This is a genomic window from Bradyrhizobium sp. B039 (genome assembly GCF_038965675.1).
GTDB classification, from domain to species: Bacteria; Pseudomonadota; Alphaproteobacteria; order Rhizobiales; family Xanthobacteraceae; genus Bradyrhizobium; species Bradyrhizobium diazoefficiens.
This window is the reverse complement of sequence record NZ_CP152416.1, coordinates 1,868,381-1,980,275: the sequence shown is the minus strand read 5'-3', so window position 1 is coordinate 1,980,275 and position 111,895 is coordinate 1,868,381. Positions and strand designations below refer to the sequence as shown.

Sequence of the window (111,895 nt, the reverse complement as noted above, 5' to 3'; positions counted from 1 at the left end):
CCAACTCGTAGCGATCACCTCGTCGGGCTATAACAAATCTGCCAGCTTTAGGCTGGGCGCCGACAGCTATTTCTTGCGCGGATCGTCAGCCGGGTTGACGTAGTCAATACCTCCCGGGCCGGTGAACTGAACTTGGAGAACCGCCTCTTCGTTGCCGGTCCATGCGTAATGCGCGTGTTTTGCCGGATACACCCACAATGCGCCCGGTTTCAACAGTTCGCCTTTCTTCTCGAACTTTTCACCTTGGCTCGTTCCGATAGTACCACTGATTATCGTTACGACCTCGGAATAAGGATGAGTGTGCGGGGGCATTTGGAAGTTGGCGGGAAACTTGATGCGTAAGACGACGGTGTCTCCGGCCTTTGTCTGGTCGCCTACCAGAGCGGCGAGTTGAACGCCCTTCGGAAATGCTGGGTTATCCTTCCAGATCAGTGCGTCAGGCGTAACCTGGATGTGCTTGTCTTGCGCCATCCCAGAGCTTGCAAACGCGATCAAAGCGGCGGCGGCAAAGAGCTGCTTTTTCATGCTGCTACTCCCTGCAAATGGACAATGGGGGAATGAGAGCATATCAAATCAGGCTACTCTGCAGGAACAGATTTTCTGACCTGTTGTTGCGGACGGCCGGCCACTATCATCGGATGTCGCCTTCGGGTCATGAGCGCCCTTCGGAGGGGCGGCCTTTTGCTTTCGGTTTACCCCCATGAGCCGACGGCCGGGGACGCTGCTTAGACTTCGCATTCGGGCCAACAGGAGACTCACGCACGGCAGCAATGACTGGCGTTATTCGATCACCTCGTCGGCACGAGCGAGCAAGGTCGGCGGAATCGTTATGGCCCCCTTCAGATCACCTTCTTGCGAAGAATAGGTAAGTTTACCAAAAACCGCGCTCCTTTCGTCGCGCCAGTAACAACGGCTATATGTCCCTGAAGCTGGCCAACCAGGCCTTTGATGACCTTAAACCCCAAACTGGTGCGCGGTTGATCGATGTCAAAGCCATCCGGCAGGCCGATGCCTTGGTCGGAAACTTCGAGGCGAAGTTGTCCCTCTATCTCGCGGGCAGAGATTTCGATCGCGCCTTTGCCTTCCGGGTAAGCATACTTCACCGCGTTGGTAACGAGCTCGTTGACCAACAATCCTAGCGGAATTGCGTGATCCGCAGAAAGCAACATTGAGTCTGCATGGCAGTGCAAGGAGAGCCCCTCGGTTGCCCCCTTCAATTTTTTGCAAAGCTCGGTCATAAAATCTTCCAGGTCGACAAAGCCGATTTGCGAACCACGCCATAGGTGATCATGCACTTGGGCGATGGTTTCCACGCGCGCACTCGCATCGTCTAACGCATTCCTGACTTCTTCGGATTGTGCACTCCGTGCTTCCACGCGAAGGAGGCCGACAACCGAAGTCAGGCTGTTCTTGACACGATGGCTCATTTCTCGTGTCAGCAATTCCTGATGCTCGAGGGCCTTCTGAAGCTTGGCGTCGGCCTGCTGGCGTTCGATGGCGATGCCAAGCAGGCTGGCGAAGCCCGCAAGGAAGTGTGCGTCCGCCTCGTCGAACTCGCCAGGGTCGGTACTATCGACTTCCAGCACGCCGAAGGACTGATTGCCCTCTGCCCCCCGTTCTATCAGCACGTTGATTGCCCGCCTGATACCATGATCCGCAAGGAGCTGAGGCGTACGGAAACGCGTCTCCGCTTCTAGATGGTTTGATATGACGCTCTTTCCAGTCTGGTATGCATACCCTGCTGGCGACCCGGTATCCGTGCTAAGCGAAACGATATTGATGGTCCCGGGCGCCCAACCGACGCCGGCGCGAACCATAAGGCCTTTTTCATCTGGAAGAAATTCTAAGACCTTAGCGAAGCGAACTCTCAGACCCTGTGCGCATAATTCCGTTGCGCGTTGCAGTATTAGCGTGAAGTCGCGGGTCAGCATCGCTATGCGGCCGAAATCCCCAAGTAAGGATTGTTGCTCCAATCGATATGAAAGTTCGTCTCGACTTGGCGGTGTTGCGGAAAGCAATTGTTCCCGCCCGACGTCGGAAGTCATCGAAATCTACCCTTCGAGCCCGTTAACCCCGCCATGGGAAGACTAGCACGTTACTGGCGTTTGAATGCGACCAATGTCCGCTAATGGGATGGTCCGGCCGTGCTCCTGCCCCGCCAGCGATAAGCTGGCCAGGGGCGCCAAGACAAGGAGCACGCCATGTCCCAGACACCCAGTACCGCGATCGCCGTGATCGGCATCGATATCGGCAAAAACTCGTTCCACGTCGTGGCCACGATACGCGCGGCACCGTCGTGCTGCGGCAAAAGTGGTCGCGTGGCCAGGTCGAGGCGCGGCTCGCCAATATGCCGCCTTGCCTGATCGGCATGGAAGCCTGCGTCGGCGCACATCATTTGAGCCGCAAACTCGCATCGTTAGGTCACGATGCCAGGTTGATGCCGGCCAAATATGTCCGCCCTTATAGCAAAGGACCGAAGAACGACTTCAATGACGCCGAAGCGATTGCCGAAGCCGTGCAGCGCCCGACGATGAAGTTCGTGGCGACCAAGACCGCGGAGCAACTGGATCTGCAGGCGCTGCATCGGGTGCGCGAGCGGCTGGTGTCGCAACGCACCGGCATCATCAACCAGATTCGCGCCTTCATGCTGGAACGCGGGATCGCGGTGCGCCAGGGTATCGGCTTCCTGCGCACAGAACTGCCCACCATCCTTGCGACGCGCACCGATGCCCTGTCGCCACGCATGTTGTGTGTCATCGAGGAGTTGGCAGGCGACTGGCGTCGGCTGGATCAGCGCATCGATAGGCTCTCCGGCGAGATCGAAGCACTGGCCCGTCAAGATCAGGCATGTTCGCGCCTGATGACGGTGCCTGGCATCGGGCCGATCATTTCGAGCGCCATGGTGGCCGCGATCGGCACTGGAGACGTCTTCTCCAAAGGCCGTGACTTCGGCGCCTGGCTCGGGCTGGTGCCCAAGCAGATCTCGACGGGAGACCGCACGATCCTCGGCAAAATCTCAAGGCGCGGCAATCGCTACCTCCGCGTTCTGTTCGTCCAGGCGGCATGGGTGGTGCTGGTCAGGATCAAGAACTGGGAACGTTACGGACTCAGATCCTGGATCGAAGCCGCCAAGAAGCGATTGCACCACAACGTGCTGGCGATCGCACTCGCCAACAAGCTTGCCCGCATCGCCTGGGCGGTGCTGGCTAAAGGACGCGCCTTCGAGCTGACAAGGACCAACGATGCAGGCGTCCGACCCGCTTGATCGTCGCGCCGTGCTCGGCGCGGTCAAGGCGCGGCCTGGCAACGCCGGAGCCAGCCGCAAGCCAAGCGCAACGGCCGGCCTTGACCGCCCGTGCGCGCGACGCGACGCACGTCCTGCGGGCCGGGACGAAGGAACGGCCCCTGGCTCGAACACAGGAACTGCGAGGTAGGAGGAGCAAGCGATGACGTAACCCCATCAACAGGTTCCAGCCGAGGTCTGCGAGAGGATGAGACGAGATGGAGGTTCGGTCTTCCCGGCGCATGCGAACACTGGTGACCCAAATGGCCCAATCGAGGCCTGTCCGCTAATGAGAACGCACGCGCGCTGATATCCATGATGGCCCGGAGAAAATGCTCCAACCAAAGGCCGGATACATTGATGCAAGACCACACCACCTGATCGACGAACCTCTTGCTACGCACGGCCGGACCATACAAGTGGGTCAAGATGCGAAATACTCTACGCGAGCAGATGTTTTCCGCTTCGCCTCTAAACTCAGACGTTGCTCGATGCGCTCGGCACTTCGCATTCGGTGCCACTTTCGGACCAAACGACCGCCTCGTCAGCATGCGCGGGGGAATGCCGCGCATCGTCTGTCTCGGCGGGGCGTGCTGGCGGAATTCCAAGACGCCCCAGCTTCCAGTAGCTTGTGCGCATCATCGTGCAGAACGCGACGATCGCGGTCCGGGGCATAGTTCGCGCACACTCTTCCGACATCGCCGCGGCGTTTGCCGCGCCCCGGAAATTGGAACTCCCTATGATGTTACCCATACGCATTTTGCAATTGTGCCGCGTAGCGCTGGAATCTAAGTCCTCAATGATCCGGCGAGACAAAAATTCGCCTCGCGATCGCGTGTGTTTGGAGTTCAATTTTTGACATTGAGAGCTTCCGCAGCTGAATTGGATTTCGGGGGGCGAAGCGTAGGCGGATTCAAACAAAGTTCGAGGTTGCCGCCCTATGCCGCTCGAAATGCGATGCGGCGGATGGTTCGCGGCGGGCTACAGTGACGCTTTCCAGCGGGATCGGTAACCGACTTTTGGCAGCACTACCGGCGGCGGATCTCGATCTGCTGGCACCCGACCTAGAGATGGTCGCGCTCGATCGGGACTCGGTCGTCTCGCGGGCGGGTGACCAGACCGAGCACGTCCTCTTCCCCCATAGTGGCGCCATTTCTGTGATGATCGACATGGCGAACGGGCAGACGGTCGCCAGCGCCGCAATAGGGCGCGAGGGAGCAGTAGGCACTCTTTCCGTGCTCGGGCCGTCTCCTGCGGCCGTTACCGCCATCGTTCGTGCCGCGGGCACCGCCTCGCGGATCCCCGCATCGCGATTCCACGCCGCTTTCAGCCGGAGCCCCGCGATCCGTCACGCAGTCCAGATTCACTTCAAGGCGATGCTGATACAGCTACAAATCGGCGGGGCCTGCAATGCGCTGCATTCGGTCCAAGCCCGCATGGCGCGCTGGCTGCTCCATCTTCGCGACCGCGTCGACCACGACGTCCTCCCGCTCACCCAGGAGGCGCTTTCGCAAATACTAGGTGTGCGACGAACGACGGTGACGCTCCTGATGCGGAATCTGCGCGCTTCCGGAGCGATCATATCTGAACGGCGAGGCGAAATCGAGATCGACCCTTCGCGGCTCGCAGCGGTGGCGTGCGAATGCCGCGACACCATGCGTCTCGAAATCGAGGGGATCTTCTCTATGAATGCAACCCAATCTCGCGTTTTGGTTCTGCCGACGCAGTAATTGAAACGGGCGATGTAGCCGCTTGTCATTCGGCCTGCAATATTGACCCCCTAAGCCGGGGGATCGGCGTCCAAAATTGACCCCCTATAGGTTGGTCTGTTGCGCTGCCTGCTTTGGAATGAAGCAGGTGGTCGAGGATGCTGATCGTGGAGACGATTGCGCGGATTCGGCGCGAGCACTTCATCAAGGGCAAGACGATCAAGGAGATTGCCCGTGACCTGAAGGTGTCGCGGAACACGGTCCGGAAGGTGCTGAGGTCAGGAGAGACCTCCTTCGAGTACGAGCGGCAAGTGCAGCCGCGGCCAAAGCTGGGACGATGGGCAGTAGAGCTCGACGGACTGCTGGCGGCGAACGCGGCCAAACCGGCTCGTGAACAGCTGACGTTAATCCGGATCTTCGAAGAGCTGCGCAGCCGTGGCTATGACGGCGGCTACGATGCGGTGCGGCGTTACGCCAGGCGGTGGAGCAAGGAACGCGGGCAATCGACCGCGGCTGCTTATGTCCCGCTAAGCTTTGCCCCAGGCGAAGCCTACCAGTTCGACTGGAGCCACGAGGTGGTCTTGCTGAGCGGCACCACGGTGATGGTGAAGGCCGCCCATGTCCGGCTCTGTCACAGCCGCATGCTGTTCGTGCGGGCCTATCCGCGGGAGACGCAGGAGATGGTGTTCGACGCCCACGACCGGGCGTTCGCCCTGTTCAAAGGCACCTGCACCCGCGGCATCTACGACAACATGAAGACCGCCGTAGAGACGATCTTCGTCGGTAAAGGGCGTCTCTACAATCGCCGCTTCCTGCAGATGTGCAGCCACTATCTGGTCGATCCGGTCGCCTGCACGCCAGCGTCGGGCTGGGAGAAGGGGCAGGTCGAGAACCAGGTCGGGCTGGTCAGGGAACGCTTCTTCACGCCGCGGCTGCGGTTCAAAAACCTCGACGAGTTAAACGCCTGGCTGCTCGACAAATGCATCGCCTACGCCAAGGTTCATCGCCATCCGGAGCTGGTCGATCAGACGATCTGGGAAGTGTTCGAAGCCGAACGCCCCAAACTCGTTCCCTATGCCGGCCGCTTCGACGGCTTCCATGCGGTGACGGCATCGGTCTCGAAGACCTGCCTGGTGCGCTTCGACAACAACAAGTACTCGGTCGCAGCCAGCGCAGTCGGGCGACCGGTCGAGGTTCAAGCCTATGCCGATCGCATCGTGATCCGTCAGGATGGACGCATCGTTGCCGAGCACCCGCGATCCTTTGGCCGCGGCGATACCGTCTACGACCCCTGGCATTATGTGCCGGTGCTCGCCCGCAAACCCGGCGCCTTGCGCAACGGTGCTCCCTTCAAAGACTGGGTGCTGCCAGCCGCGATCGAGCGGATCCGGCGCAAGCTTGCCAGCACCGACGACGGCAATCGACAGATGGTCGACATCCTCAACGCGGTGCTGACTGACGGTCTGCCCGCGGTGGAAGCGGCCTGTGCCGAAGCGCTCAGTCACAGCGTCCATTCGGCCGATGTCGTTCTCAATATCCTGGCCCGTCAACGTGAACCCGCCCCACCGGCCAACATCATGACGCCGGCCGCACTGACGCTCCGTCATGCACCGATCGCCGATTGTGCCCGCTACGACAACCTCCGGAGGACCATCTGATGGAACGAACCCAAATCTTCGACCTCATGGGCGAACTCAAGCTCTACGGCATGAAGGCTGCCTTCGACGAGATCATGGCAACTGCCGTCAAGCGCCAGCACGAACCTCAGCGCATTGTCGGCGACCTGCTCAACGCCGAGATCAACGAGAAGCAAGCCAGGTCGATCAAATACCAGCTCACCATTGCCAAGCTTCCGCTTGCCAAGGACATCGCCGACTTCCAGTTCGACGGCACGCCGATCAATCAGACACTCGTCAATGATCTTGCTGGCGGCGGCTTCATCGCCCAACAACGCAACGTCGTGCTGGTTGGCGGCACCGGCACAGGCAAAACCCACCTGGCCATTGCCATCGCCAGAAGCTGCATCCGATCCGGTGCCCGCGGCCGCTTCTTCAACGTAGTCGACCTCGTCAATCGCCTCGAGACCGAGACCCGCAACGGACGGCAAGGACGGCTCGCCGAGCATCTGACCCGGATGGACTTCATTGTGCTGGATGAACTCGGCTATTTGCCCTTCGCCCAGTCCGGTGGCCAGCTTCTCTTCCACCTCGTCAGCCGGCTCTATGAGCGCGCCTCCGTCATCGTGACCACCAATCTCGCCTTCGGCGAATGGCCGAGCGTGTTCGGCGACGCCAAAATGACCACCGCGCTGCTCGATCGGTTGACCCATCACTGTGACATCGTCGAGACCGGCAATGACAGCTGGCGCTTCAAAAGCCGCGACGACGATCACGCCACCCGCGCTCGTCTCGTCTCCGCTATCCCGGCCAGCTCCAACGAGCCGAGCGCTACCGTCAAACCGCGGCGCACGAAGGGGTCAAAATTGGACGCCGATGAGGGGTCAAATTTACAGGCCGATTGACATCTCGAAGCTCACACTGCCAGGCTACGGGTTCTATCTCGTGCATCAGTCTGGGCACCCAAAGCTCGCGGCGATAGGCGCATTCATCGCGTGGGTGCACTCAATGCAGAATGGTGCTCGATAGCAACGCTCGCGCCGTCCGCCGAGGTTGTTCCCTATGGAAACAAGCCTTTCCGGGAACTTCTGCTAATGGGATGGTCCGGCCGTGCTCCTGCCCTGCCAGCGATAAGCTGGCCAGGGGCGCCAAGACAAGGAGCACGCCATCCCAGACACCCAGTACTGCGATCGCCGTGATCGGCATCGATATCGGCAAAAACTCGTTCCACGTCGTGGGCCACGATACGCGCGGCGCCGTCGTGCTGCGGCAAAAGTGGTCGCGTGGCCAGGTCGAGGCGCGGCTCGCCAATATGCCGCCTTGCCTGATCGGCATGGAAGCCTGCGTCGGCGCACATCATTTGAGCCGCAAACTCGCATCGTTAGGTCACGATGCCAGGTTGATGCCGGCCAAATATGTCCGCCCTTATAGCAAAGGACCGAAGAACGACTTCAATGACGCCGAAGCGATTGCCGAAGCCGTGCAGCGCCCGACGATGAAGTTCGTGGCGACCAAGACCGCGGAGCAACTGGATCTGCAGGCGCTGCATCGGGTGCGCGAGCGGCTGGTGTCGCAACGCACCGGCATCATCAACCAGATTCGCGCCTTCATGCTGGAACGCGGGATCGCGGTGCGCCAGGGTATCGGCTTCCTGCGCACAGAACTGCCCACCATCCTTGCGACGCGCACCGATGCCCTGTCGCCACGCATGTTGTGTGTCATCGAGGAGTTGGCAGGCGACTGGCGTCGGCTGGATCAGCGCATCGATAGCCTCTCCGGCGAGATCGAAGCACTGGCCCGTCAAGATCAGGCATGTTCGCGCCTGATGACGGTGTCTGGCATCGGGCCGATCATTTCGAGCGCCATGGTGGCCGCGATCGGCACTGGAGACGTCTTCTCCAAAGGCCGTGACTTCGGCGCCTGGCTCGGGCTGGTGCCCAAGCAGATCTCGACGGGAGACCGCACGATCCTCGGCAAAATCTCAAGGCGCGGCAATCGCTACCTCCGCGTTCTGTTCGTCCAGGCGGCATGGGTGGTGCTGGTCAGGATCAAGAACTGGGAACGTTACGGACTCAGATCCTGGATCGAAGCCGCCAAGAAGCGATTGCACCACAACGTGCTGGCGATCGCACTCGCCAACAAGCTTGCCCGCATCGCCTGGGCGGTGCTGGCTAAAGGACGCGCCTTCGAGCTGACAAGGACCAACGATGCAGGCGTCCGACCCGCTTGATCGTCGCGCCGTGCTCGGCGCGGTCAAGGCGCGGCCTGGCAACGCCGGAGCCAGCCGCAAGCAAAGCGCAACGGCCGGCCTTGACCGCCCGTGCGCGCGACGCGACGCACGTCCTGCGGGCCGGGACGAAGGAACGGCCCCTGGCTCGAACACAGGAACTGCGAGGTAGGAGGAGCAAGCGATGACGTAACCCCATCAACAGGTTCCAGCCGAGGTCTGCGAGAGGATGAGACGAGATGGAGGTTCGGTCTTCCCGGCGCATGCGAACACTGGTGACCCAAATGGCCCAATCGAGGCCTGTCCGCTAATGAGAACGCACGCGCGCTGATATCCATGATGGCCCGGAGCAAATGCTCCAATCAAAGGCCGGATACATTGATGCAAGACCACACCACCTGATCGACGAACCTCTTGCTACGCACGGCCGGACCATACATAGGGTCAAACTGAGAAGTCCGGGCACTCAGTCGGCAGGTCGGCTTTACCCCCAACTCCAGACAAACCGCTGCATCGGACCAACTGACGCGATGGGCCATTCGCGACATTCTAGCGGTGCGCCGAAAAATTCCGGTCTACCCCGATAGGAAGACATAACGCATTCGTGAACCTCGCCACAGGGCGACAGCTGTCCTTGCGAATGAACACAAGGGACGGCAGGGGCGACCAACCCTACAGCGGGAAGAGTTGCCACAGCTCTGGCTGCATGTCATGACGTTCGAGGCAGCATTCCCGTTCCGGGAGGCGCGATATGCTGCAGTTGAAAGACAAGGTCGGACGGTTCGCGACGACAGGGCGCAGCTGCCAGAACTGGAAAAAGGATCAGGAGCTGGTCATTTCGCTGCTCAACAAGATCGCCATTTCCGATGGCGGCGCCGAGAACACGCTTAAACCACAGATGGTCGTGACCGGTTATGCCAGCAACGGCCTTTACAACTCGATTCTGTACTTCCAAAAGAAGAACTTTCCCGGCACGCCTGACGGCTATGTTCGGCCTGCCGGACCGACATTCAGTCGGCTCGTTGAACTGTCGACGAAGGCGGCCGCCAAGCCCGCCCCGCCAAAGGGCCAATGGGACGCAATCGCGACTCCTTCCGTCGATGCTGCACTTCGCAAAGGCCTCATCGACGATTCAAAGCTGGACTACGCAGAGGTCGTTGACATCATCCGGGCTACCGTCGCAGACGGCATGGTCACCGCATTCGAGCTGGACGACCTGACCACCATTGCGAACACCTCCAGAACGCTCTCCCCCACCTCGAAAAAACTCATCACGCTCTTCGTCGGAGAAGAATACAAGGAGAAGCGCGGGATCGGACCGTACGACCTCAATTCCGACCAGAAAAAACTAGCCGCGGAAATGGTCTGCGATTTCCTGAAAAACACGAGGACGACGTTCTTTCCGAAGCTCGACCCACACCGCGTCGGCATAGGTATTCTCAGGCGCATTGCGAAGCCGAGCCTCATCAATCAAGATCAGGGAAGTCTGTGCGGGCCATCCGCCCTGATGTTCGGCTACGCGTCCGACAGGCCAGGGTCTTACGCGCGGTTCGCGATCGATCTCTATCAGAAGGGGCAGGCGAACCTTGGCCGCCTGCTGATCAAGCCCGGAAAGGATGTGAGGAACTTCACGCCACCCTGGTCGCTGGACCACGTCGACTGGCTGACATGCGCCTCCATACGCGATTCGGAGAACTGGTTCTTCGATTTCGACGACACGGGCAAGATCAGCGATCTTGCGGGTGTCACCCTCCCGAGCGAAATGGAGCAATGGTTTCGCAAGGCCGGATACCGAGACGTGCGCGAGAATACCAACATTTCGCGATTCAACAAAGACATCGACGATGTAAACGAAGCCAACCGGCTGCTCGACAGCGGATATCGCGTATGTCTTTTCATAAGCGCCAATATGATCGACTATGACGACCAGTCCGATAAAGGCTCCGCGTTTACGATGCACTGGGTCGTGCTGCGCGAGAAGATACAAGTGATGAACGGGTACGTGAAGGCGAAGGTCTTCTCATATGGCGATGGAGACTACGTGATACCGCATCCGCAGGAAAAAACCGGTGCCGTCAAGCCCCTCGCCATTCGGGACTTTCTTATGAATTTTTATGGGTACGTTGCTGCCAAGGGGTGACCGGGGCCAGAAGCGCCGAAGGCATGACGATGCTGGTTACGCACGAGATGGTCTTCTTCGCCGATGTCTCGACCTGCGTCGGCTTCATGAAATGCCGGCATCATGGCCGAGGATCGGCACGCCCGAGGAAACCATCCGCCAGCCGCGCAGCGAAACGGCTGAAGGTTCTTGAGCCGGTTTCACGAGGCGCACCGAGGCTTGTACTCGCAGAACGCCCGGCAGTTAGGGCGCATAGAAGTCCGCTGTGCCCCTGATTGCGACGCAATAGTGGACCTCACGAGAGGTCGGTTAATGGGTCAAACTGAGAAGTCCGGGCGCTCAGCCGGCGGGTCGGCTTTACCCCCAACTCCAGACAAACCGCTGCATCGGACTAACTGACGCGATGGGCCATAAGGCGACGTAGGCTAGTTCACGCGCGAGCGTCGACCAGTCGGCACGCCCTTAGCCTCACGGCGTCCGGGCGACTGAAGCTGATATACTTTGGCCTAATTTTTTTGGGTTCAGCAAACATCCTTTACCGATTGCGGCGACCCTATATTTTCCGGGTCGGCACCGATCAGTTTGATTACGCGGAGCGAGCGCTGGTTCATTTCACCGTGGACAATTACATCGATCTAAACGGGGTTATCAGACACGAAGGTCACCGCACGTTGCATGGGAAATATGATGACGCGGAATTTGACAGCTTCGTCGATGTTGCGACAGGACGGAACAATCCCGATGTCGGGAACTGGAATCTAGCAAAGAGTAAGTTTGAAGGCCTGCTCCGATCGATCCTCATAGAGAATTTTTTCCGGAATGACGTCAAGCATCGGTTGGCACTTACGTGCTTCTTGCTTTAGCATTCTGCGGATACGGCCTGCTTCTTATTCCGAGCTTCGACTGAGGTCATTCGCGTCACGATAAGGGGTGTGACGTAAGAGCCCTCGCATGCGCAGCGCCAATTCGGCACCTTCGCGCTTCGCACCGGGATCGCCATAGGGCTGATCCAGCGCGCTCAAGGTGGGATAGCACCGTAGACTTTGCCACGGCATCAGGCCCAGCGCTTCGATCCGGCAATGATTCGCGGCTAACAGTTGCACATTTACAACCCGCACAGTCATTTGAGATACTAAGCTCGTCGATTGAGACGACCAAAACATATTTCATTCAATAAGATTAGCGGGGGACAAAAGGTGTTTGATGTCTATCGCAATGACAAGCGCGACTTGCTCGTTCTAAGTACAGGCTCTGCCGTACCCGTGCTTTACTCTGCACATAAGTGGCGCAAGAGCAGAAAAAGAGTTTTCAAAGTCAGCGCCGAGATCAGGCTGGCCGTTCAGAGCCAAGGCTATTACGTCCGCCGCTTGCGCGTTACCGATAAGGGATTGATGTAGGTCGAGTGCGTCAGCATCACCCCCGACCAAGCGCCATCCTCGCGCCCTACCGCGTGGTCAACTGCTATGCCCCGTGCCTGCGTAGTGCCGGATGATCCGGTAAATCGATGCTTGCCGAAATTCGATCACTTATTTTCTGCAACTTGGATACTTCAATACCGACCGCGCGCAACCTGATAAACTTTCGTTAACCACTTAGGCGTGAAACTAAAACACGGATTTCTACTGCGTATCGGGCAGCCGTGATTATCACGGCAACTCTAGTCGGAGTTGGTCTGTTCGACCGTTGTCTCGCGTGAAGCTATATTTTTTTCATCGTTTTTTTGATCGCTTTCGACAAAGCAACGTCATTGCGGCAGTAATTGCCGACCGCAAAAGAGATTTGCGACAATGTCTTCGGTCCTTAGATTTCAGCGGCCTCGCAAATTGAAATCTGGGACAAGTCCCTCAGACCAGAGACTGCCCGACGTTTTAGCGAACGTCGCCGCTCTGTTGTCGCAGGTTGAAGTTCTAAAAATTAAGACAGCAGATGACGCCCGCCAGGCCATTTTTCTTCTTGAACTCGCGAATACTTGCATCCGACTGATCGTCGGGCAGACCAATTTGGATGAAGAGGTCAGAAAGGCGCTACTTGCTCATTCTGCGATGATCGATATGCGCCTTGGAGCCGCGCGCAGGGACGCATCTATTTTGAAAAGTTGATTGAAGCATTGGAATTTCAGATGATTGGAAATAATCGAAAGACAAATCGCGTTCGGTTTGACCACAAACATATCGTTAGGATCATGGGAGCCGATGGGACATGGCAGCGAAGGTGTCATCTTCTCGACGCGTCTGAAAGCGGTGCCAAACTTGAGGTTGAAGGCTCAACCGATCCTCTAAAGGCACAAGAATTTTTCCTCGTTCTATCCACCACAGGTCTGGCATTTCGGCGATGCGAACTGATTTGGGTCGATGGATCTCAGGTCGGAATTCATTTCGTCACCGCGCGGACAAAGGGTAAGCCCCCGGTGACGGCCACCTTGCGTCGGCAGTGAGGCTTCGCGAAGCCATAGGACTAGTCCTGGAGCTAGGGTCTGTACCTAAATAGCGCCACGTGATTCTCTTGCCTACGTGTTGATTCGGGGGCGAGAGAATGCGCGCTGGTTTGTTTTGGCTGAACGACAGGCAATGGGCGCGTATCGAACAGAGCTGGCCCCGGTTGTTTGGACAGCGCCCCGCTGGATTTAAGTGGATTCCTGCCGGGTTATGCTGAACGCGGGGCTTTACGATTTTGTCGTTGCGTCGGGAGGGCGTAGCCCGACCAGAGCGACGACAAAATCGTCGGCGACGGTCATGCGGCCATCACCATAGCTTGCGTGCCGAAGTAAGCCTCGTCGGGCGTGCGCCCGTCAAGGCTCGAGTGAGGGCGTCCCTGATTGTAGAAGGCCAGATACTTGGCAATTGACGCTCGCGCCTCGGACACGCTGTCGTAGGCGCGGAGATAAACTTCTTCGTATTTGACCGTGCGCCAGAGCCGCTCGACAAACACGTTGTCGCGCCAGGCGCCCTTGCCATCCATGCTGATGGCGATCTTCGCGTCCAGCAGCACATCGGTGAACTCGAGGCTGGTGAACTGGCTGCCCTGGTCCGTGTTGAAAATCGCGGGCCTGCCGTGCTTCGCCAACGCCTCCTGGACCGCTTCGACGCAGAAGGCCGCCTCCATTGTGATCGAGACGCGATGGGCCAGGACCCGTCGGCTGAACACATCGACGACCGCCGCGAGATAGACGAAGCCACGCCGCATCGGAATGTAGGTGATGTCCATTGCCCACGCATGGTCGGGCCGCTCGATCTTCAATCCGCGCAACAGGTACGGGTAGATCTTGTGACCCGGAGCCGGCTTGCTCGTGTTCGGGCGACGATAGACCGCCTCGATCCCCATGCGCTTCATCAGCGTCGCGATGTGGCGGCGACCGGCGTATACCCCCTCCCGCCGCAGCAACGATCGCAGCATACGCGCTCCCGCGAAGGGATAATCGAGATGCAGCTCATCGAGCCGACGCATCAAGGCAAGGTCCTCGGCCGAAACTGGCCGAGGTTCATAGTAGACCGTGCTGCGAGCCAGCTTCAGGACCTTCGCCTGGCGCACGATAGAAAGATCATGACCGCGGTCGATCATCGCTTTGCGCTCAGCAGGCCCGCCTTGGTGAGCGCGCCGGACAAAAAATCGTTTTCCAACGCCAGCTCGCCGATCTTGGCATGCAACGCCTTCAAATCGACCGGCGTCTCGGCCGATGTCTTGTCATGCCCAAACACGCCGGCGGCGCCTTCCAGGAGCTGGTTTTTCCAGATCGTGATCTGGTTCGGATGAACATCAAACAGTTGCGCCAGCTCCGCCAGTGTCTTGTCTCCTTTGACCGCAGCCAAAGCAACCTTCGCCTTGAATGCCGGAGAATGCGTCCGGCGGCTCTTCTTCGTCATCTTCGCTCCTGATTCGCAGCAAGAATCCTCGCCGCTGTCAGGCAGAAAATCCACTCAAGCTACTGTCCGAATTTGCGGGGCCAGCTCTAACCGCATCTGCCGAGGGGACTGACGGGGCCGGATCGGGACGACGACCGACGCATCGTCAGCGGCATCATTCACATGCTGCAATCGGGTGCACGATGGCGTGATTGTCCACGTGAATACGGCCCTTACACGACGATCTACAATCGCTTCAATCGCTGGGCCAAGCGAGGACGATGGTGCGCAATCTTCGAAGCGCTGGCCAAGCCTGGCGAAGACGGCGTCGTACTGTCGCTCGACTCGACCTCGATTAAAGCTCACCGGTGTGCCTCCGGCGGAAAAGGGGGGAGCACAATCAAGCAATCGGCCGCTCGCGCGGAGGCCGCACGACAAAAATCCATGCGCTGAGCGATCCGCTCTGCCGGCCGGTCGTCCTGCATCTGACTCCAGGCCAGGATGCCGATATCGCTGCGGCTCCCGATGTCCTGGCGCTCGCGCCACCCATGAGCGTGCTCCTCGCCGACAAAGGGTATGATGGCGACAAGCTTCGCGGCGCAATCATTCGTCGTGGCGCCAAGCCCGTAATCCCCAATAAATCTAACCGTGTCGTCATCCATCGCTTCAACAAACGCGCCTACAAAGGACGAAATGTCATCGAACGCTGCTTTTGCAGGCTCAAGGACTTCCGGCGCATCGCCACGCGATATGACAAGCTCGCCCGTAATTTTTTGGCCGCTGTTCATCTCGCCGCTCTCGTCGCATATTGGCTCAATTGAGTCTGGACCCTAGTCCTATGGCCAAAGCGGAAGTGGAAGTGATCACGTCGGAGCGGCGACGGCGGCATTGGTCGCGGGCTGACAAGGAGCGCATCGTCGCTGCAGCGTTGCAGCCGGGTGCGACGATCCTGGGCGTGGCGCGCGCGTTTGGTGTGCATTCCAGCCAGGTGTTCCGCTGGCGCCAGCAGCTGTGCGGCGAGGAGACTGCCGTGCCCGGCTTCGCCGCTGTGACGATTGCAGCCGATCCCGATCTTCACGCAGCGGCAGCTCCGCCTCAGGGGCTGATCGAAGTCGAGATCGGGACTGAGACCAAGATCCGGATCAGCGGCGCGGCGGATGCCGCGACGGTGACGGCGGTGATCACGGCGCTCCGGGCGGGTTCGCGATGACGATCCCGATCCCCTCCGGCACACAGGTCTGGCTGGCGAGCGGCCATACCGACATGCGCAAGGGCTTCGACGGCCTGGCGCTGCTGGTCCAGGAGACCTTGAAGCGCGATCCGCATGGCGGCCATCTGTTCGTGTTCCGCGGCCGCAGCGGCGGGCTGATCAAGGTGCTGTGGCACGACGGCCAGGGCATGTGCCTGTTCGCCAAGCGGCTGGAGCGCGGCCGCTTCATCTGGCCACAGGCTGTGGACGGAGCCGTGACGATCACGCCGGCCCAGCTCGGCTATCTGCTCGAAGGCATGCGCGCAGCCGCCCGCTGGTCGATGAGCTTCATACCTTCCTGCACGAGCGCCGCGCCAAGCTCTCCGGCAAGAGCGAGACCGCCAAGGCGATCGACTACAGCCTCAAGCGCTGGGAGGTGTTCACGCGCTTCATCGACGATGGCCGGCTGTGCATGAGCGAAGGCGTTACAGCGGCCGTTGCCGGATGGCGCGCTCAAGATTGTGATGCGTGGAGCGGAGAAGGAAGTTAAGGCGGCGGGCTGAACGGGAACAACTGGTTGGCGATCTCGTCGCTGCGCCATCCAACCGCGCCAGCCCAGCCTCAATCACGACGATGTCTTCCTCGATCTGTCGAATAGTGCTCGTGCAGTCGATCCCGGTACATGAATTGAGATCTGCGATAAGTTTGCGGCGCTGTGTCCGAAGCTCATCAAGAGCGGCTTGGTCTCTGAGGGAAACGTAACGGAAGCAGACCATCGATTGTTCGCACCAGTGGCCAAACACTGCGCTTTCCCGACCATGGCCTCTAAGTTGTCCGGATCGAGGCGCAGCGCACTATCGAATAGGTCCTTCGCCTGATCATTTTGGATCTTCGACTGCGGCCCGTAGAGCTTTGCCCAGCCGCGCATCGCGAAGTCCATGGCGTCTGGATTCCTCGACCGGTCCACTTCACTGCGACGGCTTTCGGCCTGGATCAGTTCAATGTTCAGCGAGCGGGCGAGCCGCGCTGTGATCTCGTCCTGCAAGGCGGCGAGGTTCGTACGATCGCCGTCGAAACGATCGGACCATACGTCCCGACCGCTCGCGATATCCGTAAGTGATACGTTGGCCCGGACCTGATCCCCGTTGCGTCGCACCGCGCCCTGGACTGCCCAGCGGACGCCAAGGTCCTTGCCGAGCGTCCTGAAGTCGATCTGCTTGTTCTTGTATGTAAAGGCCGTTCCGCGTCCGATAGCCGCAACGGCCTGCGCGAGGCGCGCCTACTTCGGAGCTTATTAAGCCGTAGGGCTTGGCACTGGCTTCATCCGCCTTTTTCGGCCGGATGGTGAGCTGTCATATAGGATGTCGCAATCGTCAGAAGATGGACGGCAGCGGTGCCAAGTTGCTGCATTTCTTGATCGATCGCGTATGTGCCCGCGGCGCGGTGATATGCCATTGCTACAGTGGCGTAGGCGTCGGTGATGAATATTGCCAAATGGTCTTCGCCGTCATTTCCCCGTTGGCTGCGCCGCTTCACAACCTCAAGGGCAGCTTCAGCGGTGGCTCTGGCAATCTGCGCATCCTCCGAAAGCGGCTCTATGACCGGACGGCAACCGGCGGATGCTCCTTCTATCGCCTCATAAAATCGCCGCTTGCGAGCCTCATCTGCCGATAAATAACTTCGAAGAAAGCGCTGCGTTCGGCCAACGACGTATTGTCGATCCTCTTGGATTGTTTTCCGTCTTGGATCAGTTTTAATCCAGCCAAACACGCTCGGATCTCGCTGAGTTGTTGGTTCAGTCAGTGATGGAGTTTTCCATGTCATCGCGCGTCTTTGGCCAGACTTGCCTGACCAAATTCCCGTCGCACTGAAAGCGGTGCAGCCCTGAGAGTTGATCCGATCTGGCGGACGCCATTCACATGAGGCAGAGTTAGCGAGCCGACCGCCCCGGATCGACCGGGGTAATCTGCAGGCCCGCCTCATTCAGAGCTTCGATAATCTGCTTCCCTAGGAGCTTGGCTTCTTCAATTCCACATTGCGCGTCAGGATGTCCTTTGAAGAAATCAGAAATCGCGGTGGCAATAATGGAGTTTATTTGGTGTGGATCATCCATTTTGCTGCAACCACCGGCCTCGGCCACAAACAGGCAAGGACACTTTAGACTTGCGGGGCATTAGCGTAAGCCAAAGAACGAAAGAATGGCCGCGATCACAACGATCAGTCCTATCAAGTAAATGAGACCGTTCATCGCATTTCTCCTCAAACGGGGTCGGCCCCAAACCTCTACGTCACGGCCGCGGGTTCTTTTTTGGAGCTGGCGTGTTCAAGGCCCGCCAGCCTTTCGAGTTCAACTTCCTTCTGTATGGCGGCTAACGAGTTACCCATCTTATCGACGATCCTGACTAAATCAGGAGCGGAGATGCCAAGCCGCTTTCGAACAGACTTTACCTGCTTCGCGTCTGCAAGATTGAGCGTTGTGCGAATAGGACGCGACGGTTTTACTAGCGACATAGCCGGCCTCCTTAGTTGTTCAAGCGCGAGCCGGCCTTGTTGTTCCAAGCTTGCTCTCGTGGGTACGCAGCGCCTGAGCCCAACCAGAGCTGGCTAACCGGCATCGCTCCAAATGCCTCGTGGAAATAAATCCGCACTCGAGCGTGAGTTGTCGGCCAACCGTCCCGCTAAGTGATTAGCCCACCAAGCTTATTTCGAACGCAAACCAGACCGATCCTATTGAGCTCGCCAAAAATCCACGCCGAACCAGTAAAAAATCTCTGAGTGAGAGTCGACGCCCCTCGACTTGGAGTCTCGCCTGTTCGCGGACCTTCTCGTAGCCTGGTGCACTGCCCCGATCAGGGCGCCATTGCAGGGGGATAGGCAGCGTAGCGAGGGCCGCCATAGTGCCCGCACCTCGCCGGACCAGTTCTTCAATCTGGGTCTTGGCTATCCCTGCGACAAGCGACAGGTGATCGTCGCTGCGCCGCCTCGACGCACAGGGCTCACGCCACCGGCAGATTTCACAGTGCTCGATCGGGTCGGGATAGAGACCGCTATGCGAAGGCGAAGCCGCAAAGGTCTCGAGGCTTCGCCTGATGCGCCGATAGAACGCTGCAAAATCAGCCATGCGATACGCCTCCGGCAAGTATTGCGTCCCCGGCGTCACAACGTGGGCCTTCTCCGGGGGCCTCTGCTGCATCTTCGCCAACAAGTCCGAGTTAAAGACTGAGTTGCAGGACCGTGTTGCCTTTGGTCTCGCGCGCTAACTTGGCGTCCGTGACTTCGTAAGACCCAAGCGCCCAAGCCGCTTGGTATCTCGACCCGACGCAGCACATCGGCGCGACCACTCCAATGTCCATCCTGTAATGCCGCTTGGACGATCACTGCGTCGCCGCGGACCATCGCCTAGCGACGGAGCCGCCCTGCTCGGCAAGATGGTCGACGAAGCCCCGCTCGTGGATCTTGCCGCGCTCTGTCAGCGCATCGAGAGTTGGGTCATCGCGGACCCTTGGCCTCGCCAGCTCGCCTTGCGCGACCTTGAGATCGAGGTACGTAAGGTAACGACAATTCAGGTGCCCGACCAAGTCGCCTGCGCTGAAGACGATCGCCGCGCCGTTCTTTTGCATCTATTCCCCCGCGACTGCTGCCGGGACCTAAGGGACACGGCTTTCGCAGCAACGATACCGGCCTTCAGACGGGCGCAAAAGGCCTTCGGAAGTAGAACACGCAAAGCGAAAGAAGCCGGCTGCGAGCCGAGTATCGACAGAAACAGCCGCGCCTTCACCCATCCGATCTTTATGTGACAATTGGGTTTTCGGACCACCGGAGCCCGCAAAGCAAACAAGGCGAGATAAGCCACAATGCGCACATCAGTTGTTATGGAAGAAGTCGGCCATAGACCGACCTCAAACTAGACACCGGGCCGAAATCTATCTTGATCTCCGCCTTGCATTGCCGGCTCAACCGGTCGACGCGACACAGGCGCTAAAGCTGGCGCAGCGGACCAGTGGATCTTCGATGCGGGGTCCGCACGAGCTTGTCAGGCCCATGCGGCAATGGGCCACGCCAAACCGCGAACCCAACCATGTGCTACGAAGCTTTATGCCTTGTGATGAACGGGCTGCAGGCCATAGACCGGGGTCGGAACGCCCTCATAGCGAGCTTTCAACTGTAGGGACAGGAATTGCGAGTAGTGACGCGACTGGTGCAGGTTACCGCCGTGGAACCATAACCCTTCCTGCTGCGTCGGCTTCCACATGTTGCGCTGTTCGCCTTCCCATGGGCCGGGATCCTTGGTGGTATTCGAGCCTAGTCCCCAGACCTTGCCGACCTTGTCGGCCATGTCCCGGCTGATCAGGTCGGCGACAAAGCCGTTCATCGAACTGTAGCCGGTGGCGTAGACGATCACATCGGCGGGCAGCTCCTTCCCGTCGTAGAGTCTGACACCATTGGGCGTGATTTCCTCGACCTGGCCTGCGACCAACTTGACCTTTCCGTCGATGATGAGCTGCGAGGCGCCAACGTCGATGTAGTAGCCCGAGCCGCGACGCAAGTACTTCATGAACAGACCGGAATCGTCGTCGCCGAAGTCGAGCCGAAAACCGGCTCTCGTCAACCCTGCATAGAAATCGGCGTCATCCTGGCGGATCTTGTCATAAACCGGCTTCTGCAACTGATGCAGGATCTTGTAGGGCAGCGAAGCGAAGATCAGATCGGCCTTGGCTGTCGTCATTCCACCGCGGACCGCGCGCTCTGAATAGAGGTCCGCGATGGATGCCATCAGCGAATCCGAGCGCACGATATGGGTGGTCGAGCGCTGCACCATGGTCACGTCGACGCCGGCCTCGTACAGCGCGGCGCAGATGTCATGTGCCGAATTGTTCGAGCCGATCACGACGACCTTCTTGCCCTTGTAGCGATCGGGACCTGGGTGGCGCGAGGAATGGTGCTGTTCACCCTTGAAGGTGTCCATACCCTTGAATTGCGGCATGTTCGGCTTGGCGGACATGCCGGTCGCGAAAACCAGCTGCTTCGGCTTGAGCGTAATCTCCTTGCCATCGCGCTCGACGACAACCGTCCATTCCTTTTTGGCGTCGTCCCAGTCAGCGTGTTTGGCCGTGGTGCCGGTCCAGTAGTTCAGCTCCATGACCTTGGTGTACATCTCCAGCCAGTCGCCGATCTTGTCCTTGGGCGAAAACACCGGCCAGTTCTTCGGAAAGTCGATGTACGGCAAATGATCGTACCAGACCGGATCATGCAGGCAGAGCGACTTGTAGCGGTTGCGCCAGGAGTCGCCGGGACGGGCGTTCTTCTCGACGATGATGGTGGGCACGCCGAGCTGGCGCAACCGCGCGCCGAGTGCGATGCCACCCTGACCGCCGCCGATGATGAGCACGTACGGCTGCGTCTTAAGGCCGAGCTGCTCGGTTTCCTCGTCCCGCAATTCCTTCCATGTTTTGGCGCCGGGATTGACGCCATGGCGGGCACCAAGCGGCCGGGTGAAGCCCGCCTTTTCCTCGTGACCTTTCAGTTCGACCATCGTCGTCAAAAGCGTCCAGATCTGGCCGTTCTGGAGACGGACTAGACCGTAGCCGCGCGCGACCTCGGTCTCGAACGTGATCCAGCATTCGATTACGCCGTCGGCTTCAGTAGCGCTTTCCGCGTCGGCTATTTTCCAATTGCGTGGCTTTGCTTGTGCCAAGCAGGAGTTGAGCATCTCGCGGATCTGATCGCGACCTTCCATGGTCTTGATGTTCCAGGTGAAGGCAACGAGGTCGCGCCAGTAGCACTCGGGTGCGAACATCGCTACGGCGGCGTCCAGGTCGCCCGCCACAAGCGCCGCTTCGAATTTGTCGAGAAAGGCCTGGATGCGCGCGTTAAGCGTGGTGTCGAGCATCATTTCCTCCCAAGAAGCTTTTTGATCTTTCCGCAATTGTTGCAAGCTTATCCGAACGATCGGCCGAAACCAGACTCGCGCGGATCAACTTTTTCGCAGCGCTTCTGATCGGATAGCGGCACCTTGCCGCGGTGCGTCAGTCCGCAAATTGCTCATGTTTCGTGGTCGCTTTGCCGAAAATTTGTCAGCAAGCGGATGATAGGACCCACTCTTTTGCGAACTGCCGGTCCGACCGAATGTCCGCTTTGCGCGAGGACCCGCCATCCGGCCAAGTCGCTTGTTGACCCGAAGCAGGTGCTTTCCGCAACCGACAAGGCCTAACGTGCACATTCTTGAACTGCGAAAAGCCGCCAGCGGCCGGGGACGCCCTTGAGAGTATGAGAACCCCGGTCCGAGCATTCTACTCTTGAGCCAGCGATCAGGTCCTTCACGGTGCTGGAAAGAAGTATCTCGCCAGGATCAGCGCGGGCTGCCACGCGCGCACCGATGTGCACAGCGATGCCAGCCACGTCGTCGCCTTCAATTACGCACTCGCCAGTATGAATACCGCAGCGGATCGCCAACCCCAAACTGCCAACCACGTCCCTGACCGCGCGCGCGCATTTGATCGCGCGCGCCGGGCCGTCGAAGGTTGCGAACACACCATCGCCGGCAGTGTTCACGACGCGACCGCCGAGACGCGCGACTTCCTTGCTAACGAGCTGATGATAGTTGTCGACCAGGTCGCGCCAACGTGAGTCTCCGATCTCCGTGGCGCGCTGGGTCGACTGGACAACATCAATGAAGAGGACCGTTGCGAGAACGCGGTCCGCCTCCAACATCGGAGTTTCGCCCGTCAGAAATTCTTGGATCTCTGCAAGCAGCGAATCGGCATCGCCGATCCAGAGCATGTGATCGTCGCCGGGCAGCTCGACGAACTTTGCACCCGGGATCTGCCCGGCCATGTAGCGAGCGCCCTCGCAAGGCTGCAATCGATCGCCTCTCCTGTGGAGGATCAAGGTAGGCACCCTGATCGTCGGAAGGATCGCGCGAATGTCGACCTCGACATTCATCCGATAGAGCGTGATGCCGGCGCCTGGGCTGGCGGCTATGCGCATGAACTGGGCCCACCATTGACGCACCCGTTCGTCATTGGCAGCACTGGGGGCCAGCGTCTTGAGGCCGATCGGTGTTCCCCAATGCTTTTCGTAAGCATTGAAGGCGGCTTCGTGCTGCTCACGTGTGGGGCCCCACGGATAGTCGTCGGTGCGAATCCACTTGGCGTAAGCGCCGTACATGATCAGTGCGGCGGTGCGCCCGGGATAGGTCGCGGCAAACAGCGTCGAAAGCGGCCCCCCCTCAGAGATGCCGAAGATGACGGCGCGATTTGAACCTGCTGCGTCCATGACCGCGCGGATATCATCCATCCGCATTTCGAGGGTGGGCAGCGCGCTCTCCGCGACGCGGTCCGACAGGCCCGTGCCGCGCTTGTCAAAGACGATGAGGCGACTGAAAGAGGCCAAACGGTTGAGGAACCTGGCTAATGCGGGATCTTCCCATTGGTACTCAAGATGAGAAATCCAGCCATGAACCAGCACCAAGTCGATGGGCCCATCACCAACGACTTGGTAGGCGATGTGAACGTCGCCGCTCTTGGCGTAGTGGGTTGCAGGGACCATAGCCTGGTACCCGTCGGATTACGTCATTGTCGCCCACGACAACTACACTGCGCAAGTCCACGGCGGAGGATCAATGCGTCAATACGGCTTCCCTGATGCGCCTGCCCAAGATCAATCAGGCTTCGCCTTCTGGTCCTTAGCCGTTGTCGACTATCTCGCCAGATGTCCGCTTCGCGTCCACGAGCGGATTCGCAAGTGAGATGTTATGAAAGAAGTCGGTCGATGGCCGACGTCCCTTTTGATGCGTTTAGCGGATCTGAAAACATTTGGGTCGCACGTCAGCGATGGGCCAGAAGGGAGGGCCGCTCTTGGGCGCAAAGCGGACACAAGGCGAGATCTGCATGTCGCCGAAGGGCCGATAGTGTTGCAAAAGTCGAAAGCTGAACGACGCCGAAAATCTCGCAAAAGCTGATTTTAGCCAGCTCCACCACTGCAATGCTCCGTAGCGCCCATACGAAGCTCCGTGGTCGTTTTTGTGGGAAACGATGTGGTCCCTCATATCGCCGCGTGCGAAGCGCAAGCAGACATCGGCACCTGATCGATCACCTCGCTAGCGCGCAGCAGGAACGACCCGAGCGCGTCGTTGACGACGTAAAGTGCATCCGCGCGACCAGCGGCGGTGAGGCCCCGCTCGGCCCGCGGGTGCGGCAACTCCTGCCAAACACTCAACGGAAATTTACTGGTGCGCCCGCTCGGCATCGGCGGTGGCGGTGGTCATGTATTTCGAATAGAAATGAGCAACCCGCTCGCGCCACATTCCGACGAACGCCTCCGACGTTAGCTTCTCCACCGATTTCCACGCCTCTTTGACGGCCGGAAGCGTATTGCGCCAGATCGCGCGCCTGCACCATTTTTCGCCCTTCTCCCTGCCTTCGCTGGTGGCGCACATCGATTTCCAGGCTATGCGCTTGGGTTGGCTGAGGTGCTCCGCGGCGCCCTCCCAGCCCTGCTGATGGATCAGGTAGAGATCGTTCAAGTCCGGCTCCCTGTGCGTCACCCACTGAAACAGAATGCCTTCGATGATGACCTTGTAGGCTGCCGCAACGGCATTATCGCGGGGATTGAGAATGTCTCCGGAGCCGAATTTGCCGAACTCGTATTTGCTCAGCTGGAACAGTCCGATATACGACCCGGTGCGTTGCTTGGGGTCGAAACCGGACTCGACCTTAGCCACCGCCTTCATGAAAGTGAAATCCAGACCGAAAGCGTCGGACGCGCGTTTGATCTCTTCCACCGGCGTTCCGACCGGGATGTCCTTGAACGAACGCAAGACGATCGCAGCCGGCTTCTCGGCAGGCGGCAGTTCGGACCAGACATAACAAATGAGATACCGAAAATCCTGCGGCCCCGAGTTGGAGGAACCGCCGGATGCACCACACCTTGTCGGCGCCGGTTGGGCGACATCACGGTGGCCCAAGCCCACCGATTCCTGCACAGGCGGTAAATCGGCCGACAGCATCTGCGACGGATCGGGCAACGCGACGATCGATTCCGGCTTATCCGATACCGCCGTCGTGTCGGTGGTCGTCCCTGCCGCGGGTTCGGCGGCCGTCGCCACTTCGGTGCTAGCGACAGTGGCGTTCGCGACAACGGTGTTTGCGACAACGGCGTTGGCCATTGCGATTGCCTGCGGTTCATCCGCGAGCCGAGCGGTGGCGGCGAGAGATGCTGCGCGGTCCTCGATTGGCACTGCGCGGGCGTTCTCGGTGCCGGCCGAACCGAAGCCAGCCAGCCAGCCAACGATCCCCCCCGCGAGAACGACCGTCCCGCAAAACGTTGGCGCCACTATCGCAAATCGCCGCGGGTTCATGATGCCGTCGCCTCCATAGGCTCCGCCGGAGCCGTGTAGAAAAGCCAAGCATGCGAAGAGGCTCATTCTTGGGATCAATGTGGGTCGCGCAATGGCGCAAACGGCCGCTCGTCAATTTCTCCAAAACATGTTGCCCGATTGCAACGCGCCGATCACAAGCAATTGCGCCCGTCTCAACGGCAACTCCCACCGTAATTGTGAGTACGGTCCTATTTTCGACCCACTGCGACCAGATTTGAAGGAGAGGCTTGGCGCGCTGGTCGGGATGACGCATCAGGCGTCGGCTTCGCGCATCGTTTCGAAACGATGGAATCGTGCCTATTGGACCGGGCGATGTTCGCTCAGGGATTACGAGCAATGCAGCGCGCGATAACAACGGCTGTATTCGCCATCTTCATGCTCCCTGCGGGGATCGTACACGCTCAATTTCTGTTTGAACCCCAACACACGTTCTGGCCGGGCCAATACGCTCACAAGCACCACCACCGGCAGACAAACTCTGAAACCGCGCCCGAGCCCCTTCCGAAGGGCCCGCTCCAGATCATCATCTCAATAGCAGACCAACGAGTCTCGCTTTTTGACAACGGCGCCCTGATTGCACGCTCTTCGGTGTCCACGGGAATGGAGGGGCATCCTACGCCCCTCGGCGTGTTCAGCGTTATCAGCAAACAACGATGGCACCGTTCAAATATTTATAGCGCCGCACCCATGCCCTACATGCAACGCATCACCTGGTCAGGGATAGCGTTGCACGCCGGTGTCGTGCCTGGGCATCCGGCGTCACACGGCTGCATCCGTTTGAAGAATGATTTTGCCGTTCGACTCTGGCATCTCACGAAGCGCGGCACGCGCGTGATCATTGCGCACGGTGATGTCCAGCCGGTCGAGATAACCAATCCGCATCTTTTTCAAGCGAAAGCCGCGTCCGCTTCGTCGGAATTCCAGACTGCCACCGTCGCAACCAAGAGCATCGGTACAGCCGCAGCAACGCAGGGATCACTGGTGTCAAACGCGGAGACTCCGGAAGCCGCCAGTCTCCAGGTGCCGGGCTCGGTTCCCGCTGCAAGCGCGCCAAAAAAAATCGTCCCAATCTCCATCTTCGTCAGTCGTAAGTTGAGCAAGCTGTTCGTGCGTCAGGGATTCACGCCGTTGTTTGATGTCCCGGTCAAGATCGAAAATTCGGAGGAGCCGCTGGGAACACACGTGTTTACCGCAATGGAATTCCAGAACGAGGGAACGGCTATTCGCTGGACCGTCGTGTCGATTCCGGACGAATTTCCTCGCATCGAGGGTGCCACGAAAGGGCGCGAGGCGCCCGTGAAGCAAACCGCCCTATCGGTACCGTCGCCCGATCAGGCCAACGCTGTCCTCAACCGCATCGAAATACCTCAGGATACGGTTGAGAGGATCTCTAAACTTCTGACGCCGGCCTCTTCATTGATTATTTCCGACAACGGATTTAGCCATGAGACCGGAAAAGACACGGATTTCATCGTGGTAACGCATTGATGCGGCGACGCAACCCACCAACAAACGACGCCGCTGCGCAACCCGTTGGAATTGTTCGACCGCAATTCTGGTGCAAAATTCTTGATGTCCGCACCTAAGCCAAAACGGCGCGAGGTCCGTTCTGGGTCACGAGCGACAAACCTCACGTTGAGCACAACGAGTCCGCTCTTGCCTCGGTCGCCGACATGCGAGCGGACATGAACTTCTGTCGCTAAGGGCCATAAGCCGACCTGCCAGGGGGCAGGGAATGCTCCGATGAGCGGCAGTGGTGGCATGGCAGACACGATCGAACCGGCTGGGCGTTACCAGCGGCACTTGGTCACCTAGCAGGCTCACCGTCGATCAGGCGAAGGGGGCGGCCCCGGTTGGCTTCGCTGGCAGCGGATGCCAAAAACTCATTTAGCAGGTGTCGTTTGATCCTGATCGGTTCACGCTCGCCTTGGGAAGCGAGTAAGAGAACGCGCTCGGCAACTTCCACCGCAGATCGCTGCTGCTGACGAGTGAATGACGGACTGGAAAGAACGTCGTCTAGAACGTCGCGGAGCATATGTACTGTTACCGTGTCGTAAGTCATGCGCCGAATACCCCGCTCGTCGAAACAAGATGCGTCGTAGTGATGGCGCAAGCGAAAGGAAGTGAAGCGTCGCCGGGCTCGAAATAAGCGTCCCGGCAGCGCTTATTCTCTAACTGAGCGCTGAAATCCCAGTCGTCCTGCATTGTGCAATGGTCATGCCACAGGCTTGTGACGCCGGTTCGCGCCGGGGTTCCATGCGACAGTCGAACGGCGACCGGAAGCCCCGATCGCGATCTACAGTCCCGTAATATGCACGTTGACGTGCATTTGGTTCCCAGCAAGTTCTTAATATATATAAAGAATTTCCGCTAGATATCTGCGCCGAGTGTTGCAGCTTAGCTACATCAACCTTCAGGCGAACGGGATAGCGTTGATTCCTCAGGTGGGCGTCGTGCCTTTTTTGAACTTCTTTCTGGGGAGATTTCTCGTAATGAAAAAGCTTCTGATTGCCGCGGCCGGGATGATGGCCGTGGGTCTATCCGCCCCTGCGTCGGCGGCTGATCTGGCGGCCCGTCCCTACACCAAGGCGCCGCCCCCGGTGGTCGCGCCGATCTATGACTGGACGGGATTCTACATCGGTGCCAACGGCGGTTGGGGCCAAAGCCACAGTTGCGTGGATTTCGTAACTGCCCTTGGAACGGTCGCGAGCGGGTGCGGTGATCGGTCGGGAGGCGTCGTCGGCGGGCAAATTGGATATCGCTGGCAAACCAGTCAGTTTGTGTTCGGATTGGAAGCCCAAGGCGATTGGGCCGACCTCAAGAACACGCGGGTGAGCCTGTTCAATCCGACGCTCTCAACCACGGCAAAGACTGACGCCATCGGTCTGTTCACCGGGCAACTCGGTTGGGCTTGGAATTCGGCGCTGCTCTATGTGAAGGGCGGTGCGGCTGTGACCAGCAATCGCTTGACTATATTCGACAACACCACCGGGATCGGTCTGGTCTCGGCAGATAATACGCGCTGGGGCGGTACCTTGGGTGTCGGCTTTGAGTATGGCTTCACGCCCAACTGGTCGGTCGGTGTTGAGTACGACCACCTGTGGATGGGGCACGCAAATAACTCCTTCTCCGTGGTCGATCCGCGCCTTGCGGCGGTACTCAACGACCGGATCAGCCAGGACGTGGACATGGTCACCGTTCGGTTCAACTATCGCTTTGGTGGTTACGGGGCTCCGATCGCGGCGAGATACTGATCGCTCCAGTCTGTGCAAACCAAAGCCCCGGCTCGCCGGGGCTTTTTTGCGGGCTATGAATTGCTAGCGTCTGAGGTGGGTCAAAATGCGAAGGACTCAACGTAAGCTCGGGTCTGCTATGCCCCGTTGAATGGACCTCAATGAGGCGTGTCGCCGCTTCGCTACCGGAAGTCAGGCGTCGAACTCCGCGAGAGCATGACGATCTAGCAATTCGATCCGCCGCTGAATGTTTCCGTCAAAGCGCAGCAGCGCTTCGTCTCGAAGTATGGAAAACGCGCGGGAGACGGTTTCCAAGGTGATGCCGAGATAGTCGGCGATGTCGCGGCGGTTCATTGGCAGCAACATCATCGCGGGATGTGCTAGCCGTTCATCCATTTCAAGAAGGAAGGCGGCAACTCTCTCCAGGGAAGTCTTCCGCCCCAGGAGAAGCATGTGATCTTCCGCGTGCTGCAGGTTTTGCGTAACAAAGCAAATGAGGTTTTTTGTGCTGACTACTCGATTTTGCATGGCATCGAGGATGCTGCCTCGCTTTATGATGCGAACGTGGGTTTCGACGAGAGCGTCAGCGCTAAACCGGTGCGCGACGCCATTCTCAAATCCGAACATGTCACCCTGGAGGTGGAACGCATTGATCTGGTGGCGACCATCTGGGAGCATCTTATACGTCCGCACCGCTCCGGAAGTAATCTGGTAGACGTATTCGTCGGCGTGCCCCCCTTCGCCAAAAATCTCGATGCCCTTGCGATACTTGAACTCGCTGCAGAAGACGCGCTCGCCAGCGAGATCGGCGAGGTGCCCGTCAATAGGCTGGCGGGTGGCAGCGTTCGCATTGACTAGCACCGTTCAACCATCCCCGTTTTGTAGCTTGGCAAGGAGTTGAGCATAGAGCAAATCCCCGAGATTGATCAGGCGCAAATTGGGGCGGACCTACGTAGTCAACCGGAGGCGGGTGCTTCTCTTGGCTGGCCGGAAAAATGCGTACAAAAGGAAGCCGCCAGCCCTTGGGGAAGCCAGCGGCTTTGGGTGGGGTCGCGTAGTGGGGGCTACGCAACGTCTCCATTAGCTCTAGCGAAAGGATCGCATGTTGATCAGGATCAAGCTGGATATCGGGTGGAGTCGATGGACGCCCGCTATGGGTCAAAAGCGACCGTCTGGCGCTCGGCTACAAACTTCCGGTCTGCCCCTATGAACTGACATCCCGCTACACCGCGCCTACGGACGCGATGGGCCATATGCGGAAGTCACTGCTCCGGTAGCCCCGCTTTGCGCAACGCTCCTTCCACGTAAGCGCGCTGCTCCACGTAGGCAGGATCGTCCGACAGATCGGTGGCCCGGAATTTCGCAAGACTGGTGTAGTTCGGATTCAGGCGACCCGCCGCCGCGAGTGCCGCGCGGGCAGCCGCTATGTCGTCTTTGATAGCCATGATCGCGGCGTAGTAAAGTTGGCCATATGCCAGTCTCGGATTCGTCGCCACCGACCTGCTGAGCCAGGTTAGCGCCTCATCATCGCGCCTGAGCAGGATCATCGCGCGCCCCATTTCAAACTGCCACGTTCCAAGACCCGGGTCGCGTGGACTGAGTTCAATGGCCCGATCGAACAGCGGGATTGCGTCAAGAGATTTCCCGGTGAAGACAAACGTCTCGCCAAGAAAAAGCGTCGTTGTCGCTATATTGCCGTTGATTTGCAGGGAGATCCTGTACTGCTCGGCGGCCTCTTTCTGCCGCCTCTGTGCCTGCAGGGCCCGGGCGCGCAACGCATGAGCGGCCGCATTATTCGGATCGAGCCCGACTGCTTGCTGCGAGAGCTCGTCGGCGCGACTTAAATCTCCTGCCGGGTCGGGGGATTGTCCATTGATCACCAGATTGGCTAGTGTCAGGGAAAGTCCTGTCATCGCCCTTAATGTATGCGGATCAATCTCAAGCGCATGCTCAAACAGGCGCCGAGCTTCCTCACGCGTCTCGGGCGTGGTCGGCTTGTACACGGCAGCCCATCCCTGCAAAGCAAGGTCCGACGCGGTAGGATTGGTCTGGTGCTCCAGTTCGATGCTGCGGGCCGCTAGAACAACCAGTTCCAATCCCAGAGTGCGGGCGATCCGGCCGGTTATGTCATCTTGCAATTCCAGATAGTTGCTCCGCAGACGATCGAAGCGGTCCGACCAGACATGGCCGCCAGTTTCAGTATCGATCAGCTGCGCATTGACTCGAACCTGATCGCCGACGCGCTGCACGCTACCTTCGAGCGCGAAGCGGACACCGAGTTCACGCCCGATCTGGCGGGCATCTATCGACTTGCCCTTGTAGGTGAACGCCGTGTTGCGCGCGATAACGAAGCTGCCCTGAATTCGCGAGAGATCTGTTGTCAGGCCGTCCGTGTGCGAAATAATCCTGTCCCGGATCGCCACTGAGGTTGGTGAAGGGAAGCACGACAATGGATAAGCGCGGTGCTGTCCTGGATACTCGGGACGCCGCTTACGCGCCCTCTCGCGAGGGCCAAATCCGCCGTGCCGCTGTGCCTCGTGGTGGGGCGCTACCCGTAAATTTCCCAAGTGTTGGCGACTAGGCGCGCTGGTTAAGTGGTCGGCAGGTTCTGAGCGCCGTACCATGAAAGCACCGAAGCCAAAGCAATGGGCCGAGCAGGAAATCCGACGCTTGGTCAGGCTCGCCCGGCAGGGCGTTGGCGTATCGAAGATAGCCACCGAACTGGGCCGCCATGCGGGGTCGGTGAGGCGAATGGCGCGAACGATGGGAATACTATTGAAGAAGTAGCCGTCGTTCGACGCCTGATCCGTTGAATGCAGGGCGGCGGCCCTACAGCCCAAAACCGCGGCCAATCTCCCGCACAAGCCTGAACGCAGCGTCAGTATTTCGGCCGTAAAAGAGCGCCTGATCGAGCTGCGAAAGAATGCTCAGCCCAAATAGCGCGATAGCTATGCCTCTAAATATGGTTGTGGACCGGGTTGAACCATACAGCGAAAGTTCAAATCGGCCCCAGCCGCAGGTTGGGAGAAACAGCCGGGGCCGACATTCCCATTCCGTGTGCCGTAATCAGCGGTAATCGGCACGGCTCCCAGCAAGCCACAAGAAAGCTAATGAACTGTTTCGCTCGCCTCTGTTCGGGCGGACCAGCGCCGCTGCGTGCTCCCGTGTGTAGCGCAGCGGTGACACTCCGGGCCCGAGCCCCCATAACCTCAGCAGCCTGAACGGCAGGTTGTTCGGCTACGGGGCGAGGCTAATAACCTGGCGAAGCAAGCCGCGTCGATCTTGCGCAGGCGCGCATCGCTGCACCACCTAGCTGAAGGAGGTGCGTTGCCGCTGCGCGGCGCGGCGCGAGCTGGCCAAGCAGAACTCACATCGTTTGCAACAATATCATTCCGACGACGGTCACAAAGAAACCGATTGCCGTCACTGCGGCGAAGCACCGCTCTACGCTATCCATGAACGCAACCCCTGCCGAAAAAATTCAATTCAGCGTTTTCCGTGATCTACTGCGATTCCAACCGCTGACTCGCTCGTACCCCGCGAGGAAATTTGAGATCTCCTTCCCTAGAACAGAACGCTCTGCAAAGAGTGAGAGCTAGCTGTGACCGTCAAGGGGACTTGGTACCGAAAGCGCTCATGCCGCCCTACTGTGGGCCGATTGCGTGGTGTTCGCATCATCTCCAATTGCTGGGAGCGGGAAGGCAGATGTGCATGACTGATCGCGCAGCGCATCATCGGCCAAATGCTCCCAAAACTCAGCTTCGGCGAGCAGTTTCCAACTTCGATCAGGGTGATGCGCAGCAGTCTGACGGCACAGCGATGCCATCGCGCGCAGGCGACTTAGAGTATCCACCTACTCCTCCCAATATCTTTGTTTTTTCCACCCTATTTTCTATTTTTGCGTCGGAGTCATTATGATTATGAGGCAGAACCAATTTTTAGGTTTGCAAGCGCGATTCGGCTTTCGTTACGCCTCAAATCGCGTCCCGAAAACAACGGACGCAACCCGTGCTTCTTATTCGCGCTCAATTGTCGAGCGGCGCCAAAATGGTTGTCGAGTTTGCAGTGCAGTGCAAAGGTCCTCGCCATAGCCCGTAATTCTACGGCGATGCGCATCCCTAACGTTTGGCGTCTACTTCAGATTGTTCTTATGACGATCTAATTTCAGACGAGGTCCCATGAGCGTCAAAGCCATGATGGCGACCATTCTCCAAGGCCAGATGACGTTGCGTGGTGTGAATTCGCTGTCGCCCTCCGACTACGAGCAGATCGTCGAACTGCTGATAGAGCGGCTTCGAGAGCTGGAGCTTAGCCTGGCGGCGCGAGAACTGACGGACAAGCACGAGCCGCAGTAGCGTAATGAACAACCAAGGCTGGCAGGGGACTTTCGACGATCCGATCCTACTGCCAGATGGCCGCAAGCTGATCACGCTGCACGACGCCGCCACCGTCATCACGAAGCTGCCGAAGCCCGAGCATGATGCTCCGGAATGGCAGGCCGCCATCGAGGCGCTGATGCTGGTGGTCGATCTCGGAGGCCCGACGATCTTCGCTCGCGTCGGCGTTGTGCGTGCGCTTAGCCGACATCAGAAGCCGTTCGTCAAGCCGCGCAAGAAGCGCGTGAGAGCGTACACGAATCGTCAGATGATGAAGCGGCCCTGGATTGTAAAACATCAACCGCGCCCTATTCGCAGCGCAAGCACTTGTGCTGCGTGGGGCGCGGAGGTTGACGCTCGCTTTCTCTGGCCGCCAGGACGCTGGCACTGTCGGCGCTGACCCCGTCGGGCGCTGGCATTACCTGTTTGCCAGGCTAGCCGAACACCTGTCTGTGCTCGCATCGGAGGTGGAGCGGGCGATTGGCAAGCCTGCCGCCCAAGGCCGTAAAAGCCACACGGGCGACGATCTGCGGAGGCTGCCGCTGCATCTTCGCAAGTCCAATCTAGAACGCCTACTTGCGCGGCGCCCACGATCTGCGCCACGGGCAACTCGACAAGAACGCGCCTCTGCTTGAGTTACCTCCTAATGGTAGACGCCCGATCTACCGTTTGTTCGCAACGATTGGCATGATGCACGGACTGTACGCCGTGAGGTGAAGACAATGATCAATGACCGCCTCCTGCGGCCACCGCCGATGGCTCGCATCCGCAAGATCGGCATCATCGGAACCGCACTCCTCCTGCTTGGGCCGATGGCCGCTTCCACCGTTCTTGGAGCAGGAACGCGCATCTCTGAAGGCTTCGAGCCGTTCGAGAAATCAGCGAATGAGCGCATCGCCCAAGCCTTCGAGGACATTAGGGACCTCGCGCCCATCTCTGATGAGCTGAACACCGCGCTGGCGTCGCTGAGCCAGAGTGTGCAGGGCGCGCAGAAGCCGCCGGTTCAGGCTGAAGGCAATGAATGACCTGATCTGACTTCCTTCTGTGATGAGAGGCAATGCAGCTCGTAAGTAACGCCGTGCCGTTTGAGGTGCCATTTCCGGGCATGGGACAGCAGGCACGTTTTCACCACGAGGTTGTCAAAATAATCCCTCTGCTTCCACGGAATGGGATACCTACGACGTCCAGTACCTCAACGCCGATCCCAAGTAATTGCGACCACGTCCGTCGGAGAGATCGACGATGACCGAAGAACGAATTGCTCGTTTACGTACCCATAGGAACAATATTGATCGATATCGGCGCCTGCTCGAAACTGAGTTAAGTGAGGCCGAACGGCACTACCTCGAAAGGCGGCTGTCCGAAGAACAATCCGCAATGGAAATGGACCTGAGCACGGTCGAGCCGCCGCCGATTATGGTCGGACCGAAATGACCACCTCAGATCGAGCACGACCTTTGGCGGGCGACGGCCCGACCACTGCGGAAACTGCTCGGCGTCTGGGGATAAGATACCAACATGCCTACAACATCCTGCACAATTCTGGCGCTGACAAATCCAATCGGCGGATCGGGGCGAGGCAAGTGGGTCTCCTCGCCATATACGCGCAGCGGCGACATTAAGGGAACGAGGGAAAGACGGCTACGTTCGACCACAACAAATGGCCCCGACGCTTTGCACGTCGGGGCCCTTCAAGATTATCAGGCCGGTTACATCCGCCGTGCCCTCTGATCCAGATGTCGCCGATTACTGCACCCGATTTTGTGCAGATGATGGCAGCCGCACGGCATTGAGGTAATCACATGCGGCGCGAAAGCGCTCGGCCGCCAGCTCGCCCTTGCGCCACTCGGCGCGCCGTCGGCGCTCGGCCGCCAATTGTAGACCCGCGACCGTCGTTGCGATAACGTCGTCGATCTCCGCGCCCGTTAAGGTCCGGCGAATTTTCAGCACGATGCTCAGGGCCATGATGATTGGGCCGTGTGGGCGCAGCAGATCGTGCGCCTGCTGCTCGCAGAACGACAGGAACCGCTCGACAGCCTGTGCCGACTTGCAGACCAATGTCGCGAGCGCAACTGCTTGCTCAACGTCACTAACGGAGGGCACGGGCTCCCTGGCAGAAGCATACGTTCCGCGACAGATGCCGCGCCCAGCTCAATGCAACGGTCGAGCACGTGCAAGTACGTATCTGCGGCATCGCCGCGAACCTCGCCATCCTGGGGCATGAGGTCCCGCAATTGGCCGCACAGCTCCGGCACATCAGCAGCGTCGTCATCGCTGCCGAAGGCAACGCTGTGGCGCGGCCCCCACACGAGACCGCCGTACTTCCCGTTCTGATCGGGATTGATTGTCGCTCCGCCGAGCGGCTTGCCGAGCAAGCGCGCTGCCACGGCGTGACCGGCCGAGCAGATCGTCGTATTCGTCGTGCTCGTCGCCAAAGCTCATGTAGTCATCATTCATGCCGGAACTCCTGCGGCCAGCTCATCGCGTCCGATGAGCTGGCCGCCTTCCACCGACTCCGCGAAAGCTTATTCACGAACGCGGAACGTCAATCAGGATCGTGCGCGGTTCCGCGGTGGGGAGCGGAGTGAAGTTCGCTGAGCGCGGCACAGGATCGTAGTGCGGCAGGTTCTTGGGCTCCTCGACGACATCGAGATCGATGACATCTGGCGCGCGCGGATTGAAGTCGCCGCCGCGCGTACCACGGAGCCGAGCGCGCTTCGGATCCGTCACCAAGACCGCCACACCCATGCGCAGAGCACGCTGCGCAGTCGTCACCGGCATGGTTGCATCTTCAAATTGCTTGGCGAAACGGATGCGGCCGTCGTGATCGCGGAAATTTGCAGACTTCATCATGAAGATCATTTGCGTCGGCGGCGACGGCTCAGCAATCGGGACCGAAGTGGTGACCGGCTGGGCTGCCGGGATAGGCGCAACGCCCTCGCGGACCGCGACCACCATGCCGCGCAGCTCCACGAGCGCAAAACCGGTAGCGACTTCGACCTGCGTCGCGGTGTTGCAGATAAAGCGGACCATTGCGCCGCTCTCATGGTGGAAGTGAAGTTTCTCCAGGGCGTCGGCAAAGCGCTTACCAGCCGCCAGATAATCCGGCAGCGCCCGCTCGACGGCATCGAGATCACTGGCCAGCTTTTCGCTTGCGGCCTTGCGTTCGACAGTAGCGCGTTCTGCTGCGAGCTTCTGCTCGGCATCGGTAATCTTCGCCTGCACCTCCACGAGCGCATTCGCGTAACCGTCACGGGTCACAGCGCAGGCGGCGACCGCCGTCTCCAACTTCGCGCGGGCCTTGTCATCGGCATCAAGATCGGCATCGAGGTGGTGACGCTGGAGTTTCGCTTTGGCGTCATCGTGGGCCGCTTCCGCAGCGGAATGGCGGCTATTCAAGGCTGCGGCGCGCGTGCGCAGCGAGGCCAGTTCGGCTTCAAGCTTTTCCATGGGTGATTTTCGTCGGAAGAATGGTGTCATGCCTCCTAGCCTACGGAGAGCAAACCGATTTGCGAATGATGGACCTGTGGCCTGCGCCACATGGCTGGGCATTCAAGGGCAATTGTTGTGGTGATGCCCAATGATTGCCGGATCGTTGGGCGGGCGCACTTGCAAATGGCCTCAGATCAGATGTCCGCTTGCCCCTGATAAGCGGCGGAATAGCGGACGTTCTCCAGTGGCTGCTTGGGGCCAACAACGGACGTCGCAGTTGCGGAGCAAGTCGCAACGACAATCTCATATCCGAGGCCGCACTGTCTCCAGAGCTTTCAGAGCCTCCACCACCGAATTGTAGATCAATTGGTCTTCCGGCTTACGGTTCTCTTTGAGCTTCTCCACGTTCGCGCGATCAACCCAGAGAGTTTCTGACACTTTGTCGGTTTCCAGAGCTGGATTTGTGAGGTCCCCGTCGACGGTCACGATGAACTGTCGTTCTTCGTAGGGTGTCGGCCCATAGCTCCAATACTTAGGTGTTAGCTCAAGAACGATGTTTTTGAGGTGCCAGCCTGTCTCCTCATGTATTTCGCGGCGCAGAGCAGAACGAACGTCCTCGTCGTCTTCGACGTGCCCGCCGATTAAGTCCCAACACCCGGGAAACAAGCGACGCGTCGATGAGCGCCTTTGCACAAAGACGCGCCCTCGACCATCAACGACCATCGCGTCCGCAATAAGCTGTCTTCTTGATGGCATTTCGTCGGTGTCGGGTGCGGTATAGGTTAGCCTTTGCGGCGTCCACTTGAGGCCGACGGCTTGGCCTCAATGTCCAATTTTTAATCCGGGTGTCCGAGGTCCGCAACGGGTCATTCGTGTCGTTTAGCGGTCGGTCAAGCTACCTCTGATCTACCCCCAACTTCAGACATATTGTGCCACTGCGCTAACTGACGCGAAGGGCCACAACCGGACGTACGTTCGGGATGCCCCGTCATTGACTGGTCTCGTTCTGTCTTCGGATCAGGGACACGTCCGAGACGCGGGGAGTGATCGGCAATCCATGCTGTCTGAGAACACTCCATCCGGCCCATAGCTCGACGAGGCCGAAAAGACTGGCCGCAGGAAGAACCCAGGTCATTCGTCTGGCGCCCAACGTAGCGGCCATCGTCGCGCAAAATACAGCGACCAACACGGCAGGAAGGACATAGGGCCAGTTTCCGATAACTCCGTCCAACCTCCTTCGGCCGATGAGCAATACCGCAATCACCCCGAAGCAACTCATGGCTAAAAGGAGGACATTCCCGCCGATGTCGAGCACAACGCTTATCCCGTGCTGTGGCATGGAGAGGGCCCCCAGCACGTGTTCGTAAAGACGAACGCTCGAAGCATAGGCCATAAGAAGACAGAACAACCCGAATACGAAGCCGATCGTCTTGAAGAGAGGCCTTGCCGCTTGTAGTTCCATGCGCACCTTCACCTCTGCTCAACGCTTCTTGAGGCGTTCAACCAAAGCCCACTTTGGGTAGAGCGCGCTGGTGAATTTACCGCTCATGTCCTTGGTTAAGCTGAGGTTGCCGCAATCGCTTAAAGGCGTTGGAGAACGACGGCCTATAGTATCGGCCGGAGATCACCCCAATAACCACCTCACTTCCGCTAATGGGATGGTCCGGCCGTGCTCCTGCCCCGCCAGCGATAAGCTGGCCAGGGGCGCCAAGACAAGGAGCACGCCATGTCCCAGACACCCAGTACCGCGATCGCCGTGATCGGCATCGATATCGGCAAAAACTCGTTCCACGTCGTGGGCCACTGTCAATCGGCCTGTAAATTTGACCCCTCATCGGCGTCCAATTTTGACCCCTTCGTGCGCCGCGGTTTGACGGTAGCGCTCGGCTCGTTGGAGCTGGCCGGGATAGCGGAGACGAGACGAGCGCGGGTGGCGTGATCGTCGTCGCGGCTTTTGAAGCGCCAGCTGTCATTGCCGGTCTCGACGATGTCACAGTGATGGGTCAACCGATCGAGCAGCGCGGTGGTCATTTTGGCGTCGCCGAACACGCTCGGCCATTCGCCGAAGGCGAGATTGGTGGTCACGATGACGGAGGCGCGCTCATAGAGCCGGCTGACGAGGTGGAAGAGAAGCTGGCCACCGGACTGGGCGAAGGGCAAATAGCCGAGTTCATCCAGCACAATGAAGTCCATCCGGGTCAGATGCTCGGCGAGCCGTCCTTGCCGTCCGTTGCGGGTCTCGGTCTCGAGGCGATTGACGAGGTCGACTACGTTGAAGAAGCGGCCGCGGGCACCGGATCGGATGCAGCTTCTGGCGATGGCAATGGCCAGGTGGGTTTTGCCTGTGCCGGTGCCGCCAACCAGCACGACGTTGCGTTGTTGGGCGATGAAGCCGCCGCCAGCAAGATCATTGACGAGTGTCTGATTGATCGGCGTGCCGTCGAACTGGAAGTCGGCGATGTCCTTGGCAAGCGGAAGCTTGGCAATGGTGAGCTGGTATTTGATCGACCTGGCTTGCTTCTCGTTGATCTCGGCGTTGAGCAGGTCGCCGACAATGCGCTGAGGTTCGTGCTGGCGCTTGACGGCAGTTGCCATGATCTCGTCGAAGGCAGCCTTCATGCCGTAGAGCTTGAGTTCGCCCATGAGGTCGAAGATTTGGGTTCGTTCCATCAGATGGTCCTCCGGAGGTTGTCGTAGCGGGCACAATCGGCGATCGGTGCATGACGGAGCGTCAGTGCGGCCGGCGTCATGATGTTGGCCGGTGGGGCGGGTTCACGTTGACGGGCCAGGATATTGAGAACGACATCGGCCGAATGGACGCTGTGACTGAGCGCTTCGGCACAGGCCGCTTCCACCGCGGGCAGACCGTCAGTCAGCACCGCGTTGAGGATGTCGACCATCTGTCGATTGCCGTCGTCGGTGCTGGCAAGCTTGCGCCGGATCCGCTCGATCGCGGCTGGCAGCACCCAGTCTTTGAAGGGAGCACCGTTGCGCAAGGCGCCGGGTTTGCGGGCGAGCACCGGCACATAATGCCAGGGGTCGTAGACGGTATCGCCGCGGCCAAAGGATCGCGGGTGCTCGGCAACGATGCGTCCATCCTGACGGATCACGATGCGATCGGCATAGGCTTGAACCTCGACCGGTCGCCCGACTGCGCTGGCTGCGACCGAGTACTTGTTGTTGTCGAAGCGCACCAGGCAGGTCTTCGAGACCGATGCCGTCACCGCATGGAAGCCGTCGAAGCGGCCGGCATAGGGAACGAGTTTGGGGCGTTCGGCTTCGAACACTTCCCAGATCGTCTGATCGACCAGCTCCGGATGGCGATGAACCTTGGCGTAGGCGATGCATTTGTCGAGCAGCCAGGCGTTTAACTCGTCGAGGTTTTTGAACCGCAGCCGCGGCGTGAAGAAGCGTTCCCTGACCAGCCCGACCTGGTTCTCGACCTGCCCCTTCTCCCAGCCCGACGCTGGCGTGCAGGCGACCGGATCGACCAGATAGTGGCTGCACATCTGCAGGAAGCGGCGATTGTAGAGACGCCCTTTACCGACGAAGATCGTCTCTACGGCGGTCTTCATGTTGTCGTAGATGCCGCGGGTGCAGGTGCCTTTGAACAGGGCGAACGCCCGGTCGTGGGCGTCGAACACCATCTCCTGCGTCTCCCGCGGATAGGCCCGCACGAACAGCATGCGGCTGTGACAGAGCCGGACATGGGCGGCCTTCACCATCACCGTGGTGCCGCTCAGCAAGACCACCTCGTGGCTCCAGTCGAACTGGTAGGCTTCGCCTGGGGCAAAGCTTAGCGGGACATAAGCAGCCGCGGTCGATTGCCCGCGTTCCTTGCTCCACCGCCTGGCGTAACGCCGCACCGCATCGTAGCCGCCGTCATAGCCACGGCTGCGCAGCTCTTCGAAGATCCGGATTAACGTCAGCTGTTCACGAGCCGGTTTGGCCGCGTTCGCCGCCAGCAGTCCGTCGAGCTCTACTGCCCATCGTCCCAGCTTTGGCCGCGGCTGCACTTGCCGCTCGTACTCGAAGGAGGTCTCTCCTGACCTCAGCACCTTCCGGACCGTGTTCCGCGACACCTTCAGGTCACGGGCAATCTCCTTGATCGTCTTGCCCTTGATGAAGTGCTCGCGCCGAATCCGCGCAATCGTCTCCACGATCAGCATCCTCGACCACCTGCTTCATTCCAAAGCAGGCAGCGCAACAGACCAACCTATAGGGGGTCAATTTTGGACGCCGATCCCCCGGCTTAGGGGGTCAATATTGCAGGCCGAATGACAACATTTGCCGGCATAGGCCGGTTGATCGCCATCACCGTTACAACATTTGGCCTTTGCCGGTGACTGCGAGTCGTTGTTCACGCCTCCCACCGTGGATGGCAAGCATGTGCGAACATTGCGTGGAGCTAGATAGACGGATCAACCACCTGAAAGGCTTGCTTGCGAAGGTGACTGATGCACAGACAGTCGCCGCAATCGGCGCGATGGTCGAGAAAATCGAAGCCGAGAAGATCGCCCTCCATCTCACCAAATAAAGGCCGCCTCAGTTGGCGGCTTCTCCTGTTCGAGGATCGAGCGGCTCAACGCGCGAAGGTTTATCGGGTGCTGTCCTAGGCCGTGTACCTATAAACCCGGCGGCGTCATGTGACTGGTGACTACGTCTGCTTTGCTCCTATAGCGACCAAGTTCTTGGGGCAGCGCAATATGTCGTGAGAGCAGCGAAGCCAAGCTCGATTGGGTTTTACGTCGGAACGGCGATTTCGCAAACTAGCCCTTCCGCGCGCCAGTCAAAATGCACCTTGCCGCCAAGTGGGGTGATCGTTCCTTCGATGAGGCGGCTACCAAAGCCCTTGCGTTCGGGCGCATTTACCCTCGGACCGCCCAATTCGGTCCAGCGGAGCATTAGCTGTCCATCCTCGGCTCGCGACCAATCCAATCCAATCCAGCCTTTCGCGTTAGACAGCGCTCCATACTTGGCAGCGTTGGTCGCTAATTCATGCAAAACCACAGCAATCGCCTGTGCAGCGGTGGGTTCTAATACAATTTGCAGACCCTCCATCACAATCCGCTTGTCTTGGCCTTCTTGGAGATAAGGGGCGAGCTCTTGCTTGGCGATCGCCGAGACCTCGGCTCCTATCCACCGCGTTTCAACAAACAGCGAGTGAACATTTGCCATCGCTTGGATGCGCCCGCTGATCACTTCCTTGAGGCGCTCGGAGGTGTCGGACTGAGAAAGATTGATGATTGCCTGTACGTTCGCGAGGATGTTCTTGCTTCGGTGCTCCGCCTCGCGAGCCAGAATGCGAATCTGCTCCTGAGCTCGCTTGTGCTCGGTAATATCTCTAGCAATCTTAGATGCGCCAATGATGTTGCCGTGGGCATCTTTGACAGGAGAAACGGTCAGCGAAACGACGATTGAGCTACCATCCCTACGTCGGCGAACAGTCTCAAAATGGTCGAGGCGCTCACCTCGTCGGATGCGGGTTAAAATCTCGCGTTCTTCGCTTTGTCGGTCCTCCGGGATCACAAGTGTAATAGGCTGGCCGATCGCCTCGGCGGCCGAATAGCCGAAGATGCGCTCAGCCCCCTTATTCCAACTTGTAATAATGCCGTCCAGATTCTTGCTAACGATCACGTCGTCGCTAGATTCAACTATGGAGGCCAGCAGATTGGCCAACCGCTCGGCACGGTCCAGGGCCGGCTCGCTGACGAGAGCTTCGCGTTGAAGTCCCGGCTCTCCTTCAATCGCCAATAGGACCCCCAAACCCAGATGTTGCACTGCCGTTAGTGCCCAATCATAGCACCGAAAGCAAAGGCAAGAAGGTGTCCATTGGGACGGTTTCAGCGGAAATTGTCGGTCCCCTTCTACTCGGTAAGTGTCCAACCGGGGCCTGCCCGGAAGCGTTGCGTCTGGACAGGGCTGGCTGCGCGTTATGAGTCCGCGCCCTAGTCATCTGGAACGCAAGTTCGTCACATTAGTTGATAGCTCGAATCTCTACAGAGGAGAGAGCTCGTGGCTAATGCAGGTGAGCGAGGCCGGCCGATCGCGCCGTTGGTGCTTGGTCCGCAGGAGCGGACGTACTTGGAGAGGCAAGTTCGTCGTCATCGCGTTGCCCGATCGCTATCTGAGCGATGCCGCGCGATCCTGCGATGCGCGGATGGATTGCCAAGCAAGTCTGTGGCTGCCGAACTCGGCCTGCACGAACACACCATTGGCAAGTGGCGTCGCCGATTTTTGAAGGACCGCTGTGATGGCCTGCTTGACGAGGCACGCCCTGGCCGCCCTCGAACCATCAACGACGATCAGGTTGCTGAGGTGATCGAGCGGACGTTGCGGACGACGCCAGCCGATGCCACGCATTGGTCGATCCGCTCGATGGCTGCGGAAACCGGCTTTTCCCACACCACGATCCGCCGAATGTGGGCGGCGTTCGGCTTGCAGCCGCACCGTAGCCAGACATTCAAGCTATCGAGCGATCCGCTGTTCGTCGACAAGGTACGCGACATCGTCGGCCTTTACCTGTCCCCACCGAACCGAGCCCTTGTCCTCAGTGTCGATGAGAAAAGCCAGATCCAGGCCCTGGATCGCGAGCAGCCGGTCCTTCCGATGATGCCGGGCGTACCGGAACGGCGCACGCACAGCTATGTGCGGCATGGTACGACCTCGCTGTTTGCCGCGCTCGATGTCGCCTCGGGATTCGTCATCGGCAAATGTTACAAACGCCACCGGGCAATCGAGTTCTTGAAGTTCCTCAAAGAGATCGACGCTCAAGTCCCTGAAGGGATCGATGTCCATATCGTCATGGACAACTACGCCACTCACAAAACACCCAAGATCAAAGCGTGGCTCGCCCGCCGGCCGCACTATCATGTCCATTTCACGCCGACTTCCGCGTCATGGATCAACCAGGTCGAGCGCTGGTTCGCTGAGCTCACCAGAAAGCAGATCCAGCGAGGTGTTCACACCTCCGTCAGGCAACTCGAGGCCGACATCCGTACCTTCATCGATTTGCACAACAGACACCCGAAGCCCTTCAAATGGACCAAGTCCGCAGACCAGATTTTGGCGTCCGTCAAACGCTTCTGCCACAAAGCCCAGCAGACATTATGTGGCGAACTTTAGATTCAGGTGACTAGTTAAGACACTCGCAGGGGCAGACAGGAGACACCCGCCTAATCTGCTGCGTCTGTGGCAGCGAAAAAATCAATTAGACGATTCACAAATGTGCTTGCGAGAATCTTGAGGATCGGGAAAAATCGGCAATCCGGGGCTGGCTAGACCATTTGATCTCGGAATTATTGAAACCCGGACGGGGCCGCTGATGGCGAGTCGGCGGCCCTTGTCTATGTGGCAAGGCGGCTGCCAAGTTTTCCTGGTGCCCCGCGACCCCGTTGGCGACGTGCTCTATGGTACCGAACTCCTAGACCTATGCTATTGGCGGTCCACCGCAAAGATTGATACGTGACAGCGCCCGTGCCGAGCTCCTATTAAAGCCCCCATGACCACGCCGATCACGATCAAGAAGCACGAACGCGTCCCCGACACCGGCAGCTATAAGGTCCGCTTCGCGGACGGCCGTCCGAGCGTCTATTTCTACTGGGGCGACCTGCCCGGCCGGCGGCTTCGACCGGATCTGCTGACGCGCAACGAGGCCGAGGCCAAGGCCAAGGAACTGGCTCGCATCGAGCGCGACAAGCTCGCCGGCGCCAGCGCATGAAGCACGTCGAGACCCGCCACTTCGCAGATCCGCAAGTTGCCGCACGCAAGCTCCTCGAGCTCGCCGCCGGCGTCGAGCCCGTCAATGGGCGCATTCACATCGAGAAGATCAACGCGCCGTTCCTCTCCAGGAACGGCTGCAAGGCGACGGGCCCGGAGTTCGGCACCGGCATCCAGCATGCGGTCGAGAGAGGCTGGCTCGAGCTGCACGAGAGCGGAACCTTCGTGCGGCTTAATCAAGGCTGAGGTCCAATAAAAACGGCCCCAGCATACCCCTATGCTGGGACCGTTGGAGGTGCTTGGCGGTAGTGGGTCGCTAAGCATCCCTAGCTTAGGAAAAACTGGCAATCAGGTCTGTGCGCTTTCGTACACAAGCGGTATGGTTCCGCTCGGGAACGGAACTGATCGCAATGAAAGACATGCAGGCTCAATTGGAAAAGCTCCGCACGGATGCTGCCGAGTGCGCCCTCATCCGTGACCTGGCGACCGCCCCGAAGAAACGAGAGCTTTTTACGAGGTTGGCTGATCACCTGACGATGCTCCAGCGCGCAAGGATGCTGGCAACCGGCGCCACCTCGATCTGCAAGCTGAACCTCTTGGTGTAGAGATTGATGAGCGCATCGTGACTTTCATCAGACGAGCTGCAGAGCGCGTCCTCAGCGAGGATAACACAGTAGCCGATATCGACCGCAGCCAGCACCGTTGCGAGCACACAGACATCGGTCTCACCGCCAGACACGATCAGCGTGTCCACCTGATGCTCATCCAGAAAGGCTTGCAGCCGCCTATTGGTGAATGCGCAGTAAGTCTGGCGGTCGATGACTGTGGCAGGCGGCACAAAGCGTGTCAGGGCCGGCATCAGCTCAAGCAACCCCGGATCGGCCTTGTCGCGTGTCACGCATTCCCATTTCTCATAATAGGCTTTCCAGACGCCGCGCGCCTCGGCCTTGTTACGGACCGGAATGAAGCGCGTGAAGACGGTACGTGGCGGCGCGTGCGCAATCAGCCTGACCGCCTCGGGTAGCGCACGCTCCAACCAGGGCGTTGCCCACGGGGCATACGGTGCGAACAACCTTTGCATGTCGATGCAGAGATGGACGGCGTGAGGACCGGGGGGTGCGAGCAGTTGCCCCATGACTAGCCCGATCTTCCCTGACGACCAAATCCCGTCAGCCGCCTTATGACGCGCTCCAGCGCGACTCCGATCGCCAGACCCGCAAGTACATCACTTGCCCAGTGAGCCAGCAGGAACACGCGCGTCGACACCAGAACGGCGCCGAGGCCCCACGCGAGATTGCGCTTGGCGGGCGACAGGACCGCGGCGGCGGATGCGAGGGCACCGACATGCACGGCATGCCCCGAGGGGAACGCATCCAGCGCGCGGCCGGAGAGTGGGATGCCATGCAGATGGCCGCGCACGGTGCGCCGGTCCGGCCGCACCTGGTCAAAATGCGTTTTTAGAAGGTGTGGCAACAGGACAGAGGCGAGCGTCGTCAGCAGCACATGATCGCTTGCGTGCCGCTGCGGCAGTGGTTTGGCGCGACACCAGAGCCACCATCCGACGGCTACCGCGGTCAGAATATGCTCATCCGCTCCCCAGGTCAGCGCGCCCGAAATCCGCTCCGGCAGCGGACGGGTGTGTCGCGCAATCGCACGCGCAAGTTCGATATCGGCGGACAAAGGATGTACTCGTATCGTCATCGACTGCCTTCTCTCGCAGATGTCCTTATGCCCTGCAGCAATCTCCGTAAAAGAGCGATTGGAAAGCAGAGCAAGTCGACCTGGTCTTTCAATCAACCGCCTCGAAAACCGTTCCCGGCGAGGAACTGTGCGCCGGACGGACGCGTTGGATGCGAGGGACAGATCACTGGAGGAGAGAGCCATGGGCTTTGGACGAGGCGCATTGTTGTGGTTGCTGGGCATACCGTTGCCGATCATTCTGCTGCTCGCGATCTTCTGGCACCATTAAACCAGCGGCACAGGTCAGGCGAGCCTGTCGGCCAAAGGACTGTCAAAGTGCCCTGAGCAGCCCTGATGTAATATTCATGCGATGCTGGCCGGCTCGACAGCCTATGCCATTGGCGAAGGCCGCAGATGCCTCGTTGGCCTCGCCCGCAAACCGCGGCAGGCCATGGCGTTTTATTCGGTGCTTGCCCTCTCGGTCGGCCTCGGTGTGGCGCTCAATTTCACGCCAATTGATCCGATCAAGACGCTTTACTGGAGTGCGGTCATTAACGGGGTGCTAGCAGCACCGGTAATGACCGTTTTAATGCTGCTTGTCAGACGGCGTGACGTGATGGGCAAGCTCGTGGTCGAAGGCTGGCTGTATTGGCTCGGCTGGGCGTCGACGGCGGCGATGGCTCTTTGCATCGTCGGCATGGCGGTCAGCATGCTGGTACCAAGATCGTCCTAGAAACGGCGATCAAGGAGGAAATGGTGGACTACGCGCTGCGCTTTCTGATTGGCGGCTTGGTCGTTTCCCTGTTTGCGGTCATAGGCGACGTGCTGCGGCCCAAGAGCTTCGCGGGATTGTTTGGCGCCGCGCCCTCCGTAGCTCTAGCAACGCTCGGCCTCGCCTTCTCAAAACATGGCGGCGACTATGTTGCGATCGAAGGCCGCTCGATGATGCTCGGTTCGATCGCGCTCGCGGCTTACAGCGTTGCTGTTTGTCAGTTGCTGATACGGGCCGAATGGTCGGCGCTCAAGGCCACCCTCGCCGCTTTCGCGATCTGGCTTGTGGCCGCGATAGGCCTCAAGCAATTTTTGATAGGCTGACCACTATGGTTGTCCACTTCAAGTTCTCCGCACTCAAGCAGGGACGACTTTACGAATATGTCGTGCGTTTTGCATTGGGCGGGTTGGCAACCGTGGTGGCTGGCCTTGTCGCGGACGGGGCAGGGCCGGAGGCCGGCGGGCTGATGCTGGCCTTTCCGGCGATCTTCTGTGCCAGTGCGACCTTGATCGAGAAGCATGAGCGTGAGCGCAAGGAGAAAAACGGCCTGCGCGGGCAGCGACGCGGAAAGGCTGCCGCCGCACTTGATGCCGCCGGGGCCGGATGGGGAAGTCTGGGCCTTGCCTGCTTCGCGCTCTTCATCTGGCACGGACGCGCTTTACAGCCCGCGCTCTGCCTCGCAGCGGGTTCGCTCGTCTGGTTCGCGGTCGCCGTCCTCATGTGGCGCCTACGGCGCGAACTACGTTTCGGAAGTCCCTCCTAAAATTTAAGAGTCGTCCGCAAGCCGAACACGGAAGCATTCTCGAGTGGCGTTCCGGCTAGAGGTCCTGAAGGGTTCGTTGCTCCTCCACCGGGGTGAATAATGTACTGAAAATTGGGCTGCAGCGTCCAGCCATCCCTGATCTGGTACTGATAGACGGCGGTTAGAAGGCCTTCGCTCACAGGTTATTCGGCGGCCCAACTGCTGGGCCTAACAATTTTCGAGGAGACGCATCCGGAAGATGTGTCGGAGGATCGCCGTCAATTCCAGCGCCAGCTCGCGGGCGAGTTCGAGCGCTGCAGCATCGAAAAGCGCATTGCCCGCAAGGATGGCGGCCATATCTGGGCCCAGGTGACGTCGTCGAGCGTCCGCGATGCTGACGGGCGCTTTCTTTATGCGGTTCGCGTTCAGCACGACATCACCAATCGCAAGCGAGCTGAGAGGCACTATCCCGTCGCATGGAAGAACACGCAGCGCTGCTTCTGTAGAACAGGGATGTCCTGTGCGATAAGAAGAAGGCCTAGAGGCAGCATCCAGAGTCCGAAGATAGGCAGAAAGCTGAAGACGCCTCCTAGGATGAGCAAACAGGCGACAACGACACGGACCAAAAACGAGGATGGTTCTTGTAGCCACAGAATGAAGGTCGACACCTTCGTGGGCACCCGTCGCCGGAACAATTCAAAGTATCTATCCAATTCCGCTTTGACGGAAGCCATCAATTCGACCTTCTCTGATACCAGGACGCGGCAACTCGCTCGAAATCCGCGACTAAATCAAAATATCTGTACGGAAAGCGTTCCAAACCCTTCGGCTTCTCAATGGAGATGACGGACGATCCGTCTGCGGACAGTCAGGGCCGAGACCTTGCCGGCACTGGACCAGTTCTCCATGGTGGCTTCGAAAGACCGCCTGCCAAATTTCCTCAGGGTTGCGCAGGGCAGATGATAGCCGGCAAGCGCGGGTATGACGGGTAGCCCTCGCCTAAAGCGTATCCGGTGTGCGTCGAGGTGAGCTTTGATCCTCGTTGAGCAATTCCTGCTCGGCCAAACGCCAAAAGTCTTCGTCTCGGCCCTCTGGCTTACCTGCCTGCTCCCACAACTCGTAGGCCCGGGCCGCAATGCTCTCGTCAATCCGATGGTTCATTTGTAGCCCCTTCTTGTTCGTGCTCAATTGAGTCGCTTGGGATCGGTGTCAATTTCTACAATGACCGCCTCGATGTCGGGTACGCCATCCACGTCGCTGTTGCAGACACACGGCATACCGGCGCCACACTGGCAGCCTCCCGCACCTTCGGTCCACGCCTTGTCCGGATGATTTTCGCAGACCCAACCGAGACCATGGCAAACTGGGCAATGGGAATTGGTCATGCTGCGATCACCCGTCGATGGCGTTGGTAGGCTTCGATGGCGCGGTTCGCGAGCATCAGCTTTCTATGTTCTCCCTTGAGGACCATCGCATCGACAGTCCTCAGGAGAAAGCGGCTGGCTTCTGAAGCATTCCCAATCTCGCCCGTACGCTCCAGATAATTCCAGGCGATCTTTATGGAAGACTCAATCAGCCAAGGGATAGGTTCGCTCATTAAAGCAGAACCCGCAGCACCGCCCGCCGTTCCTAGTGGACTGTCGACCGGTACTTCGCCTCGACGACCTCCACGTTGGCTCGCAGTCCTGCTTTGTGAAGTCTTAGGAGGCCTTGCGCCAACTGCCGCAGATCGTTTCGAGCGGGGCCGACCGGCGTCTTGCGAGCCCGCCCAAGCAGTAGAGCCGCGTGAACTATCAACGGAGATTTTTTCATTTTGGCGGCTGCAAGCCAGGGGACCTGAGCCAGTCATTCATGTGCGAAGCTGTTTCTGCCTGCTTCGCTTTGCGAAGAAGATGTTCGCGTTCGAGACCCGGCGGCATTGCCTGGACCTCCGCCCTCAACCTCTCGGCTTCCCTTGCAAGACGTTCATCCAAAGTTTCGGTTTGTTTGAAACGACGCCGTTTCTGCATGGCGCGCTCCTTTCGTTCGAGAAAGCTGGGAGCGCAATTGGCGTTCTCATCACCGATATAAGCACGATCCGCGCGGTGATAGAGTCATCGTACACCTCAAGTCGGAAACCAGACCTAACAAACGTCAAGACCTGGAGAATCCTTTTAGGGCACTGGCACGCAGCAGTCCTTCTGACGTGATATCGCGATACTCAATTTCTGCTGTAAAAACGGGCTCAACCCAGGTAGCTTTCGGTTCTTGAGTTGCTTACTCAGTTTACTCTTTGGACTAATCACGGTGTCGAGAGCCCGACGCATCTTGCCGGACGTAGTCGGGTCCCAGCCCGTTCCGACCTTGCCCATATAGACAAGCTTCTTACCTTCCTTTTTTCCTAAATATAGCGCGGCGACGCCGGATGGATCTTTGATGCATCCGACCACGGGAAATTGCCCTTCAGCCGTCTCCCTACCCGTCGCCGTTGACCGTGACAGACAAAGCGCGCCCAGCCCTGATTTGTTCCTCGCTCCACTTCGGCTATGCTGCTGAAATGAAGGACAGTTATGCGGGACGAACAAATCGATTTCCGCTTGCGGACTACGGGCAAGACCGGGTCTTATCTTGCGGTTCCGAGCGCATGCGATGACCATTTACACTGTCCACCACAGCACTGTTTATCGCTATCCCACGCCCGTAAAGCTTGGGCAGCATCAAATGCTCTTTCGTCCGCGAGATAGCTTTGATCAGCGGCTGCTCGACTGCCAACTTGTGGTAAAACCGGATCCCGTCGAAATTCGCTGGATACATGACGTCTTCGGCAATTGCCTCACGCTGGTTGACTTCAATACTTTGGCAGAGGTGCTGGAGTTTGAAACGACAATTCGTCTTGAGCATACTCCAGAGAACGCTCCAGACTTTCGGATCGAGGAATACGCCCGGGAGCATCCGTTCGCTTATGACGGCAACGAGCTGCCGGATTTAGACCCATACATCCGTCGCCATTATCCAAGCGATACAGCCGTCGACGAATGGCTTTCCAAGTTCATGGGGCCTGGCGTTAACCGACCCACCGGGCAGTTACTCATGACGCTCAACGAGGCGATCGCAGAGGGATTTTCCTACCGGCGCCGCACGATGCGAGGTACACAAACACCCGCGGAAACCATAGGCCTTCAACAGGGGACCTGCCGAGATTTCGCATTTCTAATGATGGAAGCCGCGCGCTCGCTCGGCTTCGCCGCCCGCTTCATCACCGGGTACGTCTATGTGCCCGATCGCGATGGACCGGTCCGGCTCGGAGGTGGCTCGACACACGCTTGGTGTTCAATCTACGTCCCGGGCTCGGGCTGGGTAGAGTTCGACCCAACCAATGGAATAGTCGGGAATCGGGACCTTATTAGGGTTGGCGTAGCTCGAACCCCGGCTCAGGCTATCCCACTTTCAGGCAGCTACTGGGGCGATGCCGGCGAGGATGTCAGCATGGAAGTCACCGTAAACGTGAAATCAGAGCCGATTGACGAATATCGCACCTGAAGCAGTGCTCTGATCTCATCGAAGATAATGAGACACGTCCTTAGCCCGCGACGCCAGCTCGCCCTCGACCTTGTCAATCTCGGCTTGGTTGCGCTCGATGAAGGCGGCGAGTTCGTCGCGAGACATCTCAGAGAGCGCCTTCTGTTGTGACGACGTGTCCTTGCGAGTAGGAGCAATGTGCCCTGCCCGGTCCAAAACCTTGATTGAGAGATCCGCCAGACGCGGGCGCTAACGCTTGCGTCCTGGAGAAGTGACTTCGCCACTCGATACGCCAGCGGTGCGCCGACCACCGCGAGATCGAGTTGGATCGACTCAGAAATTGCCGCCGCGACCGCTGGTAGCCGCATAGTCTTATAGACCGACTTCGGGGCACAGGAGCGCGCGCAGGCATCCGGGAACTTCGACCTCGCGAACAACCTGGGCCGATTGCGGAGTGCGATAAATCGCACCCTCGAGGACGCGCCCGGCTATGCGGAGGCCAATGCCAACTATCAGCGCTTCGCACAGCGTTTCCGTCCCAGCACTCTGCGTCACGCCGCCACGGCGCGGATCGACTTTCCAAGACTTGACGCCGCGACCATTGTTCGGGTGATAAGGCTCGTGACCGGCGGAGCCTGTCGGCAGGCGATCGACAGCAGGATTGTAGCGCAAACGACCTTAACAGACCTTGTCATTGCGGTTCGGTTCGATCGTACGCCCGCCCAATGCATTGCCGAACTCCAGCGCTTGAGCGATGCAAAAGACAAGCTCAAGGCGGCGCGTGATCTGACACTGTCGGATCTGCACGGGCTGGGCGAGGCCCGCGCCTGGGCCGAGGCGACAATCTCCGACATCAAATCCTAGAAAGATGGACATATCTCGTGGTCTTCTGCAATCTCGTCAGGAATCGCACTCAACGGCCCGGCTGGCTGCGGCAAGTCGACGTTCGCTGCCGTATTTTGCCGCGAAGCCGGCCTTCACATGATGAGTGCGTCGCTGGCCAAGTGGCAAGGGTCTGGCGAGGGCAACCTCGGCCATCTGCTGCGTTCCGTGCGGCAAGATTTCGAGGATGCACGCGCCAATGTTCCATCGTGCGTCTTTATCGACGAGATCGATTCGATCGCTGACCGCGCCAGCATTTCCCACGCATGGCGAGACTATGTTGTGGAAGTTGTGAACGCGGTGCTTGCCGAAATCGACGGCATCAAAGGGCGTGAGGGCGTTTTGGTCATCGGCGCGACCAACGCAATCAGTCGCTGCGAACCCGCCTTGCTGCGATCGGGTCGCCTGGAGAAGATCGTCAATATTGGTTTGCCGGACTCTGCCGAACTGGAGCGCATGTTCAGGGTGCGCTTGCGCGGCGACTTACAGCAAGAGGACCTGACCGCGATCGTCGAGTTGGCTATCGGCATGGTCGGTGCGGACGTCGAGCGCGTGGTCAAGGACGCGCGCCGCGCGGCGCGCAATGACGGAGGCCGGCCTCTCGCTTTGCGCGACCTGCGCGGCGCACTGGTGACGAACGACGATCGGCCACTCGAGCTGCGATGGCGCAACTGCGTGCACGAAGCCGGCCACCTTGTGGCCGACGTGATCCATTTCGGTCCCGACAACGTGTTTGCGAATACGGCCCGGGTCGGCTCACGCGGCGGCAGGTTGGTGCGCACCACTGCTCCGGCTTGCGCAGGAACGCTTGAGGTCTATCGCCGGCGGCTCCAGGTGATTTTGGCCGGACGGGCTGCCGAGGAACTGCTGCTCGGTGCCGGCTCGCATGGTGCGGGCGGCGCACGGGAGTCGGACCTCGACCATGCGACCTCGCTGGCCGCCGCCATGGTCGGTTCGCTCGGAGTGATTGGCGCGGATTACATCACCTACTTCGGTCCACGTGATGATACGCGAACATTGTTATCATTTGCGGAGGTCCGAGAGGGAGTGGCTCGCGAGCTCGCTGACGCGGTCGCGGCCGCGCGGTCACTCCTCGAGGCAAACCGCGCGGTGGTCGAGGTTGTGGCGCAGCGGTTGATGGATCGCGGGCGCGTGGCGGGCGCGGAGGTTTCGGAGGTGTTGCGGCGGGGCCGCGTTCAGCAATCGAGCCCCAACGCTGCATCGGCGCGAGCCCAACTTGACGGGGTCTGCCGAGGGAGAAGCGGGAGTGCCCGATTTAACCAAGGATTCGAATGGCATTACCTTGGAAGCGAAGAACGGGGCGTCTGGCGAAAAGCGGTTGTGAAGGGGCCTGGGTGACAGGCGAAGTTCAGTTTGTTTCTTTGAAGGCAACGTTCCGAGGGTTTGTCCTCGGGCAGCACGGACGAATTATCCCGAACCACTGGAGGATCAACAATGGATACCGCAGCGACGCCAAGCCCCCTAGTGTACACCATCGCTCAAGCCTGCAACCTCGCGTGCAGCGGTCGCTCATCACTTTATCAAGCGATCCGGTCGGGCGAGCTACGTGCCGTCAAGCGTGGACGGCGCACCCTTATTTTAGCGACGGATCTAGGTGACTGGGTCAGGCGCCTACCTGCCGTCACGGCCGCGCAAGCTGAATAGTCGCATCACCAAGGGTGAAACTATCCAGACAAACATTGCCCGGCGGAAGCTTCGCAAGAGGATTTCATCCACGATCCACGAAGGATGCACTGCTAGGGTTCGAGATGTGAGGTTGGCGACTGTGCGACGCTTGCAACAGCGCCCGCGCGGCTCCGCTCCCGCAGGTTTGAGACCGACCAATGACGCACCCTCGGAGTGCAATCCTCTCCGTTCTGGTCTGAGCTTGATGCAGTTTCTTTGGCAGGGCCCGAAAGCATTGCGGTACTCAGGGCCCGGGCCCGGGGAAAAACTGAAAAGATTGCTCAATTGAAGGATTCAGGCCGCCGAAGCCCTTCAAGGATTCGATTACGAATCGCGAGAAACTTGAGACGCTACCGATTTGCTACGGCACAGGTGTCTCAGATGCGGCGCTCGCGCCGAATCCGCATATCATATTGATTTCAAACGGCTTTATGGTAGCGGGGGAGGGACTCGAACCCCCGACCCCAGGATTATGATTCCCGTGCTCTAACCAGCTGAGCTACCCCGCCACAGGGTCGCGAACGGCGAAACCGCCGATCTCGCGAACGCGCGGCATATAAGGAAGGGGGCGGCGTGCTGTCAATCCGGGTTTGCGAAAGCTTTGACGGATATGGCGCTTGAGAGGGGAAAACCGGCCCCTTTAGGCGCTGGAGTCGCGATTTCGGGCACCAGACTCGCGGAGAGTCCCCTCACCCGGATCGCATCTTCGATGCGCTCCGGCCTCTCCCCGCAGGCGGGGAGAGGCGAAGGAAGAGCGAGCCTATTTCGGCCGGACCGTCGGGTCGCCGCCGGGGCTGCCGGGGGGCGGGATGACGGGGGTGTTGCCGCCGCTTTCGGGGGCCGGGGCGTGCATGTCGGGGTCTACGCCCGAGGGCGGGCAGAGCACGCCGTCGGATTTGGCCAGCCTGTCGCCGAGCGGTTCCCGGGACTGGCCGGTGGTGGTGCCGTCGGGTACGGCGGCGCGGTTCGGGCGGTCCTGGGGCAGGCAATTGGCGGCGTGCTGCGCCGATGGCGGCGCGGTCGCTTGCGGCGGCGTCGCAGGAAGCGGCGGGGCCTGCGCCATCGCGGCGCCTGAAGCGGCGATGACGAGGCCCGCAACGAGGAGTTTCGATGTCGTGCGCATGGGAGGGAAACGCGCGGCCAAGCCCGCGTGTTCCGAGCCCATGATCACGATTTGCGGTAGCGGATCAGCGAAAAGTGGCCCATCGGCGGCATCGGGCGGCGCTCGGCCAGCGTGATGCCGCCGTGCTTTGCGGCCCAGTCGACCAGGCGCTGCCACGGGAATTCCGGGCGCCAGCCGAGGCGGCGGGCGACGGGCGCGAAGGCGAGCTCGAACAGCTTGCGCGGACCGCTCTCGGCACCGATGTGGTTGACGAGGATCAGCTCGCCACCGGGCTTCAGCACGCGCACGAATTCGTCGAGCGTGCCCTCGGGATCTGGCACGGCGGTGATGACATATTGCGCGACCACCGCATCGAAGAAGTTTTCGGGGAAGGCGAGGTTTTTCGCGTCCATCACCGAGAGCACCTCGACATTGCTGAGCCGCAGCGCGCGCACGCGCGCCTGCGCCTTGCGCAGCATCGGCTCGGAGATGTCCACGCCGCAGATCTTCGTGGTGCGCGAATAGTCAGAGAGTGAGAGCCCGGTGCCGACGCCGACATCGAGGATGCGGCCGCCGATGCGGTCGGCCTCCGCGATGGTCGACTGCCTTCCGGCGTCGAACACCTTGCCGAACACGAGATCGTAGACCGGCGCCCAGCGGCCATAGGCCTTCTCGACCCCGGCCCGCGAGATGTCTGCTGCCATGCCCCCTGCCCCGGAAATTTTCTAGCCGCGCACCGCTTCCACCAGCGGCCTCGCAGCGTTGCTCGCAACCTTCGCCGCGGCGCTCTGGATGAAGCCGCCGCCGAGCACGCGCGCCTGCCCCGAGGGCGCATCGTAGAACACGCAGGCCTGGCCCGGCGAGACGCCCTCCTCGCCGGCGACGAGCTCGATCTCGTAATGGCCGCCAGCGCCGCGCAGCCACGCCGGCTGGGGGCTGCGCGTCGAGCGCACGCGCACGAACATCTCGAGGCCATTGCCGATGGCGCTATCGATATCACCGCCGCCGAGCCAGTTGACGTCGCGCAAGCTGATGCGGTGCATCTTCAGCGCCTCGCGCGGGCCGACGACGACGCGGCGATTGGCGGCCTCGAGCCGCACCACGAACAGCGGCGCGTGAGCGGCGATGCCGAGACCGCGGCGCTGGCCGACGGTGAAATTGGCGATGCCGTTGTGCCGGCCGAGCACGCGGCCGTCGAGATCGACGATGTCGCCGGGGTCCATCGCGTTCGGCCGCAGGCGGGTGATGATGTCGGTGTAGCGCCCCGTGGGCACGAAGCAGATGTCCTGGCTGTCGTGCTTGTCAGCGACCGCAAGACCGAAGCGGCGCGCGAGCTCGCGCGTCTCCGGCTTGGTCATGTCGCCGAGCGGAAAGCGCAGATAGTCGAGCTGTTCCTGCGTGGTCGCGAACAGGAAGTAGCTCTGGTCGCGATCGGCATCGGCGGCGCAGACCAGCGCGCGCGAGCCGTCGTCGAGACGGCGCGAGGCGACGTAATGGCCGGTGGCGAGCGCCTGGGCCCCTAACTCGCGCGCGGTCTTGAGTAGGTCGCGAAACTTGACCGAGCGGTTGCACTCGATGCACGGCACCGGCGTTTCACCAAGAGCATAAGAGTCGGCGAAATTGTCGATGACGGACTCGCGAAAACGGTCCTCGTAGTCGAGCACGTAATGGGGAATGCCGAGCTTGGCGGCGACGTCGCGGGCGTCGTGGATGTCCTGGCCGGCGCAGCAGGCGCCCTTGCGATGGGTCGCCGCGCCATGGTCGTAGAGCTGCAGCGTGATGCCGACGACGTCGTAGCCCTCAGCCTTGAGCAGCGCAGCCGTCGTCGAGGAATCGACGCCGCCCGACATGGCGACGACGACCCTGGTGTCCTGCGGACGGCCTTCGAGATCCAGACTGTTGAGCATGGGTTCTTAAGGTGTGACGGCGGCGTTCGGCGATCCGCGATATGCCTTTGGCCGGGACATCGGTGGTCCCGGGGAACTTCGGTTCCCGCAGGGCGCGACTGGCCCGGTCGAAAGCGGCTGAGAGCGATCTCTTTAATATAGGGGGCATTCCGGTGAAGCAATCACAGGGGAGGCCGGCTTAGGGCAATTCTTGCCGGGGCGGCAGAAATGGCGGGGTCGCGGAGGGCCCTGCGGCGGCAAGCTCGACGCATCAAGATATTGATTTTACTTCTAAATTTTCCACGCTCAGCGCTGGCCCGCTCCTTGCTACCCCTGTGCCGAAGATGTTTTCACGAGGTCGCCTGTGGTCGGTCGGACGTCAGATGTAGCTGCCAGCGTGCCGGTTCCTAGCGCGCAGCAAAAGACTGCGCGCTCGCAAGGGCCGAAGGACACGTCGACGAACGACGCCTTCGGCTCGCTGGTCGACAGTAATACCCAGGCGATCAGCAACAACGCGGCCTCGCAGGCGCAGGACAGCGCGCCGCGGCGGACCGATTCGGCGTCATCCGCCGCAGACAAGAGCCCGCGCGACACCTCCTCGACCGACCAGTCCTCGCAGAGCAAGGCGAGCGACGACACCGACAATTCCGCGCCCGCCGGGAGCGAGACGACGGACGATCCGGCCAAAGCCACGGACACGGCGTCGGCCAAGAGCAAGGACAAGACCAAGGACAAGCCGGAGGCGTCCGACGCCAAATCGGCGGACAAGTCCGACGCGACCAAGGGCGACAAGTCCGACGGCACCGACGGGCTCGCCGCCGCCGTCGCAATCGATGCCGCCGCGGCCGCGCAAGTGGACGCGACCCAGGCCGCCGTGCCCGATCCGAACGCGATCGTGGTGGCCGCGCCGGTCGTGCCTCTCGATCCGAACGCTGCGGCGAACCAGGCCGGCGATGCCGCCGCCTCGCCGCTGACGATCGCCGCCGCCGGCCTCGCCGCCAGCGCCTCCACCGCGGCGCAGATCGCCGGCGCCAAGACCGATACCGCGACGGCGGGCGACAAGAGCGCCAAGGCCGCGGGCGCCAAGGTCGATGCCGAGACCTCGGCGACGCTCGCGGACGCCGCGACCGGCACCACCGACGGCACCGCGACCGACGCCAAGACCAATGGCGGACTGATCGCCGCCGCCGTTGACCAGGGCACGCCGAAGACCTCGTTCAAGGCCGCCGCCACCGCGCCAGGCGCGAGCGACGTCTCCAATATCGGCCAGGACGCGGGCAAGGCGAATGCCGCGACCGCGCAAACGCCGGCGACCGCGACGGGCGCCGCCGCGCATCCGCAAGCGGCCAAGCCGCAAGACGATGCCGGCGCGACCGACGCGAAGGCTGCTCCCGCCGACCGCGCCGCCGATGCAACGCCTGGCGCAGCGGCCACGCACGCCCATGCGAATGCGCCGGCCAATGTAGCCGCGACCGACACCAGCGCGCAGGCGGCCTCCGCCGTGCAGGCGCCCCTGACCACGACGACGTCGGCCGCGACGGCATCCACCGCAACGCTCACCGCGACGGCGGCAACTTCGACCGCCGTGCCGATCAACGCCGTGCCGATCGAGATCGCGGCCGCCGCGCGCGCCGGCAAGACGCGCTTCGACATCAGCCTCGATCCGGTCGATCTCGGCCGCATCGACGTCCGCATCAATGTCGACCGCAACGGCCAGGTCACCTCGCATCTCACCGTCGAGAAGCCGGAGACGCTGCAGATGCTGCGGCAGGACGCGCCGCAATTGCAGCGCGCGCTCGACGATGCCGGCTTCAAGACCGGCAGCAACGGACTCTCGTTCAGCCTGCGCGACCAGAATTCGTCGGGCCAGAACTCCGGCCAGAACAACGACAATGGCGGCAATGCCCGCCGGCTGATCATCAGCGAGGACGACACCGTTCCCGCAGCGCCCGTGGGACGCGGCTACGGCCGCATGCTCGGATCGAGCAGCGGCGTCGACATCAGAGTGTGAGGAGTATTCGCAAATGACCACCACGAATGCCGCCACCGCCCCTTCCGTCGTCTCCGGCACGACCGACGTCCCGAAATCGTCCTCGTCGAACTCGCTGAGCTCGAGCACGGGATCGACGCTCGCCGGCAACTTCCAGACCTTCCTGACGCTGCTGACGACGCAGCTGCAGAACCAGAACCCGCTCGATCCGCTCGACACCAACCAGTTCACCCAGCAGCTGGTGCAGTTCGCCGGCGTCGAGCAGCAGCTCAAGACCAACGATGCGCTGTCCCAGCTCGTCACGCTGCAACAGACCACGCAGGCGACCCAGGCACTGGGCTTCGTCGGCAAGACCGCGCTGGTCGACGGCTCGACCGCGACCATGAAGAACTCGTCGGCGACCTGGCATCTCAACGTGCCCAGCGACTCGACCGTCGACATCACCGTTGCCAATTCCAGCGGCCAGACCGTGTTCACCGGCAAATACACCGCCGCCGCCGGCACCGACATTCCCTTTACCTGGAACGGCCAGGGCAATGACGGCACGCAATGGCCCGACGGCAAGTACACGATCTCGGCCACGGGCAAGGACGTCGCGAACAACAATGTCGGCATCGCCGCGCAGGTGCAGGGCGTGGTGTCGTCGGTCGACCTGACCCAGTCGCCGCCGCTGCTCACCATCGACGGCGCCAGCTACACCCTGAGCCAGGTGAAGAGCATCATCGCGACGAGCAGCAATTAAAGGCCTGCGCGGCCGCCACACACGAGATGTCATCCCCGCGAAGGCGGGGATCCATAACCACAGAACGTCGTTTTCGCGCGAGACCGTAACCCCGAGTCGTCGTCAAACTGCTCCCTGGGGTTATGGGTCCCGGGCTCGCGCTCCGCGCGCCCCGGGACGACGGTTGAGAGCTTTGCAGCGTCGCGCTCGGCCCCGGTTTGTTAGTAAAGTATTTACCTTCTACCCGCCCGGCCGGCCGAGATTACGTCTCCAGCCCTCCGGGCCGGCCGTGTTCCCGCAAGTTTCAACGAGAATTGTATTGAAGCCTTAGGCTTAGCGGATTTTTAAGCCGCCGCGCGTAGGGTTACGGCGTGAGTTCAGTGGTTGAGAGTTTGTGAGTACGCCATGACAGAACCCCATCGCCCGAGGGTAAAATACGTCATCGGGCCGGACGGCAGTCCGCTGACGATCGCAGATCTGCCAGCACCCGGCACCAAACGCTGGGTCATCCGCCGCAAGGCTGAAGTCGTCGCCGCCGTCCGTGGCGGACTTCTCTCCCTTGAGGAGGCCTGCAGCCGTTATACGCTGACGGTCGACGAATTCCTCTCTTGGCAGTTTTCCATCGACCAGCACGGTCTGGCGGGTCTTCGCACCACCCGCATCCAGCAATATCGCCAGTAAGCGATCCGGAAATCTGCGGCTTTTGACGAAAATCGGCCTCGCCCTGCGAGGCCGATTTTTTTCATGACACGACTTTTGTCCCAGCTCTTAACCTTCGTTAACCATATCGAAACCATCACCTAGGCAATAATTGCCCAGTCGACCGCTCTGGAATGCGGATCGAAGCTTCGGGGCGGTTGCTTGCAAGGTCTTGCGGACTTTTTAAAAGGTATCGGCGCCGCCCGCTTCGGGGCGATGATCGCGGTCACCGCCGCGCTCGTCGGCTTCTTCGCGTTCGTCATCATGCGGGTCACCACGCCGCAGATGACGACGCTGTTCACCGACCTCTCGGTGGAAGATTCTTCCAGCATTATCAAGGACCTGGAACGCCAGGCCATCCAGTTCGAGCTGCGCAATGAGGGCACCATCATCATGGTGCCCAAGGACAAGGTGACGCGGCTGCGGATGAAGCTCGCCGAGGGCGGCCTGCCCAAGGGCGGCGGCGTCGGCTACGAGGTGTTCGACAAGTCGGACGCGCTCGGCACCACCTCTTTCGTCCAGAACATCAATCATCTGCGCGCGCTGGAAGGCGAGCTCGCCCGCACCATCCGTGCCATCGACCGCATCCAGGCCGCCCGCGTCCATCTGGTGCTGCCCGAGCGCCCGCTGTTCTCGCGCGAGGCGCCGGAGCCGTCCGCCTCGATCGTGGTGCGGGTCCGCGGCGCGCTCGAGGCGCAGCAGATCAGGGCCATCCGCCATCTCGTCGCCTCCGCCGTCAACGGACTGAAGCCGCAGCGGGTCTCGATCGTCGACGAAGCCGGCCAGCTGCTCGCCGACGGCGCCGCGACCGATCCGGAGCAGGCGCTCGGCGACGAGCGCCGCACCACCTTCGAGAAGCGGATGCGCAAGCAGGTAGAGGACATCGTCTCTTCGGTGGTCGGATCGGGCCGCGCCCGCGTCCAGCTCTCCGCCGATTTCGACTTCAACAAGATCACCCAGACCTCGGACAAGTTCGACCCCGAGGGCCGCGTGCTGCGCTCTACCCAGACCCGCGAAGAAAGCAGCATGACCGCCGACAACAACGGCCAGGTCACCGTCAACAACGAGCTGCCGGGCAACCAGCAGAACAACGGCGTCGCGGCCAAGGACCAGAGCAAGAAGACCGAGGAGACCAACAATTACGAGATCTCCCGCACCACCAAGACCGAGGTGACCGAAGCCGGCCGGGTCAACCGCATCTCCGTCGCGGTGCTGGTCGACGGCATCTACAGCAAGAACGACAAGGGCGAGCTGGCCTATCAGGACCGCACCAAGGAGCAGCTCGACCGCATCGCGACCCTGGTGCGCTCGGCCATCGGCTTCGACCAGAAGCGCGGCGACCAGGTCGAGGTCGTCAATCTGCGCTTTGCCGATGCCCCCTCCACCGCCCCGATCGCCGAGCCCTCGGGCTTCCTCGGCATGCTCCAGTTCACCAAGGACGACGTCATGTACTTCGTCGAGCTCGGCGTGATGATGCTGCTCGGCCTGGTCGTGCTGTTCATGGTGATCCGCCCGCTGGTCAAGCGCATCCTGGCTTCCGACGAGGTCGCCGCCGCCATCAGTGGCGTGCTCTCCGGCCCGGCCGCCTCGGACGAGGCCGCGCCGGCCGCCGGCCAGGCGCTGCTGCCCGGCGGCGCCGCCAGCGCGATCGACGTCGCAACCATCCAGGGCCAGGTCCATGCCCAGTCAGTTCATCGTGTCGGCGAGCTCGCCGAACGCAACCCCAACGAAACCGTCGCCATCATTCGCCAATGGCTGACCGAACCCGCGAAATGATCGAGAAGTGAACTGACATGGCCGCCAACCTGCAAAACGCCAACTCCAACGACATCACCAGCGTGATCTCGACGCTCGGCGCCCGCCAGGGCAGCCGTGCGGGCGCCAAGACCGAGGCGGTGGCGGGACCCAAGCGCGCCGCGATCCTGATGCTGGCGCTGGGCGAGCAATACGGCGGCAAGATCTGGTCGATGCTCGACGACGACGAGGTGCGCCAGCTTTCGCTGGAAATGTCGACGCTCGGCACCGTCGAGGTCGACACGGTCGAGGACATGCTGCTCGAGTTCGTCTCGCGCATGTCGGCCTCGGGCGCGCTGATGGGCAATTTCGACGCCACCGAACGGCTGCTCCAGCAATACCTGCCGCCGGAGCGCGTCAACGGCATCATGGACGAGATCCGCGGCCCCGCCGGGCGCAACATGTGGGAGAAGCTTTCCAACGTGCAGGAAGAGGTTCTCGCCAACTATCTCAAGAACGAATATCCGCAGACCATCGCGGTGGTGCTGTCGAAGCTGAAGCCGGAGCACGCCGCGCGCGTGCTCGGCATCTTCCCCGAGGACCTCGCGCTCGACGTCGTCAACCGCATGCTGAAGATGGAAGCGGTGCAGAAGGAGGTGATCGAGAGCGTGGAGAAGACGCTGCGCACCGAATTCATGTCCAACCTGTCGCAGACCCGCCGCCGCGACGCCCACGAGGTGATGGCCGAAATCTTCAACAATTTCGACCGCCAGACCGAAACCCGATTCATCACCTCGCTGGAAGAGGACAACCGGGAATCGGCCGAGCGCATCAAGGCTCTGATGTTCACCTTCGACGACCTCGTGAAGCTGGATTCCGGCTCGGCCCAGACCCTGATGCGCAACGTCGACAAGGACAAGCTCGGCGTCGCGCTCAAGAGCGCCAACGAGGACGTCCGCAACTTCTTCTTCGGCAACATGTCCTCGCGCGCGGCCAAGATGCTCCAGGACGACATGGCGGCGATGGGCCCGGTCCGTCTGCGCGACGTCGACGAGGCGCAGGCGCTGCTGGTCAACCTCGCCAAGGATCTCGCCGCCAAGGGCGAGATCATGCTGACCAAGAATCGCGCCGACGACGAACTGGTGTATTGATGGCCGCTCCGGCAAAATTCCTGTTCGACACCGACTTCGCCGCGCCGGACCGGACGCGCGAGAAGGCCGCGACCGCGGCCGAGATCGCCCAGAAGGTCGCGGAAGCGGAGGCGCGCGCCTATCAGGACGGCTTTGCCGCCGGCCAGCGCGAGGCCAAGGCCGAGAGCGACCGCCGCGTCGCGCTCGCCATGGAAGAGATCAACATCGCGATCCGGGGCGTCGCCTCGGGCATGGGCAACATCGAGATCAAGATGGAGACCGAGGCGGTCGAGGTCGCGGTCGCGGTGGCGCGCAAGCTGTGCGCCGACCTGGTCGCCGCCGAGCCGCTCGGCGAGATCGTGGCGCTGGTCAAGGACTGCTTCTCGCATCTGGTCGCGACGCCGCATCTCGTCGTCCGCATCAACGACGCGCTCTACGACAGCGCCCGCGAGAAGATCGAGCGGCTCGCCAAGCAGAGCGGCTTCGAGGGCCGGCTGGTGATCCTGGCCGAGCCGGAGATTGCGACCGGCGACTGCCGGATCGAATGGGCCGATGGCGGCGTCGTGCTGGAGCGCGGCGCCATCGCGGCCAAGATCGACGAAATGGTCGGACGCTATATCGCGTCCCGCAGGGGGAGCTAAGCCATGAGCGACACCGACGGACAGGTCCCGCTGCCCGATCTCAACGGCCCGATGCCGCCAACCGGCACCGATGTCGGCTACAGCGAGGACGAATATGCGGCGCGCGCCGCCGCCGACCTCGAGGCCGTGTTCGACGTGCCGGTGCAGGTCTCGGCCGTGCTCGGCCGCTCCAAGATGGACGTTGGCGAGCTCCTGAAGCTCGGGCCCGGCACCGTGCTCGAGCTCGACCGGCGCGTCGGCGAGGCCATCGACATCTACGTCAACAACAAGCTGGTCGCCCGCGGCGAGGTCGTCCTGGTCGAGGACAAGCTCGGCGTGACCATGACCGAAATCATCAAGACCGAACGCACGTAATTATTGCGCGAACGCAGGGAATGACGCGCGGCAGCGCGACCAGACGGACAGGAGACTGACATGCGGCTTCTCATCGTTGGCACATTGAAGGGCCAGCTCACCACCGCCACCAAGATCGCGATGGAGAACGGCGCCACCGTGACCCACGCCGAGGATCACGAGCAGGCGATGCGCGTGCTGCGCGGCGGCAAGGGCGCCGACCTCCTGCTGGTCGACGTCGCCCTTGACATCCGCGACCTCGTGATGCGGCTGGAGGCCGAGCACATCCACGCCCCGATCGTCGCCTGCGGCATCACCAACGACGCCCGCGCCGCGGTCGCCGCGATCCGCGCCGGCGCCAAGGAATACATCCCGCTGCCGCCGGATCCGGAGCTGATCGCGGCGGTGCTGGCCGCCGTCGCCAACGATTCCCGCGAGCTGGTCTATCGCGACGAGGCGATGGCCAAGGTGATCAAGCTCGCGCAGCAGATCGCAGGCTCGGATGCCTCGGTGATGATCACCGGCGAATCCGGCACCGGCAAGGAAGTGCTGGCCCGCTACGTCCACACCCGCTCGTCGCGCGCCAAGCGCCCGTTCATCTCGATCAACTGCGCCGCGATCCCCGAGCATCTCTTGGAGTCCGAGCTGTTCGGCCACGAGAAGGGCGCCTTCACCGGCGCGATCGCCCGCCGCATCGGCAAGTTCGAGGAAGCGACCGGCGGCACGCTGCTGCTCGACGAAATCTCGGAGATGGACGTCCGCCTGCAATCGAAGCTGCTGCGCGCCATCCAGGAGCGCGTGATCGACCGCGTCGGCGGCACCAAGCCGGTGCCGGTGGACATCCGCATCATCGCGACCTCGAACCGCAATTTGGCCGAGGCCGTACGCGAAGGCACGTTCCGCGAGGACCTGCTGTTCCGCCTCAACGTGGTCAACCTGAAGATCCCGCCGCTGCGCGAGCGTCCCCTCGACATCCTCGAGCTCGCCCAGCACTTCGTGAAGAAGTACGCCGAAGCCAACGGCGTGCCGATGCGCCCGATCTCGGCGGAAGCGCGCCGCGTGCTCTCGACCAACCGCTGGCAGGGCAACGTCCGCGAGCTCGAAAACACCATGCACCGCTCCGTGCTGATGGCGCAGGGCGACGAGATCGGACCCGACGCGATCCTCACCCCGGACGGCGACCGCCTCGACCTCGCCAAGACGGTACCGGCCGTGGCGCATGCCACGATGGCCGCCGAGCAGGTGACGCGCGCGCTCGTCGGCCGCACCGTGGCCGATGTCGAACGCGACCTGATCCTGGAGACGCTGAAGCACTGCCTCGGCAACCGCACCCACGCCGCCAACATCCTGGGGATTTCGATCCGGACGCTGCGCAACAAGCTCAACGAATACGCCGACGGCGGCATCCCGATTACGCCAGCCGGGACGCCGGGTGAGTACCCGCGGATGCCGATGGTGGGGGCGTAAGGCTTCTGCGAATATAGAGAGGATGCGAATGCCCGGGCTCGGCCCGGGCATTTTCTTTTTGAGGAGAACGCAACCAGTCACCACACAATAGGTGTCGTCCCGGCCTAGTGCGAATTGCGCACTAGGCTGGGACGACGTTGGGAGATCTAGCGCGCCCGCGCGAGTCTACTTGCCCGGCGGAACGTAGGTGCTCACGAGTTTGGAAGCCTTCTCCGCGATGCTCTTGAACTCGCTCATCTTCCAAGCGCGTACGGTTTCGATCTTGGAGACGGCGCCAGCCGCAGCGGCCACCATTCCAATCGCAATGGCATCGGAGCCGTCAGGAAACTCCGTGACGAGCACTGCATCGTGTTGACCAGTGGTCATGAAAGCTCCCTGAAGCTTCCCACCGGCCTTCTCGACCAGCGCGCCGATGGCCGATGTGCGATCGGCCGGCTTGTCGACCATTCCCTTGATACCGGCATTTGAGTATGAGACGTACGAGATGAACAACGGCATGTTTCTCTCCGTCGAGGTTACACCGGTGACAATGTCGTCCTAGAAAAGACGCTCTGAAACGAGAGCAAGGCACGGCCTGCCGACGGCATGCGAGCTGCCTTGAAAATTGAGCTACGGACTTCGGCACGTCCAACTGGCAGCTTGCGCCGACTATAGCCGACTGCACAATGCGGCGCGAACGGTAAGCCAAGCCTACCCATTCGGGACACCACTGTTCTGCCGGCCGAGAAAAATCTGCTTCTCGGTTGAACCGCGTGCGGCAAGTGAAGCAGTTCACAATCAAGCCACATCAAGATCGCTAGAGTCCGCGGGCAGCGCGACGCGACGTCGGCCAGAGCCGCCTCGCGAAACGTCCTTCAGATCGAAAGGGCACGCCATGAAATGCTCCTCGTGGACCATCTCCCGCTTATCGCTGATTGTAGCGCTGATCGCGGCCTCGGCGTCGCTGGCACGCGCCGACGTGATCATGGACTGGAATGCAAAGGCCGACGCGATCGCTGCCGAGAAGCAAATTCTTCCAGCGCCCCACAGCCGCGTCTTGTCCATGATGCACGTCGCGATGTTCGAGGCGGTCAACGCGATCGACCGCCGGTACGCGCCCTACAAGCTCTCCTTGCCCGCGGATCGTTCGACGTCGCGGGAAGCTGCGGCGGCAGTTGCCGCCCACGACGTGCTGCTGTCGGTCTATCCGGACCTCAAGCCGGACCTGGATGCGACGCTGACGAATTCTCTGGCGCCGATTGCCGACGGCGAGTCCAAGATCGCCGGCATCAGCCTCGGGAAAGAGGCCGCAATGCAGATCATCGAGCTTCGTGCGAACGATGGCAGCGCCGCTCCGGAGACCTACCGCCCCCTGACGACACCGGGCGCGTACGTTCCGACCACCGTTCCGCTGTTCTCAACCACGGGCGCGACGACGCCCTGGGTCATGGTTTCCGGATCGCAGTTTCGCCCCGGCCCGCCGCCGGCGCTTGGTTCAGAGGTGTGGACCCGGGATGTCAACGAAATCCGCGAGGTCGGCAGCCGAAGCAGTACAACCCGGACGCCGGAGCAAACGACGATCGGCCGATTCTGGTTCTTTGTCGGTGCCCGCACCTACAATCCGATCGTGAGGCAAGCTGCAATGGCCAAGGGCATGGATCTCATCGACTGCGCCCGGCTGTTCGCGCTGACGTCAATTGCCGGCAACGACGCCCTCGTTGCGGTGTTCGATGCAAAATACCATTACAATCTCTGGCGACCGATCACCGCCATACGCAACGCCGACCTGACGTCGAATCCGGCGACGCCACGCGACCCGTCCTGGCTGCCACTCGGCGAAACGCCGATGCATCCGGAATATCCCTGTGCTCACTGCATCACGTCGGCGGCGATTTCGACCGTGCTCCAGAGCGTCGTTGGAGATTTCGGCGAGTTCTCGCTGACCAGCTCCACGGCACCAGGTGTCACGCGCAAATGGTCGCGGCTCCAGGACTACAGCGACGAAGTCTCCAACGCCCGCATCTGGGCCGGCTTTCACTACCGGTTCTCGACCGAGGTCGGCAAGGACATGGGTCGGAAGATCGGCGCACTGACCGTCGCGACCCAGCTTCGCGGTGTGGAAGCGATGGCGGAGCCGAAGCGTTAAGGCTGGTGCCCACATCCGCAGTGTCGTCCTGGCGAAGGCCAGGACCCATTACCCCAGGGAGGAGTTTGACGAAGATTCGTCGTCCGGTACTCCTACCGCCCTCCATCGGTAGATTCCGCGGTATGGGTCCTGGCTTTCGTCAGGACGACGATGAGGAGACAGTGTGCGTCCAAACCCGCAGACGGCGGCATGGCCGCACCGCGTTCTCCGACTAGGTCGCGCCTGCGCAAGGCCGTATAACCCCGCGTGAGAACCACACGAGGGTAAACATGTCTGAAGCTCAAATCACGGACTGGCTGGCGTCGCAGCGGCAGGCGATGATCGATCTGTTGCGCGACGTCGTGAACATCGATTCCGGGTCTTATGACAAGGAGGGCGTCGATGCGGTCGGGGCGCGGTTCGAGCGGCACTTCGCCGAGCACGGCATCCCGTTCCGGCGCGAGAGCAACTCCACCTTCGGCGATGCGATTCATGCCGAGGTGGCAAAGCCCGGCAGCAACGAGAAGCCGGTGCTGTTGATGGGCCATCGCGACACCGTGTTCGGCAAGGGCGAGGCCGGACGGCGTCCCTTCACGATCCGCGACAACCGCGCCTATGGCCCCGGCGTCGCCGACATGAAATCCGGCGTCGTAATGAACATCTTCGTGGCGACCGCCTTCCACAAGTTCGGCGGCAGCCCGCACCCGATCAAGGTGCTGATCACCTCCGACGAGGAGATCGGATCGCCCTCGTCGCGACCCGTGATCGAGCGCGAAGGTCGCGCCGCGCGTGCCGTGTTCAACTCCGAGCCGGGCCGCCCCACAGGCAACGTCGTCACCGGCCGCAAGGGCGGCATCTTCATGCATCTGGCCATCACCGGCAAAGCCGCGCATTCCGGCGCCAATTTCGCCGCCGGCGTCAGCGCGATCGGCGAGCTCGCGCACAAGATCATCCAGGTCCACGCGTTGACCAATCTCGACAAGGGCATCACGCTCAATGTCGGCCTCGTCTCCGGCGGCCAGTCCGTCAATACGACGGCGCCCTATGCCGAGGGCCAGATCGATCTGCGCTATGTCGATCCCGCAGACCGCGCCACGGTGATGGCCGCGATCGAGACAATCGTCGCGACCTCCTATGTGCCGGGCACGAGCGCAACGCTGACGATCAAGGGCGAGTTCGTGCCGGTGGTGCAGAGCGAGGCCTCGAAGACGCTGTTCGAGGGTTATCAAGCGGCGGCAAGGCAGGTCGGCCTCACCACGCTGCAGGGCGAGTTCTCCGGCGGCTGCGCCGATTCCGGTTTCACCGCCGCGGTCGGCACGCCGACCATCTGCGGCCTCGGCCCGGTCGGCGGGCTCGCGCACACGCCGGAGGAATATCTCGAGATCGACAGCATCGTGCCGCGCGCACAGGCGCTGGCGCTGGCGATTCTGAGAGGGTGAATTCGTAACTTCTGTAGGGCGGGCAAAGCGAAGCGTGCCCACCATTTCGTTCGCAGCGAAGATGGTGGGCACGGCGCAAGTGCGCCTTTGCCCACCCTACGAGATCTCGGGCGTCACGAATAACTCGGTGCGTCGGGCTTGCGGAAAATGTGGATGGGGTCGCCGGGAACGATCGGCTGGCCGCTGAACATGGCATAGGCGTAGAGCGCGAGATAAGCGATCGCCAGCGCGCCGATGGCGTAGAAGGCCCAGGTCGCGACGCGTTTCATCGTTCCGCTCCGTTGCCGTCCCGGACGGGAGGCTCAGGGCGCTTCTAGAGCGATGACAGGGAAAAGGCCAGCCTGCGTGCTGCCTCTTTGCGGCGATCAAACGCCGCGCCGGGTGCGCGCGGGAAGGCTGACCTCGGCGAGCCTTGCCGCGTCTTCATCCTGGTCGACCGCCACGTACTGGCCGTGCCAATAGGCAAGCGCCGCGGTCCGCGTCGAACTCCTGACGTCCCTGACACGGCCGATGACGATACCGTGCGAGTGCCGCTCGACGATCTCCTCGACCTCGCAATCGAAGGCCGACAATGCGCCGACCAGCAGCGGGACTCCCGAGACCGCCGTCACCCACCGGGCGCCGGCGAAGCGGTCTGCGCCCTTGAGCCCGCCCTTGCCGGCGAAGCGTTCGGCGACGTCGAGCTGGTCGGCGTTGAGGATGTTCACGCCAAAGGCGCCGTGACGCCGGATCAGCGGGAAGGACGAGGCATCGCGGTTGATGCTGACCAGCAGCGTCGGCGGCTCGACCGACAGCGAGGTGACCGAGGTCACCGTCATGCCGCTGATGTCCTTGCCCCGCCCTGCGGTGATGACGCTGACGCCGCCGGTGAGGTGGCGCATGGCGCCGCGGAAATCGGCGGGCGAGACGGGGATTTCAGTCATGAGATCGCGAGGCACTACATTCATGGCGTGGTCCCCGAAGCGGGGTTCCCTCTATTTAGGTACGATCGTCCGCCGACAAAAGGTGGCTCAGGATCGAGCCTTCGAGGCCCGCAAGCTCGGCCGAGCCGCGCTCCCGCGGCCGGGCTGCGTTAACCACGACGTCATGGGCGATCCGGCCCTCCTCGATCACCAGCACCCGGTCCGCCAGCGCGACCGCCTCGGACACGTCGTGGGTCACCAGGATCGCGGTAAAGCCCTGGTCGCGCCAGACCCGCTCCAGAAGCCGCTGCATCGAGATGCGGGTCAGCGCATCCAGCGCACCGAGCGGCTCGTCGAAGGCCAGCACGCGCGGGCGGGAGACCAGCGCGCGGCCGAGCGCGACGCGCTGCTTCTGGCCGCCCGACAGCACCGAGGGCCACTGGTCGCGCTTGTCGGCGAGGCCAACCTCGGTCAGCGCCTTCTCGGCGCGGGCATGCGCATCGGCGGATGAACGATCGCGGCCAAGACCGACCTCGACATTGGAGAGCACGCGGGCCCAGGGTAATAGCCGCGGCTCCTGGAACATCACGCGGATATCCTCGGGCTGGACGTCGCTGCCAAAGCTGATGCTGCCGGCATCGATCTTGTCCAGGCCGGCGATCAGGCGCAGCAGCGTGCTCTTGCCGCAGCCGCTCTTTCCGACGATGGCGACGAACTGGCCGGCCGGGATGTGCAGGTCGATGCCGCGCAGCACCTCGTTGTCGCCGAAGGACTTTCGCAGCCCCCGGATGCTGAGCGGCAGGCCGCTGGCCTGCACCACCCGCTCCTCGCGCACCACGCGGGCGTGAGGCGCGAAATTGGCGCGGCTGGCGAACTCGGTTTCGGGAAGGGAGGTCCGAAGGGCTGTCTGCATGTGATTCCCAGTATTTCTGCTCAACGTTTCTGGAAGGCGGGGTGCCAGGAGAGCGTCGCCCGCTCCAGCACGCGGGAGGCGCTGTCGGCGAGCTTGCCGAGCAGGGCGTAGATCAGGATCGAGAGAACGACGACGTCGATCAGCATGAACTCGCGCGCCTGCATCGCCATGTAGCCGAGGCCTGAGGACGCCGCGATGGTCTCGGCCACGATCAGGGTCAGCCACATGATGCCGAGCGCGAAGCGGATGCCGACGAAGATCGAGGGCAGCGCGCCCGGAAAGATCACGCGGCGGAACAATTCGCCATCGCTCATGCCGTAGATACGGCCCATCTCGATCAGTTGGGGATCGACGGTGCGGATGCCGTGCAGCGTGTTGAGGTAGATCGGAAAGAACACCCCGAGCGCCACCAGGAACAGCTTTGCGCTCTCGTCGATGCCGAACCACAGGATGACCAGCGGGATCAGCGCCAGGTGCGGCACGTTGCGGACCATCTGGAGCGTGGTGTCGGTGAGCTTTGCCGAGAGCTGCGACAGGCCGTTGGCAAGCCCGAAGGCAAAGCCGATGCTGCCGCCGATCAGGAAGCCGATCGAGGCGCGCCAGAACGAGACCCAGATGTTGCGCGCGAGCTCGCCGGAGAGCAGCAGCTTCCAGCCGGCGAGCGCGACGTCGCTCGGCGCCGGCAGCACGCGTGTCGGCACGAAGCCGGTGACGCAGGCAAGCTGCCAGATCGCGACGATGGCGAGCGGCACGATCCACTGCACCAGGCCGCCCGCACGCGGCAGGCGGACCCGGCGCGGAAGAGAAATACTGTCGATGAGGCTCATGATTGCGATGCCAGCTTGGAGGGACGGAAGTCGTTGCCGACGGTCTCGCCGAACGGACCGCTGTTGTGGTGCAGCCGCGTCACGTTGCTGCCGTGATCGAGCGAGAGCAGCGGGAACACCAGCTCGGCAAAGCGATAGGCTTCCTCCAGATGCGGATAGCCCGACATGATGAAGGTATCGATGCCGATATCCTGATACTCCTTGATGCGCGCCGCGACGGTCTGGGCGTCGCCGACCAGCGCCGTGCCGGCGCCGCCGCGCACCAGGCCGACGCCGGCCCACAGGTTCGGGCTAATCTCGAGCTTGTCGCGCTTGCCGCCATGGAGCTGCGCCATGCGCTGCTGGCCGACGGAGTCCATCCGGGCAAAGTTCTTCTGCGCCCGCGCGATGGTATCGTCGCTGACATGCTTGATCAGCTCGTTGGCCGCACTCCAGGCCTCTTCATTGGTCTCACGGACGATCACGTGCAGGCGAATGCCGAAGGACAGCTTTCGGCCCCGCGCGCTCGCGACCTCCCTCACCTTCGCGATCTTCTCGGCAACCTGGGCCGGCGGCTCACCCCAGGTGAGGTATTTGTCGACGGTATCGACCGCAACTTCGATACCGGCGTCCGACGAGCCGCCGAAATAGAGCGGCGGCCGCGGCGACTGCACCGGGGGAAACAGCAGCTTGCCATCCTCGATGCTGATGTGCTTGCCCTCGACATTGACTGCCTTGCCGCCCAGCAGGTCGCTATAGACGTTGAGGAACTCGCGCGTGACCTCGTAGCGCTCGTCATGGCCAAGGAAGATGCCGTCGCCCTTGTTCTCAACGGGATCGCCGCCGGTGACGACGTTGATCAGGAGCCTGCCGTTGGTGACGCGATCGAGCGTCGCGGTCATGCGCGCGGCCACGCTCGGCGATTGCAGGCCGGGCCGGACAGCCACGAGATAGCGCAGCCGCTCGGTGAACGGCGCGACCGAGGAGGCGACGATCCAGGAATCCTCGCAAGACCGCCCCGTCGGCAGCAGCACGCCGAAATAGCCGAGCTGGTCGGCCGCCTGCGCGATCTGGCGCAGATAGTTGAAGTTGACCTCGCGGCCGCCGGTCGCGGTGCCCAAATAGCGGCCGTCGCCGTGGGTCGGCAGGAACCAGAGGATGTTGCTTTTGGATTGGCTCATGGATGGGCTCCGATGACTAGCCGTAGGTCGTGCCGACGGCGGCCGCGACGATGCTGATCGACATGACGATGGCTGCGATCACGCGTTGAACGATGCGCCTCATGTCTAGACCTTTTGAAACGGGGAGATTGGTCGGCACGATCAGGCTGCCGGGTTGCGCCAGACGATGTCGCGGATCACGATCGGCTTGGGAATCAGGCCGAGCTTATGGAAGCGGTCGGCGACGCCCTGCTGGGTCGCGACGATGTCGTCGGTGACGGGACCGACCACGAAGGCCGAGCGGTTCGCCGCGATGGTCTGGATCTCCAGGGGAATGCCTGTCACCGCCGCCAGCGATTTGGCGACCTCGTCGCGGTGCTGCTCGGCCCATTTGGCCGTCGCGGTCGTCACGTCGACGATCTGTTGCAGGATGGCGCCGTGGTTCTTCGCGAAGTCGCGGTTGGCGATGTAGAAGGAATTGGTCTTGGTGACCTCGCGCGCGTTGATCAGGATGCGGCCGTTCTGCCTCGTCTCGCCGATCGCAAAGTACGGATCCCAGATCGCCCAGGCCTCGATGCTGCCGTTGGCGAAGGCGGGGCCGGCGTCAGGCGGCGTCAGATAGACCGGGGTGATGTCGGCATAGGTGAGGCCCGCCTTCTCCAGCGTCTGCACCACGATGTTGTGGGCGCTGGAGCCCTTGGTGAAACCGACGCGCTTGCCCTTCAGCTCGGCGATGGCGCGGATCGGCGAATCCTTCGGCACCAGAATGCCCTGGCCGTTGGTGATGGGCTGGCCGGCGGCATAGACGATCGCGGCGCCCGCGGCTTGGGCGAACACCGGCGGGGAATCGCCGACCGCGCCGTAATCGACGCTGCCGACATTCATGGCCTCCATCATCGGCGGGCCGGAGGAGAACTCAACCCATTTCACCTCGATGCCTAAGGCTGCGAAATGTTTTTCCAGGGCGGCCTGCTGGCGCGTGATGACCAGCACGCCGTTCTTCTGATAGCCGATACGAATTTCCTTCACCGCGCCTTGCGCGCGGACGCGCGAGGCGAACGCAGCCGCAGCTGCCGTTCCAACGGAGAATTTCAGGAAGTCCCGACGCTGCATTCCACACTCCCGGCCGCATGCGGCCGTCATTCATTCACGCCAGGGAATGATGGTGCGGCTTGCCGGAGGTGTCGAGACACGCGGAAAAATAGCGATGCGAGCACTGCGCGCGTGGCAGGGCGCATGATTAATCTTTCAAGCGGCCGCGATGATGCAGGGAGAATTTTTCCGCACGCGAATGTGAGAGCCGCGGGGATTTGGTGCGACGATGCAGGGCCGGAACATAAAACGTTGAAAACAACCCCATGCACAGTAGCCGACCATAGTCGGATCAATAGCTTACGCGGCAGGCCGAGTCGTTTGACCCGTCGGGCAAGACAGGAGCATGATGGCATGATCGGCGAATGGGAGCTGTTGTGGCGCGAAGCTCCCTTCCAGCCGGCCTAGTGTAGCCATCTCGCCGGCAAATTTTGCAAGCCGCGGAACGCCCAGCCGCCGATCCGTACCGGCTCGTCATCGGCAATCTCGATCCGGCCGGCACGCGCGAACAATGTCGGCAGCGCGACGTCGGCGATCATGGCGCGCGAGGCCCAGGCACCGGCGCAGAAATGCGGGCCGGCGCCGAACGCCACGCTCTTGCTGGTGTCGCGCCGCACGTCGAACTGGTCGGCGCGCTCGAAATGCTTCTCGTCGCGGTTGGCGGAACCGAACATCAGGAACACGCGCTCATCGAGCTCGAACGCGACGTCGCGGATCGTCCACGGCTTTGCGATGCGCCGCGGCGACATGCCGATCGGCGAGATCCAGCGGGCATATTCCTCGAAGGCCTGGAGCCAGGTGACTTCACCACGCCGGACGAGGTCGAGCTGCTCGGGATGGGTCAGCAGCGCCCACACCGTGCCGGCGATCGCCTTGCGCGGCTCGTTCTGGCCGCCCGATATCGCGAGCTTTACATTTGCGCGCACGCTTTCCATCGGCATCCCCGACGCGAGGAGCACACCGAGGATGCTTTGATCGGGATTTTTGCGCATGACCGGCAGCATGTCGTCGATCGCCGCATCGATGCCCGACGTCGCGGCATGGCAGCGCGCCTCGACGACGGGATCGCCGACATAGTTGGCGATGCCCTCGATCATGCCTTGCGACCAGGCGTCCATCTCGGCAAAGCCGATATTGGTGAGGCCGGTGATCGACTTCAGGCATTCGCCGGAGAACGGCAGCGCGAAGTCGCGCATGAAGTCGATCCGCCCCGGCTCGATCGCATCGATGATGCGGTCGGCATGGGCCTGGAACAGCGCGGTCCAGTAGCCTTTCACCGTCTTCGGCGACACCGTCGGAAACATCGCCCGGCGTTCGACCTGGTGCTCCTCGCCGTCCTTGCGCATCATGTTGTGGCCCATCAGCCGGTTCATCAGGCCGGCGGGCTGGTGCGAGGAGAACACGTCGATCTGCTTCTCGGAGATCGAGATGTCGTCGCGGCTCGTCAGCAGCGTCGAGCCGAGCTGCGGCACGAAGGCGATCGGCGCCCCCTTGCGCATGTTCGCGAGCATCGGATAGGGGTCGGCCCAGAACGCGGCCGGGTCGATGTCGATGCGCGGCGCGGTGCTCAAGGCGGTCTCCCTGCTGTGTCCCGCCAGACTAGCGCGTTCAGGAGCTGCCGTCTGTCCCCAGCGATTGGGACAACGTTCGTTAAGGCCATGAAGCGACAGAGGCGACATTCCAATCGAGCGCCAGACAGCGTGCCTGCTCGCGGCGCCGGTGAAGCGTCCGAGACCGGTCGCGAGCAGCGGCTCGCACAGCCGCGGGCCACCGATCATTTCAACCGCCATGGGGTCATCCGCGGTATCCAGCGCGGGACGGCGGCGCGGAACGCCTCGTACTCACTCCCAAACGTCCGCTCGAGCGTGGGTTCTTCGTACGCCACGACGAAGACGTGGAAGAAGAGCCAGAGCAGCGCACCGTAGACGATGAGGCGCCAATCGCCCATCAGCACCGCTTGACCCAGGATGATGGCAACGACCGCGACGTATATTGGATTACGCACATAGCGGTAGAGACCGGTCACCACGAGATTCCGGGTCGGCGCGATGGGCGCGGGGGTGCCGAGCCCTTGCAGCGCGAAACGCGCAAATGCGTCAACGAGCCCAGGTACGCCTGCGAGAATCATTATCGCGCCGATGCCGCGCGTCAGCTCCAGACCAAGGAACGGCGGCCGGAATTGCCAACCCGTGATCGACCATGGAACGAGCCCCGCCAGCGTACATGGGGCGACCACGAAGAAAACCGCCGAGCCCAGGACGGCAATGGTTCGTTGCACGGCGGTTCCCGACACTCGCTGCGAGCTCATTCCAAGCTCCCCGTCATGGTTTCCCATCGTCATCCGGGTGCCGACACGCTCGCCACGTTATCCCAAAAGCGGAAACCGCGCACGACTAAAGCCAGAATGCCACGGCGGCAACGAGGCACAGGGCTGAGAAGTAGTTCCGAGCGAGTTTGTCGTAGCGCGTTGCGATGCGCCTGAAGTCCTTGAGCCTGCAGTAGCAGCGCTCGATGACGTTGCGATCCTTATAGGCTTGCTTGTCGTGACGTATGCGTTTCTTCCGATTTGACCGGCCTGGGATCACCGGTTTGATGTCGTCCTTGCGCGGAGACTTGCGGAACGAGTTGCTGTCATAAGCCTTGTCACCGAGCAACTCGGCGATGCCGTCGAGCAGACTGACACATGCCGGCCCGACTGTGCAGTCGGCGGTATTGCCAGGCGTGAGGATCAAGACCCACGGGCGGCACAGCTTATCGACAAGGCCGTGAATCTTGCTGTTGCGCCCGCCCCTGGTGATGCCAATCGCCTGTTCCGACGCCCCCCTTTTCCGCCGCCAGCGCAGCGATGCGCTTTGACATGCGTGCCGTCGAGAGCCATTCGTTCCGGCGGTTCAGCAGGTTCGGCCCGCCGCCTCGAAGATACTCTGCCAAATTCCCCGCGTACTGCCCGTCGCTAAACCAAAACAAGTTCGCCCGCATCTGTTGGCCCCCGATTCGGTTGACCAACCCGTTGAATCTCAACATGGATAATTGGGTCTTAACCCTAGGTCAGCCTGCGCATGCCAGTGGAAAGGGTCTCGTGTGAACCCACCGGGGTGCAGGTCGTAAATACGAGGGCAAACCGGCTGCACTGCCAGTCCGCGCCGAGCGCGGCGCTGGTGGGTGATGTCAGGTTGACCGACAGAAATGCCGCTACGCAGGCCAACGTCACGTACGCCGCGATCAACATCGCTCTCTTGTGGGTCCTTGGTTGAGAAATCATGGCCTTGGCTCCTGTACGATGGCCGGACGATCAAGGGGCAGGCTCCACAGTCCCTTGTCGGTCCTTGTGATCTAATCCACATCCTGACCCGCACTTTTCGCTGGTGGCCCGAAGGCGTGCGCGATTGCTGGCACTGGATCCGCGCGGCAGCCGGACTCGCGCACCGGAGCAAACAGCATCTTTAGTCGATCAACCTTGTCGGCACAGGCGAGTACCGCGGGCGGAATGTCAACGCCGAGTGCCCTGGCTGTCATGGGATTGATGACCAGCTCAGACCTGGTTGGCTGCTCGACGGCCTTCGCATGCAGCTGCTGCCTGGGTTTGATCATGACCAAATGCAGCAGCGCCGCCACCACGATCATCACCAGGACGCCGCCAACACTGAGCGCGATCTGCATCGTCAGCCCCTCCGAGATGTCGAGCAGCGCCAGGTGGCTGGCCAGCGTCAGCAGAACGCCAAGGCAGTAGATTGGCAGCGAATTCCGGCCACAGAGAATGGCGCCACGCATCACCGGCGTCGTCAGCCCTCGCCAATCGCGAGGCATGAGCCATACGGCCAAAACTGCAAGGGCCAGAAAATGCAGCAGTCGCAATGGAGCGAGATTCGATTTGTCCATCGGGTAAAACAGCGTCAGGAGTGCCCGAGGGACCAACGCTTCCAGCGGTTTGACGCTCCAGCTCAATGCGATGATGAGGCTGATCAGCAGATAAAGAACCGCAGGAACAAGCACGGTGCGTGAGGTCACCCACGGTCGAACTCTCTTGCCCTCGATGATCCACCACGCGCCAAGCACAAGCGGCAGCTGCCAGGCCAGCGGATTGAAGAACCAGTGGCCGTTCGGCCATGCCGGGATGGTCCAGCCGAAGACGTGCACCAGTGCGTAAAGCAGCAGCGACGCGCCCAGCGTTGCGTTCGGCGCTCGCAGCAGCAGCCACAGCAGCGGCGCAAACAAAAGGTGATAAAGCACGAAGAGCGGCAAGATGTCGGTATTCACCGGGCGGTATTGCAGGATCGCCGCGTGCGCGAGCGTCACGCCCGGCTGATCCAACAGAATGCGCGTATTGCTCTTGTCGGCAAGAGGGCCGCCGCCTGCGAGGTGAACCACGATGGCGCAGGCGAGGGTAAGCAGTAGAAATGCGACATAAATATCCCAGCTTCGCCACAGCGTCCGGCCGATCACGCCGGTCCAGCCCCCGCTCTGCCGTGCCTTGCCGTAGGACAGCGCGCAGGTCAAACCCGAAAGAAACATGAATACTTCCGCCGCATCGCTGAAGCCGTAGTTGCGCAGCGTCAGCCAACTCCCGATGTTGTTGGGGACATGGTCAAGAAAGATCCACCAGAGCGCGATGCCGCGGCAGGCATCAATGCGCAGATCGCGGCCGCAGCCGTTCAGCTCCGGCACCGCGCCTGCGAATGGCTTCAGGGTGGCAGTTCGATCAAGCATCTGGTTCCCCGTCCGGCGTCCGAACACGTTTCAAGAGGGACCGAAACTGACGAAAAGCATCAGCCGCGCCGAACCCGGCCGCGAATTACGGCGACGCCTGGTAGAACCTCCTGGCGCGGGAGCTGTCGGGTGACGATTATCGTTCAACGGCACCGCGCGTAAATCAGCCGGAGGTCCTCACGGAGGGGTTCCTAGGTCCTATGATCAAGGTACTTACGGATATCCGCAGTCTGAATCCGCGACTCTGGTGATCCGCACTCGCTTTTTTGGGCGTCCCGTGAGCTGATTACAATTACAGCATACAACGGCATTCAACTTCTATCTTGAGTGCCTAACCGTGACCCGCTGGCTGGACCAGCGATGAAGAGTGGACGGTCTCGAGGCCGGTCTTCCCGCCAGCCTCTTCCTCGCCAAAGACCCAAGGGCGGGTGTATGATTTCTCAAATTGGATCTCCGTGCCATGGGATGACGGAGAGCTTTTCATGAAAGTCCTTATTGTTGACGATCATGCATTGATACGCGAGGCGTTGTGCGCGGTCCTGAGACAGCTGAAGCGAGAGGCCGTCATATTTGAAGCTTCGAGCAGCCGTCAGGCAATGGACATAGTCGAGGAACATCCCGACATCAGCCTCATCCTGCTTGATATCAATTTGCCTGACAGAGATGGCTTCTCTGTCCTCCGCGAACTGCGAGACAGCTATCCGACCATTGCTATCATCATTCTTTCGTCCTCGAATGATCAAGACACAGTCAAGCGCGCTTTCAAACTTGGCGCGCTGGGTTTCATCCCTAAGACGACCGAACGAGAGGTCATGCTCAACGCAATTGAGTTGGTGTTCTCTGGCGGTATTTACATTCCCTCTGAAATTCTGGAGGAAGCACCGTCTCGGCGGCTTGCAAATAAACCGACGACGCCCGACTTTCTCAGGGGCCTCGGATTGACCGATCGGCAGATCGAAGTGCTTGCGCTTCTGATGAAGGGAAAAAGCAACAAGATCATTGCCAAGACGCTCAACATGGCAGTGCCGACAGTGAAAAATCACATCACGGTCGTTCTCAAGGCGCTCAGCGTAACGAGCCGCACCGAGGCAGTCATCAAAGTGGGAAAAATGGGCTGGGAATCGTCGCCGAAATCCGAGTCATGAAGCCGCCCGGGTATCCCTCCCATCGCCGTGATCCATCAAGAGCTCGTGCATGACAGCGCGGAGCCGCATCGGGTCGACAGGCTTGTGCAGCAAAATGTATCCTCTATCCTTGACCTCACGTGCCGGTTCGGGTGCCGTATCGCCGCTGATGAGAATAGCTGGAATGGATGAACCGAACGCCGCATTGATTTTTTCAATGGCTCGGATCCCGGTCTTTCCATTCGCAAGATGATAATCCGAGATGATGAGATCGGGGCGTTGTTGGCGCTCCGCAAGTCGGATAAGTGCCGCTTCGTCGGATCCGGTGGTAAGGACGGTGTATCCCCATCTGCCAAGCAATCCGCCCGTTCCCTGCTGGACAATCGGAGCATCGGCAATAACAAGAACGAGCTTGCCTTCGACTGCAAAGGCCGCGGGGTGGGGAGAGTCGACGGGCTCGGCGGATGTATCGCATTCATCGGCCATCGGAACCAGGATCGCGAATCGCGAACCTCGGCCCACGGTCGAAGCTAAGTCGATTGGATGGTTGAGAAGCAGGCGAAGCCTGTCGACAATAGCCAAGCCAAGCCCCATGCTGCCGTACCGGTTCCGGTCTCGGGCGGCCAGTTGAAAGAACTCGCCAAAGATATTCTGCTTCTGATCCTCGGGAATGCCGGGACCACTATCCCATACTTCGATGCGCAACATTTGACCGCGCCGGCGACAGCCGACAATGATCCCACCCCGCAACGTATAGCGCACAGCGTTGGATACCAAATTGAGCAGTATGCGTTCGAGGAGCATGGCATCGCTCCGCACCCAGGCGTCACTTCGCCTGACGCGTAGACGCAAGCCTGTTTCTCGCGTTGCCTGATCAAACGTCGTCTCAATTTTTTGCAACAGGCGCGCGATCGGGAATTCAGTAATTGTGGGTATAAGGATTCCGGCATCCAGCTTGGACATATCCAGCAGCGAATTGAGCATTTCATCCATTTCCTTGCGCGTTGCATCGATCAGCTCGATCGTCCTTGTCCGTTCCCCCGATCTGAGCGGCATGCGCAGCTGGGCAATGAACAAGCTCAGTGCATGCAATGGCTGCCGCAAATCGTGGCTTGCCATGGCCAGGAAGCGCGATTTTGCTGCATTGGCGAGCTCAAGCTCCTGCGTACGCTCTGCGACCTTCCGTTCGAGTTCGACCTGCGCACGGCGCAGACGTTTCTCCCCCCTCTTGCGGACCTCGACGTCGGCGCTCAGTAACAAGCTCGGAACCGTAATGCTGATCAGGAACATCAACACCAGCAGGAATGAAACGTTGAGGTCCGTGGTCGTGAAGGGGCCGCCGCCCGTGAGCGTCCCCCAAACCGTGATGCCGGCAAGCACCAGCGCAACCGTTGCGGTGTCACGTGGACCGCGGCGCAGTGCTGCCCACAACATTGGCAGAATCGCGAGAAAACCCAGTGGATCTCTGCTCGGCGTTTGCTCGATCAGGGGACTGAAAGCAATGAGTCCAACAGCCGCCGCTGTTGCGAGGACGCCGACCGTCTCCAAACAATCATTGCGGTTGAAAGCATGGTCGTAGCTTGATGCCCAAAGCACGACAACGGGGGCAATGACCAGCGCGCCGGTCACATCTCCCAGCCACCATGTGACCCAGGCGTTCGCGAAATTGGTCCGATCGATGTACCCGGCGGTCGCCAGGCTGGTCAGTCCAATGCTGGCGCTGATCGGCGTCGCGATCACGATGCAGATCAGAGCAAACTTCGCGACGGAATTTGGTCTCGAGAACGTATGACGTCCGCGCGACCATCGATTGACCAGATAAGCGCCAACGACGGCCTCAAGAGTGTTGCCGGAAGCAATCGCAATTGCGGTGGTAACAGAGCCGGCGGTGGTCGCATTGGCGATCACCGCTGCAATGAAAATTGCGGGCCAGGTCCGATATCCCCACAACAGCACCGCCGCCAGCGCGAGACCCGTCGGTGGCCAAATTGGCGTTGCACTGGGATGAACAGAGGCGAGAGCGAGGCCGCCTTTTGCCAGGACGAAATAGATCACTCCAATCGCGACCAGGACGCCGGCATATCTGGTGCCTTGGCGGAAATTCATCTCCGGCGTTAGCGATCGTGGATCGGACATCGTCGACGCCTGGACCAGGCAGTTGGATTGTCCATCATGGCTGACCTTTTGATCTCCCTGATAAAGATCGAAGATCGCTACTTTCCCGTTCACCAAGCGGTTGATCGACACCCCTACGTCCGATCGGTGCGACAATGCAGATGCGCTCAGACCGGATTGATCACTGCAGTGCCGACGGACGAAGAGATGGCGCGCGTTTGGTTCACGAGGGCAAACTCTCTGCCGATGCCGATCGGCATCGGCCTGGGGGCTGGAATGGGCGTGGCGGTGAATATAACGAAGACGGAGCCTTCCGGAAGAATGCTTTGGGCCTGGACATTGCCAGCCATGAGAACGGTAGCAACTAAGGACATTGACAGAACTGAATAGACATTTGCCATTGCGGCCTCCTAGAACTGCGAATTGGAGCTACAGCTCGAGGATCTAAAGTCGCACAAACCTATCGGAGCTAAGCGGCCCGTCGCTGACCCTGATAGAAACCAAGGCCGCCCCCCTACAACCGCGGCGGCCACCGCAATTGCCCTGCATCATCGCAAATCGGGTTCATTGAGGAAACTACCCATTTCGAGTTAGCGGACCTGAGAGTACCCCTTAGTTCAGGCCGCTCGGCCCCGCGAGCAGGCGCAGCACGATCGAAAACAATTCATTCTGCGAGGAGATACCCAGCCGCTCATAGGCGCGCTTGCGGTAGGTCAGCGTCGAATGCAGGCTGATGCCGAGCGCCTGCGAGATCGCCTCGGAGCTGAAGCCTTCGAGGATGCGCCGGCAAACCTCCCGCTCGCGCGGCGTGAGATCGGCGAGCGGCGCGTGCGTGGCGAACAGCGCGGCGAGAGACTGATCGGGCGTTGCGCTCCGCTGAAAATGGCGCGCGACGCTCGCCCCGATCGCAGGTGCGATCGCCTGGAGGCGTTCGCGCTGGGCGTCGCTGAAGCGGCCCTGCGTGGCGATGCGATAGAAATTGACGTAGAAGCAGGTGTCCTCGACCCAGATCGCGGTCGCGCATTTGTCGACGATGCCGGAATCGTTGAAGAAGATTTTCCGGTAGCGCGCGCCGTACATGCGCGGGGCGAAAGTCGGAAGCACGATCGACGCGCCGCCCTCGCCTTCGAACAGCGCATCGCGATTGGGATCGGACTCGTGGAACTGCCCGGCATAGGCCGCGCCGAGATCGCCGCCGATCGGGATGTTGCCGGCATCGAGCAGGCAGCGGGCAGCGCCGGCCCGGCTCAGCGCAAACACCATGCAATGGCCGACATCGGCCTGCCGGCGCAGCGTATCGATCAGCACGATCGGAAAATCCGGCCGTCCGATGGCGAGCACCGCGGGCGTGACATCGCCAGCCGCTATATTCGAGGCCATCCCGTGGGGCCGCATCGTTATCCTCCGCCAAACGTCTTCTGGCGGAGAATATCAGCAAGGGCGGCGTGCCGGAAGCTGGCCGTTACCATGCCGCCTCCGGGTCCCGGCCCGGCGCCGTAGCGCTACGCCCCGTCGGCGACGCGCTGCTGCGTCACTCTTCGGGAAGTCCCGACGCACATCCCGATCCAGCTGCTTGTACGTGACCGCACCGCTCGACCAGGTCCATCAGCGAAAGGGATCTTGAAGCCTGATCACCGATCATTGTTGGGGACCCATTCCTCCGCGGCTGTGTCCCAATGATGGGTATCGTCGAAGTATTTCCAGGGCGGCCGCCTCGGCTTGCTTTCGCCCTTCCGTCGATTTGCATTCAGTGCATGGAGTTGGACGGCGAGCGCCCCAACCATCATCCCCCATTCGCGCGCGTTGTATCGGGAGTTCCATTTGATTGCTGCGAGCATTGGATGCCTCCTTCAAAGCAAGAAGCTTCCGCCACGTTAGCCCGGGCCAAGAACACGGTATGTAAGCTACTTCACAGTCGGCCAACATCTTCGACATAGCCGCGGGCGATCTCTGTGTACGGCGACCGGAACCTACGTTCGCTCGATATTCGGGCGCCGGGCATAGGTCATGTTGCCGCGCGATCAAAGCGCGCGCGGCGAAACGTAGCATTGTCCCTGTGCGCGAAGGCACGTCCTTTCGACAGAGCGCATTTTATCGCTGGTGGACGCCCGCTCAGATAGAGGCCAGCTCATGCTTGAGCTTTGGAACAGCTGGTACGACACCCTAGCCTCGGTGGAGGCGCTTGCCACGGTCATCGTCATTGTCCTGGTGGCTAGCGGCGCCATTACGCTGGCGGAAACTCGGCGGCAAAAAACGCGTGCAACAAGGGATTGATCTAGGGGAGTACACGCCCTACCCCGCCGCCGCCTTCGCCGGGGCGGCGTTGATGGCGAGCTCGCCGTAGCGGTCGGTGTGCGGTCTATTCGCACACCATCACGCGCCGGTAACGTCTGTAAACGTAGTAGCAGTCACTGTCAGAGGAATAGCGCGAGCCGCCATAGGCGTAGCCGGCAGCGGCTCCGGCGTAAGCGCTGGCCGCATACGCGGCGCGATAGCCGTACCGGGCTCCACCGTAGCGGCCGTAGCCTCCGAAGCGGTTGTAGGTGACGGATGTGGCGCGAGCGGCGTTCGCCACCGCCGGGCTGCCGCGCCCGCTTCCAGCGAGAGCCCCGCGCGGTGCAGCTCCAGCACCGAGGCGGGGCGCCGGGCCGCCGAGGCCGGCATGCGGCACACCGCCAGGTCCGATCGGCGGACGAGCCGCGAAGGCCGGAGGACCTCCGGCTGCTATCGGCGGAGGCCCCGCCATGGGCGGCGGCGGCGGGAATTGCGCGGACGCCGGATTTGACGTCAACGTCACCGTTACAAGTGCCGCACCGATGGACAGCATCAGACCTGTGTTGCGAAGCATTGTACTTTCCCTTGTTAAATCTGTGGTTCGAGAACCGGCACCGGCGTGGCCGCGGGGACCGGCTCCGGCGAAATGTCGTGCGCAGGCGCTGCGGGCTCGTGCATGGATGAGTTATCGTTGTGATCGGGGTGAATGCGGAACCAGGCCACATACAGCGCCGGCAGGAACAGCAGCGTCAGCAGCGTGCCGACGATGATGCCGCCCATCATCGCGTAGGCCATCGGCCCCCAGAAAATCTCGCGCGCGATCGGAATCAGCGCGAGGCTTGCCGCGGCCGCCGTCAGCAGAATTGGCCGCATACGATGCTCGGTCGCTTCCACCACCGCGTCCCAGGCCGGCCGCCCCTCCTTCCTGAGATCCTCGATCTGCACGATCAGGATCACCGAATTTCGGACGAGGATGCCGATCAGGGCGAGCACGCCGAGGATGGCGACGAAGCCGAGCGGAGCACCGCTCGGCAGCAGCGCCATGACGACACCGATGACGGCCAGCGGCGCGACCGCGAACACCAGAAACAGGCGATGGAAGCTCTGCAGCTGGATCATCAGCACCGTGGCCATGACGAACAGCATGAGCGGAACGACGGCAACGATCGGCGCCTGGCTCTTGGCGCTCTCCTCGACGGACCCGCCGATGTGCACCGAATAGCCGGCCGGCAGCGTCTTGGTGAACTCCGCGACTTTCGGCGCGAGCTGATCCACGACGGTCTTTGGCTGCGCGTTGCCCACGATGCCGGCCTTCAACGTGATGGTCGGGATCCGCGCGCGCCGCCAGATCGTCGGCTGCTCGAGCTCGTAACGCAAATTGGCCACCGCACCGAGCGGCACGGCCTGGCCGCCGAGCGCGGTCAATTGCAGGTCGCGCAGGGTGTCGATGGAGGCACGTTCAGCCGCCGTCGCACGTCCCGTGACACTGACGAGATAGATGCTGTCGCGCACCTGGGTAATCGGCGTGCCCTCGAGCACGGAGTTCAAGGTGGAGGCAATGTCCTCCGAGGTGACGCCGAGCTGCCGCGCCTTGTCCTGGAGAACGTCCACCTTGACGACGCGGGCCGGCTCCATCCAGTCGAACACGACATTGCCGAGATCGGGGCTGCTCCGCACGATGCCGGCGAGCTTCTGCGCGAGGTCTCGCACCTTCGCGATGTCGGGCCCGCTCAAGCGAAACTGCACGGGACGCCCCACCGGGGGGCCGACCTCGAGCAGCTTGACGTAGGTATCGGTGCCGGGGAACGTCTTCTTCAGGTAATCCTCGAACTGCGCCTTGACTTGGTCGCGCGCCTTGATGCCGCCCCTGGTCACGACCACCATCTGGCCGAACCAGGTGTTGGCGGTCTGCACGTCGAAGGACAGGACGAAGCGCGGCGAGCCGGTGCCGACATAGGACGACCAGTGGTCGACCGAATTGCTGCCCTGGAGCTGTTCGCGCTCGAAGCGGGCCATCTGCGAGTTGGTATCGGCAATGGACGCGTTCTGCGGCAGATTCCAGTCGATCACGAGCTCGGCGCGATCCGACGACGGGAAGAACTGCTGCTGCACGAAATTCATGCCGAACAGCGCCAGCAGAAAGGCCGCAACCGTAACACCGATCGTCGTCCAGCGGCGATGCATGCAGACGAGCAGGAGACGCGTGAACAACTGCGCTACGCGCCCCTTCTGCTCGTGATGGCCCTTCATCCTGGCGGGCAGGATGGTGACGCCGAGCAACGGCGTGAACAGCACCGCCACGATCCACGAGACGATCAGGGAGACGGCGATGACCACGAACAGCGTGAAGGTGAACTCGCCCGCATTGCTGCTATTGAGCCCGATCGGAATGAAGCCGGCCACGGTCACCAGCGTTCCGGTCAGCATGGGAAAGGCGGTCGAGGTGTAGACGTGCGTCGCCGCCTTTTCCAGGGGATCGCCGACCTCGAGCCGCGCGACCATCATCTCGACGGCAATCATGGCGTCATCGACCAGCAGGCCGAGCGCGATGATCAGGGCGCCAAGCGAAATTCGCTGCAACGAAATGCCGGCATAGGCCATCACGACGAAGGTGATGGCGAGAACCAGCGGAATCGCGATCGCGACGACAAGGCCGGCGCGCATGCCCAGGCTGAGAAAGCTGATGCCGAGAACGATGATCACGGCCTCGAACAGCGCCTCGGTGAAGCCAGACACGGCATGCTCGACAACGACGGGCTGATCGGCGACGAGGTGAACGCCGACGCCGACCGGCAAGTCGGCGGTAATTCTCGACATCTCCTCCTGCAGCGCCTCGCCGAAGTGCAGCAGATTCGCACCGGATTTCATGCCGATGGCAAGCGCGATCGCCGGCTCGCCGTTGTACCTGAACAGGGTCCTGGCCGGATCGGCATAACCGCGCGTGATGGTTGCAACGTCGGTCAGGGGAAAGAAGCGATCGTTGATGCGCAGATTGACTGCCTTCAGACTTGCCTCCGACGTGAACTGGCCGTTCACGCGTACGCTGATCCGCTCGGGCCCCTCCTGGAATACGCCGGATGGGGCAACCGCATTCTGGCCCTGCAAGGAGCTCATGATCGCGTGAACGTCGAGGCCAAGGGCCGCGATCTTGCGGGTGGAGAATTCGAGATAGATCACCTCGTCCTGTGCGCCCAGGATGTCCACCTTGCCGACGTCGGGCACGGTCAGGACCTTGGCACGGATGTCCTCCACATGATCGCGCAGCTGACGTTGGCTCAGGCCGTCGCTGGTGAAGGCATAGATGTTGCCGAACACGTCGCCGAAGCGATCGTTGAAGCCGGGCCCGATCACCCCTTGCGGGAAGTCGCCCTTGATATCCGCGATCATGTTGCGAACACGAATCCAGGTCGGCTTCACGTCGGCAGCCTTGGTGCTGTCGCGCAGATAGACGAAGACGGTGGTCTGACCCGCAACCGTCACACTCTTGGTGTAATCGAGCGATTCCAGCTCCTCGAGCTTCTTCTCGATCCGGTCGGTGATCTGGCGCGTCATCTCCTCAGGTGACGCACCCGGCCACTGCGCCTGGACGACCATGGTCTTGATGGTGAAGTCGGGGTCTTCCTGCCGTCCCAGCTGGAGATAGGCAAAAAGTCCCGCCGCCATGAAGGCGATCATGAAATACCAGACGAGCGAGCGATGACCGAGCGCCCAGTCGGAGAGGTTGAACGACTTCATGGCTGCTGATCCTGTTCGATACGGACGTGCTGTCCTTGCTTGAGACTGTGGACCCCGGCGGTGACGACGCGTGCGCCAGCAGCAAGTCCACCGGTGACGCGCGCCCCGGTTTGGCCAGCCGCCACATCGATCTTTTGCAGCGACACCGTGCTGGCGGGCTGATTGACGATCCAGACGAAATTGGCGCCATCCTTGGCGAGCAGCGCCGACGCAGGCAGCCGGAGAACCGGGCCTTGCTGCCTGCCGAGCTTTGCCGTGACAGTCGCGCCGAGCCGGAAGCTGTCAGGCGGATTGCCGAGCGCAATGCGGACCCGCCGCAGGCGCGTTGCCGGATCGGCCTGCGGCGCAATCTCGCGAACCGTGCCTTCCACTTGAACCGCCGGCAGGAGCTGCAGGCTGACCGTGAACGGCAGACCGACCTCCAGCGGCAGCGGATAGTCCGGTCCGATATCGACGACCGCTTCGCGGATATCGGGCCTTGCGATCGTCACCACGCTTTGGCCGGGGGACACCACCTGGCCGACGTCCGCACCGACTGCGGTGACCACACCGGCGAAGTCGGCCTTGATCTGCGAATAGCCGAGCTGCTCGACCGCCTTGGTCAGATTGGCCTGTTCGCGCGCAACCGTCGCTTCGGCGCCGGCACGCGCCTGCTCGGCGTTATCGAGCATCTGCTTCGTGGTTGCATCGGTGGTGATGAGCGTTCGCTGCCGTTCCTCCGTCGCGCGAGCGGTCGCGAACTGCGCCTCGGCCTTGGCAAGCTGGCCTTTGGCCGCGCGAACGGCGAGCTCAAGGGCGGTCGAGTCAATCGTGCCCACCGCCTGTCCTTCAGTCACGAGGTCACCGACGTAGACGGGACGCGTGATCAGACGTCCCAGCACACGGAAGCCGAGATTGGTCTTGTAGCGCGGCTCGATAACGCCCACCGCAACGGCATCGTCCGCGTGGTCCGCTGCGAGAAGCAGCGACTGGACGGGCCGCACGGCCTCGGGTGCCTTCGTCTCCTGCTGGCATCCGGCAAGCGCGAGCGCGCATGCAAGCGTGCCCGCCACGATCGTTGCGCGGCCCGTCATGAGGGGTCTCCTTCATAGGTCACGGGCTGGCCCACGCTCAAAAGCTTGCCGCCGTCGACGACGACGCGCTCGCCCGGATCCAGACCTGCCTTGATCAATACTTCTCCGGCCTCGTAGCCACCGACCGTCACCGGCTTCAGCGAGGCGGTCCGTGTTGCCGGATCGACGGTCCAGACCGCAGGGCTGGTGCCCGCCGCCATCAATGCGCGCCAGGGCAATGCGATCTGCGGCTCGGTCTTCACTCTCACAGTTCCCGCGACGGCACTTCCAAGCGTCATTGCGGCAGGCGGGTCCTTGATCGCCACCTTGACCCGAATGGTCGCGCTCCTCGCGTCGACCGCCGGCGAGACCTCCCGGACCTGACCGCCTGCCGTCACGGTCGCATCCGAGATCAACGCCAACGAAACGCTGCTTCGGTCGGCAGCACCGAGGAAAATGGACTCATAGACGTCAAAGACGACGTCCCGGTCCCCGTCCTGCGCCAGTGAAAATACCGGTTGGGCAGCCTGTACGACCTGACCGGTTTCCACACTGCGTGCGGTGACGACGCCGTCGGCTTCGGCTCGCAGCGCGGTATAGCCGAGCACGTCCTTCGCGGTTCCGAGCTGCGCTCTTGCCGCTTCAAGCGCACCTTCCGTGGTTCGCAACCCTTCCTGCGCCTGGTCGTAGGCCGTGCGCGTGGTGAAGCCGCTTGCGATCAGCGCCTTCTGCCGATCGAAAGTCGCCTTTGCCACACGCAGCTGGGATTCTGCGGCGAGAACGGCGGCGGTGGCGGCATCGACATCGGCCTCCTGCTCGGCCGGGTCGAGAATGGCCAGCACTTCGCCGGCCTTCACGTGGGTCCCGACATCGACATAGCGCGCGAGGACGCGCCCGCTGACGCGGAACGACAGATCCGCCCGAAAGCGGGCCTGCACCTCACCGGTCAGGGTAAGCGAGGATTGCCGATCTCTCGGCTGCACGATTTCCGTGCGCACGACAGCGGCGCGCGCGGAAGGACTGGCAGCGTGATCGTCGCAGCCGCCAAGCGCGGCAGCAACAAGTGCGAGGGCCAGGCCACCGAGAGGCCTCAGCAAGCGCTCGGTTCGACCGATTTTGGAGAGGTTCGAATAACGCGGGTTCATAGCGCGTCCGTACGGTGAGAGGGTGACAGTAGATTGCCCAGGACGTCCGGGCCCGTGGTCAGCGTGGCCCGTTCGTTCGGGCGCGCTCGCAGTGAATCTGGATCCGCGCGCATCGCGGCCGGACGCTCGATCTGATCCGGGAGGCCGGCGCCCGAGCCGGGCGTCACGGACGCGTTGGTCTTCAGCCGGCGCGGCCGCCTCATGCGGCGCGCCGCCATCGACCAGCTTGCCTGCCGCTCCCGCTCGCTCAGGTGAAACGCGACCACGACGGATGTGAACTCGGCAGCGAAGCCGTGCTCGATCCGTCCGCCGAGCCCTTTCGCAAGGTCATTGCTGATCTCGAACTCCCGGCCCAAGGCCCGCGCCGGCCGCGAGCCGTTGTCCAGCACCACGCAGTTCGCGACCGAGCCGATGCGCGACAGCTTGACCTTGATCTCGCCGGAGCGCGCGTCGAAATACGCATGCTTCGCTGCGTTGACGATGAGGTCGTGGACGATCAGGCCAAGCCGTCCGCACCGCTCGGGCTGAAGCGGGAGAGACTCGGTGGTGAGCGTCAGCCGGATCCCCATTCGATCCAGAAAGGATTGGCGCATGGCGTAGCCCAGTCGGCGAATGTAAGTCGCGGCATCGTTGAGGACATCGCCCTCCGGCATGGCCAGCGCCCGATGCAGCTCGGCATGTCCGTGCAGCAGCTCCACGACGTCACTCAGGGCGGCCTTTGCTTCCGCTCCGTCGGCGCGGATGACCGCCGCCGAGACCAGATCGATCGCCGAGGCGATCCCCTTATCGACCCTGTGATGCAACTCGCGCAGCAGGATGCCGTGTTGTGGGCGGTCCGGGTCGGGGCACGACATATTCGCTCTCTCCTGAGGTCGACCGGACGGTCGCAAGGCCAATGCACACAGGTTTGCGGCTTCGACTGTCCGGGAGGTGCCGCCGCGGGTCCTGATGGACGTCGCGGCGATTAAATAAACTATACCGTATATTTTCTTTTTGTTGCCTTTTCCGGCCCGCCATGTCAAGTGCGATCTGCGCGCGCACAGACTCGTGACTGGAGGATCGACGGATGACCAAGAAGAGCACCCCGAAACGGGGCAGACCGACCAAAGACCTTGCCGGCGACGTCCAGGTCCGGATCCTTGACGCAGCCCAGCAGCTTTTTCTCGAGAAGGGCTATCGTAGCGCCAGCATCGACGACATCTCCGAGCTGGCGCCGGCGAGCAAGCCGACCATCTACGCGCACTTCCCCGGCAAGGAGGCACTGTTCGCGGCGGTGGTGGCCCGCACCATCAGCAGGCTGACGGATTTCGAAGGCGTCGAGGCCGAGGGCCGCACCCTTCATGACAAGCTCTCGAACCTCGGCACCACCATCGTGGAAAAGCTCATCGAGGAATCGTTGGGCATGGTTCGCGCCACGATCGCTGAAGCGCAGCGTTTTCCCGAGTTGAGCCGCAACGTCCACGACGCCGCGCGCGATCGCTCCGTCAACGCCGTTTCCCAACTCTTGAATGAAGCGACGCAGAAGCTGGCGCGCGCTCCAAAGGGGCCCTTCAGCGGCAAGCGAAGCCTTGCCACCGCTCAGATCTTCCTGGATCTGATCCTGCTGCCGATGCTGTTTCGGTCGCTGGTCGGGGAAACACCGAAGGAGCTGAGACGGGAGCTGCCGTCCTTCATGCGCGAACGCGTCGGCTTCTTCCTTGCGGCCTGTGAGGCAGACTGGACACCGTGAGCCAATCGAGCGTCGGGTTTAGCAGGCGGATTTGTAGCGCATACTGGCCTGAACGTCGATGAGTTGATGGGACGCCGGGCCAGCGAACGCTGGGTTGCCAAGCGCCCCCGCGCAAAAGCGCATCATCTCGTCGAACGTTGGCCGAAGGGCGGTCGCCTTGACACGGGAGGGGTTGAGGTAAGCATCCATCGCGTCCAGCAGGCAGCAGGCGAGCGCCATCGGGCTCCCGCCGCGGAACTCCCCGCTCACCTGCCCCGACGCGATGATCGAGCGCACCACACCACGAAGCCGATCCGCATGAGACAGGCTGGCCAGCCAGTTCGCCTGTCCTGCGGCCACCACCAGTTCGTGCAAGCGGACATCGTTTGCCAGCCGATCTTCATGCAGCCGGGAGATCGCGCCAAACGTTGCATTCAGGCGCTCCAGGCCCGAGCGGCCGCTTCGCGCTGCACTTGCGGCCGCCGCCGACACCTCGTCGAGCAGCTCCGTCACGACGGCCTCCTCGAGCGCCCGGCGGGAGGGATAGAACCGGTAGAGATTTGCGGGGGACATTGAAGCGTCGCGAGCGACGTCGGCAACCGTGGTTTTCCGGTACCCGATCTCCCGGTACAAGCAGATTGCAGCCTGCACGATTCGTTCACGCGTGCAGGACAATCCAGCCTGGCGGGTCGTCTGCGCCTTCAGCATGCTCGGCCTCAACGCAACGGAATCGCGTGCATCTCACGCCGGCAGGCTTCGCCGAATTCACGCAACGGATCCATCTCCTCCAGGAAGCCCGGCAGGTCGACGAACGGGGTGTTCGGTGCAAGGTAGGTCTCGATGATCAGCCGGCCAGCCCGCTCTGCGGCATGGACCACCTCATCCTCGGACAGAATCCGCATGCGCCCGATAAGCGCATACAAGTTCACCAATGCCGGGATCTCGGATTTGTCGCTGGTGAGCGCGTCCGCGTAAAGTCGGGACGCCTCCTCAATGAAGCTGCGATAGAGCTTCTCGCGCTTCGACACCGCGTGCGCCTGATGGCGCTCGCGGAGTCTGCGGCGCCGGGACATCCATCCCGTCACGATCGTGGAAATCGCTCCGAAGGCCGAGCCTCCGAACGCGGCGAAAGCAGGCGCATATATCGTATTCATACGATCGTTCCTCATTCCTTGCGCCGCGCTATCGGTGCGACCCGACGGTCCTGACCGAAGCCGCAGCGGCTGCATGGTCGAACACGGCTCTGCAGGCTTCGCTCAGGTCCGACTTTCTTTGCCTGAGACAGGCTTCCACATTGGTGGGATCGGGGATGTAGCCGGCGCACAGGCGAAACGCGTCAGACGTGCACGCCGCTCTCTGCTCAGCCGTGCCGCGGTCCTCCTGCGCGAACGCAGCGGCGCCCGACGCAACGAGCACCAGGAGTGCGAGCACCAACCGGTTCTTGAACATATCGAATCCTTTCTCAAGTTGAGGCATCCGCTTTCAAAGGAAACCTCGGCCTCACTCCGAAGTCCCCTCGCCCGGCCAGGACGAACACGGGCTTGTGAGTCCCGGCTCTTGACACATCCCGCGATCCGCGCTGTATATGAAATATACGGTGTAGTTTATTTAGGAGACCGAAGATGTCAAGCCTGTTCCTGGCGCTCGTGCGGGAAAATCCCTGGCCCGGGATTGCCGTCGCCTCGCTCAATCTGATGGTGGCCGTGTCGCTCGTGGGCGTGAGCCTGCTGCTGGGTCTCACCATTTCGGTGCTCGCCTGGGTGCACGCGCTCGCCGTCGGCGAACCCGCGCCGGTGCGGCATGCGGCCAGCCGGAGGGGCCGCGCATGACGTCAGGGCTGTTGCTTGCTCGCGATTGCATCATCTGCTGGGTCACGGTGTGGCTCGCGCCGGTCGAGTCCATCTTCGACGCGATCGAATCCGAACTCGTCCGCAGAGGCGTCGCGCTTGAAGGCGTCGAGCCCCCTTCCCCGCCCGCCGCGTGAGCATCCTGGACGTTCGACATGCTCAACTTCATCGAAGTGTTCGACGTCATGGACGTGGAGCCGGCCACCGGCTCTTCGGTCTGGAGCGGACGCACCGGCACGCGAGCGGCCCTCAAGCGCGACGGGCACGTGATCGACCCGAAGGCGATGGCCTACTGCCCGATCGAATGGCTCGACGAGCGCGGCTATCTCGACGCCGAACGCGCGTGCCGGCACCCGCGGCCCACGAGCTTCTGAAAACGAGACGGAATCATTTCATGTCTGGGAACAGGCCGTGAGCAGGAAGTCTGTCCTGTCGCGACGTGCGAGCGCCGCCGTCGAGCCCGAGATGCCCCTGCGGGCGTATTTTCTCTCCGCTGGAGGGGCGCTGCTCCTGCTGCTTCTGGCGGCCGACTGGGTGTTGCCCGCACCTTCGCCGAGCCGGCTCACGGAGCAGCATTCTGCGTTGCCGCCGATCCGGATTCACTCGGAGCGGAGGGGCCCCGAAGCGGCCGTCATCGACACCAACGGGTTCGGACTGCGTCCCGCGCCCGCCGAGCACGATATCGCCCAGGCTCCACCGCAGTTGCCCGAAACTGAAGTCGGCGGCGCCGTTTGTGCGCGACGATGACGGCAGCCCGGCGGCGGCCGATCTACGCGTTCGCGAGAGCCTGGCCCAGCTACAGCCCGCCGTTCATGACCCAGCAGGGCGCGGGAGCCCGCATCGGATCGCGGCGCGACGGCACAAGCTCGCTCCGGCGCGGCCTCGAAAGTTGTGGCGATCTGCTCGGCATCCGGGCTTCCAGATCAGCCGGTACGCCTTCGTGCCGAACTAGACCACCGATCATGAAGAACACCACAGGATTATGCGCGATGCCAAAGAAGCAGCTGTTTGCCCTCATCGTTTGTTCCGCGGCCCTCGCCGGCACCGGTGCTCTGGCCGGCGTCACGCAGGTCCCTACCGACGCCGAACAGCAAAGCGCGACCGCGCAGGGCAACGTCGAGGAGGCGGCCATTCGCCGCGTGTTGGAGCAGTTTCACACCACGAAGGTCCCGATCGGACAGGCCATGGCGATTGCGGAGGGTCTGCACGATGGGTCGAGGACCGCAGACATCAGCTTCGAGATATCCGGTCCGCCGGTCTACCGCGTGCGCACGATCAAGAACGAGCGGGTCTTTGAGAATGTCATAGATGCGAACACCGGAAGGGTATCGCAAACGGAGATCGCGTCATCGCTCAAGGAGCTCGATCGCGCGGATCTCGCCAACATCATAGCCCTGAAGTGGATCAAGCAGGAGTTGTCGGACGCGGTGCGGGTCGCGGAAAGCGCGGCGGACGGACAGGCGCTCGCTGGCGGGTTGATGAAACAGGATGGCAAGCTCAACTTCGTGGTCGTCATCGCGACCAGCGATCACCTGAAGGAAGTGATGCTCGAGCCGCCCAAGGTCGGACAGCGGTCAACTCAGCGCTAGCCACGAACGTGACAGCGCGCCACTGAAGCACGATCTCGTGAGTTGCGCATTAACGCGCAATATATACACTATACCGTATAGTTTGTTTTAGCGAACGGTCATCGCGGCTTCCGCAACGCCGGCTCGATCATCCCACACCCGAGAGCAAGACCAGTCATGAATTTCCAGCCCCGATCACACCTACCGGCCACCCAACGGCGGCTGCCATTCGATTGCATAGCCCTGCTGTTGCAAGGCGGCGGCGCTCTCGGCGCCTACCAGGCGGGGGTGTACGAGGCGCTGGCGGAAGCTGGCATCCACCCCGATTGGGTTGCCGGCATTTCCATCGGCGCGATCAATGCCGCGATCATCGCGGGCAACCCGGCCGAGTCGCGTGTTGATCGGCTGCGCGATTTCTGGACGCGGGTAACTTCGACTGCACCTTGGGACTGGGCCGGAAACCCATTTCTCGATGCGCGCAACGAGAATGCGCGCAATATCCTCAACCAGATGAGCGCGGGCCTTGCCGCGGCATGCGGCGCAAACGGGTTCTTCTCCGCGCGCCCCCTCCTGCCATGGCTCCACGCCGGCGGCACGACCGAAGCAACCAGCTTCTACGACACCGTCGCGTTGAAGAGCACGCTGGAGCGCCTGATTGACTTCGATCGCATCAACGCGGGGATGACGCGGTTCAGTGCAGGAGCAGTCAACGTGAGAACGGGCAATTTCGTCTATTTCGACAACAGCACCCACACGATTCGCCCAGAGCACATCATGGCAAGCGGCGCGCTGCCACCGGGCTTTCCCGCCGTGGAGATCGAGGGCGAGCATTACTGGGACGGCGGCCTTGTCTCCAATACGCCGCTGCAATGGGTGATCGATGGGGGTGTGCCGCAGGACATGTTGGCGTTTCAGGTCGATCTCTGGAGCGCGAAGGGGCAGCTTCCGGGCAATCTGCCCGAGGTCGTCACGCGTCAGAAGGAAATTCAATATTCCAGTCGCACGCGCGCGAGCACCGACCAGTTCAAGCACGTGCAGCGCCTGCGACGTGCGCTCACGACGCTCCTGGACCGGATTCCCGAAGAACTCAGGGAGCACGAGGATGTGAAGCTCCTGAACACCGCGGTGTCTCCCAACGTCTACAACATCGTTCACCTGATCTATCGAGCGCGCAACCACGAAGGCCACTCCAAGGACTACGAGTTCTCCCGCCTTTCGATGCAAGACCATTGGCGCGCCGGCTACCACGATGCGCTTCGCACCTTGCGTCATCCCGAGGTGCTCGCACGCCCGGTCACCCCGGACGGAGTTTTCACATTCGATCTAGAGCACGATGGCCGTGAATAGAGCGCTGATTTGATGCACGGAGAACCCCATGCGTGAGAACGAAGTGCGCAAGCGCGCCTTTGCGATGCCGCTCACCAGCCCGGCCTATCCGCCGGGCCCTTACCGGTTTGTGGATCGCGAGTACCTGATCATCACCTATCGCACCGACCCGGCAAGGCTGCGCGCTGTGGTGCCCGAACCGCTGGAACTCGATGACCGCAACCCGCTCGTCAAGTATGAATTCATCCGCATGCCAGATTCGAATGGCTTCGGCGACTACACGGAAAGCGGCCAGGTCATTCCGGTCTCGTTCCGTGGCCACACGGGCGGCTACAACCACTGCATGTTCCTCAACGACGAAGGACCGATTGCCGGCGGACGCGAGCTCTGGGGCTTTCCGAAAAAGCTCGGCCAGCCGACATTGCGGACCGAGATCGACACGCTGATCGGTACGCTCGACTACGGGCCTTTGCGGGTGGCGACGGGCACGATGGGCTACAAGCACCGCGAAGCCGATCTTGGCCAGATCAAGGCCGCGCTCGAGGAGCCGAATTTTCTGCTCAAGATCATCCCGCATGTCGATGGCAGCCCGCGCATCTGCGAGCTCGTTGAATATCGCCTCGAGCAGATCGCGTTGAAGGGCGCCTGGACCGGACCCGCGGCTCTCTCCCTGACACCGCACGCCTTGGCGCCGGTCGCTGATCTGCCCGTTCTGGAGATCGTCTCGGCGCTTCACATCCGTGCAGACCTCACGCTGGGACTGGGCAGAGTGGCCCATGACTATCTGCAAGAGCCAGCGCGGCGTCCGTTCCGGGCTTCAGAACGAAGTCTGGTCACCTGATCGGAAATCCACAAAACCAACTCGCGCCTGAACCGCGAGGCTTCGCCAGCTGGCGCAACACACGGAGCAAAGTGACTGAGATGGTTATTAAGGGCAAAACTGCGATCGTGACCGGCTCGACGAGCGGCATCGGCCTCGCATGTGCGCGTGCCTTCGCAGGTGCCGGCGCAAACATCGTGCTAAACGGAATGGGCGAGGCGGCCGATGTCGAGAAGGAGCGCTTGGCAATCGAAAGCGAGTTCGCCGTCAAGGCGATCTATTCGCCCGCGGACATGGCGAAGCCAAGCGAAATCGCCGGGCTGATCGCGCTGGGTGAAGCGACGTTCGGGGCCGTGGATATCCTCGTCAACAATGCCGGCGTCCAGCACGTCTCTCCAATCGAAGAGTTTCCGCTCGAGAAATGGGATGCGGTCATCGCCATCAATCTATCCGCCGCATTCCATGCAATCCGTGCGGCTGTGCCGGGCATGAAGAAGCGTGGCTGGGGCCGGATCATCACGACGGCTTCGGCGCATTCGCGTGTAGCTTCGCCGTTCAAGTCAGCCTACGTCGCAGCCAAGCACGGGATCGCCGGCCTGACCAAGACCGTCGCGCTGGAGCTTGCGCGTTCGAAGATCACCTGCAACTGCATCAGCCCCGGGTATGTTTGGACCCCGCTGGTGGAAAAGCAGATCCCGAACACGATGAATGCACGCAAGATGAGAAGAGATGAGGTCATCAGCGACGTGCTGCTCGCGGCCCAACCCACCAAGGAATTTGTCACTGTCGAACAGGTGGCTTCGCTCGCACTTTTTCTGTGCAGTAACGAGGCCGCACAGATCACCGGCGCCAATCTCGCGATCGATGGCGGCTGGACGGCGGCGTAGGCCCGCGGCGGTCGCCTCATGGCTGTCCCCACAGTGAGGCGATCCGCGCGCGCAACACGGAAAGTGCACGACATGGCATCAGACGCAATCGACGGTGACATCGACGAATCCAGCGGCCTGGCCGTCCAGCATATCGGCGTGCGCGGACGCACTCTACAGCATGGTATGAGAAATGGCAGGCCACTTGATCTTGGCGGAGACCGGAAAATGTCCGTCGCTCTGCGCAAGTGCGAGCACGCGTTCAACGAGGACGTATTGCCGCCTCATGCCAAGGTGGCAGAGCCACTCGAGTTCTACGCGGCGTCCAAGTTGGATAACCCGTCCCGCAGTCTCAAGGACGCGATAGGCAAGAAATCAGCTTCATCTGGAACGTCAATGCTCCTTCCTCATGTCGCTGCTTGAGATGACGTCGCTTCGGACGCAGACGCAACGAGTCGCTTGACGCAGGTTCAAAGTCGAGAACGATGAAGCCATGTGATGATCGCCAGCGCATGCGCTAATCAATGGAGATAGGTCATGTCAGAGCACAGCAGCATGCATTTTTACCTCAATTCGGCCAAGGAGCGAATCGACGAGATGGATGCCGCATTGGCTTCGTTTGAGGTGAAGGCGACGGAGGCCAAGGCGGAGTCCAAGGTGAAGGCAGAGCAGCTCATCGCCGATCTTAAAAAGAGGCGGGATGAATTTCAGGCGCACGTCAAGACGCAAGCGGAAGCCGGCGAAGCAGCCTGGGCGCGCACCAAACCCGATCTCGAAGAGCACTGGATCGGCTTCGAAGCGCAGATGAAGACCTATTTTGAGAGCGCCGGCAAGCAGATCGAGCAGCAGCAGGCCACGTTCAAAGACATCGCAGCGGCGCAGGGCAAGGCGTGGCACGAGGCCGCGAATCGATTCCGTGAGGCGGCCGGCAAAGTGGCCGGAGCGCGGACCACCGATCTCGATGCCGCGCTCAAGCAGCTGAAGTCTGACGCGTCCCAAGCGGAAGCACGTCTCCAGAAGCTGAAGCAGGCGGGCAGCGAGTCCTGGTCCGTGCTAAGCGCGGCGTTGGCAGAGTCCCGCAAGTCGTTCGATCAAGCAAGTCGGGCCGCGTGGGACACCCTGAGGGGCTCTGGCGCGAAGGGCTGATTACATCCGGTCACAAGGAACCGCAGAAAGGCGCGGATTGCGCGTAAATCGGCACGGGATCTGGCCCAGTTGCAGCCCACCGTTCATGATCGAGCAGGGCGGGGAGCCCGCATGAGATCGCGGCGCGACGGCGCAAGCTCGCTCCGGCGCGGTAGACGCCGAACCGTCCAGAGCGTGTCCTCATTGACGGGGCGCAGCGGACCTCATCTGCGCCTTGACTGCCGCGGTTGTCTCCGGGAATGGCGCAAGGGCAGGCTGCGGCGCCGCCAATTCCTGACAATACATCCGATCGATCTTGTCCTGCATCAGCGCATAACAATCGCATGCAACGCGCTCGAGCCGCGCCCGGTCGATCTCTACAAACCCGCGCCGGTCGGACGGGACGGCGCCGGCCGCGCGCAGCTTGCTCATCGTCAGCGTCGCCGTCGTCCGCCGCACCCCGAGCAACTGCGCGAGCGCCTCCTGCGTCACCGGGAGGAGATCACTGGGAACGCGGTCGTGGAGCTGCAGGAGCCACCGCGCCATGCGGCCATCCACCAGGTGCAGCGCGTTGCAGGCCGCAACGTGCTGGAGCTGCAACAGCAACGCGCGGACGTGGACCTGCACGACATTCCTGATGGCCTCGCTTCGCGCATAGGCGGCCCGAAACCTGGCGGCGGAGATCTGCGATGCCGTGCCGGCCACACGAGCAACCGCGGTCACCGATGACAGCGACGGGCCGAGCGCAGAGAACGAGGCCAAGGCGCCTTCCCGTCCGATCAACGTGGTTGCAACCGTTTGCCCGTCCGGCATGTCGAGCATGAAGGCGATTGCACCGCTATGGGGAAAGAAAACCGGGTCGAGCTCATCGCCCGACCGCACCAGGACGGTATCGGGTTCGAACGAGACCTTCTGGAAGTGGGGCGTGAGCAAGCCGAGATCCGCCGGCGGCAACGCCGCCAGCAACCGATTGCCGACGCCAGCGCGGTGGACGGTCGCGATGCTTTCCGGTGAACGAGCCGTCATGAGCAACGGTATCCATTTCTCAGCTTCACTACGATGACCCGAAATTCGAATTGGCGAACGAAAATATCCAAACAGAGCCCTTGAGCGAGATCAAGCACGGACTATTGCGGTCCCAACCGGCATATCCTCCCGCGCAAACAGGATCTTGAACCCATCATACGGTTAACGGTTCTTTGCATCCTAAGGATTTCGATGAGATGATCGACCAGCAAAGGTTGCGACAGCGCAGGAGTGGGCGATTGGCCCCATGCGGAGGCCCCGCCCCGCCAATAAGGGCATGGCCGACGTCAAACGTGCCCCCCTATCCGGCGGCCGCCGCTCTCGCCGGGGCGACGTTGACGGCGAGCTTGCCGTAACGGTCGGTGAAGGCCTGGGTGTCGATCTCTTCCAGCTTGATTTCGCCGCTCATGACGCTCCTCTTCCAGGCGGCCTGGGCGGGATCGTTCTGGAACTCCGGCATCACCTCCCGGCCGAACAATTCGAGCGATTCGCAGATGTGCTCGTGGCTGTTCTTGCCGGCCTGGTTGAGCAGGATGACCTGGTCGATATGCGAGCTCTGGAAGCGCCTGAGCTTCTTGCGGATCGTCTCCGGCGAGCCGATCAGGCCGCCGCGCAGCGCCGCCTCCTGGGCCTCGGGATTGTCGCGCTTCCACTTGTTGTACTCGTCCCACATATTGACGGTGTAGGGCGCGGGCCGCTGGCGGTTCTGCGCGGCGCCATAGAAGCGCAGCGCGAACTGGAAGAAGGTGGCGCCGTCGGCGCGGGCGCGCGCCTCCTCGTCGGTCTTCGCGCACATGAAGAACGACACCAGCGCCATGTTCGGGTTGATCTCGTAGTCCGCAAGCTTGTGCAGCCGCTTGGTCATGGCGTTGTAATAGGCGTGCACCCAGGCATGGGCGGCGTCGGCGCTGACGAACTGGAAGCCGAGCGCGCCGAAGCCGTGACGGCCGGCGCGCTCGATGGTCGGAAGCTGCGAGCAGGCCATCCACAGCGGCGGATGCGGCTTCTGCACCGGCTTCGGCACCACGTTGCGCAAGGGGATGTCGAAATATTTGCCGTGATGCTCGCTTCCCGCGTCCCTGAACATCGGGAAGATCGCGGCTACGGCCTCCTCGAACACCTCCTTCTTGGTCTCCATGTCGCGGCCGAATGGCTCCAGCTCGGTGATCGAGGCGCTCTCGCCCATGCCGAATTCGCAGCGGCCGTTGGAGAGCAGGTCGAGCACCGCGACACGCTCGGCGACGCGCGCCGGGTGATTGGTGGTGAGCTGGAGGATGCCGTGGCCGAGCCGGATCTTTTGCGTGCGCTGGCTCGCCGCCGCCAGGAACGATTCCGGTGACGGCGAGTGCGAATATTCCTCGAGGAAGTGATGCTCGACGACCCAGGCATGGTCGTAGCCGAGCTTGTCGGCGAGTTCCATCTGCGAGAGCGCGTTCTGATAGAGCTTCAGCTCGTCCCCGGCGACCCATGGCCGCGGCAGTTGCAGCTCGTAGAAGATGCCGAACTTCATGGCGCCGCTCTCCCGCATTATTCTTTGTTGCGCTCATCTTAGTGAGCGGGGCGGCGCTGTCTACGGAGCAGCAATTCCGCCGTGCGGGAGAACGGTCCCCTCAACGCATCCGGCGTTATTGCGCGGCGGAGCCTTCCACCGCAACGACAGCCGCCGCTTCGCGTGGTGCGCGGCGGCCGTTCAGGACCACACCGATGAAGGTGAAGCGCACCAGCAGATGATAGCTCGCCAGCATCGGAGGAAGCGCGACGGCGAGAATGATGGCGAACTTGATCGGCCCGGACCAGTCGAGCTGCGACACCGCAACTTGTAGCGCCATCACGATCGGCATGTGGATCAGATAGAGCCAGTAGGACGCATCGGCGAGGTAACGCCAAGTCGGGCTGAAGCCGGACATGAAGCGGAGCGCGAGACCGAGGACCGCGAAGGTCGATATCCATATCGCCGGGGCATACAGGGTGGCGGAGACAAGCCTGAGCGTGGCGAAGCTGACCGGCAGTTTCGGCGCACCCGGCGCGGACAGCATCACACCTGAGAGCACGAAGCTGATCAGGATCAGGCCGACCGCGAGCAGGAGGTGCGGGAGCCAGCGCCGCTCGAGAAGCCGCAGCAGATCGACCTGCCGATGCAGCAGCCAGCCGACGCCAAATGCGGTGCCGAAGCCGATCCAGGCCTGCGCGTTGGTGACGAGCGATTGATCCGGCGTCCTCACCCCCATCACATTGATCCATCGTTGGTCGAGGCAGAACGCGATGCCGATCGGGATCGCCAGAACCAGCGGAGCCAGTGGATTTCGCATGATCCTCGCAAAGAGGCGGTCGATGACCGTTCGCAGCGTGCCGGAGGCATCAAGCCGGACAATTGCGCCACGCAGCAGCAGCATGGCGACATACAGCTCCAGCAGCACGTAGAGAAACCAGAGATGGGCCAGGGGGAAATTCGGCAGCACCGGCGGCCAGCCACGCGCGCCGGGAGTCGGACCGCCATTGGGAAAGCCGGAGGCCCAGATGACCACCAGAGCCATCGGCGTAAACACGATCGGCCAGCCGATCACGAGCGGCAGCCCGATCCGCTGCAACCTGTCCCTGACAAAGCCCCAGCTCCCCCGGCGATGGAAACTCATGCGGGCAAAGAAACCGGCCATCAGGAAGAAGGCCGTCATCCGGAAGACGTGGATGGTGAAGGTCAGCAGGCCCAGGAGGAGGCTTGGATGGGTGTCCTGGATGAACCAGAACCGGGGCGTGGCGGGCACGAACGACATTGCCGCGTGCAGGACGATGCCGAGCAGCAAGGCGCCGCCCCTGAGCGCATCGAGAGCGTGGAGCCGTTCCGATGTGGGGGTGGCGGCGGTCGAAGGAGACATGGTGGGCTCATTCCGGCTGGCGAGAAGCTTCTGCCGGACAGTCTGCCCAATCGGGGCGCGGCCCTCTTGCCCAATCCAAAAATCGGCTAGCCGATTTCTCGACGCAGTTCGCTGATGTCGGCCCTACCCGGCCGGCTCAGCGCCTCGCGCCGGAATTCGGTCGGGGTCACGCCGGTTTCGGCCTTGAAGGAGCGATTGAAAGGTCCGATCGACTGGAAGCCCGCATCCATGGCGATGGTCAGCACCGGGACTTCCCGCTGCGTCACGTCGGACAGCGCCAGCTTGGCATCCTCGATCCGATAGCGATTCAGGAACGCATTGAAGTTGCGATAGCCCAGCCCTTCGTTGATCGCCTGGCGCAGCCGATGCTCGGGAACGTCGAGCCGCGCCGCGAGCGTCCCGATCGCAAGACCTTCCTGCCGGTAGGTTCGTTCCACGGTCATCAGATGGTCGAGGCGCCGGAGCAGGATGGGATCGACGGCGACCCGGGGGTCGACGATGACCCTCCCCGCGGCGGCGCGATCGGCGACCCGGGCCTGTCTCCCCGCCTCGCCGGATGCGATCGCAGCCGTGGCGTCGTCGACGGCCACCGCCGCCGGTGCGCTGAACAGGCCCAGGCCGGCAAGCATGGCCACCACGAACAGGCTGAGCGCGGTCGGAAGACTGCCGGACGCGCCGGGCGCGGCAACCGGAATATCGGCGAAGCCCGCGACGGCGACGAGCCCGATCATCGCGACATTGATGGCGAGCATCGCCAGCCGCAGCCGGCGCCGCCGCATCACCAGATCCACGCGCCAGGTCTTGACCGTCTGGACCGCGGCCGCGAGCGCCAGCACCAGGGCCACGATCGCAAGGACCTTGCCGCCGCCCTTGGCCAGAGTCGGCCATCGCGGCCAACCGAGCGACAGCGCAAATCCAAAGGCGACGATGGCCAGCCACAAGGCGCCATGCCACCGCCTGAGCACGAAATCGTCGTCAAACGCCGCGCGGGCCCATAACCAGAACACGGCAGGCATCGCGGACAGGATCGGCAACGTCCACCACCATGACGCCTTGGGAAAGAACGGCGCGGTGACGATCGCATAGAACACGCCCCCGGCGGACATGGCCATGCCCAGCAAAGCGTTCTGATTTGGAATGCGGCGCTGGAGCGCCACGAGGACGATCAAGAGGAACACGCCGCTCGCCGCGCCGCGAAACCCGAGATCGATGGCCGTGAGCCCCATCTGGTTCACAATTCGCATTGCCCCGTTCGAGAGCTAAGTTTCGCATCGCGCCGGCCCGGGCACAACCCAAACTTGCGGTTGTGGTCACGGCCCAACCATCCTCGCAACTCGACGGATTGATCCAGATCAACGCGTTGACGCCGCGGTTGCAGCACAAGCAAGGCAAGGCAACGGCCCGGATGCCGTCCCAATTCCCAAAATTTCAGAGAGACCGAATATGTCGGCCCCTGACGACACGACTTCGCGCGTGCGCCGTAGGCGCATGGAGATTTTCGCCTTCCTGTTCCTGACCGCGGTCGTGATGCCCGTCCTCGCCGTCGGAACGGTCGGCTCCTACGGGCTTGGCGTCTGGATCTACCAGATGTTTGCCGGTCCTCCCGGCCCACCAGCCTCCCCGCATTGATCCCCAAGGATCCCCAAGAGCGAAAGACAGGCATCATGGCCCAACCCTCACTCGATCATAAAGTCACGCTCAACCGCCGCGCCTTGATCACCGGCCGGGTGCTCAGCGCCGACCGCATCGTGCCGCCGCCGGGCGCCGAGATCGCCAGCATCATCGTGCAGGCGCGGCCCGAGCGCCTCGCCGAGGTCGAAGCCGAGATCATTGCGCTTGCCGGCTGCGAGATCCACGGCCGCGATCCGCGCGGCAAGCTCATCGTCGTGACCGAAGCGCCGGATGCCGGCAGCCTCGGCACCATGCTCAACACCATCCAGTCGCTGCAACACGTCTATTCCGCGGCGCTGGTCTTCCACGCCATCGAAACCGCCTGAGTCAGGAAGAGCCATCATGACATCGCCGAAGCTCGACCGCCGCCAGATGCTGAAGCTCGAGGCCGCCGCGATCGCGGCCGCCGCCGCTGGCCTCCCGGTGCCGGCGCTCGCCGCCAACCTCGCCACCGAGCGCGAGGTGAGCGAACTGAAATGGGACAAGGCCGCCTGCCGCTTCTGCGGCACCGGCTGCTCCGTGATGGTCGCCACCAAGGAGAACCGCGTCGTCGCGACGCACGGCGACATCAAGGCCGAGGTCAATCGCGGCCTCAACTGCGTCAAGGGCTACTTCCTCTCCAAGATCATGTACGGCCACGACCGCCTGACACAGCCGATGCTGCGCAAGGCGAACGGCAAATACGACAAGAACGGCGACTTCACGCCCGTGTCCTGGACCGAAGCCTTCGACATCATGGAGGTGAAGTGGAAGGAGGCGATGAAGAAGCGCGGCCCCAACGGCGTCGCCATGTTCGGCTCCGGCCAGTGGACGATCTGGGAAGGCTATGCCGCCTCGAAGTTGTTCAAGGCCGGCTTCCGCACCAACAACATCGACCCCAACGCGCGGCACTGCATGGCCTCGGCCGTCGCCGGCATGATGCGCACCTTCGGCATCGACGAGCCGCCCGGCTGCTATGACGACATCGAGGCCACCGACGCCTTCGTGCTGTGGGGCTCCAACATGGCGGAGATGCACCCCATCCTGTGGACGCGCCTGACCGACCGCCGGCTGTCCGCGCCGCATGTCCGCGTCGCCGTGCTCTCGACCTTCGAGCACCGCTCGTTCGACCTCGCCGACATCGGCATGGTGTTCAAGCCGCAGACCGATCTCTATTTGCTGAACGCCATCGCCAACCACATCATCAAGACCGGCCGCGTCAACAAGGACTTCGTCGCGGCCCACACCGTGTTCAGGCGCGGCCAGACCGATATCGGCTACGGCCTACGGCCCGAGCATCCGCTGCAGAAGAAGGCGACGGGCGCGGCGAAGGCCAACGACTCCACGGACATGAGCTATGACGAGTACGTCAAGTTCGTCTCGGAGTACACGCTGGAGAAGGCGGCCGAGATGTCCGGCGTGCCGCTCAACCGCCTGGAGGCGCTCGCCGAGCTCTACGCCGATCCCAAGACCAAGGTGGTCTCGTTCTGGACCATGGGCTTCAACCAGCACACCCGCGGCGTCTGGTGCAACAACCTCGTCTACAACATCCATCTTCTGACCGGAAAGATCTCCTCGCCCGGCAACAGCCCGTTCTCGCTGACCGGCCAGCCCTCGGCCTGCGGCACCGCGCGCGAGGTCGGCACCTTCTCGCACCGCCTGCCCGCGGACATGGTCGTCACCAACAAGGAACACCGCACCAAGGCCGAACACATCTGGCAGCTGCCCGAAGGCACCATTCCCGACAAGCCCGGCGCGCATGCCGTGCTGCAAAGCCGGATGCTGAAGGACGGCCTGATCAACGCCTACTGGGTGCAGGTCAACAACAACCTCCAGGCCGGCCCCAACGCCAACGAGGAGACCTATCCGGGCTTCCGCAATCCCGACAATTTCATCGTGGTCTCGGATGCCTATCCGTCGGTCACCGCACTCGCGGCCGACCTGATCCTGCCCACCGCGATGTGGGTCGAGAAGGAAGGCGCCTATGGCAATGCCGAGCGGCGGACGCAGTTCTGGCATCAGCTCGTCCCTGCCCCGGGCGAGTCGAAGTCCGATCTCTGGCAGCTCATGGAATTCTCCAAGCGCTTCAAGATCGAGGAGGTCTGGCCCGAGGAGCTGATCGCCAAGAAGCCGGAGGTGCGCGGCAAGACGCTGTTCGACGTGCTCTACAAGAACGGCCAGGTCGACAAGTTCCCGGTCTCCGACATCGAGCAGGGCTATCTCAACGACGAGTCCAAGGCGTTCGGCTTCTACGTGCACAAGGGCCTGTTCGAGGAATATGCCTCGTTCGGCCGCGGCCACGGCCATGACCTCGCGCCGTTCGACGCCTATCACAAAGAGCGCGGCCTGCGCTGGCCTGTCGTCAACGGCCAGGAAACGAGATGGCGTTTCCGCGAGGGCAGCGATCCCTACGTCAAGCAGGGCACCGACGTGCAGTTCTACGGCTATCCGGACGGCAAGGCGCGCATCTTCGCGCTGCCGTACGAGCCGGCGGCGGAATCGCCCGACGGCGAATATCCGTTCTGGCTCTCGACCGGCCGCGTGCTGGAGCACTGGCATTCCGGCACCATGACGCGCCGCGTGCCCGAGCTCTACAAGGCCTTCCCCGAGGCCGTCTGCTTCATGCATCCGGACGATGCGCAGGAGGCGAAGATCCGGCGCGGCGACGAGGTGAAGGTGGTGTCCCGCCGCGGCTTCATCCGCGTCCGCGTCGAGACGCGCGGCCGCGACCGGCCGCCGCGCGGCCTCGTCTTCGTGCCGTGGTTCGACGAATCCAAGCTGATCAACAAGGTGACGCTGGACGCCACCGATCCGATCTCGCTGCAAACCGACTTCAAGAAATGCGCTGTGCGCATCGAGCGGGTGAACGTGTCATGATGAAACGATTTGGAATCGCATTGCTTGCGGTCGCGATCGCCGCGGGCGCGAGCTCGCTGACCGCGCAGACGGTGACGTCGGGCCTGCGCGGCCCGGCCCCGCTCAATGACGAGGGGCCCGCGCCGCCGATGCTGCCGAACCGCAACACCTCCGAGCGGGAGGTTCGCAATTATCCGGAGCAGCCGCCGGTGATCCCGCACACGATCGACGGCTACCAGGTCGACCTCAACGGCAACAAATGCCTGTCGTGCCACGCGCGGGCGCGCACCGCGGAATCGCAGGCGCCGATGGTCTCGATCACGCATTTCATGGACCGCGACGGCCAGTTCCTGGCCTCGATCTCGCCGCGGCGCTTCTTCTGCACGGAATGCCACGTGCCGCAGAACACCGCGACCCCGCCCGTCAGCAACGATTTCACCGACATCGACACGCTGCTGTCGCGCGCAAGCCCCGGTGGCCGCCGATGACGACGACCGCTGACGAGGCAAAAGCCAAGCGCGGCTTCGTCGCGCGAAGCTGGGATTTCGCGCGCGAGCTCTGGCAGGTGCTGATCCGGCCGAGCTCGGTGTTCGGACTCGGCGTGCTGGTGCTGGCGGGCTTTGCGGCCGGCGTGATCTTCTGGGGCGGCTTCAACACCGCGCTGGAATTGACCAACACCGAGAAGTTCTGCACCGGCTGCCACGAGATGAAGGACAACGTCTTCGCCGAGCTGAAGTCGACCATCCACTTCAGCAACCGCTCCGGCGTGCGCGCGACCTGTCCGGACTGCCACGTGCCGCACAACTGGACCGACAAGATCGCGCGCAAGATGCAGGCCTCCAAGGAGGTCTGGGGCAAGATCTTCGGCACGATCGACACCCGCGAGAAATTCCTGGACCACCGGCTCGAGCTGGCGGCGCATGAATGGGCGCGCTTCAAGGCCAACGATTCGCTCGAGTGCCGCAACTGCCACAGCGCCGATTCCATGGACATCACCAAGCAGTCGCCGCGGGCCTCGGTGGCGCACCAGCGCTTCCTGTTCACGGGGGAAAAGACCTGCATCGACTGCCACAAGGGCATCGCCCACCATCTGCCCGACATGCGCGGCGTTCCCGGCTGGCAATAGGGGGATCTGCGCCGCTTGAACCGGCGGGCCGAATGGTTAGTTTTGGGGGATGGCGAATCGCTTCGGCTCGCCCCTCCTCAAGACAGACATGGCCACTTTCACCCCGCATCAGGATGCCGCTCTCAAGGCCGTCGGCGACTGGCTCAAGGCCAAGCCCGGCCGGGGCGGCACGCCGCCGGTGTTCCGCCTGTTCGGCTTTGCCGGCACAGGCAAGACCACGCTGGCGCGGCACATCGCCGAGGGCGTCGACGGCGAGGTGAAGTTCGCCGCCTTCACCGGCAAGGCCGCGCTGGTGATGCGCAACAAGGGCTGCGACGAGGCCTCCACCATCCACTCGCTGATCTACCGCGCCCGCGAATCCGGCGAGGAGCAGCCGAGCTTCGAATTGTGGGACGACGCGCCCGCGTCCAAGGCCAAGCTGATCGTGATCGACGAATGCTCGATGGTCGATGCCGAACTGGGGCGCGACCTGATGTCGTTCGACTGTCCGCTGCTGGTGCTAGGGGATCCCGCGCAGCTGCCGCCGATCCAGGGCGGCGGCTTCTTCACCAACACCGAGCCCGACGCGATGCTGACCGAGGTGCACCGCCAGGCCCAGGACGATCCGATCGTGCGGATGTCGATGGACGTCCGCGAAGGCCGCGAGCTCGACATCGGCCGCTACGGCGAGAGCGAGGTGGTGTCGCGCAAGGAGCTCGATCCCGACCGCGTCATGGGCGCCGACCAGGTCCTGGTCGGCCGCAACAACACCCGCCGCGCCTACAACATGCGGGTGCGCCAGCGTCAGAACATCGAGGACGCCTTTCCGGTCGCCGGCGACAAGCTGGTGTGCCTGCGCAACAACCGCAAGAAAGGCCTGTTCAACGGGGGCCTGTGGCGCGTGAAGTCGCGCAACACTTCGCGCTCGAAATCGCGCATCCTGTCCATGCGGCTGTCGCCGGACGAGGATCTTGGCCACAAGGTGACGAAGGTCTCGGTGCGCGCCGACTGCTTCGAGGGCGGCGTCGAGCAGATCGCCTGGGAGCAGCGCAAGCCCTATGACGAGTTCGACTACGGCTACGTGCTGACCGTGCACAAGTCGCAGGGCTCGCAATGGGACGACGTCGTGCTGTTCGACGAGAGTTTTGCGTTTCAGGACTCGAGGGCCAGGTGGCTGTACACGGGGATCACGCGCGCGGCGAAAAGGTTGAGCATCGTTGTTTAAGACTCCGATGCCGTAGGGGAGCAAAGGCGCAAAGCGCCATGCCCACCATCTCTCCACACACGAAATAAAAATGGTGGGCACGCTTCGCTTTGCCCACCCTACGACACCTGCCTACCCCGTCATTCCGGGGCGGCTCGAAGAGCCGAACCCGGAATCTCGAGTTTCTCAGGTGCGCAATTGCGCACCATAGTTCGATGCTTCGCGTCGCCCCAGAATGACGAATTGAGTTGCTCTGCAACTCAATTCGTCACTTCCCCGCGACAAAATAGAAATCCTCGCGCCCCGGGGGCGAGCCGTAGGTGAACGGCTGCTGCTCGTGCCTGGTGGCGGACCAGACGTCGTCGCGGACGATGTCGAACAGCTTCCTGATCTCGACGCGCGGCTCCTTGATCTCGCGGGCGAGCGCGGTGGCGAACGGGCTGTCGGCGCCGCCGTCGCCGTCCATCGCGGTCTCGCCGTGCTTGGCGGCATAGACCACCATGAAGCCGGCGCCGGGCTCGATGTTGGAAAAGCCCTTGTCGACCAGCTTGAGCGACAGCGTCCGCTGCATGGTCGGCGCGAACGGATTGTCGCGGCATGCATCCAGCATCACCAGACGCACCTTTCGCGCGGCGCCGACGGCGGCGATCACCTGCTCGAGGGCGACGGCCTGGGCCTCGGCATCCCTGTCGGCGGCCAGCTTGGCGTCGACGGGAACGAGATAGTTCACCCCGCCGATCTCGAATCCGTGGCCGGCGTAATAGACCACCGCCCAGTCGGCCTTCTCCGCTTCGGCGGCGAACGTCTGCAGCGCTTCGAAGAACTTGTCGCGGGTCAGGTCGCTGACCGATATCACGGTCTGGAAGCCGACGTCGCGCAGCGCGTTTGCGATCAACTTCGAGTCGCGCGGCGGGTTGGGCAGGGCGTGCACGTTCTTGTAGGCGCCGTTGCCGATCACCAGCGCGACGCGGCGCCCGGTCGCCCCGGCCGGCGCCTGCGGCGTCAGCGCGGCGAGCCGCTCCTGCGCGACGGCGCGGGCGCGCGCGACGTCGAGTTCGTCGAATTTCGTCAGCGAATAGGCCGCCGCGCGGTAGTCGGCGCGGGCCTGGGCGAGATCTTTCCTGCGCTCGTAGATCTGGCCGCGGCCTGAATGTGCCCGGACATTGTTCGGGTTGATCTGGATGGCCGAGTTGTAGTCCTTCAGCGCGGCGTCGAGGTCGCCCTTCATCATGCTGACATCGGCGCGGTTGTTGATTGCGTAGACGTTCTTCGGCTGCTTCTCGATCAGGCCGTTGCAATCGGCAAAGGCCTGGTCGTACTTGCCCATCACGCCCCAGGTGATGCAGCGGTTGCCTGCGATCTGCGGCGCGGCCGGATCGATCTTCTCGGCCTCCGCGAAATCGGCGATCGCGCCGTCGAAATCCTTCATCAACGTGCGCACGCGGGCGCGATTGGTCCAGCCGAGCAGGAATTTTGGCGTGTACTTGATCGACAGGTTGAAGTCGTCGAGCGCGCTTTGCAGCGCGCCCCTGCGCAGATGGATGACGCCGCGGTTGTTGTAGGGGACGCCGTAGGTCGGGCGCTTCTGGAGCGCGAGGTTGTAGTCCGCCATCGCGAGGTCGTCCTTGCCCGAGCGTTCATAGGCAAGGCCGCGCAGGTTGAGAACGATGACGTTGTCCGGATCGAGATCGACGGCCATGGACAGGGTCTCGATCGCGCGGGCGTAGTCGCGCTTGTTGATCAGGGTGTTGCCGCGCACGGACAGCGCGATCGCCTTGTCCTTGCCGGCGAGGCGGTCAGCGTTGAGCAGATTGTCGCAGGCCTGCGCCCTCGCCTGCAGCTCCGCCTGGCGGTCACGGCAGATGGCGAGATCGTCGCCGGCTTGCGGCTCGGCCGCGGCAGCCGCGACGGCGGAGATCAGGGTGACGAGGGTCAGGGAAACGACGCGCAGCATGTTGTCAGGCCAGCTCCAGCCACCACTTTTTTAAGTCGATCGTCGATCGCGCGGGTTCATCTAGCGCGGAGTTCCTCACCTCGCCAAGCCGGGCTGTCGCGGGCCGCGTTTTCTCACAGAGTCGTGTCCGCCGCGGCGTAACAATCGGCACCTGTCCCCGTATCTCAGGTGACTGAAATGCCGCCGGGCAGGCTGTTCGCCCGGCGCCAACCGACCTAGAATATCCACCTTCCGGAAAGAGGATCCGCCATGCGCCGTCCCGCCCTCCTGTCCCTGCTGGCTGCTACAACCGCCCTGACGCTGGCCTTTGCCCTG

The 111,895-nt window shown here is 61.9% G+C and carries 113 protein-coding genes, 1 tRNA gene and 8 pseudogenes (1 of these 122 only partly in view); 63 read left to right on the top strand and 59 right to left on the bottom strand.

What is annotated here, in order from left to right:
- Positions 1–66: 66 nt before the first annotated feature.
- Both AAFG50_RS09450 and AAFG50_RS09445 read right to left on the bottom strand, forming a co-directional pair.
- Positions 67–525, bottom strand: a complete 459-nt coding sequence (locus tag AAFG50_RS09450; protein WP_028174154.1) for a cupin domain-containing protein — start codon at positions 523–525, stop codon at positions 67–69.
- A 314-nt stretch (positions 526–839) separates the two neighbouring features.
- A complete protein-coding gene (locus AAFG50_RS09445; RefSeq protein WP_028174153.1) occupies positions 840–2,045 on the bottom strand; it encodes a histidine kinase dimerization/phosphoacceptor domain -containing protein in 1,206 nt (401 codons plus the stop codon).
- A gap of 156 nt (positions 2,046–2,201) precedes the next feature.
- On the opposite strand from AAFG50_RS09445, the pseudogene AAFG50_RS09440 reads away from it, so the two are divergent.
- The 9 genes and pseudogenes from AAFG50_RS09440 (at position 2,202) to AAFG50_RS09400 (ending at position 13,388) form a co-directional block, all read left to right on the top strand.
- Positions 2,202–3,265: pseudogene (locus AAFG50_RS09440) on the top strand (IS110-like element ISBj4 family transposase).
- A 1,004-nt stretch (positions 3,266–4,269) separates the two neighbouring features.
- Entirely contained in the window at positions 4,270–5,013 is a 744-nt protein-coding gene (locus tag AAFG50_RS09435; RefSeq protein ID WP_039183889.1) for a Crp/Fnr family transcriptional regulator, read from the top strand.
- Positions 5,014–5,150: 137 nt separating this feature from the next.
- Positions 5,151–6,641 (top strand): annotated as a pseudogene (istA, locus tag AAFG50_RS09430) (IS21 family transposase); the annotation flags it as partial.
- Positions 6,642–6,649: 8 nt separating this feature from the next.
- Complete coding sequence (gene istB, locus AAFG50_RS09425; RefSeq protein WP_039183785.1) at positions 6,650–7,513, top strand: IS21-like element helper ATPase IstB; 864 nt, start codon at positions 6,650–6,652, stop codon at positions 7,511–7,513.
- 230 nt (positions 7,514–7,743) lie between these two features.
- Complete coding sequence (locus AAFG50_RS09420) at positions 7,744–8,838, top strand: IS110-like element ISBj4 family transposase (RefSeq protein ID WP_074077756.1); 1,095 nt, start codon at positions 7,744–7,746, stop codon at positions 8,836–8,838.
- Between the two features lie 748 nt (positions 8,839–9,586).
- Positions 9,587–10,975, top strand: coding sequence for a hypothetical protein (locus tag AAFG50_RS09415; protein ID WP_028176073.1), 1,389 nt, complete (start codon positions 9,587–9,589; stop codon positions 10,973–10,975).
- A 1,175-nt stretch (positions 10,976–12,150) separates the two neighbouring features.
- Positions 12,151–12,351, top strand: coding sequence for a hypothetical protein (locus AAFG50_RS09410; protein WP_011090410.1), 201 nt, complete (start codon positions 12,151–12,153; stop codon positions 12,349–12,351).
- A 492-nt stretch (positions 12,352–12,843) separates the two neighbouring features.
- Positions 12,844–13,053: a hypothetical protein gene (locus tag AAFG50_RS09405; RefSeq protein ID WP_166466022.1), complete on the top strand. Its 210-nt coding sequence runs from the start codon at positions 12,844–12,846 to the stop codon at positions 13,051–13,053.
- A gap of 20 nt (positions 13,054–13,073) precedes the next feature.
- Positions 13,074–13,388 carry a PilZ domain-containing protein gene (locus tag AAFG50_RS09400; RefSeq protein WP_074077349.1) on the top strand — a complete coding sequence of 105 codons (315 nt, stop codon included), beginning with the start codon at positions 13,074–13,076 and terminating at the stop codon, positions 13,386–13,388.
- 296 nt (positions 13,389–13,684) lie between these two features.
- Here AAFG50_RS09400 and AAFG50_RS09395 read toward each other — a convergent pair.
- Positions 13,685–14,814 (bottom strand): IS3-like element ISRj2 family transposase gene (locus AAFG50_RS09395; RefSeq protein ID WP_109866565.1). Its coding sequence is split into 2 segments (ribosomal slippage): positions 13,685–14,562 and positions 14,562–14,814, totalling 1,131 coding nucleotides; the frame shifts between segments, so codons are not numbered across the junction.
- Between the two features lie 96 nt (positions 14,815–14,910).
- Here AAFG50_RS09395 and AAFG50_RS09390 point away from each other — a divergent pair.
- From AAFG50_RS09390 to AAFG50_RS09375, 4 genes and pseudogenes are all read left to right on the top strand, one after another.
- Positions 14,911–15,614, top strand: a protein-coding gene (locus AAFG50_RS09390) for an IS5 family transposase (protein WP_231166716.1) whose coding sequence is annotated in 2 segments (ribosomal slippage) — positions 14,911–15,180 and positions 15,183–15,614 — 702 coding nt in all. Because the reading frame shifts where the segments join, the coding sequence is not laid out codon by codon here.
- A 17-nt stretch (positions 15,615–15,631) separates the two neighbouring features.
- Positions 15,632–16,003: a transposase gene (locus tag AAFG50_RS09385; protein WP_039187448.1), complete on the top strand. Its 372-nt coding sequence runs from the start codon at positions 15,632–15,634 to the stop codon at positions 16,001–16,003.
- Positions 16,000–16,248, top strand: a pseudogene (tnpB, locus tag AAFG50_RS09380) (IS66 family insertion sequence element accessory protein TnpB); the annotation flags it as partial. The gene AAFG50_RS09385 and the pseudogene tnpB, both read left to right, overlap by 4 nt.
- Before the next feature lie 53 nt (positions 16,249–16,301).
- Positions 16,302–16,451 (top strand): annotated as a pseudogene (locus AAFG50_RS09375) (transposase); the annotation flags it as partial.
- A gap of 156 nt (positions 16,452–16,607) precedes the next feature.
- Here the strand turns inward: AAFG50_RS09375 and AAFG50_RS09370 are convergent.
- From AAFG50_RS09370 to AAFG50_RS09355, 4 genes are all read right to left on the bottom strand, one after another.
- Positions 16,608–17,027: a hypothetical protein gene (locus AAFG50_RS09370; protein WP_231166643.1), complete on the bottom strand. Its 420-nt coding sequence runs from the start codon at positions 17,025–17,027 to the stop codon at positions 16,608–16,610.
- 275 nt (positions 17,028–17,302) lie between these two features.
- Positions 17,303–17,806 (bottom strand): hypothetical protein, encoded by a 504-nt coding sequence (locus tag AAFG50_RS09365; RefSeq protein ID WP_131234270.1) that lies wholly within the window; start codon positions 17,804–17,806, stop codon positions 17,303–17,305.
- A gap of 106 nt (positions 17,807–17,912) precedes the next feature.
- Entirely contained in the window at positions 17,913–18,095 is a 183-nt protein-coding gene (locus AAFG50_RS09360; RefSeq protein ID WP_074077354.1) for a hypothetical protein, read from the bottom strand.
- Between the two features lie 170 nt (positions 18,096–18,265).
- Positions 18,266–18,493 carry a DUF3606 domain-containing protein gene (locus AAFG50_RS09355; RefSeq protein ID WP_074077356.1) on the bottom strand — a complete coding sequence of 76 codons (228 nt, stop codon included), beginning with the start codon at positions 18,491–18,493 and terminating at the stop codon, positions 18,266–18,268.
- A gap of 917 nt (positions 18,494–19,410) precedes the next feature.
- Between AAFG50_RS09355 and AAFG50_RS09350 the strand changes: the two genes are divergently transcribed.
- Complete coding sequence (locus tag AAFG50_RS09350; RefSeq protein WP_161533436.1) at positions 19,411–19,779, top strand: hypothetical protein; 369 nt, start codon at positions 19,411–19,413, stop codon at positions 19,777–19,779.
- A 296-nt stretch (positions 19,780–20,075) separates the two neighbouring features.
- On the opposite strand, the gene AAFG50_RS09345 is transcribed toward AAFG50_RS09350, so the two are convergent.
- The 3 genes from AAFG50_RS09345 to AAFG50_RS09335 form a co-directional block, all read right to left on the bottom strand.
- Positions 20,076–21,872, bottom strand: a complete 1,797-nt coding sequence (locus AAFG50_RS09345; protein ID WP_028176058.1) for an NAD(P)/FAD-dependent oxidoreductase — start codon at positions 21,870–21,872, stop codon at positions 20,076–20,078.
- 317 nt (positions 21,873–22,189) lie between these two features.
- Positions 22,190–23,530 carry an adenylate/guanylate cyclase domain-containing protein gene (locus AAFG50_RS09340; RefSeq protein ID WP_028176057.1) on the bottom strand — a complete coding sequence of 447 codons (1,341 nt, stop codon included), beginning with the start codon at positions 23,528–23,530 and terminating at the stop codon, positions 22,190–22,192.
- A 676-nt stretch (positions 23,531–24,206) separates the two neighbouring features.
- On the bottom strand, positions 24,207–25,406 hold the full coding sequence (locus AAFG50_RS09335; protein WP_028176056.1) for a transglycosylase SLT domain-containing protein: 1,200 nt from the start codon (positions 25,404–25,406) through the stop codon (positions 24,207–24,209).
- 291 nt (positions 25,407–25,697) lie between these two features.
- Here AAFG50_RS09335 and AAFG50_RS09330 point away from each other — a divergent pair, with 291 nt between their 5' ends.
- Together AAFG50_RS09330 and AAFG50_RS09325 are read left to right on the top strand one after the other, a co-directional pair.
- Complete coding sequence (locus tag AAFG50_RS09330; protein ID WP_028176055.1) at positions 25,698–26,849, top strand: L,D-transpeptidase; 1,152 nt, start codon at positions 25,698–25,700, stop codon at positions 26,847–26,849.
- Between the two features lie 1,004 nt (positions 26,850–27,853).
- Entirely contained in the window at positions 27,854–28,615 is a 762-nt protein-coding gene (locus tag AAFG50_RS09325) for a porin family protein (RefSeq protein WP_028176054.1), read from the top strand.
- A 171-nt stretch (positions 28,616–28,786) separates the two neighbouring features.
- Here AAFG50_RS09325 and AAFG50_RS09320 read toward each other — a convergent pair whose 3' ends face one another.
- The 3 genes and pseudogenes from AAFG50_RS09320 to AAFG50_RS09310 all read right to left on the bottom strand — a co-directional run bounded on the left by AAFG50_RS09320 (position 28,787) and on the right by AAFG50_RS09310 (position 31,017).
- Positions 28,787–29,047 (bottom strand): helix-turn-helix domain-containing protein, encoded by a 261-nt coding sequence (locus AAFG50_RS09320; protein WP_311997635.1) that lies wholly within the window; start codon positions 29,045–29,047, stop codon positions 28,787–28,789.
- Positions 29,048–29,173: 126 nt separating this feature from the next.
- A pseudogene (locus AAFG50_RS09315) lies at positions 29,174–29,455 on the bottom strand (cyclic nucleotide-binding domain-containing protein); the annotation flags it as partial.
- A 401-nt stretch (positions 29,456–29,856) separates the two neighbouring features.
- The gene (locus AAFG50_RS09310; protein ID WP_052118474.1) at positions 29,857–31,017 is read right to left on the bottom strand and encodes a tetratricopeptide repeat protein; all 1,161 of its coding nucleotides are present in this window, start codon (positions 31,015–31,017) and stop codon (positions 29,857–29,859) included.
- A gap of 1,755 nt (positions 31,018–32,772) precedes the next feature.
- Here AAFG50_RS09310 and AAFG50_RS09305 point away from each other — a divergent pair.
- The 4 genes from AAFG50_RS09305 (at position 32,773) to AAFG50_RS09290 (ending at position 34,404) form a co-directional block, all read left to right on the top strand.
- On the top strand, positions 32,773–32,949 hold the full coding sequence (locus AAFG50_RS09305) for a hypothetical protein (protein ID WP_166466000.1): 177 nt from the start codon (positions 32,773–32,775) through the stop codon (positions 32,947–32,949).
- Positions 32,950–32,953: 4 nt separating this feature from the next.
- Positions 32,954–33,370: a hypothetical protein gene (locus AAFG50_RS09300; protein ID WP_063778795.1), complete on the top strand. Its 417-nt coding sequence runs from the start codon at positions 32,954–32,956 to the stop codon at positions 33,368–33,370.
- A 322-nt stretch (positions 33,371–33,692) separates the two neighbouring features.
- Positions 33,693–33,995: a hypothetical protein gene (locus AAFG50_RS09295; RefSeq protein ID WP_060910340.1), complete on the top strand. Its 303-nt coding sequence runs from the start codon at positions 33,693–33,695 to the stop codon at positions 33,993–33,995.
- A gap of 217 nt (positions 33,996–34,212) precedes the next feature.
- Positions 34,213–34,404 carry a hypothetical protein gene (locus tag AAFG50_RS09290; protein WP_011090426.1) on the top strand — a complete coding sequence of 64 codons (192 nt, stop codon included), beginning with the start codon at positions 34,213–34,215 and terminating at the stop codon, positions 34,402–34,404.
- Between the two features lie 312 nt (positions 34,405–34,716).
- Here the strand turns inward: AAFG50_RS09290 and AAFG50_RS09285 are convergent, their stop codons facing one another.
- From AAFG50_RS09285 to istA (AAFG50_RS09260), 6 genes and pseudogenes are all read right to left on the bottom strand, one after another.
- The gene (locus AAFG50_RS09285; protein WP_053815160.1) at positions 34,717–35,073 is read right to left on the bottom strand and encodes a hypothetical protein; all 357 of its coding nucleotides are present in this window, start codon (positions 35,071–35,073) and stop codon (positions 34,717–34,719) included.
- A 426-nt stretch (positions 35,074–35,499) separates the two neighbouring features.
- Positions 35,500–36,420 carry a hypothetical protein gene (locus tag AAFG50_RS09280; protein ID WP_074077358.1) on the bottom strand — a complete coding sequence of 307 codons (921 nt, stop codon included), beginning with the start codon at positions 36,418–36,420 and terminating at the stop codon, positions 35,500–35,502.
- Positions 36,421–36,705: 285 nt separating this feature from the next.
- Positions 36,706–37,125 carry an NUDIX domain-containing protein gene (locus AAFG50_RS09275; RefSeq protein WP_053815143.1) on the bottom strand — a complete coding sequence of 140 codons (420 nt, stop codon included), beginning with the start codon at positions 37,123–37,125 and terminating at the stop codon, positions 36,706–36,708.
- Between the two features lie 265 nt (positions 37,126–37,390).
- On the bottom strand, positions 37,391–37,864 hold the full coding sequence (locus AAFG50_RS09270) for a hypothetical protein (protein WP_156902900.1): 474 nt from the start codon (positions 37,862–37,864) through the stop codon (positions 37,391–37,393).
- A 344-nt stretch (positions 37,865–38,208) separates the two neighbouring features.
- Positions 38,209–39,072 (bottom strand): IS21-like element helper ATPase IstB, encoded by an 864-nt coding sequence (istB, locus tag AAFG50_RS09265; RefSeq protein ID WP_039183785.1) that lies wholly within the window; start codon positions 39,070–39,072, stop codon positions 38,209–38,211.
- A gap of 8 nt (positions 39,073–39,080) precedes the next feature.
- Positions 39,081–40,571, bottom strand: a pseudogene (gene istA, locus AAFG50_RS09260) (IS21 family transposase); the annotation flags it as partial.
- A gap of 218 nt (positions 40,572–40,789) precedes the next feature.
- Here istA (AAFG50_RS09260) and AAFG50_RS09255 point away from each other — a divergent pair.
- Positions 40,790–40,939, top strand: a complete 150-nt coding sequence (locus AAFG50_RS09255) for a hypothetical protein (RefSeq protein ID WP_156149849.1) — start codon at positions 40,790–40,792, stop codon at positions 40,937–40,939.
- Between the two features lie 206 nt (positions 40,940–41,145).
- On the opposite strand, the gene AAFG50_RS09250 is transcribed toward AAFG50_RS09255, so the two are convergent.
- Positions 41,146–42,156: a PAS domain S-box protein gene (locus AAFG50_RS09250; RefSeq protein ID WP_236845253.1), complete on the bottom strand. Its 1,011-nt coding sequence runs from the start codon at positions 42,154–42,156 to the stop codon at positions 41,146–41,148.
- Positions 42,157–42,417: 261 nt separating this feature from the next.
- On the opposite strand from AAFG50_RS09250, the gene AAFG50_RS09245 reads away from it, so the two are divergent.
- The 4 genes from AAFG50_RS09245 (at position 42,418) to AAFG50_RS09230 (ending at position 44,726) form a co-directional block, all read left to right on the top strand.
- Positions 42,418–43,527, top strand: coding sequence for an IS630 family transposase (locus tag AAFG50_RS09245; RefSeq protein WP_028176082.1), 1,110 nt, complete (start codon positions 42,418–42,420; stop codon positions 43,525–43,527).
- A 376-nt stretch (positions 43,528–43,903) separates the two neighbouring features.
- Positions 43,904–44,122, top strand: coding sequence for a hypothetical protein (locus AAFG50_RS09240; protein ID WP_038967816.1), 219 nt, complete (start codon positions 43,904–43,906; stop codon positions 44,120–44,122).
- Entirely contained in the window at positions 44,119–44,367 is a 249-nt protein-coding gene (locus tag AAFG50_RS09235; RefSeq protein ID WP_038967815.1) for a hypothetical protein, read from the top strand. Before AAFG50_RS09240 ends, AAFG50_RS09235 begins: the two co-directional genes overlap by 4 nt.
- Positions 44,368–44,531: 164 nt before the next feature.
- On the top strand, positions 44,532–44,726 hold the full coding sequence (locus AAFG50_RS09230; protein ID WP_074077366.1) for a hypothetical protein: 195 nt from the start codon (positions 44,532–44,534) through the stop codon (positions 44,724–44,726).
- On the opposite strand, the gene AAFG50_RS09225 is transcribed toward AAFG50_RS09230, so the two are convergent.
- Both AAFG50_RS09225 and AAFG50_RS09220 read right to left on the bottom strand, forming a co-directional pair.
- Positions 44,648–45,256, bottom strand: coding sequence for a cysteine hydrolase (locus tag AAFG50_RS09225; protein ID WP_074077367.1), 609 nt, complete (start codon positions 45,254–45,256; stop codon positions 44,648–44,650). The two genes, AAFG50_RS09230 and AAFG50_RS09225, sit on opposite strands and share 79 nt — an antisense overlap.
- 2 nt (positions 45,257–45,258) lie before the next feature.
- Positions 45,259–45,801, bottom strand: coding sequence for a phosphatase PAP2 family protein (locus AAFG50_RS09220; protein ID WP_211434525.1), 543 nt, complete (start codon positions 45,799–45,801; stop codon positions 45,259–45,261).
- A gap of 370 nt (positions 45,802–46,171) precedes the next feature.
- Here AAFG50_RS09220 and AAFG50_RS09215 point away from each other — a divergent pair.
- The 3 genes and pseudogenes from AAFG50_RS09215 to AAFG50_RS09205 all read left to right on the top strand — a co-directional run.
- A pseudogene (locus tag AAFG50_RS09215) lies at positions 46,172–46,534 on the top strand (divalent metal cation transporter); the annotation flags it as partial.
- A 20-nt stretch (positions 46,535–46,554) separates the two neighbouring features.
- A complete protein-coding gene (locus AAFG50_RS09210; RefSeq protein ID WP_038967813.1) occupies positions 46,555–46,896 on the top strand; it encodes a DUF3147 family protein in 342 nt (113 codons plus the stop codon).
- A 5-nt stretch (positions 46,897–46,901) separates the two neighbouring features.
- Positions 46,902–47,336 carry a DUF3147 family protein gene (locus AAFG50_RS09205; protein WP_011090440.1) on the top strand — a complete coding sequence of 145 codons (435 nt, stop codon included), beginning with the start codon at positions 46,902–46,904 and terminating at the stop codon, positions 47,334–47,336.
- On the opposite strand, the gene AAFG50_RS09200 is transcribed toward AAFG50_RS09205, so the two are convergent.
- Positions 47,333–47,515, bottom strand: coding sequence for a carbohydrate porin (locus AAFG50_RS09200; protein ID WP_082901065.1), 183 nt, complete (start codon positions 47,513–47,515; stop codon positions 47,333–47,335). The two genes, AAFG50_RS09205 and AAFG50_RS09200, sit on opposite strands and share 4 nt — an antisense overlap.
- A 19-nt stretch (positions 47,516–47,534) precedes the next feature.
- Between AAFG50_RS09200 and AAFG50_RS09195 the strand changes: the two genes are divergently transcribed.
- Positions 47,535–48,161, top strand: a complete 627-nt coding sequence (locus AAFG50_RS09195; protein ID WP_323922750.1) for a PAS domain S-box protein — start codon at positions 47,535–47,537, stop codon at positions 48,159–48,161.
- 153 nt (positions 48,162–48,314) lie between these two features.
- On the opposite strand, the gene AAFG50_RS09190 is transcribed toward AAFG50_RS09195, so the two are convergent.
- The 3 genes and pseudogenes from AAFG50_RS09190 to AAFG50_RS09180 form a co-directional block, all read right to left on the bottom strand.
- The gene (locus tag AAFG50_RS09190) at positions 48,315–48,476 is read right to left on the bottom strand and encodes a DUF2934 domain-containing protein (protein WP_074077757.1); all 162 of its coding nucleotides are present in this window, start codon (positions 48,474–48,476) and stop codon (positions 48,315–48,317) included.
- Between the two features lie 220 nt (positions 48,477–48,696).
- Positions 48,697–48,912: a hypothetical protein gene (locus AAFG50_RS09185; protein ID WP_074077371.1), complete on the bottom strand. Its 216-nt coding sequence runs from the start codon at positions 48,910–48,912 to the stop codon at positions 48,697–48,699.
- 536 nt (positions 48,913–49,448) lie between these two features.
- Positions 49,449–49,666, bottom strand: a pseudogene (locus AAFG50_RS09180) (hypothetical protein).
- 277 nt (positions 49,667–49,943) lie between these two features.
- On the opposite strand from AAFG50_RS09180, the gene AAFG50_RS09175 reads away from it, so the two are divergent.
- The 4 genes from AAFG50_RS09175 to AAFG50_RS09160 all read left to right on the top strand — a co-directional run bounded on the left by AAFG50_RS09175 (position 49,944) and on the right by AAFG50_RS09160 (position 53,360).
- Positions 49,944–50,834 carry a transglutaminase family protein gene (locus AAFG50_RS09175; RefSeq protein ID WP_028173125.1) on the top strand — a complete coding sequence of 297 codons (891 nt, stop codon included), beginning with the start codon at positions 49,944–49,946 and terminating at the stop codon, positions 50,832–50,834.
- Positions 50,835–51,260: 426 nt separating this feature from the next.
- Positions 51,261–51,677, top strand: coding sequence for a hypothetical protein (locus AAFG50_RS09170; protein ID WP_049832455.1), 417 nt, complete (start codon positions 51,261–51,263; stop codon positions 51,675–51,677).
- A gap of 12 nt (positions 51,678–51,689) precedes the next feature.
- The gene (locus AAFG50_RS09165) at positions 51,690–53,054 is read left to right on the top strand and encodes an AAA family ATPase (RefSeq protein ID WP_311997700.1); all 1,365 of its coding nucleotides are present in this window, start codon (positions 51,690–51,692) and stop codon (positions 53,052–53,054) included.
- A 96-nt stretch (positions 53,055–53,150) separates the two neighbouring features.
- The gene (locus AAFG50_RS09160) at positions 53,151–53,360 is read left to right on the top strand and encodes a helix-turn-helix domain-containing protein (protein WP_074077374.1); all 210 of its coding nucleotides are present in this window, start codon (positions 53,151–53,153) and stop codon (positions 53,358–53,360) included.
- A 453-nt stretch (positions 53,361–53,813) separates the two neighbouring features.
- Here the strand turns inward: AAFG50_RS09160 and AAFG50_RS09155 are convergent.
- From AAFG50_RS09155 to mnmA, 4 genes are all read right to left on the bottom strand, one after another.
- Positions 53,814–53,890 (bottom strand) — tRNA-Met (locus tag AAFG50_RS09155).
- A 251-nt stretch (positions 53,891–54,141) separates the two neighbouring features.
- Positions 54,142–54,504, bottom strand: a complete 363-nt coding sequence (locus AAFG50_RS09150) for a hypothetical protein (protein WP_028173123.1) — start codon at positions 54,502–54,504, stop codon at positions 54,142–54,144.
- 44 nt (positions 54,505–54,548) lie between these two features.
- Entirely contained in the window at positions 54,549–55,187 is a 639-nt protein-coding gene (locus AAFG50_RS09145) for a class I SAM-dependent methyltransferase (protein WP_011089732.1), read from the bottom strand.
- A gap of 21 nt (positions 55,188–55,208) precedes the next feature.
- Positions 55,209–56,390 (bottom strand): tRNA 2-thiouridine(34) synthase MnmA, encoded by a 1,182-nt coding sequence (mnmA, locus tag AAFG50_RS09140; protein ID WP_028173122.1) that lies wholly within the window; start codon positions 56,388–56,390, stop codon positions 55,209–55,211.
- 343 nt (positions 56,391–56,733) lie between these two features.
- Between mnmA and AAFG50_RS09135 the strand changes: the two genes are divergently transcribed.
- The 8 genes from AAFG50_RS09135 (at position 56,734) to AAFG50_RS09100 (ending at position 65,084) form a co-directional block, all read left to right on the top strand.
- Positions 56,734–58,380, top strand: a complete 1,647-nt coding sequence (locus AAFG50_RS09135; protein WP_028173121.1) for a flagellar hook-length control protein FliK — start codon at positions 56,734–56,736, stop codon at positions 58,378–58,380.
- 13 nt (positions 58,381–58,393) lie between these two features.
- Entirely contained in the window at positions 58,394–59,101 is a 708-nt protein-coding gene (locus AAFG50_RS09130; protein WP_011089735.1) for a flagellar hook capping FlgD N-terminal domain-containing protein, read from the top strand.
- Positions 59,102–59,485: 384 nt separating this feature from the next.
- Positions 59,486–59,761: a DUF1153 domain-containing protein gene (locus AAFG50_RS09125; RefSeq protein WP_002714638.1), complete on the top strand. Its 276-nt coding sequence runs from the start codon at positions 59,486–59,488 to the stop codon at positions 59,759–59,761.
- Between the two features lie 180 nt (positions 59,762–59,941).
- Positions 59,942–61,555 (top strand): flagellar basal-body MS-ring/collar protein FliF, encoded by a 1,614-nt coding sequence (gene fliF / locus AAFG50_RS09120; RefSeq protein WP_011089736.1) that lies wholly within the window; start codon positions 59,942–59,944, stop codon positions 61,553–61,555.
- 17 nt (positions 61,556–61,572) lie between these two features.
- The gene (fliG, locus tag AAFG50_RS09115; RefSeq protein ID WP_011089737.1) at positions 61,573–62,664 is read left to right on the top strand and encodes a flagellar motor switch protein FliG; all 1,092 of its coding nucleotides are present in this window, start codon (positions 61,573–61,575) and stop codon (positions 62,662–62,664) included.
- Complete coding sequence (locus AAFG50_RS09110) at positions 62,664–63,284, top strand: FliH/SctL family protein (protein ID WP_011089738.1); 621 nt, start codon at positions 62,664–62,666, stop codon at positions 63,282–63,284. Before fliG ends, AAFG50_RS09110 begins: the two co-directional genes overlap by 1 nt.
- Positions 63,285–63,287: 3 nt before the next feature.
- Positions 63,288–63,638, top strand: coding sequence for a flagellar motor switch protein FliN (gene fliN, locus AAFG50_RS09105; protein WP_028173120.1), 351 nt, complete (start codon positions 63,288–63,290; stop codon positions 63,636–63,638).
- Between the two features lie 60 nt (positions 63,639–63,698).
- Positions 63,699–65,084 carry a sigma-54 dependent transcriptional regulator gene (locus tag AAFG50_RS09100; protein WP_028173119.1) on the top strand — a complete coding sequence of 462 codons (1,386 nt, stop codon included), beginning with the start codon at positions 63,699–63,701 and terminating at the stop codon, positions 65,082–65,084.
- 165 nt (positions 65,085–65,249) lie between these two features.
- Here the strand turns inward: AAFG50_RS09100 and AAFG50_RS09095 are convergent, their stop codons facing one another.
- Entirely contained in the window at positions 65,250–65,582 is a 333-nt protein-coding gene (locus AAFG50_RS09095; RefSeq protein WP_028173118.1) for a GYD domain-containing protein, read from the bottom strand.
- Between the two features lie 106 nt (positions 65,583–65,688).
- Between AAFG50_RS09095 and AAFG50_RS09090 the strand changes: the two genes are divergently transcribed.
- Both AAFG50_RS09090 and AAFG50_RS09085 read left to right on the top strand, forming a co-directional pair.
- Positions 65,689–67,209: a vanadium-dependent haloperoxidase gene (locus AAFG50_RS09090; RefSeq protein WP_231166639.1), complete on the top strand. Its 1,521-nt coding sequence runs from the start codon at positions 65,689–65,691 to the stop codon at positions 67,207–67,209.
- Between the two features lie 269 nt (positions 67,210–67,478).
- Complete coding sequence (locus AAFG50_RS09085) at positions 67,479–68,627, top strand: M20 family metallopeptidase (protein WP_028173116.1); 1,149 nt, start codon at positions 67,479–67,481, stop codon at positions 68,625–68,627.
- A gap of 113 nt (positions 68,628–68,740) precedes the next feature.
- On the opposite strand, the gene AAFG50_RS09080 is transcribed toward AAFG50_RS09085, so the two are convergent.
- The 11 genes from AAFG50_RS09080 to opgC all read right to left on the bottom strand — a co-directional run bounded on the left by AAFG50_RS09080 (position 68,741) and on the right by opgC (position 78,207).
- A complete protein-coding gene (locus AAFG50_RS09080; RefSeq protein ID WP_008131268.1) occupies positions 68,741–68,896 on the bottom strand; it encodes a hypothetical protein in 156 nt (51 codons plus the stop codon).
- A 96-nt stretch (positions 68,897–68,992) separates the two neighbouring features.
- A complete protein-coding gene (locus AAFG50_RS09075) occupies positions 68,993–69,574 on the bottom strand; it encodes a flavin reductase family protein (protein ID WP_011089744.1) in 582 nt (193 codons plus the stop codon).
- A 31-nt stretch (positions 69,575–69,605) separates the two neighbouring features.
- Positions 69,606–70,442 (bottom strand): ATP-binding cassette domain-containing protein, encoded by an 837-nt coding sequence (locus tag AAFG50_RS09070; protein WP_028173115.1) that lies wholly within the window; start codon positions 70,440–70,442, stop codon positions 69,606–69,608.
- Positions 70,443–70,462: 20 nt separating this feature from the next.
- Positions 70,463–71,269 carry an aliphatic sulfonate ABC transporter permease SsuC gene (gene ssuC / locus AAFG50_RS09065; RefSeq protein WP_028173114.1) on the bottom strand — a complete coding sequence of 269 codons (807 nt, stop codon included), beginning with the start codon at positions 71,267–71,269 and terminating at the stop codon, positions 70,463–70,465.
- Positions 71,266–72,429: an FMNH2-dependent alkanesulfonate monooxygenase gene (gene ssuD, locus AAFG50_RS09060; RefSeq protein WP_028173113.1), complete on the bottom strand. Its 1,164-nt coding sequence runs from the start codon at positions 72,427–72,429 to the stop codon at positions 71,266–71,268. Before ssuD ends, ssuC begins: the two co-directional genes overlap by 4 nt.
- A gap of 16 nt (positions 72,430–72,445) precedes the next feature.
- Complete coding sequence (locus AAFG50_RS09055) at positions 72,446–72,568, bottom strand: hypothetical protein (protein ID WP_257787562.1); 123 nt, start codon at positions 72,566–72,568, stop codon at positions 72,446–72,448.
- 2 nt (positions 72,569–72,570) lie between these two features.
- Entirely contained in the window at positions 72,571–73,521 is a 951-nt protein-coding gene (locus AAFG50_RS09050; RefSeq protein WP_028173112.1) for a sulfonate ABC transporter substrate-binding protein, read from the bottom strand.
- 383 nt (positions 73,522–73,904) lie between these two features.
- The gene (locus tag AAFG50_RS09045) at positions 73,905–75,071 is read right to left on the bottom strand and encodes a cytochrome P450 (protein WP_028173111.1); all 1,167 of its coding nucleotides are present in this window, start codon (positions 75,069–75,071) and stop codon (positions 73,905–73,907) included.
- A gap of 203 nt (positions 75,072–75,274) precedes the next feature.
- Complete coding sequence (locus tag AAFG50_RS09040) at positions 75,275–75,808, bottom strand: isoprenylcysteine carboxylmethyltransferase family protein (RefSeq protein WP_197535734.1); 534 nt, start codon at positions 75,806–75,808, stop codon at positions 75,275–75,277.
- Between the two features lie 85 nt (positions 75,809–75,893).
- Positions 75,894–76,343, bottom strand: a complete 450-nt coding sequence (locus AAFG50_RS09035) for an IS5 family transposase (protein ID WP_049832453.1) — start codon at positions 76,341–76,343, stop codon at positions 75,894–75,896.
- 490 nt (positions 76,344–76,833) lie between these two features.
- Positions 76,834–78,207 (bottom strand): OpgC domain-containing protein, encoded by a 1,374-nt coding sequence (gene opgC, locus AAFG50_RS09030; protein WP_039186962.1) that lies wholly within the window; start codon positions 78,205–78,207, stop codon positions 76,834–76,836.
- Between the two features lie 482 nt (positions 78,208–78,689).
- Here opgC and AAFG50_RS09025 point away from each other — a divergent pair, with 482 nt between their 5' ends.
- Positions 78,690–79,352: a response regulator transcription factor gene (locus AAFG50_RS09025; RefSeq protein WP_028173105.1), complete on the top strand. Its 663-nt coding sequence runs from the start codon at positions 78,690–78,692 to the stop codon at positions 79,350–79,352.
- On the opposite strand, the gene AAFG50_RS09020 is transcribed toward AAFG50_RS09025, so the two are convergent.
- The 4 genes from AAFG50_RS09020 to AAFG50_RS09005 all read right to left on the bottom strand — a co-directional run bounded on the left by AAFG50_RS09020 (position 79,347) and on the right by AAFG50_RS09005 (position 83,284).
- Positions 79,347–81,578, bottom strand: a complete 2,232-nt coding sequence (locus AAFG50_RS09020; RefSeq protein WP_028173104.1) for an MASE1 domain-containing protein — start codon at positions 81,576–81,578, stop codon at positions 79,347–79,349. The two genes, AAFG50_RS09025 and AAFG50_RS09020, sit on opposite strands and share 6 nt — an antisense overlap.
- Positions 81,579–81,613: 35 nt before the next feature.
- Positions 81,614–81,847: a hypothetical protein gene (locus AAFG50_RS09015; protein ID WP_039187257.1), complete on the bottom strand. Its 234-nt coding sequence runs from the start codon at positions 81,845–81,847 to the stop codon at positions 81,614–81,616.
- A gap of 211 nt (positions 81,848–82,058) precedes the next feature.
- Complete coding sequence (locus AAFG50_RS09010) at positions 82,059–82,841, bottom strand: LuxR C-terminal-related transcriptional regulator (protein ID WP_028173103.1); 783 nt, start codon at positions 82,839–82,841, stop codon at positions 82,059–82,061.
- Positions 82,842–83,077: 236 nt separating this feature from the next.
- Positions 83,078–83,284, bottom strand: coding sequence for a hypothetical protein (locus AAFG50_RS09005; RefSeq protein WP_131234202.1), 207 nt, complete (start codon positions 83,282–83,284; stop codon positions 83,078–83,080).
- Between the two features lie 292 nt (positions 83,285–83,576).
- Here AAFG50_RS09005 and AAFG50_RS09000 point away from each other — a divergent pair, with 292 nt between their 5' ends.
- Positions 83,577–83,720, top strand: coding sequence for a hypothetical protein (locus AAFG50_RS09000; protein ID WP_156149870.1), 144 nt, complete (start codon positions 83,577–83,579; stop codon positions 83,718–83,720).
- A gap of 85 nt (positions 83,721–83,805) precedes the next feature.
- Here the strand turns inward: AAFG50_RS09000 and AAFG50_RS08995 are convergent, their stop codons facing one another.
- From AAFG50_RS08995 to AAFG50_RS08975, 5 genes are read right to left on the bottom strand one after another with little or no spacing between them, the layout of a single operon-like run.
- Positions 83,806–84,294, bottom strand: coding sequence for a hypothetical protein (locus AAFG50_RS08995; RefSeq protein WP_053815152.1), 489 nt, complete (start codon positions 84,292–84,294; stop codon positions 83,806–83,808).
- A gap of 14 nt (positions 84,295–84,308) precedes the next feature.
- On the bottom strand, positions 84,309–87,455 hold the full coding sequence (locus AAFG50_RS08990; protein WP_342714164.1) for an efflux RND transporter permease subunit: 3,147 nt from the start codon (positions 87,453–87,455) through the stop codon (positions 84,309–84,311).
- Positions 87,452–88,528 carry an efflux RND transporter periplasmic adaptor subunit gene (locus AAFG50_RS08985; protein ID WP_028173102.1) on the bottom strand — a complete coding sequence of 359 codons (1,077 nt, stop codon included), beginning with the start codon at positions 88,526–88,528 and terminating at the stop codon, positions 87,452–87,454. The genes AAFG50_RS08990 and AAFG50_RS08985 overlap by 4 nt, the downstream gene beginning before the upstream one ends.
- On the bottom strand, positions 88,525–89,652 hold the full coding sequence (locus AAFG50_RS08980) for an efflux RND transporter periplasmic adaptor subunit (protein WP_028173101.1): 1,128 nt from the start codon (positions 89,650–89,652) through the stop codon (positions 88,525–88,527). The genes AAFG50_RS08985 and AAFG50_RS08980 overlap by 4 nt, the downstream gene beginning before the upstream one ends.
- Entirely contained in the window at positions 89,649–90,506 is an 858-nt protein-coding gene (locus tag AAFG50_RS08975; protein ID WP_028173100.1) for a sensor histidine kinase, read from the bottom strand. Before AAFG50_RS08975 ends, AAFG50_RS08980 begins: the two co-directional genes overlap by 4 nt.
- Positions 90,507–90,718: 212 nt before the next feature.
- Between AAFG50_RS08975 and AAFG50_RS08970 the strand changes: the two genes are divergently transcribed.
- Positions 90,719–91,381, top strand: a complete 663-nt coding sequence (locus tag AAFG50_RS08970; RefSeq protein ID WP_028173099.1) for a TetR/AcrR family transcriptional regulator — start codon at positions 90,719–90,721, stop codon at positions 91,379–91,381.
- A gap of 18 nt (positions 91,382–91,399) precedes the next feature.
- Here the strand turns inward: AAFG50_RS08970 and AAFG50_RS08965 are convergent, their stop codons facing one another.
- From AAFG50_RS08965 to AAFG50_RS08955, 3 genes are read right to left on the bottom strand one after another with little or no spacing between them, the layout of a single operon-like run.
- The gene (locus AAFG50_RS08965) at positions 91,400–92,068 is read right to left on the bottom strand and encodes a TetR/AcrR family transcriptional regulator (protein WP_028173098.1); all 669 of its coding nucleotides are present in this window, start codon (positions 92,066–92,068) and stop codon (positions 91,400–91,402) included.
- An 8-nt stretch (positions 92,069–92,076) separates the two neighbouring features.
- Positions 92,077–92,514, bottom strand: coding sequence for a hypothetical protein (locus tag AAFG50_RS08960; RefSeq protein WP_049832451.1), 438 nt, complete (start codon positions 92,512–92,514; stop codon positions 92,077–92,079).
- Between the two features lie 28 nt (positions 92,515–92,542).
- The gene (locus tag AAFG50_RS08955; RefSeq protein ID WP_039187265.1) at positions 92,543–92,809 is read right to left on the bottom strand and encodes a hypothetical protein; all 267 of its coding nucleotides are present in this window, start codon (positions 92,807–92,809) and stop codon (positions 92,543–92,545) included.
- Positions 92,810–92,982: 173 nt separating this feature from the next.
- Between AAFG50_RS08955 and AAFG50_RS08950 the strand changes: the two genes are divergently transcribed.
- From AAFG50_RS08950 to AAFG50_RS08905, 10 genes are all read left to right on the top strand, one after another.
- A complete protein-coding gene (locus AAFG50_RS08950; protein WP_028173097.1) occupies positions 92,983–93,189 on the top strand; it encodes a hypothetical protein in 207 nt (68 codons plus the stop codon).
- Positions 93,186–93,344, top strand: coding sequence for a hypothetical protein (locus AAFG50_RS08945; RefSeq protein WP_165448173.1), 159 nt, complete (start codon positions 93,186–93,188; stop codon positions 93,342–93,344). The genes AAFG50_RS08950 and AAFG50_RS08945 overlap by 4 nt, the downstream gene beginning before the upstream one ends.
- 18 nt (positions 93,345–93,362) lie before the next feature.
- A complete protein-coding gene (locus AAFG50_RS08940) occupies positions 93,363–93,581 on the top strand; it encodes a hypothetical protein (protein ID WP_028173096.1) in 219 nt (72 codons plus the stop codon).
- 37 nt (positions 93,582–93,618) lie between these two features.
- Complete coding sequence (locus AAFG50_RS08935) at positions 93,619–93,954, top strand: hypothetical protein (protein ID WP_028173095.1); 336 nt, start codon at positions 93,619–93,621, stop codon at positions 93,952–93,954.
- Positions 93,951–94,796 (top strand): PepSY domain-containing protein, encoded by an 846-nt coding sequence (locus AAFG50_RS08930; protein ID WP_231166638.1) that lies wholly within the window; start codon positions 93,951–93,953, stop codon positions 94,794–94,796. The genes AAFG50_RS08935 and AAFG50_RS08930 overlap by 4 nt, the downstream gene beginning before the upstream one ends.
- A gap of 156 nt (positions 94,797–94,952) precedes the next feature.
- On the top strand, positions 94,953–96,122 hold the full coding sequence (locus AAFG50_RS08925) for a DUF3734 domain-containing protein (protein ID WP_028173093.1): 1,170 nt from the start codon (positions 94,953–94,955) through the stop codon (positions 96,120–96,122).
- Positions 96,123–96,150: 28 nt separating this feature from the next.
- A complete protein-coding gene (locus AAFG50_RS08920) occupies positions 96,151–96,942 on the top strand; it encodes an acetoacetate decarboxylase (RefSeq protein ID WP_028173092.1) in 792 nt (263 codons plus the stop codon).
- Positions 96,943–97,022: 80 nt separating this feature from the next.
- Positions 97,023–97,808 carry a 3-hydroxybutyrate dehydrogenase gene (locus AAFG50_RS08915; protein WP_039186968.1) on the top strand — a complete coding sequence of 262 codons (786 nt, stop codon included), beginning with the start codon at positions 97,023–97,025 and terminating at the stop codon, positions 97,806–97,808.
- 72 nt (positions 97,809–97,880) lie between these two features.
- A complete protein-coding gene (locus AAFG50_RS08910) occupies positions 97,881–98,210 on the top strand; it encodes a hypothetical protein (protein WP_028173090.1) in 330 nt (109 codons plus the stop codon).
- A gap of 114 nt (positions 98,211–98,324) precedes the next feature.
- The gene (locus AAFG50_RS08905) at positions 98,325–98,933 is read left to right on the top strand and encodes a hypothetical protein (protein ID WP_028173089.1); all 609 of its coding nucleotides are present in this window, start codon (positions 98,325–98,327) and stop codon (positions 98,931–98,933) included.
- Between the two features lie 180 nt (positions 98,934–99,113).
- Here AAFG50_RS08905 and AAFG50_RS08900 read toward each other — a convergent pair whose 3' ends face one another.
- The 4 genes from AAFG50_RS08900 to AAFG50_RS08885 all read right to left on the bottom strand — a co-directional run bounded on the left by AAFG50_RS08900 (position 99,114) and on the right by AAFG50_RS08885 (position 104,037).
- Positions 99,114–99,938, bottom strand: coding sequence for a Crp/Fnr family transcriptional regulator (locus tag AAFG50_RS08900; RefSeq protein ID WP_028173088.1), 825 nt, complete (start codon positions 99,936–99,938; stop codon positions 99,114–99,116).
- 301 nt (positions 99,939–100,239) lie between these two features.
- A complete protein-coding gene (locus AAFG50_RS08895) occupies positions 100,240–101,448 on the bottom strand; it encodes an LLM class flavin-dependent oxidoreductase (RefSeq protein WP_028173087.1) in 1,209 nt (402 codons plus the stop codon).
- 115 nt (positions 101,449–101,563) lie between these two features.
- Entirely contained in the window at positions 101,564–102,811 is a 1,248-nt protein-coding gene (locus AAFG50_RS08890) for an acyltransferase family protein (protein ID WP_028173086.1), read from the bottom strand.
- Between the two features lie 86 nt (positions 102,812–102,897).
- On the bottom strand, positions 102,898–104,037 hold the full coding sequence (locus AAFG50_RS08885; RefSeq protein ID WP_028173085.1) for a helix-turn-helix domain-containing protein: 1,140 nt from the start codon (positions 104,035–104,037) through the stop codon (positions 102,898–102,900).
- Between the two features lie 217 nt (positions 104,038–104,254).
- Between AAFG50_RS08885 and napE the strand changes: the two genes are divergently transcribed.
- The 6 genes from napE (at position 104,255) to AAFG50_RS08855 (ending at position 109,647) form a co-directional block, all read left to right on the top strand.
- Positions 104,255–104,440, top strand: a complete 186-nt coding sequence (gene napE, locus AAFG50_RS08880) for a periplasmic nitrate reductase, NapE protein (RefSeq protein ID WP_011089773.1) — start codon at positions 104,255–104,257, stop codon at positions 104,438–104,440.
- A 35-nt stretch (positions 104,441–104,475) separates the two neighbouring features.
- Positions 104,476–104,808: a chaperone NapD gene (locus tag AAFG50_RS08875; RefSeq protein ID WP_028173084.1), complete on the top strand. Its 333-nt coding sequence runs from the start codon at positions 104,476–104,478 to the stop codon at positions 104,806–104,808.
- 16 nt (positions 104,809–104,824) lie between these two features.
- Entirely contained in the window at positions 104,825–107,338 is a 2,514-nt protein-coding gene (napA, locus tag AAFG50_RS08870) for a nitrate reductase catalytic subunit NapA (RefSeq protein ID WP_011089775.1), read from the top strand.
- Positions 107,335–107,805, top strand: a complete 471-nt coding sequence (locus AAFG50_RS08865; RefSeq protein ID WP_028173083.1) for a nitrate reductase cytochrome c-type subunit — start codon at positions 107,335–107,337, stop codon at positions 107,803–107,805. Before napA ends, AAFG50_RS08865 begins: the two co-directional genes overlap by 4 nt.
- Positions 107,802–108,443 carry a NapC/NirT family cytochrome c gene (locus tag AAFG50_RS08860; protein ID WP_028173082.1) on the top strand — a complete coding sequence of 214 codons (642 nt, stop codon included), beginning with the start codon at positions 107,802–107,804 and terminating at the stop codon, positions 108,441–108,443. Before AAFG50_RS08865 ends, AAFG50_RS08860 begins: the two co-directional genes overlap by 4 nt.
- Before the next feature lie 88 nt (positions 108,444–108,531).
- The gene (locus AAFG50_RS08855; protein WP_028173081.1) at positions 108,532–109,647 is read left to right on the top strand and encodes an ATP-dependent RecD-like DNA helicase; all 1,116 of its coding nucleotides are present in this window, start codon (positions 108,532–108,534) and stop codon (positions 109,645–109,647) included.
- A gap of 247 nt (positions 109,648–109,894) precedes the next feature.
- Here AAFG50_RS08855 and AAFG50_RS08850 read toward each other — a convergent pair whose 3' ends face one another.
- A complete protein-coding gene (locus AAFG50_RS08850) occupies positions 109,895–111,580 on the bottom strand; it encodes a tetratricopeptide repeat protein (protein WP_028173080.1) in 1,686 nt (561 codons plus the stop codon).
- 249 nt (positions 111,581–111,829) lie between these two features.
- On the opposite strand from AAFG50_RS08850, the gene msrA reads away from it, so the two are divergent.
- Positions 111,830–111,895: the 5' end (the start) of a peptide-methionine (S)-S-oxide reductase MsrA gene (gene msrA, locus AAFG50_RS08845; RefSeq protein ID WP_028173079.1), read on the top strand. Its footprint extends 639 nt past the window's final position; only the first 66 of its 705 coding nucleotides appear in the window; its start codon is at positions 111,830–111,832; its stop codon lies off the right edge, out of view.

Bases quoted from the DNA above. Each gene is read 5' to 3' on its own strand.
- AAFG50_RS09000 (WP_156149870.1), top strand. From the start codon at position 83,577: ATGCTTGAGCTTTGGAACAGCTGGTACGACACCCTAGCCTCGGTGGAG.
- fliG (WP_011089737.1), top strand. From the start codon at position 61,573: ATGGCCGCCAACCTGCAAAACGCCAACTCCAACGACATCACCAGCGTG.
- AAFG50_RS08950 (WP_028173097.1), top strand. From the start codon at position 92,983: ATGTCAAGCCTGTTCCTGGCGCTCGTGCGGGAAAATCCCTGGCCCGGG.
- AAFG50_RS09160 (WP_074077374.1), top strand. From the start codon at position 53,151: ATGGATACCGCAGCGACGCCAAGCCCCCTAGTGTACACCATCGCTCAA.
- AAFG50_RS09015 (WP_039187257.1), bottom strand. From the start codon at position 81,847: ATGGCAAATGTCTATTCAGTTCTGTCAATGTCCTTAGTTGCTACCGTT.
- AAFG50_RS08855 (WP_028173081.1), top strand. From the start codon at position 108,532: ATGGCCACTTTCACCCCGCATCAGGATGCCGCTCTCAAGGCCGTCGGC.
- AAFG50_RS09270 (WP_156902900.1), bottom strand. From the start codon at position 37,864: ATGGAACTACAAGCGGCAAGGCCTCTCTTCAAGACGATCGGCTTCGTA.
- AAFG50_RS09415 (WP_028176073.1), top strand. From the start codon at position 9,587: ATGCTGCAGTTGAAAGACAAGGTCGGACGGTTCGCGACGACAGGGCGC.
- AAFG50_RS09025 (WP_028173105.1), top strand. From the start codon at position 78,690: ATGAAAGTCCTTATTGTTGACGATCATGCATTGATACGCGAGGCGTTG.
- AAFG50_RS09080 (WP_008131268.1), bottom strand. From the start codon at position 68,896: ATGAAACGCGTCGCGACCTGGGCCTTCTACGCCATCGGCGCGCTGGCG.
- AAFG50_RS09320 (WP_311997635.1), bottom strand. From the start codon at position 29,047: ATGCTTCTCCTGGGGCGGAAGACTTCCCTGGAGAGAGTTGCCGCCTTC.
- AAFG50_RS09225 (WP_074077367.1), bottom strand. From the start codon at position 45,256: ATGGGGCAACTGCTCGCACCCCCCGGTCCTCACGCCGTCCATCTCTGC.
- AAFG50_RS08905 (WP_028173089.1), top strand. From the start codon at position 98,325: ATGTCAGAGCACAGCAGCATGCATTTTTACCTCAATTCGGCCAAGGAG.
- mnmA (WP_028173122.1), bottom strand. From the start codon at position 56,390: ATGCTCAACAGTCTGGATCTCGAAGGCCGTCCGCAGGACACCAGGGTC.
- AAFG50_RS08850 (WP_028173080.1), bottom strand. From the start codon at position 111,580: ATGCTGCGCGTCGTTTCCCTGACCCTCGTCACCCTGATCTCCGCCGTC.
- AAFG50_RS09070 (WP_028173115.1), bottom strand. From the start codon at position 70,442: ATGCAGACAGCCCTTCGGACCTCCCTTCCCGAAACCGAGTTCGCCAGC.
- AAFG50_RS09450 (WP_028174154.1), bottom strand. From the start codon at position 525: ATGAAAAAGCAGCTCTTTGCCGCCGCCGCTTTGATCGCGTTTGCAAGC.
- AAFG50_RS09210 (WP_038967813.1), top strand. From the start codon at position 46,555: ATGGTGGACTACGCGCTGCGCTTTCTGATTGGCGGCTTGGTCGTTTCC.
- fliN (WP_028173120.1), top strand. From the start codon at position 63,288: ATGAGCGACACCGACGGACAGGTCCCGCTGCCCGATCTCAACGGCCCG.
- AAFG50_RS09110 (WP_011089738.1), top strand. From the start codon at position 62,664: ATGGCCGCTCCGGCAAAATTCCTGTTCGACACCGACTTCGCCGCGCCG.
- napE (WP_011089773.1), top strand. From the start codon at position 104,255: ATGTCGGCCCCTGACGACACGACTTCGCGCGTGCGCCGTAGGCGCATG.
- AAFG50_RS08885 (WP_028173085.1), bottom strand. From the start codon at position 104,037: ATGGGGCTCACGGCCATCGATCTCGGGTTTCGCGGCGCGGCGAGCGGC.
- AAFG50_RS09150 (WP_028173123.1), bottom strand. From the start codon at position 54,504: ATGCGCACGACATCGAAACTCCTCGTTGCGGGCCTCGTCATCGCCGCT.
- AAFG50_RS09240 (WP_038967816.1), top strand. From the start codon at position 43,904: ATGACCACGCCGATCACGATCAAGAAGCACGAACGCGTCCCCGACACC.
- AAFG50_RS09235 (WP_038967815.1), top strand. From the start codon at position 44,119: ATGAAGCACGTCGAGACCCGCCACTTCGCAGATCCGCAAGTTGCCGCA.
- AAFG50_RS08975 (WP_028173100.1), bottom strand. From the start codon at position 90,506: ATGTCGTGCCCCGACCCGGACCGCCCACAACACGGCATCCTGCTGCGC.
- AAFG50_RS09445 (WP_028174153.1), bottom strand. From the start codon at position 2,045: ATGACTTCCGACGTCGGGCGGGAACAATTGCTTTCCGCAACACCGCCA.
- AAFG50_RS08875 (WP_028173084.1), top strand. From the start codon at position 104,476: ATGGCCCAACCCTCACTCGATCATAAAGTCACGCTCAACCGCCGCGCC.
- AAFG50_RS09075 (WP_011089744.1), bottom strand. From the start codon at position 69,574: ATGAATGTAGTGCCTCGCGATCTCATGACTGAAATCCCCGTCTCGCCC.
- AAFG50_RS09185 (WP_074077371.1), bottom strand. From the start codon at position 48,912: ATGAGCGAACCTATCCCTTGGCTGATTGAGTCTTCCATAAAGATCGCC.
- AAFG50_RS09300 (WP_063778795.1), top strand. From the start codon at position 32,954: ATGAACAACCAAGGCTGGCAGGGGACTTTCGACGATCCGATCCTACTG.
- AAFG50_RS08985 (WP_028173102.1), bottom strand. From the start codon at position 88,528: ATGACGGGCCGCGCAACGATCGTGGCGGGCACGCTTGCATGCGCGCTC.
- AAFG50_RS08860 (WP_028173082.1), top strand. From the start codon at position 107,802: ATGACGACGACCGCTGACGAGGCAAAAGCCAAGCGCGGCTTCGTCGCG.
- AAFG50_RS08965 (WP_028173098.1), bottom strand. From the start codon at position 92,068: ATGCTGAAGGCGCAGACGACCCGCCAGGCTGGATTGTCCTGCACGCGT.
- AAFG50_RS08960 (WP_049832451.1), bottom strand. From the start codon at position 92,514: ATGAATACGATATATGCGCCTGCTTTCGCCGCGTTCGGAGGCTCGGCC.
- AAFG50_RS08955 (WP_039187265.1), bottom strand. From the start codon at position 92,809: ATGTTCAAGAACCGGTTGGTGCTCGCACTCCTGGTGCTCGTTGCGTCG.
- AAFG50_RS09385 (WP_039187448.1), top strand. From the start codon at position 15,632: ATGGCCAAAGCGGAAGTGGAAGTGATCACGTCGGAGCGGCGACGGCGG.
- AAFG50_RS08910 (WP_028173090.1), top strand. From the start codon at position 97,881: ATGGCATCAGACGCAATCGACGGTGACATCGACGAATCCAGCGGCCTG.
- AAFG50_RS08970 (WP_028173099.1), top strand. From the start codon at position 90,719: ATGACCAAGAAGAGCACCCCGAAACGGGGCAGACCGACCAAAGACCTT.
- AAFG50_RS09050 (WP_028173112.1), bottom strand. From the start codon at position 73,521: ATGCAGCGTCGGGACTTCCTGAAATTCTCCGTTGGAACGGCAGCTGCG.
- AAFG50_RS08945 (WP_165448173.1), top strand. From the start codon at position 93,186: ATGACGTCAGGGCTGTTGCTTGCTCGCGATTGCATCATCTGCTGGGTC.
- AAFG50_RS09040 (WP_197535734.1), bottom strand. From the start codon at position 75,808: ATGAGCTCGCAGCGAGTGTCGGGAACCGCCGTGCAACGAACCATTGCC.
- AAFG50_RS09100 (WP_028173119.1), top strand. From the start codon at position 63,699: ATGCGGCTTCTCATCGTTGGCACATTGAAGGGCCAGCTCACCACCGCC.
- AAFG50_RS08895 (WP_028173087.1), bottom strand. From the start codon at position 101,448: ATGAAGTTCGGCATCTTCTACGAGCTGCAACTGCCGCGGCCATGGGTC.
- napA (WP_011089775.1), top strand. From the start codon at position 104,825: ATGACATCGCCGAAGCTCGACCGCCGCCAGATGCTGAAGCTCGAGGCC.
- AAFG50_RS09290 (WP_011090426.1), top strand. From the start codon at position 34,213: ATGACCGAAGAACGAATTGCTCGTTTACGTACCCATAGGAACAATATT.
- AAFG50_RS09230 (WP_074077366.1), top strand. From the start codon at position 44,532: ATGAAAGACATGCAGGCTCAATTGGAAAAGCTCCGCACGGATGCTGCC.
- AAFG50_RS09345 (WP_028176058.1), bottom strand. From the start codon at position 21,872: ATGCTCGACACCACGCTTAACGCGCGCATCCAGGCCTTTCTCGACAAA.
- AAFG50_RS08920 (WP_028173092.1), top strand. From the start codon at position 96,151: ATGCGTGAGAACGAAGTGCGCAAGCGCGCCTTTGCGATGCCGCTCACC.
- AAFG50_RS09335 (WP_028176056.1), bottom strand. From the start codon at position 25,406: ATGAGCCTCTTCGCATGCTTGGCTTTTCTACACGGCTCCGGCGGAGCC.
- AAFG50_RS09325 (WP_028176054.1), top strand. From the start codon at position 27,854: ATGAAAAAGCTTCTGATTGCCGCGGCCGGGATGATGGCCGTGGGTCTA.
- AAFG50_RS09295 (WP_060910340.1), top strand. From the start codon at position 33,693: ATGATCAATGACCGCCTCCTGCGGCCACCGCCGATGGCTCGCATCCGC.
- AAFG50_RS09205 (WP_011090440.1), top strand. From the start codon at position 46,902: ATGGTTGTCCACTTCAAGTTCTCCGCACTCAAGCAGGGACGACTTTAC.
- AAFG50_RS09350 (WP_161533436.1), top strand. From the start codon at position 19,411: ATGGTCGACGAAGCCCCGCTCGTGGATCTTGCCGCGCTCTGTCAGCGC.
- opgC (WP_039186962.1), bottom strand. From the start codon at position 78,207: ATGCTTGATCGAACTGCCACCCTGAAGCCATTCGCAGGCGCGGTGCCG.
- istB (WP_039183785.1), top strand. From the start codon at position 6,650: ATGGAACGAACCCAAATCTTCGACCTCATGGGCGAACTCAAGCTCTAC.
- AAFG50_RS09280 (WP_074077358.1), bottom strand. From the start codon at position 36,420: ATGGAAAAGCTTGAAGCCGAACTGGCCTCGCTGCGCACGCGCGCCGCA.
- AAFG50_RS09255 (WP_156149849.1), top strand. From the start codon at position 40,790: ATGTGCGAACATTGCGTGGAGCTAGATAGACGGATCAACCACCTGAAA.
- AAFG50_RS09365 (WP_131234270.1), bottom strand. From the start codon at position 17,806: ATGACATGGAAAACTCCATCACTGACTGAACCAACAACTCAGCGAGAT.
- AAFG50_RS08890 (WP_028173086.1), bottom strand. From the start codon at position 102,811: ATGTCTCCTTCGACCGCCGCCACCCCCACATCGGAACGGCTCCACGCT.
- AAFG50_RS08940 (WP_028173096.1), top strand. From the start codon at position 93,363: ATGCTCAACTTCATCGAAGTGTTCGACGTCATGGACGTGGAGCCGGCC.
- AAFG50_RS08900 (WP_028173088.1), bottom strand. From the start codon at position 99,938: ATGACGGCTCGTTCACCGGAAAGCATCGCGACCGTCCACCGCGCTGGC.
- ssuC (WP_028173114.1), bottom strand. From the start codon at position 71,269: ATGAGCCTCATCGACAGTATTTCTCTTCCGCGCCGGGTCCGCCTGCCG.
- AAFG50_RS09190 (WP_074077757.1), bottom strand. From the start codon at position 48,476: ATGAACCATCGGATTGACGAGAGCATTGCGGCCCGGGCCTACGAGTTG.
- AAFG50_RS09175 (WP_028173125.1), top strand. From the start codon at position 49,944: ATGACCATTTACACTGTCCACCACAGCACTGTTTATCGCTATCCCACG.
- AAFG50_RS09010 (WP_028173103.1), bottom strand. From the start codon at position 82,841: ATGCGGCCCCACGGGATGGCCTCGAATATAGCGGCTGGCGATGTCACG.
- AAFG50_RS09360 (WP_074077354.1), bottom strand. From the start codon at position 18,095: ATGGATGATCCACACCAAATAAACTCCATTATTGCCACCGCGATTTCT.
- AAFG50_RS09400 (WP_074077349.1), top strand. From the start codon at position 13,074: ATGATTGGAAATAATCGAAAGACAAATCGCGTTCGGTTTGACCACAAA.
- AAFG50_RS08865 (WP_028173083.1), top strand. From the start codon at position 107,335: ATGATGAAACGATTTGGAATCGCATTGCTTGCGGTCGCGATCGCCGCG.
- AAFG50_RS09125 (WP_002714638.1), top strand. From the start codon at position 59,486: ATGACAGAACCCCATCGCCCGAGGGTAAAATACGTCATCGGGCCGGAC.
- AAFG50_RS08990 (WP_342714164.1), bottom strand. From the start codon at position 87,455: ATGAAGTCGTTCAACCTCTCCGACTGGGCGCTCGGTCATCGCTCGCTC.
- istB (WP_039183785.1), bottom strand. From the start codon at position 39,072: ATGGAACGAACCCAAATCTTCGACCTCATGGGCGAACTCAAGCTCTAC.
- AAFG50_RS08915 (WP_039186968.1), top strand. From the start codon at position 97,023: ATGGTTATTAAGGGCAAAACTGCGATCGTGACCGGCTCGACGAGCGGC.
- ssuD (WP_028173113.1), bottom strand. From the start codon at position 72,429: ATGAGCCAATCCAAAAGCAACATCCTCTGGTTCCTGCCGACCCACGGC.
- AAFG50_RS09145 (WP_011089732.1), bottom strand. From the start codon at position 55,187: ATGGCAGCAGACATCTCGCGGGCCGGGGTCGAGAAGGCCTATGGCCGC.
- AAFG50_RS09275 (WP_053815143.1), bottom strand. From the start codon at position 37,125: ATGGTCGTTGATGGTCGAGGGCGCGTCTTTGTGCAAAGGCGCTCATCG.
- AAFG50_RS09085 (WP_028173116.1), top strand. From the start codon at position 67,479: ATGTCTGAAGCTCAAATCACGGACTGGCTGGCGTCGCAGCGGCAGGCG.
- AAFG50_RS09130 (WP_011089735.1), top strand. From the start codon at position 58,394: ATGACCACCACGAATGCCGCCACCGCCCCTTCCGTCGTCTCCGGCACG.
- AAFG50_RS09005 (WP_131234202.1), bottom strand. From the start codon at position 83,284: ATGCTCGCAGCAATCAAATGGAACTCCCGATACAACGCGCGCGAATGG.
- AAFG50_RS08995 (WP_053815152.1), bottom strand. From the start codon at position 84,294: ATGCTTCGCAACACAGGTCTGATGCTGTCCATCGGTGCGGCACTTGTA.
- AAFG50_RS08980 (WP_028173101.1), bottom strand. From the start codon at position 89,652: ATGAACCCGCGTTATTCGAACCTCTCCAAAATCGGTCGAACCGAGCGC.
- AAFG50_RS09330 (WP_028176055.1), top strand. From the start codon at position 25,698: ATGCAGCGCGCGATAACAACGGCTGTATTCGCCATCTTCATGCTCCCT.
- AAFG50_RS09355 (WP_074077356.1), bottom strand. From the start codon at position 18,493: ATGTCGCTAGTAAAACCGTCGCGTCCTATTCGCACAACGCTCAATCTT.
- AAFG50_RS09095 (WP_028173118.1), bottom strand. From the start codon at position 65,582: ATGCCGTTGTTCATCTCGTACGTCTCATACTCAAATGCCGGTATCAAG.
- AAFG50_RS08930 (WP_231166638.1), top strand. From the start codon at position 93,951: ATGACGGCAGCCCGGCGGCGGCCGATCTACGCGTTCGCGAGAGCCTGG.
- AAFG50_RS09340 (WP_028176057.1), bottom strand. From the start codon at position 23,530: ATGGTCCCTGCAACCCACTACGCCAAGAGCGGCGACGTTCACATCGCC.
- AAFG50_RS08925 (WP_028173093.1), top strand. From the start codon at position 94,953: ATGAATTTCCAGCCCCGATCACACCTACCGGCCACCCAACGGCGGCTG.
- AAFG50_RS09305 (WP_166466000.1), top strand. From the start codon at position 32,773: ATGAGCGTCAAAGCCATGATGGCGACCATTCTCCAAGGCCAGATGACG.